The organism is Croceibacterium xixiisoli (assembly GCF_009827305.1).
Classification (GTDB): Bacteria; Pseudomonadota; Alphaproteobacteria; order Sphingomonadales; family Sphingomonadaceae; genus Croceibacterium_C; species Croceibacterium_C xixiisoli.
This window is the reverse complement of record NZ_WTYJ01000003.1, coordinates 1-115343: the sequence shown is the minus strand read 5'-3', so window position 1 is coordinate 115343 and position 115343 is coordinate 1. Positions and strand designations below refer to the sequence as shown.

Genomic DNA, 115343 nt, shown 5'->3' with positions numbered 1-115343 from the left:
GAGATATTTGTCGATGAAGCGCTTGATCGGGGCCCCGAACAGACGGAACAGAATGCCCACGATCATGAAACTGATCGAACGGGACACCAGGCTGGCCAGAATGAACGGGATCAGCGGCATGGCGATGAAGCCGGCAGTGATGGTCAACAGCTTGAACGGGATCGGCGTCGCGCCCTTCACGATCAGGATTTCCACGCCATATTCGCGCAGATAGCAGGCCGCCGTCGGGAAGCTTTCGGTCAGGCCCAGCCAGGCCAGCAGCTGTTCGCCCAGCGTATCATACAGGCCATAACCGATGGCATAGCCCAGCATGCCGCCAGCAACCGAGGCCAGCGTGGCAATCGCAGCAAAGCGGATCGCCTTCTTCGGTTCCGCGAGGCACATCAATCCCAGCAGGGGATGGGGCGGGATCGGGAAAAAGCTCGCCTCCATGAAGCTGAACAGCGCCAGCCACCATGCCGCATGCGGGTGCGCCGCCTTTTCCAAGACCCAGTTATAAAGCTTACGCAGCATTGTACCCCCTGGGTCCCTGACAGGAGCGACCTAGGCGAGGCTTCGCTGCGGTGCAAGATAAGCCATATGCAGGTGCGGTTGCGCCTATGCAGGAACTGCCAGCCTGCTAGGCCGTTTTCGGCACGACCGTTGGAGATCGCCCATGAAACGCCTTACCCTCGCCGTCATTCCGCTCGCCCTCGCCACAGCGGGTTGCCAATCCGTTGGTGACATTCCGAACAGCCGGCTGGGCCAGGCTACGCTCAAGCACAGCAATGGTCTGCCAGCTGGCACTGCGCAGCTGTTTTCGAAGGGCGACAAGGTCGAGATTGCCATTGCGCTGACCGGCATCCCGGCGGGCGTGCATGCTGTGCATCTGCACACCACCGGCAAGTGTGATGGGCCGGAATTCACCACCGCCGGGGGTCATTTGAACCCGCATTCACGTCAGCACGGTACCGAAAATCCTGCCGGCCCGCATGTCGGCGATCTGCCTAACATGACAATTGGCAGCAGCGGCGCCGGAACCGCCACCGCCACGCTGACCGGTACGCAGGCAGAAGCGCTGGCGCAGATCTTCGACGCGGACGGCACCGCCATCGTGGTCCACGCCGGGCCTGACGATTACAAGACTGACCCGGCCGGCAATGCCGGTGGCCGGATCGCCTGTGGCGTGGTCACCCGGACGTAAGAGTATCCCCTGCTACCGTTGCCCGTGATGCGACACGGGCAACGGCGGTGGCATAGCTGCGCATGCCGATGATCAGTGCAGCCAGCGCCAGCGGCACGATGGCAAGATTGCCGATCACCCCCAGCGCCAGATTGCCAGTCACTTCCGAAACATAGCCAGCCGTGAACGGGCCGAATGCGAGCCCGATCAGCGTGGTGCCCAGAAAGAAGATCGCCGTGGCCGTGCCGCGCATCTGGGGCGGAACGAGCGCCTGGCTGGCCGCAGCGGCAGCGGACAACGCTGATGAGGTAACGATTTGCAGCAACAGGCTGCAGATCAGGAAAACAGTCAGACTGCTACTGCCATAACCGATCAGCACCAGCGGGACCGGGCCCAGCACACCGGCCAGCACCACCAGCAGGCGGCCATCGGCGCGGCGTTGCTGCAGATAATCCGCCAGACGCCCGCCGGTGAGCACACCGATGAAGCCGCCTGCCGCCGCCGGTGCCCCCAGCAGCCAGCCCAGCTGCGCCTTACCCAGCATGAATACCCGTTCGGCATAGGGCGCAGCCCAATAGGTGACGGTATAGCCGACGAAGCACACGCCCGCATAAGCCAGGGTGATGGCCATGAAGGGTCGATTGGCGCAGGTCAGGGCAAAGGCAGCCGGTTCATCATGCCGCAACGACACGGCCCAGCTCCACACCGCATAGCAGCCCAGGGCGACAAACCAGAACTGGCCCGGATTGCCCGTGATCCGCCCCAGCCCCCAGGCCAGCAGCGCCATTGCGCCGGCACCGGCCAGATTGGCCAGCAGTGCCATCGGCCCGCGCCGCGCCGCGCCGAAAACGGTGAATGGCGGCACGATCCGCTGCAGCTGAACGGCAAAGATCGCCCAGGGCGAAACGGGCAAAGCCGCTGCATCGACAGGAATTCCATCGGTCCCGCCGCGGACAGGTTCCCGCAACGAAAACACCAGCAGCGCCAGCAGCAGACCGGGCGCACCAGCCGCCAGAAATGCCACTTGCCACCCGGCCAGCTCCATCGGCGGATTCACCGGAAAAGCCGCGTTCCAGCCCTGCACCACGGCCCCGCCGATCAGCAGCGATAACCCGCTGCCCAGAAACAGCCCGGCCGAATATATACCCAGCGCCGTCCCGCGCATGCGTTGCGGAAACCAGTCGGCGATCAGCGAGTAAGCGCAGGGGCTGGCGGTCGCCTCCCCGACCCCGACCCCGACTCGCGCCAGAGCGAGCGTAGCGCCATTGCGAGCAAAGCCTGACAGCGCCGTCATTGCCGACCACAGCAGCAGGCCCAGGCCCAGCAACCGGGTTCTGCTCCAGCGATCGGCCAGATGGCCCAGCGGAATGCCGAACAGCGCATAGAAAATCGCGAAGGCCGTGCCGTAGAGGAAGCCCAGATCGGCGTCGTCCAAGCCCAGATCGGCCTTGATGTCATTGGCCAGGATGGACAGAATCTGCCGGTCGATGAAATTGACCAGATAGACCAGGAACAGCACGCCCAATGCGTACCAGCTATAGGCCGGTACCGGGCTTTCCTGATCTGCGCGAGGCTGTTCACCCGCCATGGTGGTTTCCACGCTCTGCCGTTGATCCCGAACCGGATCGGTCAATCTGCGGCATCGGCAGCATAGCGGGTGCCATCCACCACGCCCGCTTCGGCAAATCCCTTGCGCCGCAGCCGGCAGCTGTCGCACAGACCACAGGCCAGGCCTTCCGGTGTGGGATCATAGCAGGACCAACTGATCGCGGGATCGAGGCCCAGCTGCTGCGCCTCCCGCGCGATGCGCGCCTTGGTCCAGTGCTGCAGCGGGGTATGCACGGTGATATCCGCACCTTCGGCGCCGACCTTGGTCGCGAGCCTGGCGGTCTGGACGAAGCTGGCGATGAATTCGGGCCGGCAATCGGGGTAGCCGGAATAATCAAGCGCGTTGACGCCGATGAAGATATCGGTCGATCCGATCGCTTCAGCCCAAGCAAGGGTCAACGACAGAAAGACAAGATTGCGCGCCGGCACGTAGGTGACAGGGATATCATCCCCCACCCCGCCCTTGGGCACAGCAATATCGGCAGTCAGGGCCGATCCGCCAAACTGCCGCAGATCCAGTGGCATCACCAGGTGGCGCTCTGCCCCCAGTTCCCGCGCAACTACCCGCGCGGCATCCAGTTCGCAGCGATGCCGCTGATTGTAATCGATCGTCAGCGCGTTGACGGCATAGCCTTCCCGGCGGGCAATCGCACCTGCGACCATCGAATCGAGTCCGCCCGAAAGCAGGACCACGGCTTTTTTCTGCGTATCGACCATGCGGGCCGATATCGCCGATCAGCAGGACGACGCAAGCGGGGAGATGTGCCCGGCCTGTGTCAGCATCCTTCAGACCATGTCAGCAACGGCCCTGGAAACGGGCCTCGCCATTGAGCGAAAAGGGCGTGCCATTGGCGATGCCGGTGGTCTGGATCTGGACCAGCCGCGGGCTTTCACGCCGGATCGTCGTACGGCCATAGCCACTGCCGCGACAGGTGTACTGGACCACCACATGATCGGCGCCATCTTCCACCACGAAGCGGTTGCAGCCGGGCTGGCGATGCTGAAGCTGGATCAGTTCCTGCCCATTGCGCAGGCAGATCTGCTGAGTCGATCCATCATCGCGCACGCGCAACGACCAGCCGCCTTTTTCCAGCGAACCGAGCATCGCGAGTTCCGGCGCCTGGGCAGCAGCAGGCACCGCCGCAAGCAACACCGCAGACAGCATGCCGGCAGATTTCGCCAAGCGGGAAGAGAATGCGTGAATCACTGGATGGTGGCTCAATTTCGTTGTCATGATCGATACATTACCATGGACCAGATGAACGGCCAATTGCCCCGCGCATACGATCAACTGATTGCAACAGACATTCTTCGACAGAAAACGCCCTAGAATAGCCGGAGGCAATCAATCCTGAATCGCGAATTCCTTTGAACAGAATGCACAATCAACCAGGATGATCCCATTGTCGTCCCGCATTTCCCGACGATCTTCGGCCGGAAAGCGCGACAGCACATCTTCGAAATGAACGATCGAACAACGGCAACCGCGTGAAAAGCGCGTGCCAGGCAGTACGCGAACCTCTTCCTCTTCATGGAACAGGCGCCAAGTCAGCTGCTCAAGGCTGAGATCGGGATCGGTGAGCTCGTCAGAGCGGATGCTGCCAGCGAGAATGGACACATGTTCCCATTCAACATGATCCATCTGGACATGCAGCCGTTCACGCCCGTCTTCCCCATCAGGCAGATGCTGTACCAGCAAGCCGCCAGCGATGGTGTCGGCACCACGCTGGGCCACGGCGACGCGGATCAGAGTCGGCACTTGTTCGCTGCGGACGAAATAGGCCTCCACCGCTTCGGCCAGCACATCCCCTTCCAGGGGAACAACGCCCTGATAGCGTTCGCCGGTAGCGGGCAGATCGAAAGTGATGGCCAGATGCCCACCATCGAACATATCCTCGAGCACAGGCACCGGCGGCAGCACCGCCACGCGATCGGCATCATGCCGGGCATAGCCGCGCAGTTCGCCATTGCGGTAATCGCACACCAGCAGTTCGATTGCCCCGCCAGGAGACTGGGCCTGAACGGTGAGCTGGCTGTCTTCTTCCTTCAGCAGGCTGCCCATCAGCGCAGTCAGCACCAGCGCCTCCGTCAGCACCGCCTTGACCGGGGGGGGATAATCATGCGCGGCCAGAATCTGGTTCAGCACCGAGCCGAACCGGACGGCGCGACCGCGCGCATCCCGCGCGGGGATGGAAAACTGCAGCACCTGATCCATTCCGGTGGGCTGCCTGCCGGTATCTTGTGTGTTCATGCCGGCCATATGGTGATGCCGGACGACGAAGGAAAGTGCATCCATGCAGGCATGGACACATGCTGACACTTTGCCGCCCCGGCCATCATCGGATCTGCGATCCGATTTCCCACCCGATCAGATCACAGCAGGCCGAAGCACCACAACAGAATCGACTTCTGCGCGTGGATGCGATTTTCCGCCTCGTCAAAAACCACCGACTGCAGGCTTTCAAAGACATCTTCGGTCACTTCTTCGCCCACATGCGCGGGCAAGCAGTGAAGAAAGATCGCATCATCCTTGGCATCGGCCATGAGCCGGGCGTTGACCTGAAACGGAGTCATCGCGGTCAACTTGCTGGCAGCGTGGGGCTGACCCATGGAAACCCAGGTATCGGTGACCACCACATCGGCCCCGGCCACGGCGACATGCGGATCGCCGGTCAGCGTGACCTGCGATCCACCGGCCCGCGCCAGTTCGACGAAATCGCTTTCGGGCTCATAGCCCTTGGGCGTGCCGATCCGAACGTTGAACTTCATCAACCCGGCCGCTTCCAGGATCGAATGCAGCACATTGTTGCCATCGCCGAGCCAGGCCAGCTCCAGCCCGGGCAGCGCCTTGCCATGCTCGATCACTGTCAGCAGATCGGCCACGATCTGGCACGGGTGCGACCGATCGGTCAGCCCGTTGATCACCGGAACGGTGGCATGGCGGGCCATTTCCTCGATCTTGGCGTGGTCATCGGTGCGGATCATGATCGCGTCGCACATCCGACTCAGCACGCGGGCCGTATCGGCGATGCTTTCACCGCGCCCGAGCTGGGTGGTGCCCGAATCGAGGATCAGCGCCGTACCGCCAAGCTGGCGAATGGCGATGTCGAAGCTCACCCGCGTGCGGGTGGAATTCTTTTCGAAGATCAGCGCCAGTACGCGACCGGCCAGCGGCAGATCGGCATCGGCCTGCCCCTTGGGCCAATCCCGCCGAGCGGCCTTGCGATCGATCGCATCGTTGATCATCGCCGCCAGCGCATCGCCACCGGCATCGCCGAGTTCGAGGAAATGCCGCACTGTCATGAGGCTTCCCCTGCCTGATTATAGTCGGCCGCACCGGCCGAGAGCTTGTCGAAGAATTCGTCGATTTCTGCGTCGCCAATAACCAGCGGCGGCAGCAGCCGCAGCGTTTCATCGCCGGCAGCCACCGTCAGCAACTGATGGCTGTCGCGCAGATGCTGCATGAAGGGGCGCGGTTCGCCCTTCATCTTGATGCCAAGCATCAGGCCCAGGCCACGCACACCTTCGAACAGATCGGGATAATTGCCGATGAACTGTTCCAGCCGCGTGCGAATCCGTTCGCCCTTGGCGCGGACATCGGCGAGGAATTCGTCATTCGCCACGGCATCGAGCACCGCACCGCCAGCCGCCATGGCCAGCGGATTGCCGCCATAGGTAGACCCATGGGTGCCAAAGGTCATGCCGCGCGCGGCCTTTTCACTCGCGAGGCAGGCACCAAGCGGGAAGCCACCGCCAATGCCCTTGGCAATCGCCATGATGTCCGGCGCGATGCCGTAATGTTCATAGGCGAAGAAGCTGCCCGTGCGTGCAACGCCGGACTGCACTTCATCGAACACCAGCATCAGATCATGCTCGTCGGCCAGATCGCGCAGGCCCTGGATGAATTCCTGAGTAGCGACGCGAATACCGCCTTCGCCCTGAATTGGCTCGATCAGGAAACCGGCCGTGTGGGGACCGATTGCCGCCTTCACCGCATCCAGATCGCCGAATTCGACATAGCGAAAACCGGGCAGCAGCGGCGCAAAGCCGTGATGCATCTTGGTCTGGCTGGAGGCGCTGACGGTGGCCATGGTGCGGCCGTGGAAGGCATTGTTGAAAGTGACCAGCTCAAACCGCTGCTCATTGCCATCATGCTGATGATAGGCGCGCGCGGTCTTGATGGCTGCTTCGACGGCTTCGGCACCGGAATTGGTGAAGAACACCGTGTCGGCAAAGGTCAGGTCGACCAGCCGCTGGGCCAGATCTTCTCCCTGAGGGCTACCGTAGAGGTTCGACACGTGCATCAGCGTTTCTGCCTGACGCTGGATCGCACCGATCAGGCCGGGGTGGGAATGGCCGAGCAGATTGACCGCGATCCCCGCTGCGAAATCGAGGTAGCGGGTGCCGTCCTCACCAATCAGATGGCAGTGCTCACCGCGCACGGGCCGAAAGCTGCACCGGGGGTAGACGGGCATCAGCGGAGTGATCGACATGGTGAATTGTCCTTGGAATCAAGCGCATTGCGCAAAACGGGAAAGGGCGGCCCCGAAGGACCGCCCACGTTTTCCGTTTATGATCTTGGCAATTCCCGGTCTGGTGACCGGACCAAGTTTGCCGGGGAAGGCCTTCGCGAATCAGCCCTGAACGGGAGCAAGGTTGACTGCGGAATACTTCCCTCGTCGATCAACTTCGAGATCGAACTCAAAACGATCGCCTTCATTGATCCCGGGCAGGCCGGACCGTTCGACGGCGCTGATGTGAACGAAAGCATCTTCCTTGCCGTCATCGCGGGTGATGAAGCCGAAGCCCTTCATGGCGTTGAAGAACTTGACCGTCCCCACGGCCTTTTCACCGGTCAGTTCACGCTGCGGAGCCTTGGCGGGCGCTGCAATGACGTCACCGACGACCTGCAGATCCGCAGCCGAAACCTTGCCGCCGCGATCGACCAGATTGAACTGCAGTTCCTGACCTTCGGCCAAGCTTTCCAGTCCAGCCCGTTCAACCTGGCTGATGTGCACGAACACGTCTTCGCCGCCTTCATCACGCTGGATGAAGCCGAAGCCCTTTTGTGCATTGAAGAATTTTACCTTGCCGCTGCCTGCGCCAACGACCTGAGCGGGCATGCCGCCGCCACGATCGCCACCGCCGCCGCGCGGGCCGCCGCCGAAACCGCCGCCGCCACGCGGGCCGCCACGATCGCCGCCGCCGCTGTAGCCGCCGCCGCCGCCGTAGCCACCGCGGTCGCCGCCGGAACGCCAGTCGTCTCCACCGAAACGGGGCGGGCCACCGTCAGAGAAAGGGTCGAATCCGCCTTCACCAAAACCGTCCCGCTTGTCGCGCCCCCGGCCGCGACGACCTTTATCGTAACCCATGAACCGAACGTACCTTCATTCGTCCTCGATCAACACCCAGCGAGACGGACGACTACCGCCAGATGATGGCGACAAACCTTTGCCGCCAGTTCAACTCTCAGCTTATAGCGAAGTTAGAACACATGTGCGAATTATTTGCGAATGGGTTTTTTGCCTGATGCAAGAGTTTGGTGTGACACCCGCAGACACCGATCACCACCGCTTGCCACCTGTTACCGCATGAGCAACAAGGGCCAGCTATGGATATCGTCGGCCTCCTGAGCGACCCGGCAGCCTGGGCTGCGCTGTTCACCCTGATTGTGCTGGAGATCGTTCTCGGCATCGACAATCTGGTTTTTATAGCCATTATTTCCAATAAACTGCCTTTGGAACAACGCACTACGGCCCGTCGTATTGGGTTGGGACTGGCCATGGGCATGCGCATCATGATGCTGCTGCTGATCGGGTGGCTGGTCACATTGCAGACGCCGCTGTTCGACCTTGGCATCACCGGCGCCCCCACTGCCAGCGGCGAACCGAGCTTTGAAACGGCGTTTTCCGGGCGCGACCTGATCCTGTTGGTGGGGGGCCTTTTCCTGCTGTGGAAAGCCACGAAAGAGATCCATCACAGCATGGACCCACAAGATGATTCAGGCGAACTGCTCGACAAAACGCCCGGAAAAAGCGTTGTTCAGCTGACATTCGGTTCGGCCATCGCCCAGATTATCGCCCTCGACCTGGTTTTTTCGATCGATTCGATTCTCACTGCGGTCGGCATGACGGACGAGATTCCGATCATGGTAGCAGCCGTGGTCATTACCGTTGGCGTCATGCTGGTTGCCGCCGATCCGCTGTCGCGCTTCATCGAACGCAACCCCACGCTGGTCATGCTCGCCCTCGCGTTCCTGGTGATGATCGGACTGGTGCTGATCGCCGATGGTTTCGGGTTCCACGTACCCAAGGGTTATATCTACACGGCCATGGGCTTTTCCGTGGCGGTGGAGGCGCTCAACATCTTTTCCCGCAACCGGCGCATGGCCAAGGCTGCGGCAAGCAAGGATTCTTAAGGCATGAGTGATTTCCGCCAGCTTTCCGACCGCGTCTGGGCCAGTCCGCAACTGATCGGCAGCGACATACGCGATGCGGCAGCCGAAGGCTTCACCCTGCTGATCAACAACCGCCCCGAAGGTGAAGAACCCAACCAGTTGCCCGGCGGCGAAGCCGCAGCCATCGCTGCCGAAACCGGGATGGATTATGTTGCTATCCCCGTGACCCCTGGCGGATTCACCCAGGCACAGGTGCAGGCCATGGCGGAAGCGCTGGCCAAGGCGACCGGCCCGGTGCTGGCCTATTGCCGTTCAGGCACGCGGTCGACTTTCCTGTGGGCTCTGGCAGAAGCGGCTGGCGGGGGCGACCCGTCCACGCTGGTCGAAAGCGCGGCCCAGGCAGGATACGATATCGGCGCCATCCGGCCCACTCTGGATGCCCTGAGCGCGCAAGCCGAGGACTGAACACCCCAGTTCCTCATCCGATTACCCTGAGAGCCGCGTGACCATCTACGGCGCTCAGGGCTGTTGCTGGTGCCAGAAATGTACCTGCATACCGCCGAGCAACGTCCGGCGGTTCTGCCCCCCACTTCCCGGCAGCATCAACGCAATTCGCAAACATTACACCGCATCTGGCGAGCGCCAGCTGCAGCACGTGGCTGACGCCGCGTCAGGTAACAACCGGATCAACGTCAGATCACATCGTACCGGTCAAAGAAGAAGGGCCGGGGGATTGCTCCCCCGGCCCCAATCTCTGCCTCGCGGCGGAAAGCTTAGCGGCCCGAACCCGGTCCGTAGCTGATTTCCACGCGGCGATTCTGCAGTTCGCGAACGCCGTCGGCGGTCGGGACACGCGGATTGGCTTCACCGAAGGCTTCGCTGGAGATGCGAGCGGTCGGGATACCCTTGCCGGTAAGATAGGTGCGGACGCTGGCGTTGCGCCGTGCGGCCAGACCCAGATTGTACTGAGCCGAACCCGAACGGTCGGTGTAGCCGGCGAGCATGATCGGCGCCGTGCCGCAATTACGGTATGCCGTGATCGCGCTGTCGAGGATCGACGCTGCTTCCGGCGTGATGTTCGACTTATCCCAGTCGAAGAACACGATGTACGGACCCTTGTTGCACTGCGCAACCGGCGGCGGAGGCGGCGGGGGCGGAGGCGGCGGGGGCGGCGGAGGCGGCGGGGGAGGCGGCGGCGGGGGAGGCGGCGGCGGAGCTTCGGCACCACCGAAGTTTGCCGTCAGCGTCAGCAGCGCCGAATGGCTTTCCAGTTCGAAATAATTATCGAACCCGGCGGAATCACGAACAGCGAACTTGTCGGTGTTCAGATAGCGGTAGCGCAGGCCGACATCGACCGACTTCGAGACCGGGAAATAGACCTGTGCCAGACCCTGATAGGCCCAGGCGCTATCCTTATCATCGACGATCGGCCGACCGGGAACGAGATACTCATTCGTATCAACCCAGGCACGGCCCACGCCGGCACCGATCGAGAAGCCGATGCCATCATTGCCGCCGAAGTCGAGCAGAGCATTGGCCATTGCAGTGGTGACCGCCGTCTTACCGGCCGGGTTCGTGAAGGTGCCCGCAAACGGATCTTCAACTGCGGTTTCCGGAGTCACGATCGAAGTGATCACGTCTTGCTTGAAGCGCTTGTGAGCAACTTCGAGTTCCGTACGGATCAGGCCGAAATCGTAACCGATGAACGCACCAAGATCGAAACCGTTCTTGTGCTGCACATCGTATTCAAGATCGGGCGCGATATAGACGGGGTTGGAAGCGGGATCGACGATACCAGCTTCGATGCCGACATAGGCGCTACCGTCACGGGCCATCGCAGGTGCGGTCAGAGCCGACGCTGCAACTGCCATACCCAGCAGAATTTTTCTCATCATGAATCCCCTTTGGACCTGCACATTCAAACCCATAGTTGCAGTGCAACACGCTTGCAACCGGAACCGAAGCAACTGCAGCGCGCAACAGGTGAGAATTGCCTTTCTCACACCATCCAAATTGGTTCAGGACCTAAGCGGTTCCCCAAGCTTTCTCCAATTGCAGCTGTAATTGAACCCAGTTTTATAGATTCGATGGTGACTGTGGCAATTGCGCTACAGAATCAGCCAACAAAAAAGGGGGCCGGAGCGGCTGGCTCCGGCCCTTTCAGTTGCGTTCGCAGGAGGAACGAGGGGAGGCGGGATCGAGGGGAGAGGAGGAGAAACCCGATCCCGCCAAGCTTGTGATCAGTTGTAGGCGCGTTCGCCGTGCTCGCCGATGTCCAGGCCTTCGAATTCGACTTCCTGGGTCACCCGCAGCCCGGTCAGAGCCTTGGCGATGTAAATGGCGATCGCGGTACCAACGGTAGACAGGATGATCGTGGTGACGACCGCGATGGTCTGGGTCGCCAGTTGGCCACCCATGCCGTAGTCTTCCGGACCGGGGCCACCAAGCGAGGGTGCGAAGACTACTGCGGTGCCGATGGCGCCGACGATGCCGCCCACGCCGTGGATGCCGAAAGCGTCGAGCGTGTCGTCATAGCCCAGTGCCGGCTTCACCTTCGACACGAAGTAGAAGCAGACCACCGAGGCGATGATGCCGAGCACGATTGCACCGAATGGGCCGGAATTGCCGGCAGCCGGAGTGATGGCAACCAAGCCGGCGATGATGCCGGAGCAGAAGCCCAGCGACGACGGCTTGTGACCAGCGAGGCGTTCCACGACCATCCATGCCAAGGCACCAGCAGCGGTGGCGACAAAGGTGTTGATCATGGCAAGGGCAGCCGAACCATTGGCTTCCAATGCGGAGCCGGCGTTGAAGCCGAACCAGCCCACCCACAGCAGGCCGGTGCCGACCATCGTCAGCGTCAGCGAGTGCGGAGCCATCGGTTCGGTCGGGTAACCCTTGCGCTTGCCGAGGATGAGCGCGGCAACCAGGGCCGAGACACCGGCGTTGATATGAACCACGGTACCGCCGGCAAAGTCCAGTGCACCCATGGCGAAGAACACGCCACGCGCTTCCCAGACCATGTGGGCGATCGGGTAATAGACGATCAGCAGCCAGATGAAAGCAAACACCATGGTGGCCGCGAATTTCATGCGTTCCACTACTGCGCCCAGCACCAGCGAAATGGTGATGGCGGAGAAAGTCATCTGGAAGCTGATGAACACATATTCCGAAATCACTTCATCAGTGAAGGTCGCCGCAGTGGAATCGGGAGTTACACCAGCAAGGAAGAACTTGCCCCAGCTGATGATCGAATTGCCTTCCGGACCGAAGGCCAGGCCATAACCGCAGATGACCCACATGATCATGGCCAGCGCGGTGACCGAACCGATCTGCGTCATGGTCGACAGCATGTTCTTCGACCGGGTCAGACCGCCGTAGAACAACATCAGGCCGGGGAGGATCATCAACAGCACCAGAATGGTGGCCGTCATCATCCAGGCGTTGTTGCCCGAGTTGGGCACGGCGGCGACTTCTTCAACCACGGCAGCGACCGGTGCCGATGCAGCAGCATCGGTTACCGCCTGCGTGGCGGTGGTGGCAGCTTCGGCCGCCCAGGCGGTGGTTGCGGCGAACATCGACGCACCAAACGCGCCGGCGCCGCAAACAATGTTGCGGATCATATCAGTACCCCTGTCTGATGGAGTCAGTTGTGGCGTCGGGCTGCTCACAGCGCGGTATCCCCGGTTTCGCCGGTGCGGATGCGGGTGGCGGAGGCGAGTTCGAAGACGAAGATCTTGCCGTCACCGATGCTTTCGGTGCTGGCGACCTGCTGGATCGTTTCGACAACCTGCGCAGCCACAGCATCGGTGGCGGCAATTTCCAGCTTCACCTTGGGCAGCATGTTGGTGGAATATTCGGCGCCGCGGTAGATTTCCGTCTGGCCCTTCTGACGTCCGAAGCCCTTGACCTCTGACACGGTCATGCCCGCAACGCCGATGGCGCTGAGTGCTTCACGCACTTCGTCGAGCTTGAATGGCTTGATGATGGCGATGATGAACTTCATCACTGACCCCTGTTGCTTACCGGCACACGCCCGGCTGGGATCAGTAAAAGCAACATGCATGCCAAACGCAGAAATCCGGTGTTTACAGTGCGTATTTCAAGCTATGCCCGGCGTCAGGGAAAAATCATCGCCCGTTTATTGAGCAATTGCACAAATTTTAGGCAGGCGATGTCAGGCAGGTAGGGCCAGCCGGGCAATCACCGGCAGATGATCGGATGCCATGCTGGACAGCGGACTATGGTGCACAGAGCAGGCGATCGCGTGCCAGTGGCGCGAATGAACGATCCGGTCGAGTTGGGCGATCGGGCGTCGGCTGGGGAAGCTGCGACCAGGCAGCAATTGGCGCCAGTCGGCATGAAAACCGGTCAACGCCCCGCCCCGCACCGACCACTCATTAAAGTCGCCCATCAGCACGCTGGCGTGATCGGCATCCCGTAGCACAGAGCACACGGTCTGCACCTGCCGGCGCCGCAACAGTCCAGACAGATCCAGATGCATGCCCACCACGCTGAAGCGGACGCCGTCCTTGCTCAGAGTGGCCCGAACCGCACCGCGCGGCTCCAACGCCGGGAGCGCAATCGGCGCGACGTCGATGATGTCGAGCCCGCTGCGCACCAGAATGGTATTGCCATGCCAGCCGATCCCCGCCGGACGCATCGCCAGCGGTGCAGCCTGCCAATGATGTTCGGCCAATAGGGCCCGGGGCAACACCGCCGTACGGCTACCGAAGCGCATGTCAGCTTCCTGTAGCGCGACCACATCGGCGTCCAGCTCACCCAGCACCGCCATGATCCGATCCGGATCGCGTCGGCCATCGCGGCCGACAGCCTTGTGGATGTTGTAGCTGGCGAAAGTCAGCTCGACAGGGTCGGCCATCAGCTCGCTCTCCTGCCTTGCCCGCATGCGGGATACAGCATGGCCTGATCAGCCGAGGGATAAATTCCAGCCATGCCCAAAAACTAGGCATTTACAGGGTTGTTTCCACCCGGAACGTAAAATTCCTTGCTGTACCGCCCGGCAGAACCAGTCGGGAGAATTGGTCAACGCTCCTTGGTGGCAGAGAATATGAGATCCGGGTTCTTTTCCTGCTGGTAACCCACGTCCCACGGCGATTTCGCCATGAACACCAGATCGCCATCGCGATCCTTGGCTAGATTGGCCCGGTTGAACTGTTCGAAACTGTTCAGCGCCGCATCGCTGCCCTTGATCCAGCGGGCAGTGGCAAAAGGCGATGCCTCCAGCCCTGCCTCTACCTTGTATTCCGCTTCCAACCGGGAGATCAGCACTTCGAGTTGCAACTGGCCGACCACACCGACGATCCAGTTGCTGCCGATTTCAGGGTAAAAAACCTGGATCACCCCCTCTTCCGACAGGTCATCCAAGGCCTTGCGCAGTTGCTTGGTCTTGGTCGGATCGCGCAATTGCACGCGACGCAGAATTTCCGGCGCGAAATTGGGCAGGCCGGTAAAGCGCAGGCCGTTGGTTTCGCTCAGCGTGTCCCCCACCCGCAGCGTGCCGTGATTGGGGATGCCGATGATATCGCCGGCTTCGGCCGTATCAGCGATTTCGCGGTCCTGGGCGAAGAAGAGGATCGGCGAATGCACGGCAATCGGCTTGGCCAGACCCGACGGAGTCAGCTTCATGCCGCGGCGGAAGGTGCCCGACACCATGCGCATGAAGGCGATCCGATCCCGGTGGTTGGGATCCATATTCGCCTGCACCTTGAAGATGAAGCCGGTCACTTCCTTGTTTTCCGGTTCAACCAGCCCGGCGTCGGACGGCTGCGGACGCGGCGGCGGGGCGAAGCGGGAAATCGCATCGATCAGTTCGCTGACGCCAAAATTCTTGAGCGCGGAGCCGAAGAACACCGGAGTCAGATCGCCATTGCGATAGGCTTCCATGTCGAATTCGGGATAGCCGCCCTGGGCCAGCTCAACCTCTTCCGCGATATCTGCCGGCAGTTCGACATTGGCTTCGCGCTTGCCGAGAAATTCACGGCTGTCGCCCTCGGGCCGGCTGACTTCGCCAGTGGCAAAATCGAGCACACCCTGGAACAGCCCGCCCAGCCCTACCGGCCAACCCTGTGGGCTGACATCCAGCGCCAGCGCATCGGCCACTTCATCGAGCGTTTCAAAGGGTGAGCGGCCTTCGCGGTCGACCTTGTTGACGAAGGTGATGATCGGCAGATTGCGCAGGCGGCAGACTTCGAACAGCTTGCGCGTCTGCGGCTCGATCCCCTTGGCCGCGTCGATCACCATGATCGCCGAATCGACCGCCGTGAGCGTACGATAGGTATCTTCGGAGAAATCCTCGTGCCCTGGGGTATCGAGCAGGTTGAAGGTGATGCCGTCCTTTTCGAAGGTCATCACCGAGCTGGTGACCGAAATCCCGCGCTGCTGCTCGATCTTCATCCAGTCCGACCGGGCGCGCCGCGCCGCGCCGCGTGCCTTCACCTCACCGGCAAGATGGATCGCGCCGCCCTGCAGCAGCAGCTTTTCGGTGAGTGTGGTCTTACCCGCGTCGGGGTGGGAGATGATGGCGAAGGTACGACGATTGGACATGGCGCGCGGCCCTAAAGCATCGGGCCGAAAAGTGGAAACCGGTTTTATGCAACCTTACCGTCAACGCTTGCCCGGCCAGATGGCAATCAATCGGCGGGGTGAACCGCCACATCCATGCAGAAACTGCGTTCGGCGCCCGGTTCCAGCAACATGATGCCTGGCTTTTCGCTCAGCGTGCCGGCAAACCCTGCGGGATCGGCGATGCCAGCCCAGGGTTCGATACAGATGAAGCGCGCGCCCGGTTTCTGCCAGATGCCCAACATCGGCAGTTCGGGGAAGCTGATATCCAGCCGCGCCCCGGCGGGCGAGCGATAGGACAGGTCGCGGCTGGCAAGCCGATCCCAGATCAAGGCATCAGCTTCGAACAGGCCTGAAGCGAGCGCCAGTACCCGATCACGGACGGGGGTCGGTTCTTCCAGCGCAACCAGCCCGGCAGCGTCCAGCCGGCGGACGGGCTGGGGTTCATCCTGCGCAAACACGATCTGGTGTTCGTCCTTCGCGCCGCCATCAGGCAGCGGCCAGGCAAAGGCCGGGTGATAGCCGAAGCTGAAGGGCAGCGGTCCATCGCCCGGATTGCTGACCCGCGCTTCCATCGACAGGACCATGCCGGCCAGAGTGAAACGCATGTCGAGCACGAAGGGGAAGGGATAGGCAGCACGGCTGTCCGCATTGTCGACCAGCCGCAGCGTGACGCTGTCACCGGCCCGTTCAACCACATCGAAGGCGCGACCACGGGCAAAGCCATGGCGCGACAACGTATATTCCTGCCCTTCATGGCGGAAGCGGCCACCCGCCAGCCCACCCACGATCGGGAACAGGATGGGGGCATGGCCGGTCCACCAGGTCGGATCGGCATCGGTCATATATTCCCGCCCGACCGCATCGGTAAGCGAGAACAGCTCTGCCCCGAAGAGTTCGATCTGCGCCGTCAGCCCGGCTGAAGCGATTTCAACGAACGTCCCCAGGGCATTGCTCATCCGCGCAACTCCGCGCCAAGCTTGGCCGCTGCGGCGACGACCTTGGCCGCAACCGCCTTCAGATCTTCCTCGGTATAGCTCTTCTCGCCCGGCTGCAGCACCAGTTCCACCGCTAGCGATTTCTTGCCTTCGGGCACACCATTGCCACGGAAATCATCGAAGATGCGGGCTTCGGTGATGTTGGCCTTGTCAGCCCCCTTCACCGTCCGCGCCAGATCGCCGGCCGGCAGCGCCACATCCACCAGGAAGGCAAAGTCGCGCTTCACCGCCTGCAGCGCCGGCGGGGTGTATGCCGTGCGCATAAAACCGTCCTTGCCGCGCTTGGCCGGAATGGCGTCGAGATGAATTTCAGCCGCCATCACCGGACCATCGAGATCGAAGGCCTTCAGCGTGGCCGGATGCAGCGCGCCAAAGCTTGCCAGCACCGTCTTGGGCCCCAGCCGCAGCGTGGCGGACTGGCCCGGATGGTACCAGTGGCCCGCATCCCCCATGACCTGCAGATTGTCCACCGGCGCACCGGCGGCGGCCAGCAGGGCAATCACCTCGGCCTTGGCATCATAGGCGTCGAAATTCTGCGCCTTGCCGCTGGCCCAGCCGCGCGCCGTCCGTTCCCCGGCCAGCACGAAGCCCAACGTCGCATGCTCGCTTTCCGCCAGATAGCGACGCCCGACTTCGAACAGCCGCACACTGTCTGCCCCGCGATCCATGTTGCGCCGGGCCGCCATCAGCAGACCTGGCAGCAGCGAAGGCCGCATCACCTTCATGTCTTCGCTGATCGGATTGTCCAGGCTCCAGACCCCACCACCGAAAGCCACAGCTTCCTTTTCCGGCAGGAACGACCAGGTGATCGCTTCATTCAGTCCGCGCGCGGCAGCCGCACGGCGGACCTTGCGCTCGATCATCTGCGCCGGGGTGGCCGTGGGCCGGGCCACGCCTTCGGCACGGGGCAGCGCGATCGAGGGAACATTGTCGATCCCTTCGATACGGATCACCTCTTCGACCAGGTCGGGCTGGCCATCCACATCGCGGCGCCAGCTCGGCACGGTGACATTCCACTGTGCATCCACGGCAAAGCCCAGCGATTCCAGGATCGCCTGCTGGCGGTCCGGTGCCACGACCAGGCCGCCCAGCGTTTCCGCCAGGCTCGGATCATAGGCGATGATCTTGGGTTCCAGCGGCGGCTGACCGGCACGGGTGATCGCGCTGGCGGTACCGCCGCACAGGCTGAGCACCAGATGGGTGGCAATCGCCAGACCATCATCAAGGAAGGCCGGATCGACCCCACGCTCGAACCGCTGGCGGGCATCGCTGGTCAACGCCAGCTTCTGCCCCGTACGGGCAATGCTTTCCGGAGTGAAAAAAGCGCATTCGATCAGCACGTCGGTGGTGCCGTCCGAAACACCCGAATCCTCGCCCCCCATGACACCGCCGATGTCATGCACCTCCACATCATCGGCGATCACCGTCATCGCGGCATCGAGCGCATAGGTCTTGCCATTGAGCGCCAGCACGCTTTCACCATCCTGCGCCCGGCGCGCGACCAGCGCCCCCTGCAGCTTGGCCCGGTCATAGACATGCAGCGGGCGGCCCAGATCGACCGAGACGAAATTGGTGATATCGACCAGCGCCGAAATCGGCTTCTGCCCGATCGCCGCCAGCCGGCTGCGCATCCATTCGGGGGCTTCGCCATTGCTGAGGCCGGATACTGCCTGGGCGTAGAAAGCCGGGCAGCCTTCGGCATCATCGATCCGCACATCCGGGGCAGGACCGCTTCCTTCGACCGGCGCCAGGCTGTCCATGCGATAGACATCCGCGAGCGGACGCAGCGTGCCCAAACCTGCTGCGGCCAGATCGCGCGCAATCCCGCGCACACCCATGCAATCCTGCCGATTGGGGGTGATGGAAACATCGATCACCGGATCATCGAGATCGCGGTAATCGGCAAAGGCGGTGCCCACCGGCGCATCTGCCGGCAGTTCGATGATCCCGTCGTGATCGTCGCCCAGTTCCAGTTCGCGGGTGGAGCACATCATGCCGTTGGATTCGACGCCGCGAATGGCTGCCTTGCGCAATACCATGCCGTTGGCCGGAACCATTGCGCCTTCGACGCCGAACACGCCGACCAGGCCGGCGCGGGCATTGGGCGCGCCGCAGACGACCTGCAGCGGATCGCCCTCGCCGCGATCGACCGTCAGCACCTGCAGCTTGTCCGCCTGCGGATGCGGCGCAGCGGTCAGCACCTTGGCTACCACAAAGCCGCGCAGTTTTTCCGCCGGGTTTTCGATGCCTTCCACTTCCAGCCCGATCCGGTTCAGCGCGTCGGCGACGTCGTTGATGGTGGCCTGGGTGTCGAGATGCTGCTTCAGCCAGCTCAGAGAGAACTTCATGCGCCGACTCCTCCGCTCAGCGTGGGGACATCGAGCGCGGCAAAACCATAATGCCGCAGCCAGCGGATATCGCCATCGAAGAACGCGCGCAGATCATCCATGCCATATTTGAGCATCGCCAGCCGGTCGACACCGGTGCCGAAGGCGAAGCCCTGCCATTCGTCGGGGTCCAGTCCGCAGGCTTCGATCACCTTGCGGTTGACCATGCCGCTGCCCAGCACTTCCATCCAGCCTTCCGATCCGCCGATCACACGCTTGCCCTTGATCACGGTATAGCCAACGTCGACCTCCACCGATGGTTCGGTGAAGGGAAAATAGCTCGGCCGCAGCCGCAGCACGACGTCATCGCGTTCGAAAAAGGCACGCAGGAAGGTTTCCAGCGTCCATTTCAGGTGACCGAGGTTGATGCCCTTGTCGATCACCAACCCTTCGATCTGGTGGAACATCGGCGTGTGGGTGGCATCGCTGTCGCTGCGATAAACGCGGCCCGGCGCAATGATGCGGATCGGCGGTTCTTGCGCGGTCATGGTGCGGATCTGCACCGGCGAGGTGTGGGTGCGCAGCAGCATGCGGCCGCCTTCGCCCGGTCCGGCCGCAGGCCCAGCCCGCTTTTCGTCCGGGAAATAGAAGGTGTCGTGCATGGCACGCGCCGGGTGGGTTTCGGGAATGTTGAGCGCAGTGAAATTGCGCCAGTCGTCCTCGATCTCCGGCCCGGTGGCCACGGCGAAGCCCATATCGGCAAAGATTTCGGCCAGTTCGTCCATCACTTGGCTGACAGGGTGAACCGATCCGCGTGCGCTGTCCGGCGCCGGCAGCGTCAGGTCGATGGTTTCGCCGGCCAGTTTCGCTTCCAGCTCAGCTGCTTCCAGTGCTGCCTTGCGCGCGGTGATCGCGTCGCTGACGCTCTGGCGCAGACCATTGATCAGCGGGCCCTGGCTCTGGCGTTCGTCCGGGCTCATGCCGCCCAGCGTTTTCAGCAGGGCGGAAACACTGCCCTGCTTGCCGAGAAATTCGACCCGCAGCCCTTCCAGCGCGGAAAGGTCTGCCGCGGCGCCAATGCGCGCGACTGCATCAAGTTCAAGTTGCTGAAGATCTGCCATGAAAACTGCTGTTGTTGAAAGGCGCCGATAGTGGTTGCCGCGCCTGTTAGCGGGCGGGGCGCGCCGGCCCAACCCCTAATCACACAGGGCAGGCCGCATTGGCAGGCTGGCAGCGGCTATCTGGAGCGCTTGCCATCATCGGCGTAGCGCAGGATCGTCGGCTTGTCCGTTTGCGGGGCAGCCCCTTGATCGGCCATGCGCTGTTCGATGATGCGATCAAGAATGGGATGCGGCCCCAGCGCATATTCACTGGGGGTCATGGCCATGAAGGATCGGAAATCCCGTACAAACTGGGCCTGGTCATAATATTGCCCATCCATTGCCTCGCTCCAGTTGCGGCGCGGCTCCAGCATGAAGCGGGCCAGGCTGCGCAGGAATCGTTGGCGGCGCAGGAGCATTTTCGGCGGAAATCCGAAATAGCGACCGCATAGCCGTTCCAGCGTGCGCGGCTTCATTCCCAGACGCTCGCCCAGATCCCCCACATTGGCGATTTCGGGATCCAGCAGCGCCGCATGGCAGGCAAGGATTTGCTCTTCGCCAACAATGATCCGATTCGCATGCGGCATCAGGAAACTGTTTATGGCCCCCGCCGTCGCTTCCGCGTCGGAATGCGGCTGATGCACCAGATCCAGCAACGGCGCGAACAGGGCAAAGGCTCGATCGGCAACACCATCCACGGTGCGATCGGCAAAATCGCGCGCGCTGCCCGCAATGAATTTGGCCCAACCGGCAGGCTGTACCCCCAGTCCCCAGATGCGTGCGGTGGAAAGGCCGAAACGGATCGATTGGCAGGTCGGCCCGCTGACGACGAATTGCGCCTGCCGGCTCATGGGCCCCGGGCCGATCGCGGCCATCGGCGGCTTGCCGACGGAAAAGCGCATGGCGGCCCATTCTGGATGAAGGCAATCCTTGATGATCTGCCCGTCCGGACAGTCGATATCAAAGCAGTACAGCGCCGTGAAATAAGGCTGCAATTCCGGAGACAGCCGAAACAACCGGACATCGAGCGAAAAATCGGTGCCCACCGCGATCGACCGATCCACTTCTGTCGGGGACACAATGCCCCCCTTCCCTGCCCCCAAACGCCGTTCCTTGCGACCCGATTACCAGAATGGGACAATTATGGACATATCACAAGCAGGCTGACAAGCCCTGCCAGCACCCCTGCGGAAAGACGCAGGTGACCACAGACCAGACGCAAAAAGGGGCGTGAACGGCAAGCGTTCACGCCCCTTTTATCCCGGCATCAACCTGTTGGCGATGCCGTAGCAGGATGTCAGGCGGCAGGAAGTGCTGCCTTGGCCTGCTGAATGATCGACGCGAATGCAGCGCCTTCGTTCATGGCCAGATTGGCCATCACCTTGCGGTCCAGTTCGATGCCGGCCAGCTTGATACCGTGCATGAACTGCGAATAGGTGATGCCTTCAGCGCGGACAGCTGCGTTGATGCGCTGGATCCACAAACCACGGAAGGTCCGCTTCTTGATCTTGCGATCGCGGTAAGCATATTGGCCAGCCTTTTCGACGGCCTGACGAGCGACGCGGATCGTGTTCTTGCGACGGCCGCGGTAACCCTTGGCCTGTTCGAGAATACGCTTGTGCTTCTGGCGCGTGGTAACGCCGCGTTTGATACGGGACATTGCTCAGTACTCCTCAGTTCAGCCCGTAGGGCGCCCACTTCTTGATCACCCGTGCATCAGCATCGGAGATCACTTCGGTGCCGCGGTTCTGGCGGATGTACTTCGCGTTGTGGCTGATCAGCCGGTGGCGCTTGCCAGCAACACCATGCTTCACCTTGCCGGTGGCGGTGATCTTGAAGCGCTTCTTCACACCGCTCTTGGTCTTCAGCTTGGGCATTTTTGTCTCCTATAAAGGGACACGTCCAACCAGCCCTGGCAGCCCTTGTGGCCAGGCCGGCAGATGAATCACGTGTCTATCGAAGCGCGCGCCACTAAATGCTGCGACGCCCAAAGGCAAGCCCGCACATTGGCCGGCGATCAATTGCCTGCCCGCTATCCTGTGGTAAAGGCTTGGCATGAGGGTGGCAAATGGACCAGGCTGACCGGTCGCGCATGGCCGCACGCATCATCGGTGCCTTTGCCGCTGCCGCATTCTATGCGGTCGGATGCTATCTGCTGGTGGATTGGGCACGCCCTGATTCAGGCATGGTGATGGTCAGTTTCGCGCTGGTGCAACCGGCAGCGATCTGCGCCTTCCTCTGTTACATCTGCGATCCGCTCGCCCGCCGGCGCAGACGGTTCTACGCACTTGTACCAGTTGTGTGCCTGGTCGGCATGATCCTGATCGGCGTCATCCTGCTGCAGGAAGGGGTGGTCTGCATTTTGATGCTGGCGGTTCCCTGGCTGATCAGCGGAGAGGTGGGGGCGCTGCTCACCTATCGCCTGCGCCGGCGCGATCCTGAATCTGATCCGGCGAGCACCTTCCTGAGCCCTAGCCTACTGGCGCTGCCGCTCATCATGATGCCAATCGAAAGCATGATAGAGCCGCCCGCCCGGCACTATTCCGTAACCCGCGAGATTGTGATCGATGCGCCGGCGCATGCGATCTGGCCGCTGATGCAGGGCATTACCGATATCGGGCCGGATGAAGGGCGCTGGAACCTGTCACAGGATCTGATCGGCATCCCCCGCCCGCGTGGAGCCTGGCTGGAAGGGAGCGGGGTGGGCGCCATCCGCCATGCCCGCTGGGAGCATGGCATCGCCTTTCGCGAAATCGTGACCGATTGGCAGGTGAACAGCCGAATCAGCTGGCGGTTCGATTTTACCGGCAGTCAGGGCTGGGAATTCACCGACCGCCATTTGCGCCCCGACAGCGCCTATATGCAGGTCGACAGTGGTGGCTACGTGCTGATCCCGCAGGACGATGGCCGGCATTTGCTGCAGCTGACGACGCGTTATACCGCGCGCACCCACTTCAATCCCTATGCAGCGCTATGGGGTGAATTCTTCCTCGGCGATCTGGAAAGCAACATTCTGGCCGCGATCCGTGACCGGGCCGAACATTGGAAACAGGATCGGTAAGAAAAATGATGGGGCATGCATTGTCACGCGCCACATCGCAAACCATGCCGCATTATCGTTAGCGGCCGGAAGGCAGCAAAAAATAGCGCCCGTTCTTAATTTGTTACCAACAGGGCGTTGCCCAGTTTTAGACGTCGCCAAATGGCCGGCGCCTCATCTGCTTCAGCCAGGAAGAAAAATCGCCGGCCGGCAATCGGATCAGATTTTTCCCAACCGCATGATTCCAGAGATAGGCTTGGACGCGCAGACGAGCGCCTACCGCGGTTTTCGCCTCAATTTCAGCCCGGCGGTAGTCCCCCGTCAATGGATCATGGGTGTTCACCCCTTCGAAATGATCGAGCGCGGCGAGATCGACCGTCTCCGCGTCATGCAACATCCCCTGCACGCGCCCCGTGCCGGGAAGCAGCGCCGGATACCAACCCTGCGGATCGGGCACGGCGTAAAGTGTGCCGCACGCCCATGCGGGCAAGCCGGGACCGATACCGACAAGCATGTCGCAGACATCCCTGCCCGCGAGATGTTCCATCAACACGCCGTAGAAGAACAGCTTCACGGATGACTGTGATCGTGCCCGGAATGATCATGGTCATGCGATTGCCCGCCCATGGCTTCCAGCACATCGTCCAGCCGGGCCGGATCGCCCAGCGCCAGCACATCGCCGGCAGAACCGGCGTGCAGCGGTTCGCCATTCCAGTCGCACATCAGGCCACCAGCCCCCTCGACCACCGGCACCAAAGCGGCGAAATCATGCAGCTTCAAACCGGCTTCGCACACCACGTCGAGGCAACCGGTGGCGAGCAAGGCGTAGTTGTAGCAATCACCACCCATGATCATGCGCTTGTGGTCGGTCTTCGCCGCCAGAGCCATGAACACGTCGCCTTCCTCCTGGGAGAAATAGTGCGGCCCGGTGGTGGCCAGCGCGGCATCACCCAGTTCACGGCAAGGCCGCACCCTGACAGGCATGCCATTCAATGTGGTCGGTTGCCCCATCACCCCCAGCCAGCGTTCGGACTGGATCGGTTGATCGATAAGACCGAGCACAGGAAAACCATCCACGAGCAAGGCGATCAGCGTCCCGAAGGTGGCGCGGCCAGCCAAGAAGGCCGTCGTCCCATCGATAGGATCGAGCACCCACTTGCGACCCGAGCGCCCTTCGCTGACACCGAATTCTTCCCCGTGAACGCCGTCTTGCGGGACTTCGGCTGTCAGGATACGCCGCATCGCTTCTTCCGCCGCGCGATCGGCCACGGTGACAGGCGAGGCATCGCCTTTGCGTTCCGCCGTCAAGGGCGTGCGAAAATGGGGTCTGATGGCTTCTCTCGCCGCATCGGCAAGGCGGTGGGCAAGCGCGATTTCAGCGTCAAGTTTCATCGGAACATCCTGTTCTGCTGTTGCACCGCTGCAGCCTGCTAGGGGCTGCTGATCCCCGGCACCCGCACGGGCTGATCACCATCGGCAACCCAGTTGCTGACGCCCACACCGCAACTGGCCTGGCACGCCCGCAATGGATCGTGTCCGGCGGAATACGAAGCACATCGGCCACCTGCAACCGTACATTGGGTATGCCGAACCGATCCACCCGTCGAAAAGGCGGACAAAAAGAGAGGGGGGCCGGCTGGTTGATATTCCGACATTTGGCCGCAATCGGCGACAGGCCTAGTGCGGGCAAAACACCCGCGCCACCATGATCAGTCGAACAAGCTCGACACGCTGCTTTCATCGGCGATGCGGCGGACAGCTTCACCCACCAGCGGCGCCACCGTCAGGGTGCGAATCCGCTTCGAATCGCGCGTCGCGTCAGTTGGCAGGATGGTGTCGGTGATCACCAGTTCAGTAAGCGCCGAATTGTCGACTCTGGCGACGGCACCACCGGACAGAACCCCGTGGGTAATGTAAGCGGCGACGCTCTTTGCACCGGCGTCAAGCAGAGCCTGGGCCGCGTTGCACAACGTGCCGCCCGAGTCGATGATGTCATCGATCAGGATGCAGGCGCGCCCCTTCACATCACCAATGATGTTCATCACTTCCGATTCGCCCGGCCGCTCGCGACGCTTGTCGACGATGGCCAGCGGCGCGTTGTCGAGCCGCTTGGCCAGCGAACGTGCACGCACCACGCCGCCGACGTCCGGCGACACCACAGTCAGATCCCCGCCGCCATAACGCGCCTGAATATCGGCGGCCATCACCGGAGCAGCATAGAGATTGTCGGTCGGGATATCGAAGAAGCCCTGAATCTGCCCGGCATGCAGATCGACGGACAGCACCCGGTTGGCACCCGCCTTGGTGATGATATCCGCCACAAGCTTGGCCGAAATCGGCGTGCGGGGGGACGGCTTGCGATCCTGGCGGGCGTAACCAAAATAGGGAACAACCGCAGTGATCCGCTTGGCCGAGGCGCGCTTGAGCGCATCGATGCCGATCAGCAGTTCCATAAGATGGTCATTGGCCGGGAAGCTGGTGGATTGCAGCAGGAAGACATCTTCACCGCGCACGTTCTCGTGAATCTCGATGAAGATCTCTTCATCGGAAAACCGGCGGACGCTCGCATCGGTAAGCGGGATTTCCAGATATCCGGCGATTGCGCGAGCAAGCGGCAGGTTGGAATTGCCGGCCATCAGTTTCATCGCGGGAAGACCCTTTGTTGTCGCGGGAATCGAGTGCGCCCGCCCTCTAGCCCAGAGTCATATGAATGCAACCTGCGCTGCACCAGCCTTGGGGAGAACCGGGCCATGGTGTGGCCGAAATCAAGCAGTCCGATGTTCGCTGTGAATCCAGCGAACCGTGCCGGTGCTGGCGCGCATGACCACGCTTTCGGTGGCAAACCCGCCATCGCGCAGCCGGCGTACACCATCCAGCAGCGACCCATTGGTGACGCCGGTGGCGGCGAAGATGCAATCACCGCTGGCCAGATCGTCGATCAGATAGATCCGATCGAAATCCGTGATACCGCAGGCTCTGGCGCGGGCACGTTCCTCTTCATTGCGGAAGATCAGCCGGCCACTGAACTGCCCGCCGACGCAGCGCAGCGCCGCTGCCGCCAACACACCTTCGGGTGCGCCGCCAGACCCCATGTAGATGTCGATCGCGGTATCTTCTTCTGTAGTGGCGATTACCCCGGCGATATCACCGTCGGGGATCAGCACGATGCCGCAACCGATGGAACGCAGCTCCTCGATCAGTTCGCCATGGCGCGGGCGATCTAGGACGCAGACGGTGATATGCTGCGGATCGACGCCCTTGGCCGCCGCCAGCGCATCGATATTCTCTCGCGCGGTCTTGTCCAGCCCAACCACCCCATCCGGATATCCCGGACCTATGGCGATCTTCTGCATATAGACATCGGGCGCGTTCAGCAGATGACCCTGTTCGGCCGCAGCCAGCACGGCCAGTGCATTATGTCCGCCCTTGGCCGTGTTGGTGGTACCTTCCAGCGGATCAACCGCCAGGTCGATCTTCGGCCCACTGCCCTGCGCCCGCCCGAGCTTCTCTCCGACGAATAGCATCGGCGCATGGTCGCGCTCGCCTTCGCCGATGACAATTGTGCCATCGATATCGAGCAGATCGAACGCCCGCCGCATGGCATCCACCGCTGCGGCATCAGCGGCATTTTCATCGCCCCGACCAACCAGGGCAGAGGCCGCAATAGCCGCAGCCTCCGTCACGCGGACGAGTTCGAGTATCAGCGTGCGGTCCAGCGCAGCAGCGGGTGCAGGTGTGTTGCTGGCCATGAAAACCCCACAAACAGAAAAATGGTCGAAATCAGCCGAGCAGGCGCATCACCAGCGGTGCTTCGGTCAGGCTGGGCGAGCCATCGAGCAGTTCGAGCGCACGGGTTACGGCGCTTTCGGGCCCTTCATGCGTGACCATCACCACCAGCACTTCGCCATTTTCCTCTGGCCGACCCTGCTGGATCAGGCTTTCGATCGAAACGCCGGCATCGCGCATAGCGGCAGAAATTTCCGCCAGCACGCCCGGCCGGTCGGCGACCGTGAAACGCAGATAGCTGCGCGCCAGCCGATGGCCCGATCCCGCCCGTTCCAGCGGCTGCAGCGCAGCCACGGGCATGGAAAACGGCGGACCGGCATCACCCCGGGCAATGTCGATCAGATCGGCGACCACGGCGCTCGCTGTCGGGCCATCGCCCGCACCCGCGCCCTGGAACAGCAGGCGGCCGCAGAAATTGCCCTCCAGCACAACTGCATTGGTCGGTCCATCGACCGATGCCAGCGGATGATCGCGCGGAACCAGGCATGGCTGCACCCGCTGGAACAGGCCCCCATCGCAATCGGCAAGCCCGATCAGACGAATGACATAACCCAGCGCCGCCGCCTGGGCGATATCGGCTGCGCGAATGCGGCTGATTCCTTCGACTTCCATCGCGCTGAAATCGACGCGCGAATCAAATGCGATCGAGGCCAGCAATGCCAGCTTGTGTGCAGCATCCACGCCTTCGATATCGAATGTGGGATCTGCTTCCGCATAGCCGAGCGCCTGCGCTTCCTTCAGCACATCACCAAAATCGCGGCCCGTGTCTTCCATGGTGGAAAGGATGTAATTGCAGGTGCCGTTGAGAATACCATAGATTCGCAACACAGCATTGGCTGCCGCCCCTTCACGCAAACCCTTGATCACCGGAATTCCGCCGGCGACGGCCGCCTCGAACTTCAGCGCGACGCGTGCCTCTTCAGCGGCGGCGGCCAGTTCCATGCCGTGATGGGCCATCATCGCCTTATTCGCAGTAACCAGGCCACGACCGTTGCCGAGCGCCCGCCGGGCCAGCGTCAGCGCCGATCCATCCGATCCGCCGACCAGTTCCACCACCACGTCGACATCGTCGCGCGCTGCCAGCGCGGTCATGTCATCTTCCCAGATATAGCGGCTGAGGTCGACGCCGCGATCCTTGCTGCGATCACGGGCGCAGACAGCCACCACCTCGATCGGGCGTCCGGCGCGCGCGGCAATCAGGCTGGCATTGGTGTCCAGCAGGCGAATGACGCCTGCGCCAACGGTGCCGAGGCCGGCAAGCGCGATACGGAGCGGTTGAACCATGATTTTCCCTTTGTTGCGGCGCGCGGAGTTACGGCGCTGCGGCGCATTTGGCTAGAGCCCCTGCTCATTGATCGGCAGCTTTGCGGCCCCGGCAGCAGCCGGGGCATTATTTACAGACAGACGATCATTCGATGGTGCGAGTGCAGGGGCCGAGCTGTTGCAGGATGAACGCGTAATCCTCGCTGGCGCGCGCACGGGACGCGCGATCGGCCTGGAGATAGGCATCCTGCGGCAATTCACGAGGCAGGCCGCATGCGAGACGATACCATTGCAGCGTCTGCGGGGCCGGCGCCTTGACCGATTGATCGACGATTTCGCTCCACGACACCCCCCATTCCGGTGTCATATTGGGACGACGGATGACAGTGAGCGAGACCGGCGCCCCGCTGTTGGTATCGACGAACATCTGGGTTTCGGCTTCCCCGGCCAGATTGCCCGCCACCGAAATGGCATCGCGAATGCCGGTCAGCTTCGGCGGCGCGTCAGGCGCCACGAGCGCGGTCGCGACCGCACGGGTCTGTGCCTCGGTTTCCGGGGTTGCCGGCAGGATGGCGCTGGGCCGCACCAGCTGCAGCGTACCGGCACTGCCTGGGACAGGATCGGCGAAGATGATCATCCGCTGCTTCTTCAACTTGGGAGGCTTGCCATTCGGCGCCAGCGGCACATCGGCCACGAACACCAACGATCCGCCGAGCCCGTCCTGCCCGGAAATCAACGCTTCCGTCTGGGCTTCGATGTAGAGGCGAACATAGCCGCGCGCGAGACCGGGGGACCGCTCGGGTTCGACCACCGCCTGCTTGGCCACCTGTACGATCGCCACCACTCCGGCGGCATCGGACAGGCCGACATAATCGGCATAAGTAGGGCTGGGAGCCACCCCTAGCGTGTTCGTTTGGGTACCTGACACCCATGAATCAGTTTGTGCGCACGCAGGAATCGCCAGCGCACTTACCGCAATCGCGAAGATTCGCGCACCAAACCTATGCTGCATTGATGTATTCCTCTTTTGCGCTTTGCGGAGATTTTTGCCGCAATGCAGCAAATCTTCCCGTCTTGCAGGCTGAAAATGGTGAATCCCGGCTGAACCGACAAAGGGTTTGCCCAAGTCTTTCTTCGCCGTTAAGACCTGCCCCACTGGGACCTTAAACACAATAATAGCGCGGTTCCGCGACCACACCGGGTCAAAGCCCAAATCCGTTGTGCAGCCTGCTGCCGGCGGTCCCGGAGTGGACAATTCTTAGTGGCGATCGCCAGGATGCCCTCCTGGTGGCTGCCGCCGGTGCCGGGCCATGCCCGGCGAAACGAGCATGGAGTGAAGGGACTGGATGGCTTACGCTGACCAACAAATGAGCGGTAGTCGCGTTGTCGCGATCATCATCGTCGCCCTCATCCACGTCGTAATTGGCTACACCCTGGTTACGGGTCTGGCTTATTCGGCCGCAAAGTCGCTGGTCGAACGCGTGACGACAGTGGATATCGACGAACCACCACCACCACCCGAGGATGAGCCGCCACCTCCGCCGCCGGAGCCCGATACCGCTCCGCCGCCGCCGGTCGCACCGCCGCCTCCGATTAATGTGTCTGTGGCTCCGCCACCGATCCAGACGCAGCAGACAATCCCGCCGCCGGCACCGCCTGCGGTGATCATTCCGCCGTCCGCGCCCCCTGCGCCTCCGGCACCGCCGCCTCCGCCGCCGCCGCCGAGCGTTCCGCCGAAGGCAGCATCGCCGCGTGGCAATGCAGGCAGCTGGGCCACCAATGACGATTATCCGTCAGGTGCCCTGCGCAAGGAAGAACAGGGAACGACCGGCGTTCGTCTGTCGGTTGGCGCTGATGGTCGTGTGACCGGATGCGACGTGACCAGTTCCAGTGGCTCGAAGGAGCTTGATGACACCACCTGCCGTCTTCTGACGCGTCGTGGTCGCTTCAATGCTGCAACGAGGGACGGTGAACCGGTGGCAGGCACCTGGTCGACTTCGATCAGATGGCAGATCCCCGATTAAATTCGCGGTGCGTCTCAACGGCGCCTACCGGTAACCTAATGGTCTAGTTAAGAGGAATACCCGCATGCTTATTGACATTCTTGCCGCAGCTGGCGGCGACGCGGCCCCGGCAAACAAGTTCGGTTTCGTTGAAGCCATGAAGGAAGGCGGACCGATCGCTTGGTCCATCCTTACCGTGCTGGTCATCATGTCCATCGGTTCTTTCTACATCCTGATCACCAAGCTGCTTGAGCAGAACAAGATCTTCGCTCAGTACAAGGCTGTGCGCAGCAACTTCTGGCGCGCAAACACCCTGACCGAAGGCGCTTCGAAGCTCGATAAGAACAGCGCATGGCGCCAGATGGTCGACGACGGCCTGGCCGCTGAAGCACAGCACCTGAAGATGACCGACAGCCTGGAAGCCCATGACTGGCTGCACGGTTCGCTGGCCCGTTCGGAAGCTCTGATCAATTCGAAGCTCGCCGGCGGCCTGTCGTTCCTGGCAACCGTGGGTGCGACCTCGCCGTTCGTCGGTCTGCTCGGCACCGTTATCGGTATCTACCGCGCCCTGATCAACATCGGCCTTGCCGGTTCGGCATCGATCGACAAGGTCGCTGGCCCGGTCGGTGAAGCTCTGATCATGACCGCCATCGGCCTGCTCGTCGCCGTTCCGGCCGTGCTTGCCTACAACTGGCTGCAGGCTCGCAACAAGAAGATCGCCGAACTGCTGAGTGGTTTCTCGACCGATCTGCTGGCCAACATCACCTCCAAGGGTGCGGTGAAGCCGGCTGTTGTGGCTGCTGCTCCGGTTAAGGCTGCTCCGGCAGCAGCACCGGCCAAGCCGGTTGCTCCTGCGAAGCCGTAATCGCCATTAGGTAATCGGGGGCGGGTTCCGGCATGCGGGTCGCCCGCCCCTCTGGCGATGCTTTGAAATAGGACAAGACACATGGCCATATCAGCAGGTGGCGGAGGCGCAGAAACGCCACTGTCGGAAATCAACACGACTCCCTTGGTGGACGTCATGCTGGTTCTTCTGATCATCTTCCTCATCGCGGTTCCGGTCGCCATTCAGACCATTGAGAACCTGAGGCTGCCGGTCTTCGAATCCCTGGAATCCAAGGACAAGGTCGAAAACCTTCTGATCACGGTTTCGACGACCGACGCCGCCGGCAAGACCGCCGGCACCACGCGGTCGGGTTTCGAAGGCGCGATCCGCGAAGGCGAATGCCGGGTGTATATCAACAATATCACCCCGGTTTCGTCGACCGAACTCTACGACCAGGCGTTCAAGCGGCTTGATGACATCGTGAAGCGCGCAGGCGGTGCAGATGCTATCAGGGAAGATCCCGATCTGATCCCGCAGGTGCACATCCGCGGTGACGTCAACGCCCCGTGGCGCTGCGTTGCCGGCGCGATCTACAACGTGCAGGCGGCCGGTTATCCGACTGTCGGCTTCATTTCCAACCCGGTCGATCCCAACGGCTGATCGGGCGCCAGGAAACAACAGGAGTAATCCCCCATGGCAATGTCAGGCGGCAAGGACGATGGTTCGCCGATGATGGAAATGAACACGACGCCGTTGATCGACGTCCTGCTCGTGCTCCTCATCATGTTCATCATCACCATTCCCGTTGCCACTCACTCGGTCGATATCGACCTGCCGTCACCCAGCCCGACTCCGCCCGACGTCATTGTTGAGCCGATCAAGAACAAGCTGCTGCTGACGCCGAACGGCGAAATCCTCTGGAACGGCGGCGCCGTCGACCAGGGTCAGCTGGTGACTCTGCTGCAGCAGTCGGTGGCCATGCCGGTTGAACCGGAACTGCAGTTCGAACCCGATGCCAATGCCAGCTATGATCTCACCGCCAAGGTGCTGAACATCATCAAGGGCAGCGGCGTGACGAAGTTCGGCTTCGTCGGCAACGAACGATACCGCGAGTTTGGTAGCGGCAGCTAAGCAGCACCAAACAGATACGAACAGGAGAAGGGGCGGATTTTCCGCCCCTTTTTCTTTGCCCGAAAGGCAAGGCCCACTCGGCTCAACACCTCGAACGCCTCCACGCCCCACCGACTTACGGCTTGCAAGTCGACCGCCCAAGGGTATGATGTACTATTACACAGTTTGGGATCGCATGAATGTTTTGAGTTTCCAACCGGTGGTTTCCTTCTTTTGGACGGAAGCGCACCCTGACAGGAGAGTCTGCCATGGCCGTATCTACCACCCGTCTGCCTGACCGGCCGATGATGGAGATGAACACCACCCCGCTGATCGATGTCCTGCTGGTGCTGCTGATCATGTTCATCATCACAATTCCGGTGGCGACACATTCGGTGGAGTTTGATCTGCCCCAACCCCCGATCGATCATCCAACAACGACCATCATGCCCGTGCAGAACCGACTGATCCTGACCCGGCAAGGTGATATGTTCTGGAACGGGGAAAGCATCTCCGAGGGCACGCTGGTCGCCAATCTGCGGGCCATGCAGGCGATCCGCCCTGAACCCGAGTTGCAGTTCGCGCCCGAAGCCAATGCCAGCTACGAGCAGACGGCGCAGGTGGTGAATATCGTGCGAGCCACCGGCGTGACCAAGTTCGGTTTTGTCGGCAATGAGCAATACCGCGAATTCGGGCGGTGAGACCGGCGCCGGGCATACCCTCGGCGCTTCTCGAAATACTCAGTCTTCGTCCAGATCGTGCAGAGGCTCCCCGTTCATGGCAGCCTCTGCCAGCGCCTCCGCCTCCAGCAGGAGAGCATCGTCGACCGCCCCCTGCGGCAGGTTTTCACGCCCAATCATCACCAGCACCGGCACCGCCAGCGGGCTGACTCGTTCAAGCCTGACATGCAGCAGACTGCCCGATGCGCGATCGAGCAGATCCCCCAGCCGGCCGATATCGGTCATGCGTGATCGGGCATCGGCCCAGGCCGCCTGCATCAGAAGGTGATCGGGTTCATATTTGCGCAGCACATCGAAAATGAGGTCGGTGGAAAAGGTGACCTGCCGCCCGGTCTTGCGCTGGCCGATATGCTGGCGTTCCACCAGGCCGCCAATCACCGCAACTTCGCGAAACGCCCGGCGCAGCAGATGCGATTCCTGCACCCAATCGATAAATTCATCCGTCAGAATTTCCGGCGAAAGCAGGCTGGCCGGATCCTTCACCGGCTTCAGCCCCCACACCGCCAGCGCATAATCGCTGGCGACGAAGCCGCCCGGCAGCAGGCCGCGTTGTTCCATCCGCTTGGTGATCAGCATGCCAAGCGACTGGTTCGCGTTCCATCCCGCAAAGGTGTAATAAACCGTGTATTCGCGACCACCATGGGGGAAGGCCTCGACCAACAGACGGCCGGGCGCCGGCATTTCCGATCGCCAGTCCTGCATTTCCAGCCATTCGCGCACATTGTCCGGGAAGCGGCTCCAACCTGCGCGATCGACCAGCATAGCCTGAACCCGCTCGGCCAGATGGGTCGTCAATGGCAACCTCTGCCCACCATAGGACGGGATCATGGCCGCCTTGCGCGCAGCCCGTACCGTCACCTGCATATCCTGCAGCCGAACCACTTCCAGGCTCATCCCGGCAAAGGCAAAGGTATCGCCCGGCCGCAGTGATGCGGCAAACCGCTCTTCCACCCGCCCCAGCGATCGGCCGTTCCCAAACCGCACATCAAGCATATCCGAATCGATGATGATCCCGGCATTCAGCCGATGGCGCGCCGCCAGTTCCGGATGGCTCAGCCGCCAGTTTCCGTCCGCAGAACGCGTGATCCTCTTGAACCGGTCATAGGCATTGAGAGAATAGCCCCCACTCTCGACGAAGCCGAGCACCCGCTGCCACACACTCGCACCGACCCAGGCATAGGGCAGGCAGGACTGGACTTCAGCCAGAAGCGCGGCCTCTTCAAAAGGTCCGGCACAGGCACAGCCCATCACGTGCTGAGCCAGCACGTCCAGCCCGCCGGGCCGGAAGGGTTCGCCATCACGCTGCCCTTCATCAACCGCATCGCGCGCCGCCATGGCTTCCAAGAATTCGAACCGGTTGCCCGGCACCAGCAGCGCGCGGCTGGATTGGTCGAGCCGATGATTGGCCCGCCCGATCCGCTGCAGCAGCCGGCTGGATCCCTTGGGAGCGCCCATCTGGACCACCAGATCGACATCCCCCCAGTCAACCCCCAGATCGAGGCTGGCCGTGGCCACCAGGGCGCGCAATTCGCCCCGCGCCATGGCCCCTTCCACCTTCCGGCGGGCCTCCGTGCTCAGAGATCCGTGGTGAATGCCGATCGGCAGCGTATCGTCATTGGCCTCCCACAATTTCTGAAAGATGTGTTCAGCCAGGAAACGGGTGTTGGTGAACACCAGCGTGGTGCGGTTGCGACGGATTTCATCATAGAGTTGCGGCACGGCCCAGGTCGCCGCATGACCGCCCCAGGGGATCCGCTCATCTCCGGGCAGCAGGATCTCAACCTGCGCCGGGGCGCCGGGCTCCCCCTCTACCAGAGCAACCGTGTCGATTTCGCCCCAAGGCGCGAGCCAGGCGCGAAATTCATCGGGATCAGCAAGCGTGGCCGAAAGCGCCGCGCGCTGCATGCCTGGTGCGATCGCCTGCAACCGCGCCAGCGCCAGCGCCAGCAGGTCGCCGCGCTTGCCCGTGGCGAAAGCGTGAACTTCATCGATGATGACCCGCTGGAGCCCGGAAAACATGGTGAAGCTGTCGGGGTAGGACAGCAGCAGCGACAGGCTTTCGGGCGTGGTCAGCAGGATATGCGGCGGTCGCCCCATCTGCCGCTTGCGCCGGTCGGACGGCGTATCCCCGCTGCGGGTTTCGATCCGGATCGGCAGGCCCATCTCCTCCGCCGGGCCGAGCAGATTGCGCTGCACATCATGCGCCAGCGCCTTGAGCGGAGAGATGTAGAGCGTGTGCAGCCCATCGGGCGGATCGCCGGCGGACGGGCAGAAATCAGCCAGCGTAGGCAGAAATCCCGCCAGCGTCTTGCCCGCCCCGGTATCGGCGACCAATAGGGCATGTCGCCCGGCGCGATGGGCCAGGAACATGTCCCGTTGATGGCTGCGGACCCGCCAGCCCCGCCCGCTGAACCATTGCTGCAGTTCAACGGGGATCTCAGGACCGGATGCTGTCATGCCTGGATGGATCGGGGGAAAGACAGGGGATCAATTCCCCTTGCCGCGCCCCTTGCCGGACAGTTTTGGGGGTGCAGGGACTTCTGCCGTTGCTGTAGCCGTAGCCTCAGCTTCCCAGTCATATTCACCGGCCTCTATGGCAGCGCGGTTTTCGGCAGCCTCTGCCATGTTCCGCTGCAGTTCGCCCTCGCTGATCCCCAGCAGCTTGGCCAGGCGCTGGCGATCGGCGGCGGACAGATCGGCATACTCCCGTTCAGCCGGCAGGCTGGCGGTGGCTTCCTTGGCGGCGGTTTCGAAATCGGGTAGGCTTTCCATCAGCCGGGGCATTTCTGCCATCAGGGCAGAAATCGCCTGCCGGTCGCTGAAAGCCATCAGGCTGTGCTGGGCAAAGGCAGCGCCTGCGGGCGTATCGAAAAAGGCCACCACTGCGCCGAGTTGCTGCTCGTCCAGCCGGGTGGCGAAGGATCGCGCGACCCCGCGCCGCATGCCCGGTTCGATCAGCGTCATCAGTTCCGTGGTTTTGCCCATGACGAAATCCATCGCCGCCCGGCTACGCTGTTCATACACCGGATCAAGGATGTGGCCGACTTCTTCCTGCTGCGCCTGATCCAGCCCATCGACCAAAGCGTACTCTACGCCCAGCCGTTCCGACATGTCGTAAACCGGCATGTTCTGCGGGGCCATGCCCATGATCGGTTCGATGAAGCTGCTGAAGGTTTCGGTCATGGCACGGGCATAAATGCCATTGGGCAGCATGTGTTCCGCCAGTTGCGTGGCCAGCGGCAGGCGCGCTTCCTGTTCTGCCGTCAGTTCGGGCGCGGCAAACATTGTCTGCATCATGGCCATCGCCATGGCCATTTCGTTGGAAGCATTGGCAGGCGCGTCTTCGGCCTCCGCGGCCGGTATGGTTACCGTGGTCGTCACCGGTTCCTGCCCCATGGCAGGAACCGCGAAGGCGAGGGAGGCCATACCGGCCAGCAGATATTTCATGCTTGTTTCCTATCCGGTGGTCCGGTCTCAGTGTGCCGCCTGTGGCCCGCGTTCGAGGCCGGACGCCGCCAGTTGTTCATCGATCTGCCCCATCAGGCGATCGAGCCCTTCGGCGGTGAAGCTTTCAGCGCGGGCGACCAGCACATCCTGCGTGTTGGAGGCACGCAGCAGCCACCAGCCATCATCCGTGGTCACGCGCACACCGTCGGTGTCGTTCACATCGGCATCGGTACCGCTCAGGCGCTGCTTCACCTCGTCAATCGCGGCGAATTTGCGGCTTTCATCGACCTGGAAGCGCATTTCGGGCGTGTTCAGCATGGCCGGCATCTCGCCGCGCAGCTGGGTCACGGATTTGCCCAGCTGAACGCTGGAAGAAATCAGCCGCACACCGGCATAGAGCGCATCGTCATAGCCGTAATATTCATCGGCGAAGAACACATGGCCGCTCATTTCGCCGGCCAGCGGCGATCCGGTTTCGCGCATCTTAGACTTGATCAGCGAATGGCCGGTCTTCCACATCACCGGCTTGCCGCCGAGCTTGCTGACATGATCGAACAGCGCGCGGCTGGCCTTCACGTCGGCAATGATGGTCACACCCGGCTGGCGGTTCAGCAGGTCTTCGGCATAGATCATCAGCAGCTGATCGCCCCAGATGATCCGGCCTTCGCCGTCGATCGCGCCGATCCGGTCACCGTCACCGTCAAAGGCAATGCCGAAATCCAGCCCCTTGCTGGCGACCAGCGCGCGCAGGTCGACCAGGTTTTCCTCCACCGTGGGATCGGGGTGGTGGTTGGGGAAATTGCCATCCACTTCGGTGTAGAGCAGGTGATGCTCGCCCGGCAGCTTCGCCACCAGCCGTTCCAGCGCAGGACCGGCTGCGCCATTGCCCGCGTCCCAGCCGATCTTGATGTTGGCGAGCTTTTCCGGCGCAATGGCCGCCAGCGGCGCCAGCAGACGTTCGACATATTCGGCATTGATGTCGCGCGTGTCGACCGTGCCGGTGCCATCATCCCAATCGCCGGCGGCGGACATAGTGCCGATGGTCTGGATATCGGCGCCAAAGAACGGCCGCCCCTGGAATACCATCTTGAAGCCGTTGTAATTGGCCGGGTTGTGGCTGCCGGTAATCTGAATCCCGCCATCAACCTCTTCCGCGGAAGCTTCGGCGTAATAGAGCATCGGCGTCGGGCCCATGCCCACCCGGCGAACGTCGCAACCCGCCGAGGTCAGCCCTTCGATCAGCGCATGTTCGAGCATCGGCGAACTGACGCGACCATCATATCCCACTGCCACCAGTTTCCCCCCTGCGCGCCGCAGCAGCGTACCGAAGCTGCGGCCGATCGCGCGGGCATCGTCGGCGCCAAGCGTTTCGCCGATAATACCCCGGATATCGTACTCACGCAGCACGGTGGGGTGGAACTGATGCGTCATACGATCTCCTGAATTACGAAGGATGAGGGATCAAACTGGTGGATCAAAAGGCAATTCTTCTAACAACATGTCACGTGCAGCATCCGCTGCATGCACCTGTGCGCTGGTACCGCCCCTGTCAGGATGAACAAGAGCAATCAGGCGCCGATGCGCCGCAAGAATGTCGGTCCGCGATGCCTGCACACCGACCGACAAAAGCTGCCGCGCCTGCGCAAGTTCCCGCGATCTTGCAGAAATGCGCCTCTGCCAAGGCCAGTGGCCGGTGAACATTTTCCAGGCGATCACGCCGACTGCCAGGAAGAACAGCAGCCGCACCATTGCTCAGGCCGCCTCGTTTGCCTGTTCCGGACGGCGAATGATCGGCAGGTTGAGATTGGCCACCAGCGTCCGCAACTCCTGCCGGGCGACCAGATGGCTGGTGCCCAGTTCGCCCAGATGCCCCTTGTCGAGCAGGGTCAAACCAGACGGGAACAATTCGCGGTAGATCACGCGTTCGGACAAACCCGGTGCAACACGGAAACCAACCCGCTTCGACAATTCCGTAAGGGCTTGATCCAGTCGGCGCTGGTTGCGGGCGTCGCTGGCCTGCACGCGGTTGCGCACCACGACCCAGTCCATCGGTGGACGCTGATCGCGAATCTGGGTCATGGCCCGCTGCTTGCGCGATTCCCAGATCAGTTCGGCGTAGAAGCTCAGCCGCCGGACCTTGAAGTTTTCCGCATCCACCTGACCGATCAGGTCGAAATCGACAAAGCTGTCGTTCATAGGCGTAACGAGCGTATCAGCTTGAGCAGCACAATGGCGTGCCAGCGGATCGTCGCGTCCCGGGGTATCGAAAACGATGTAATCCATGCCTTCGCCAATTTCGGCGACGCGCTGTTCCAGGGCAGCAGCATCACCGTCGGAAAACACGTCGAATGCGGCGCCGGGGAGGGCTATGTCGCGGCGTTTTTCGGTGTCGAGGCGGTTTTCGAGGTAGCGATAGAGCGTGCGCTGGCGGTGATCGAGATCGATCGCGACGACCCGCGCCCCGCGGTAGGCCAGCGCCACGGCGATGTGCACGGCCGTGGTGGATTTGCCCGTTCCGCCCTTTTCATTGGCAAATACAATACGATGGGGCGCAGCAGAATTCACGATTGTTCTGAACCTTGGCGGTTGATGATGGTGCTTCTTCTATCGCCGCCGGGGGGCGAGCGGAAGCCGTGGCAGACAGTTTGTAACCACCTATCACACGGTTGAAGGCCATTTGGCGACAACGCGCCAACGCGCATTTTAGCGCAAACTGCCGAAAACTGCCGCTTGCCATGCCGCGCATCAGCCACGACATCGGGCGGATGATCATTGCCAAAGACATCGGCGCATTGCGGCAGGCTGTCCGCGATCTGCGCGCAGCTGGCACGCTGGCCCTGGTGCCCACCATGGGCGCGCTGCACGAAGGCCATCTGACCCTGATCCGGGAAGCACGCCGCCATGCCGATGCGGTCGCGGCATCGATCTTCGTCAATCCGCGCCAGTTCGGCCCGAATGAGGATCTGGACGCCTATCCGCGCCAGCTGGCCGAAGACCAGCGCATGCTGGAAGGCGAAGGGGTGGCGCTGCTGTGGGCGCCGCCGGTGGATCAGGTCTATCCCGCCGGCTTTGCCACCAGCATTGCCGTGAGCGGGGTGAGCGAGGGGTTCTGCGGCGCATCGCGGCCCGGCCATTTCGATGGCGTGGCCACGGTGGTGTGCAAGCTGTTCAACCAGATCCAGCCCGATGTGGCGCTGTTCGGGGAAAAGGACTGGCAACAGCTGGCCGTGATCCGCCGCATGGCCCGCGATCTGGACCTGACCCTGCCGCATGCCGATGCCATCATCGGCGTGCCAACCGTGCGGGAGGCGGACGGATTGGCGATGTCGAGTCGCAACCGATATCTGACGCCGGAACAGCGGCAGGCTGCGGTGACCCTGCCCAGGGCCATGCGCGCAGCGATTGCCGCGATTGCCGAAGGGGCCGATTTCGCGGCGGCGCTGGCCGAGCTGCGCCAGACGCTGGTGGAGGGCGGGTTTGCCAGCGTGGATTATGCCGACATTGCCGATGCCGACAGCCTGCAGCCGGCCAGCACGCCGGGCGAGAATGCGCTGCGGCTGCTGGTGGCAGCGCGGATCGGCGGCACCAGGCTGATCGACAATATGCCGGTCGGCTGATCGGCCAGAGACGGGGCCGGAAAAAGCCCTAGTCTTCGGCCAGGCCGGCGCTGCGGATGAAGAATTCCAGCTGCTGATCCAGGCTGCCGCCCGGTTCCACCTGCGGCACCGCATGGCCGATGGCGGCGCGGTGCATTTCGAAGGCAAACACGCTCATCAAAGCGGTGGCCAGCACGCCGGGCGGCGCGGTCAGCGGCACCCCCTGCCCGGCCCAGACGGCGAACATGTGGCTGAGCGCTTCATGCGCCCTGGCGAAATTGTTTTCGTGAAATTCGCGCGCGAATTCCTGATCGCGGGCGCTGTGGCCGATGACGATGCGGGTGATGGCCAGATGATCGGGCGTCATGCGGTTTTCGCGCAGATCACGGGCGAATTCGCGGATGATCTGCGCCCGCGGCATGTCGGTGCGGGCCAGATAGGCGGCGATTCCCAGCCCCGGTTCGCGATCGAAATCGATTACCGCTCGTAACAATCGCTCCTTGGTGCCAAACTCCTTGTAAATCGTGGAGAGGGAACCACCCGATTTGCTCACGATATCCGCCAGCGTCGTCTGTTCGAAGCCCCGTTCGAGAAACAGTGATCGTGCTGCCGCCACGATGGCCGCGCGCCGGCGTGTCAGCCGATCATCGGTTTTCCGTTCCATGCGCGCCCCTTTCCGGCGACGACAGAGATGCCGCTTGCTAAGAATTCGCGTAATATCTATTACACATATTGCATTTGCACAATGATCAAGGATTCCCGGATGCGCTGGACGCATGCAGTTGTCATCGGCGCCTTGGCGCTTGCGGGTTGTTCCGGCCAGGCCGAGCCCCCGGCCCCGCCGCCGCTGGAGGTGGAAACGATCGTCATCGCCAGCCGGCCGATTCCGAATATCATTGAACTGCCCGGCCGCGTCGAACCTGAACGATCGGCCGAGGTGCGCGCCCGCGTGACCGGGATCGTCCAGCGGCAGCTGTATGTGGATGGCAGCGACGTGCGTGCCGGCCAGCCGCTGTTCGAAATCGACCCGTCGGAACTGCGTGCGTCCTATGCCCAGACCAAGGCCAGCCTGGATCGCGCCCGCGCGACAGCGGCAAACGCCGCCGCCGTGGTCACCCGCTATCGCCCGCTGGTGGATGAAAATGCGATCAGCAAGCAGGAATATGATGCTGCCGTTGCCGCATCGCGCGAAGCGGCCGCCAGCGTGGCGGAAATCGAGGCGCAGCTGCGGTCCGCTTCCCTGCAGCTCGGCTATACCACCGTCCGTGCCCCGCTGACCGGCCGCGCCGGGCGGGCACAGGTGACGGAGGGCGCCTTCGTCAATCAGGCCGAAGCCACGCTGATGGCGCGAATCGATCAGGTCTCCCCGATTTATGTGACCTTCGCCCAGTCGGCCAATGAGTTCCTGAACATCCGCCGGGGCATTTCCGATGGCACGCTGGATGTGCCGGCCAACAGCCGCATCGACGTCCATCTGGTGTTTGCCGATGGCAGCGAATACCCGATCACCGGCACGATCGACTTCCTCGATCGCGTGGTGGACACCGAAACCGGCACGCTGCAGCTGCGCGCGCGCTTCGCCAATCCGGAAGGCATGCTGTTGCCGGGCGAATTCGTCCGCGTGCGGGTGGAAGCCGGCCAGTTGCAGAACGGCATCGTGGTGCCCCAATCGGCCGTCACCGTGGGTGAGAAGACCGGAACGGTGTTTGTTGTCGATGGCACCGGCAAGGTGGCCGTGCGCAATGTCGAACTTGGTGCGCTGGCCAATGAAAACTGGATCATCAAGAGCGGGCTGACCCCGGGCGATGTGGTGATCGTGAACAATCTGATGAAGGTGCGCCCGGGAATGCAGGTCAAGACGACCCGCGCCCAACCGGCCGCAGCGGCATCGCGGGCGCCGGCCAGAGCAAACCCCGCAGCAAGCCCGGCAGCATCACCATCCGCAGCCGCCAACGGGGCGCGCTGATCCATGGCACGCTTTTTCATCGACCGGCCCATCTTTGCATGGGTCATTGCGCTCGGCATTCTGCTGGCAGGCGGCATGGCGCTGCGCGCGCTGGCCATCGAGCAATATCCCAATATCGCCCCGCCATCGCTGACGATTTCGGCCACCTATCCGGGCGCCGATGCGGCCACGGTGGAAGACAATGTCACCCAGATCATCGAACAGCAGCTCAATGGCGTTGAAGGCCTGCTGTACATGTCCGCCTCCAGCCAGTCGAACGGCGCGACCAGCATCACCGCCACTTTCGAATCCGGCACGGACATCGATATCGCCCAGACCGAAGTCCAGAACCGGCTGAGCATCATCGAGACCCGCCTGCCGGAGGATGTGCGCCGGCAGGGCATCCGCGTGACCCAGGCGAACAGCGGCTTCATGATGATCGCCGCGCTGACGTCGAAAAGCGGCGAGCTCAAGGCCACCGATCTCGGCAATATCGCGTCCAGCCAGGTGGTGGACGAATTGCGGCGCGTGCCGGGCGTGGGCGATATCAACCTGTTCGGTTCCGCCTATGCCATGCGCATCTGGATCGATCCCGAACGGCTGGCATCCTATGGCCTGTCGCCCAGCGCCGTGCTGGCTGCCGTACAGGAACAGAACAGCCAGACGGCCGGCGGCTCCATCGGTGCCCAGCCCTTCGCCAGCGGCCAGCAGATCACCGCGACCATCACCGCCCAGGGGCGGTTGACCACCGAAGACGAATTCGAACAGATTATCCTGAAGACCGATCCCAGCGGCGCCACGGTGCGGCTGGTCGATGTGGCACGGGTCGAACTGGGCGCGCAAAGCTACACCAACAATATCTCCATCAACGGGAAGCCGATGGCCGGCATGGCCATTCAGCTGGCCACGGGCGCCAACGCGCTGGACGCCGCCAAGGGCGTGGAAGAGCGCATGGCCGAACTCGGCCCCACGCTGCCGGCCGATGTCGAATGGCAGGTCGCATACGACACCACCCCCTTCATCCAGCTGTCGGTGGAAGAGGTGATGATCACCCTGGTGGAAGCCATGGTGCTGGTGTTCGTCGTGATGTTCGTGTTCCTGCAGAACTGGCGCGCAACCGTGATCCCGACGCTGGTCGTTCCGATCGCGCTGGCCGGTGCCTGCCTGGGCCTGTGGCTGTTCGGATTTTCGATCAATGTGCTGTCGCTGTTCGGCATGGTGCTGGCGATCGGCATCCTGGTCGATGACGCGATCGTGGTGATTGAAAATGTCGAGCGGATCATGGCCGAAGAAGGGCTTGGCCCGCTCGAGGCGACGCGCAAGGCGATGGATCAGATCACCGGCGCGATCATCGGCATCACGCTGGTGCTGATCGCGGTGTTCATTCCGATGGCGTTCTTCCCTGGATCGACCGGCGGCATCTATCGCCAGTTTTCCGTCACGCTGGCGATTTCGATCTTCTTCTCCGCCGTGCTGGCGCTGACGCTGACGCCCGCGCTGTGCGCCACCTTCCTCAAGCCGCACAAAAACCATGCCGGGGAAGACGGCCACGCCCAACCCGAGAGCGGATGGCGCAGCTGGATTCCGCGCTTCTTCGCTGCATTCAACCGCTGGTTTGGCCGCACGACTGCCCGTTACGATTCCGCCAACACCAAGATCCTGTCGCGACCGTTCAGGGCGCTGGCCGCATTCCTGGTGCTGTGCGTCGTCACCGCCGTGCTGTTCACCCGCCTGCCCACCGCCTTTCTTCCCGCCGAAGATCAGGGCGACGTGCTGACCGCGATCCAGACCCCGCCCGGCGCAACCGATGCGCGCACCGCCGCTGCGGTCGATCGGGTGTATGAATATTGGAAAAAACAGCCCGAAATCGAAAATGTGATCGTGATCCGCGGGTTCAGCTTCTTCGGTTCGGGCCAGAACAATGCGATGATGTTCATCACGCTGAAGCCCTGGGACGAACGCAAGGATGCGGCCAGCGCTTCTTCCGCGATCGCCGGACGGGCGATGGCGTTCTTCTCTCAGCTGGACGACGCGACGGTATTCGCCATGCAGCGCCCGCCGATCTCTTCGCTGGGCAATGCCAGCGGCTTTTCCTTCAAGCTGCAGGATCGTGCGGGCCTGGGCCGAGAAGCGCTGGCCGCCGCGCGTGACCAGTTGATGGGGCTGGCCGCGCAAAGCCCGCTGATCGTCAATCTGCGACCGGACGAGCAGCAACCGACACCGGGCCTGGCGGTCACGATCGACCGGGTGCAGGCACGGGCGCAGGGCCTTTCGATCAGCGACGTGAACGCCGCCATGTCGATCAATTTCGGCTCCGCCTATGTCAACGACTTCTCTCGCGATGGGCGGGTGCTGCAGGTGCTGGTACAGGCCGACGCGCCCTATCGCATGGATCCGCAGGACATTCTGGCCCTGCGCGTGCCCAATGCGCAGGGCGCGCTGGTGCCGTTCAGCAGCTTTGCCCAGGTGAAATGGACCGCCGGGCCGCCGACGCTGGCACGGTACAATGGCTACCCCGCGATGACGCTGTCGGGCGAAGCCGCACCGGGCCAGTCTTCCGGCGATGCGCTGGCGGAAATGGAACGGCTGGCGCAGCAATTGCCGCAGGGCATCGGCTATGAATGGACCGGGCTGAGCTTTGAGGAAAAGCAGTCCGCCGGCCAGGTGGGCGCGCTGATGGCGCTGTCTGTGGTGGTGGTGTTCCTGCTGCTGGCCGCCCTCTATGAAAGCTGGACCCTGCCGCTGGCGGTGCTGCTGATCGTGCCGGCCGGCGTGCTGGGTGCGGTGGTGGCATCGGTGCTGCGCGGGCTTTCTGCCGACGTCTATTTCAACGTCGGGCTGATCACCATCATCGGGCTGGCCGCCAAGAACGCGATCCTGATCGCGGAATTCGCGGTGGAAGAGGAAGAACGCGGATTGTCCGTGTTCGATGCGGTGAAGGAAGCGGCCAAGCTTCGCCTACGGCCGATCATCATGACATCGCTCGCCTTCATTTTCGGCATGGTGCCGCTGGTGATTGCATCGGGCGCCGGGGCGGCCAGCCGCATCGCGGTGGGCACCGGGGTGATGGGCGGGATGATCGCGGCCACTGCGATCGGCATCTTCCTGATCCCCGTGCTTTATCTGCTGGTGCGCACAAGGTTGAGCCGCAAGCGCCCGCATGCCGCCGGCCATATGGACCCCACACCTGCCCAACCGGTTGCGAATGAAGGAGAACCGGCATGAAGCGGCAGGTTACAGCCACGCTGACGTTGGCGGCCATGCTGGCGGGCTGCACCAATCTGGCGCCCGAACATGTCCGCCCCGACCTGTCGACCGCGCCCGCCTTCCCGGCGGATTACCGGCCTGATGGAACGCTGGTGGCCAGCAAGCTTGGCTGGCGCGATTTCTTCGTCGATCCGCGCCTGCAGAAGCTGATCGAAACCGCGCTGGCGAACAATCGCGATCTGATGGCCGCCACCGCGCGAATCGATCAGGCACGCGCGCAATATCGCATCGCCGACAGCCGACGCCTGCCCAGTCTGGACGCCAATGCCGGCTATACCAGTTCACGATCCAACATGATCGGCCAGGTGTTCACCATGGACCGGTACGAGGTTGGGGTGGCGGTATCGTCCTTCGAACTCGATTTCTGGGGCCGGGTGGCCAATCAGAGCGAATCCGCGCGGGCGAGCTATCTGGCGAGCGAGGCCAATCAGAAGGCGTTCTATCTGTCGCTGATCGGCGATGTGGCCAACACCTATCTCGAAATGATCGAGACAGATGAGCAGATCGCCCTGGCCGAAGCGACGGCGGAAAGCCGGCGGGAAGAGCTGCGCATCGCCAAGCTGCGGCTGGATGCCGGGGTGACATCGGGCCTGCCGTTCAATCAGGCCGAAACCCTGCTGACCCAGGCCGAACAGCAATTGGCCGCCTTCCGGCTGACCGCCGCGCAATTGAACAACCAGCTGACCGTGCTGGTGGGCGGGGAAATCCCGACCGGCCTGCCCCCCGGGCTGGCGCTGCGGGCCCAGGATGACGGGCGTTACCTGGGTGCCGGCCTGCCATCGGATCTGTTGCTGAACCGGCCGGACATTGTGGCGGCGGAAGAATCGCTGCGCGGTGCGCGGGCCGATATCGGGGCGGCACGCGCCGCCTTCTTCCCCACCATATCGCTGACCGGCAGCACCGGGCTGGTATCCATGGCCCTGTCATCCCTGTTCAGCGGCGACAGCTGGACCTGGTCCTATGGCGGATCGGCCAGCCTGCCGATTTTCGACAATGGCGCCCGCCAGGGCGATCTGGGCGTGGCGCGCGGGCGCGAAGCCGAACTGATCGCGACCTATGACAAGACGGTGCAGACAGCCTTCCGCGAAGTGGCCGATGCGCTGGCCGGGCGGCGCTGGCTGGGCGAACAGATCGAAGCGCAGCTGCGCAATCAGGAAGCGCAGCAGAAGATCGCCCAGATCGCCCGCGTGCGGTATCGCGAAGGCGTGGCCGATTATCTGGAAGTGCTGGACGCCGAACGCAATCTGTTCGCCGCGCGGCAATCGATCCTGACCACCGGCCGCGCCATCCGCCAGAATGCAGTGACGCTGTATATCGCGGTGGGCGGCGGGGCGCAGGAACGGACCGAAGCGGCGGCGGGAACCGCGGCACCCGTATCGGCAGCGACCGCTGCGTCGAATCCCGCGAGGCCCTGATTGGCGCCCGCCGCAGGTAGGCGGCATAATGGAGCCGACTGACTGGCCCCCCGGCTAACCGACCTGGGGCCGGAGGCGGGGTTCACAACGGATGGGTTGCCCAGGCAAGGATGGGACAATTCGATGGAATGGCTGCTTTTCATTCTGGCCGCGATCGCGGTGTGGATGTTCATGTCCTACAGCCGACTGCGGCGGCTGGTCGAATATGTGAAGCGCTGCCACGCCAATATCGCCGCAGTTTTACGTTGCCCGCTTCGTCCACATGGTCCTCAGGCGTTTTGAAGCACTCGTCTAAGTTCGCCAGCCACGTAGGGCGACAGTCCTGCTGTTTCGGGTGTCAGCCGGGAAAGGAAGCGTCGCGCTGATCCTGGGTCCATATCCCTGTTGATCGTCAGGCCAGACAAGATGTGCGCCGTGTGGCGAGAGAGACCGAGGCTGATAAACTGGATCATCGTTTGTGATGCTGCTCCAAGCTCCAGGTACAAGGTCAGCGCTGGTATCTTCGCGACGTAAGAAACGTGTCCGGTTGTGATCAGGGCCTCTTTCAACACAGCTCCGTAGCAGCCCAGCATGTTCACGTATTTGAACCGGAGCTTGCTTTCCACATCCGTCAGCACCTCTCGGATGACCGTTCGGCTGGACCGGTTTTTGCCTTGGCTTTTATGGTACTTGATCGCCTCATCGATAATCATCGGCAACGGTTCACCGCGCATCCAGCGAAGAGCCAGAGGAGCCCAGTACCGATGATGTTGGCCGCTCTTCAGCTCAATATACTTGTGCACGCGAGCAAAAACCGGTCGTAGCTTGTCAAGTGATTCTTTCCATCCAGCGCTCGGATGCAAAGGAATCAGATAGTCGGGACCTTTTTTCCTGATCTTCTCGATCATGTAATCATAGAGTTCTTGCTGGCGGTACCCTGAAATCTGCGGGCTTGCTGCCAGCGTTTCCACGCTCAAACCGATCTGACTGTCAGCGATCACCAAGGCGGAGGTGATGCTCGCCCGTGTCTGCGGCGACAATCCGCTGAGGCGGTCAAGGGTGTCATCAAGCTGCCCCTGCCGGTGGTCGCGCAGAAGCTTTGAAAAGGTGGCTTCCAAGTGAGGAGAGGCGCCCGATGGATGGTCGGTCGCCGCTATGTACTCCAGCAACTCGGCCGACGTATCGGTCAGGGAGACCTCAAGCGACGGCTTAATAGGCTCATCCTTCGGCCCGGAGAGCGGGCTCGATTCCCATTCATCGTAATCAACAAGAAAGACGTTGCCTTGGAAGTCCTAACCGAGGCGACCGGCACGTCCCGCAAGGTTCCAGAAATCGACGGGTTCGATCGGGTTCTCTTCCCCCTTATGGGGGTTCTGCATGAACACGTTGCGCGCGGGCAAATTAACACCCTGCAGCAGTGTGCTTGTGCAGACAATGTAGTCGAGATGCCCATCAGCAAATGCACTTTCAACCGCGTTCCTTAACAACGGAGGGATGCGACCGTAGTGAAAGCCGACGCCGCTCTCCACGGTTTCAGCAAGCACGTAGCTCGGATGGACCGCCTCTTTCGCAAAAGCAGTAAGATCCTTGCGAATCTTGGCTGACAGCTCGTCGGGACCGGAGGAAGGCAGCACTTCGGCAACCGCAGGATCTTGCGACAGCTCTTTGATCTTGAATGCGATATCTTCGCATGCCGCAGGACCGACAGCGTACACAAGGCTTTGCGAGGCGTTTCCAAGAGCCCAACTTAGATACACTAGCCCATCGTGGGAATTGTAGATCGGGATCGCGGCATCGATCTCAGCGAGCGGGGTCTTCTCACCGTCCCGCCACAGTAGCATATCGATCTTCTTATCGTCGCCCACTCTGCGGTTCAGCAGGATGATGTTCTGGGCAACGGGAGAGTCTTTGGTCTTCAACACCTTGACGCTCTCGCGGCCGACAACTGTGCCGAAGACGGCCGGCTCCCGAACTTGCGGGGACGAGAACAAGAACTGCATGTCGGGGAGACGTCTTTGCAGATCCTGCAAGACCGAATGTAAGACCACGCCCCGGGAGCCCTCACCGATAAGATGCGCCTCATCGACAATCGCTACGTCGAAGCTGAGTTCAGGAGCCGTATGAAACAAAACCTGGAGCCGTTCGGGCGTGAGCACATAGATCGGCGTGCCTAGGACAGTCGGCGTTACCGGCATCGGCACCGTCGTCACCTCGAACGCCTTGTCGAGGCTTGCTGCGCGCAAATCCGTTGCAACTTGGCTGATCAGGGCGCGACTCGGCACAAGATAGACTAGGTTTGCGTTCGGACGCGTTCGCTTGAGCTGCTCGATATACGCCAGGAACACGAACGACTTGCCTGCCGAGGTGGGCGCTGAAAGCGCCAGAGAGGATCCAGACGTTAGCGCTTCCCAAACCGCCCGCTGCATGTCGGTAAGGACGGCGCTACGTTGGCCAATGCGCACGGTATTGTCCAGCTGACGGCCGAGGATCTCGTAAAAGACCCCCTCAGTGAGCGTCCGTGGCTCCGATGCCTCTTTGAACGCGAATTTGATTGCGGGGTAATTTCCAAGACGCGCCAAAATAAGTCTCGACGCCCCCATAATCCCTGCGAGAGTTTCGGTATAGGCTAGGGATCCGACACTGATGCGATACGCCAGCTGCCGCCATTCCGCTTCTTCAGATTGCGCGAATATCGCAGCGCTTTGAAGAAGCCGCCGCAAGGCTTCCTCCTCAAGCAAATGGCCGTCCGCAAAACCCACACCGCTCAAAATCGATTGACGCAGTATGGCCTCATAGTCGGCCGCGAAGCGCGGATCACCGCTAATTGTTTCACAAAGCCGGTCTACGAAATTCATGCCGTCACTCCGAGCTTCTCATAGAAGGCCGCCCTGAAGATCTTGAGAGATGGAAACGGCAGAAGGAAGAGATGCAGGTTCGTGGTGACTGGTAGGCGCTTGCCGTAGTGACGTTCGATCACACGGCAGGCGCTACCGATTCTCTTCTTGTACTTCTCCTCGAATGCCGAGGCGATTTTGTCGGGTTCAAGCGCGAGGATGCGGTTGTAGGCGGCGTATTCAAAACCCAACAGGCATGCATGAACAATACGTTTTTTCAGTGTCAGTTGCGATGTTGAGTACGGGTTAATGTATTCCGCGATCTTCGCCCGAAACGCCGGTTCCAAGCTGTTGAGGTCCGAAAGATTGTTCAGGATTTCAATCTCACGAGAGATCTGACCCTTATTCGCCAAAAGCTCTGCCATGGAGGTGAACGCAGCGTCAGCCGCTGACGAGAAACTTTGATATATTTTGGATTCTCCAAAATATATGGTCAGCATATCCTTGGACTCGTCATAACCAAGATGAATACCATCGGTACCATGAACGGGCATATTATTATTTGTTTTCAGGTACATCTTTGAGACTAAACGCGGCGCCTTCAGCACCCATTCTAATAAAGCGTAAAGGATTAGCTCCCCCGGCTCCCCACCAGATTCGAGTTGGTTCTTCGCTTTGATAAACAAGCTCTTCGCATCATCACCAAGCCTTACGATACGGTGATAATCAAGAATGGGGTCAATCCCCCGTAGCGCATCCCGGATCTTGCTCTTTGGGAGGCAGTAAGGGATTAGACAGTCGTAAAGGTACTCAACAAATTCCTCAACTGTGGGGACGCCATCAGCGAAAGTAATGTAGTGGAAGCTGCCAGTGAGCCGGTGCATTCCAGAAGTCCAGTCAAACGGGACATCTCTCAGTCGTATGCCGAGGCCCGAGTGATCCTTCAAAAGCGCAGCCATCGCGCCAGCGAGAGCCAATTGGTCTGTCGCCGAGGCAGTTTTTCCTTCGCCTGATGTTAAATCATTACTAGCCAAATCCACCCCTTTTCAAGCAGAATAGGTCAACACCAACTTTAAATCTACAGCTTTTCAGCCGGCAATGCGCGAACCAATCGCCGCGTGACCGGCATTTCCCAGCGCCCTCAGTTGAGCGAGCATATCACCTTCGGCCATGTCATCTGGCACAGTGACCGAACAGGTCGCCGTGCCGCTTTGGCTGAAACCACAGCACTTTTATCGCTTACAACCCTGCGGCCATATCTATCTGAATGAACAGTCCCCATCGTGGACATGAGCAACAGCATGGATGCCCGAGACTGGGGCACTTAGCTTCCAGTGCTTTAGCCAGTGTCCGGATCGATGTCGGCTGAAGCGTCGAGCTTGGCGTGAAAACTCCAGAGGCGCACAACGTACCAACCTACGGCCACAAATAGCGCTATAAGGAGAGCCTCGGCGACTAGAAAGACGACCTTCAGATCGTCATATTCTCCACCCTTACTAACGGCTTTACAAACAATTCCAATCGCTCTCGGTAAGAAGATGGCACCCACGACAACTGCGACGGCCAAGAGAACCGCCATCAAGTTGCGCGCTTGCGCCACTTGGCGAACTTGCTCGTTTCGGCTCTTTCGATAGCGCTGCGGCTTAATCGCAAGCGCGCCTGAAGCCTTCGGCTCCCAAAGGCCGAAAACCACAGTGAAGATAGTTAGCAGTAAGCTGATAGCAGAGAGGGGATCTGACATATTATGGCTGTAACGCCAAAAGCAGGTCGTCACGCGCCGCATTGTCCACTGTGTAGCGCCCCACCTCTGCCGCGATCGGCGATATCGGAGCATGCGGATTTGGCAGCGCCGCGAGCGTCTGATTCAACTGCTCGATAAAGGCTGGAGAATCGCAGACGATCCGATGTGAGTCGGCACCTTGTGGAGTGGCATCGTTGACAAGCGCGAGCAGCGTAGCCTTCATAGCCCGCTCGAGAAGTATTTGATACTTCGACATAGTAGCGCGAAGAAGGCTCCGACTACCCGTCCTAGTAGACTGAAACATCTTCGATACATCGCTCTCGCTGGGAATGCGACCGCCGAAAGTGTGCAAGATAAGCATCGCGAGCCGATGCTCGCGAAAGTCGTTACCTCTGGTGAAGGCTCCCGTACCAAGAAACATGTCAAGGTGCTCTTGGATGGCTGCTCGGGACACTTCGCCGAGTTTTATCTCAAGCGCCGCATCATCCGCACAAACGAAGATGTTACGGATGCGCTCCCTCTCAGGTGCAGATAGGTTGATCGTTGTCGATACGTCCATGCCCCCCCCTATTAACCAGATAATCCACCCACCCTAATCGCAACATTTTACTGCAAGGCGACGTCCACACAAGGAAGTTCTTGGCACGCGGAGTCAATTCAGTGATATTGATGCCTGTGATCTGAGTTCTGGCAATCTTCTGTTGGATCCACCTAGAAATTTTCCTCCGATTTCTGCGCGTCGAACCTTGATTACATGACTGCAGACAACAGCACTCTTCCCAGTGCTGTGGCTAACTGTGGATTTCGCCATCGGTCATTGAGCAGCAGCTCTCAGGTCTTCTTGAAGGCCCAGCGAACGGCTTATATGAGAAGCGCAGTTGCCATTCGGGTTTGGACTGCGCGCATGCCTGGTTCTGGCGGAAGCTACTGTTCTGAGTTTGATCGGCGAATGTTGCATTCTGGTCGAAACCGACGTCGGCCTATGCAGCCAGTAATCACGTGCTTTTCCAGAGCAAACTCTGACGCTAGTAAGACATCATGCGTCCGCCCCAATGGCCGGAAGGCCTCTGGCATCGTTTGGGCTGGTTCGCAGGCCAGGGGCGGCACTGCAGTGCCTCAAGCCTGCTGCTCAGGCCTCGCCACCGGCGCCCGGCGGGGCGGATCGCCGGAGAGCTTGCGCCGCAGCCGGCGGCGCAGCATCTTCACGTCGCGGCCGACGCGGCGAAAGCTCATCCAGGCGCCCGTGGCGCAGACCAGCGTCACCCCGATCAGCAGCACGATGGTGATCACATCCCACAGCGGGCGGCCGGGGATGAAATCCAGGCTGTGGAGGCCGTTGCGCAGCCAGCGGGACTGGCGCGCCGCATCATCGACCACGCGCCCGACTTCCCCCGTGGCAGCGTTCAGATAGATCCGCGTCTGCTGATCATCCTGCAGCATCACACGATAGGCGGGCTGCGCCTGCCGATCCTTGAAGCCATAGTGATAGGCATCTTCCCCGGTGAACAGTTCGGTTTCCCCGCGCGGCATGCTGCCGAGCGCGTTGGCCAGCGCCGCATCGACTTCGGCGCGTTGCAGGGGGGCCGGGCGTGCGTCAGCACCCAGCCGCAGGGGATCGGCAGCGGGCGCATGGGCCAGCACATGCAGGCGCCCGCCCAGCACCGCCGGGCGCAGCTGCGCTGTGCCATCGGGCAGGCCCTGATGCCCGGCCTGTTCGATGAAGCCGCGCACATCGGCCCATGTGGCCTTGCCCGCAATATCCTGACGATAGCTGTTGGGCGGCCCTTCCAGCAGGCCCCAGGGGCTCATGGTCATCAGCCCGCTGAACACCCAGGTCATGGTCAGGATGCCGAACACCAGCCCGACCATATGGTGCCAGTACCACAGCCCCTTGTAGGGTGAGATGCGGCCTTTCCTGCGGCTGATCCGGCCGATCCCGACATAGAGGCCGGTGATGGTGAGGAAGGTGCCGATGACGGAAGTCCAGATCACGATCTGGCTCCACAATTCGCCATCCTGCCGCAGCACCGTGGGATAGAGCCAGTGCGGAATGGCGCCCAGCCAGGCGAGAATCCGTTCGTTGCGGTTGGTATCCATCGCCACACTGCCGCTGGCAGCGGAGACATAGACCACCGTATCGGCGGCATCGCCCAGATCGACGCGATAGAGCGGCTGCGCAGAACGGAAGGCCTGCAGCGTCCACTGATCCTGTTCCTGCATCAGCACGGGGCGCAATTCGGCCGCCGGGGTGATACCCTTCGCCGCCGCGAACCGCCGCGCGACATCAGCCAGCTGTTGCGGGGTGAGTTCCGCCAGTTCGGTGCCGCTGATCAGATCGAAATTGCCGGCGGGGCCACCCCCGCCCCGCCGGCCGCCCCCACGACCACCACGGCCGCCGCCAAGGCGCAGCACGGGCCGGCCTTCCAGCATGTCGATCCGGAATCCGCCGATCTCATCCGTGTCGGCAAAGGGCAGCGCATCCAGCGCCAGCGGCGCCGACAGATCGACCGGCGCCAGGCTGGCCAGCGCTTCCTCCTCCGTAACGCCCGGCATTTCCTGATACATCATCACGAAGCCGGACAGGCACCACACCGTCATCAGCACGCCGACGAGGACGCCCGTGTAGCGGTGCAGCACCAATATGCCGCGGGAAAGCGCCGACTTCATGATCAGCGCGCGCCGAAGCTGTGGCTGATGGTGAGATAGAAGGTGCGCGGGGCGCCCAGGCGGCGCACCAGGCTGCGTTCGCCATTGATCAGTGCGGAGCTGAGGCCGCGCGCGGCATCCTGATCAAAGACGTTTTCCAGCCGCACGGTGGCGCGCCAGCGCTGATCATCATCGAGGAAGGAATGGGCCGACAGATCGGCGACGATGAAATCGCCCCATTCGCGCAGGCCCAGCCCCGTCAGCGTGTTTTCCGTCCGGCCGAAATATTTGGCGGTCAGGCTGGCGCCATAGGGCGCGTCTTCGGGCGACCAGTTCAGTGCCGCCTTGCCCGAATGCTTCGGCCTGCCCTGGATCTGGGTGTTGGTATTGCGGGCGATTTCCTCACTATAGGTGTAGGTGACCATGGCATCGAAACCGGCGGGCAGCTGGGCCGCCACCAGCGCTTCGAAACCGCGCGCCTTCACCTGGCCCGGCACGTTCACGAAAATCGAATTGAAGCCTTCGGGCGCGCCGATGGTGCTGCTGGCGATCAGGTTTTCGATCTTGCGATCCCAGCCCGCCAGGCTCCAGCGGAAGCCGCCGATCCGGCCGCTGGCGCCCAGATTGATGGCGAAGCTTTCTTCCGGCTTCAGATTGGGATTGCCATGTGTGCAGCAGGTATCGATGCCGTACAATTGCTCTGCATCGGGCAGCAGGAACGATGTGCCGACGGAGGCATCCAGCTGCAGCGCGGGCGACAGGACGAAGCTGCCCGAGGCGTTCCACACGGTGGAGCTGGAATCGGACTGTTCATTGTGGCGCAGGCCGGCGGCCAGACGCAGGCGATCGGAAAAATCATCGCTGGTGCGGATCTGGCCGAAGAAGGCGTGAACCTGTTCGGACTGGCCATCGATCAGCAGCACTTCGTCCCGGCCCTTGTAGGTCTGGTATTCATAGCCGATGTGATATTCCAGACCCGGATGCAGCTTCAGCTGCGCCAGCGCGTTGACGCCGAAATCCTTGAAGCCCCAATATGCGGTCGCCCGGCCAGCCGGGCCGTAATCCGTATCCCATTGGTGGTAATAGGTTTTCAGATAGAGCTTGGCCGCTTCGGACGGGGTGAAATCGATGCGGCCGATGGCAATCTGCTGATCGCGCATATTGACGTTCTGCGCGGAAACGGACTGGTTATCCAGATCGGCCCAGGTGCGCATGTAATGCAGCAGCACGCTGAGATCGGGCGTGAACTCATAGCCATATTTGATGCCGGCGCTGAGCACGTCGTAGGACCGTTCGCGATCGGTCACCGTATCGTTGTATTTGTCGAAGATGGCGAAGCCTTCGCCCTGATCCTTCACGCCCCAGACCATGAAGCGGTGATCGCCGACGGCCAGATTGACCCGGCCTTCGGCCCGATAGCCGACATTGGTGCTGGTTCCGACGGTGAAATCCCCGCTGGTTTCATCATCGAAGCGGTGGGTGACCAGATTGATCACGCCGGCCAGCGCCTGGGTGCCGTAGAACAGGCCATGCCCGCCCTTGAGCACTTCCACCTGCTGCACCATTGCCGCGGGCAGCGTGTCGGCCGGGCTGGTGGAATTGTAGAGGCGGTTGCCGATGCGCACGCCATCGATGGTCCACAAGACGTCGCTGTTGCGCGAACCCTGCAGCGAGATATTGGCATAGCTGAACGGGCCGGCCTGGCTCAGCACCGTGAGGCCCGGCACTTCCATGTCGAGCGCCTGGGCGATGTCGATATAGCCACGGTTGCGGATCGTTTCTTCCTCGATCACCTCCACCTTGTAGCCATAGCGCGACAGTTCCTGCGGCAGGGTTTCTTCCAGGCTGGCGGCCGTGACGACGATTTCATCGCCATCCTGGGTGCGGCGCTGCTGATCATCATCGGCATCATCCGCAGCCTCTTCAGCTGCGGCCACCGCATCGGCGGTGTTCGCCGTGATATCGTCCGCCAGCGCCACATTGGCCCAGCTCATGGCTGTCAGTGAAACGAGCCCTGCAATTGTCCGAAATGCCATATTTTCCCCGTGCTCCACATTCCCATCGGGAATGGAATATCCCTGCTGATCAGCCGACATGGGGTGATGATGACCGATCGCATCGCACAGGGTGCCGATCGGTGCAGTCTCGCCAATGTTCAGCTGAAGCTCCACGCAGATGAATGGCGTGGGTCACGGGGTGCGGGTAGGTTAATTACGGTAATCGTTCGAAACGTTACCGTTACCGGGCGTTACACCGCCGGAAGATCGGGAGTTTTCAGGTAGATAAGGAATTCACGCCCTCAGCGCATCATCCTGTTCGGCCAGCGCGGCTGGAACATCGTCGGCGGGCATGGCCGGTGCATAGAGATAGCCCTGGCCGGTGTCGCATCCCATGCCGAGCAGAATCGCTTCCTGACCGGGCGTTTCGACCCCTTCGGCGACGACTTCCATCCCGAAGCAATGGCCCAGGTTGATGACGGTGGCGGCAATCGCTTCTGCATCGGGGCTGCTGCCGAGCTTTTCGGTGAAGGAGCGGTCGATCTTCAGCAAGTCGACCGGGAACTGGTTGAGGTGGGACAGCGAGGCATAGCCCGTGCCGAAATCATCCAGCGCAATGCGCACGCCATGGTTGCTGAGCTTGCGCAGGGTCTGTTCCACTTCCTGCGCGCATTGGCCGAGGAAGACGTTTTCGGTCACTTCGATCTGCAGGCAGGTGGACGGCAGCGATCGGGCTAGCAGTTGATCAGGAATGGTTTCGACAAAGCCGCCACGACGGAAATCGCCCCCCGCCACATTGATCGCCACATGTTCGAATTCGACCCCGGCGCTGCGCCAGCTGACGATATCGTCGAGCACCTTGCGCAGCATCATCTCGCTCAGCGCCTCTCCGAGAGACGGATCCTCGAAGGCGGGCAGGATTCCGTCAGGCCCGCACAGCCGGCCATTGCGATCCCGCCAGCGCAGCAGGGCTTCGAAGCCGACGATGCGAGACGAACCCAAGGCAACCTTGGGCTGATAATGAGGCTCGATCGCGTCCCGCTTCAGCGCCTGACGGGCGGCGGTCATCTTCGTCTGGTGCTGTTCGACATCCAGCATCATCTGCGGCTCGAAGATGCGCAACTGGCCGCGCCCGGCCGCCTTGGCCGCGTAAAGCGCAATGTCGGCGGCCTTCATCACTTCGGACCGCGAACCACCCGACGCGGGAAGCAGGCTGGCGCCGATGCTGACGCTGCAATCCAGCAGCCGGTCACCATGGCTGACAGGTTCGCGCAACCGGTCGAAGATGCGTTCGGTCAGTTCCTCGACCGCCGCCTCGCAAGGGGCGGCAATGACCAGGGCAAACTCGTCCCCGCCCGTACGCGTGACCAGATCCTGTTCTTCGAGAACATCGCCCAGTCGCTGGGCAAGAATGCACAGCATCTTGTCGCCGGCATCATGGCCCAAGGTATCATTGACCGATTTGAAGTGGTCCACATCCAGGATCAGCATCGCATGGCCATCGCGCCGCCCCTCATCCGCCAGCAGCGCATCGAGCCGCGCCTGCAGCACCGTGCGATTGGGCAGGCCCGTCAGCGCGTCATGCTGCGCCATCCACAGCGCCTTTTCTTCGGTCCGCTTCTGGTGGGTAATGTCCCTCGCCACGACGATGAAGCGGCCGGAAGCATCCGAGGTTCGGTTGACGGCAATGTCGAGCCAGCGCCGTTCGCCGACACTGTTCAGCCGGTGGATACCGATATTGGCCGGTTGTTCCGCTCCGGCGATTTCCAGCGCACGCGTGGCCAGGGGGCGATCCGCTTCCGCAAGCATCGACAGCCAGTTCTGCCCCACTGGCGCGAACGGTTCTGCCCACATGCCGTCGGGACGGTTGCAGTATACCACCTCATAATCACGGTCGAGAATCAGGATGTAGTCCGGGCTGGACCGCAGAATGGTTTCATTGAGCGATTCGCTGCGTTCCAGCTCGTTGGTGGTCGACATCCACGACACCAGCATCTTGTGCAGGGCGAAAGAGGCTGACAGGATCGTCAGCATGAAGATCGGCAATTGCGCACTGATGATCGGAACCGCCGGTTCCTGAGTCAGCAGCCCTGCGATCATGCAGGGCACCAGCGCCAGCAGCACCATCGCTGCCGAGAGCCTGGGTGTGCCGAAATTGCGCAGGCACATGCCGCTGACCATGGCTGCAGCCGAAAGGCACGCGATCGTGGCCAGCACCCAATCGCCGCTGGTGATGCAAAGGAAGGTGCCCACCCCCAGCGACCCCGCCCAGACGCAGGACAGCAGTGCCGCCAGCAGACGCGGCGGATGTGCCCCCGCCGCGATCGCCCGGCGCCCGTGGAGCTGGACGGTGATGCGGATGACACCAAGCAGAAGTTCAAAAATCAGCCAGCCGATGAAGGCTGCGCTGGGCTGGCGTGCGGCGGCGATGGCTGCCACGACAGAGGTGTTGACGATCCCGCCGATGAAGATCGGTACCGAAGCGAACAGACCGTTTTGCAAACGGACGGCCATCGCCCCGGACACTTCCGTCCGGGAGCCGAGTAACCAGCCCGCCAACCTGTCGAATCGCGCCAGTGCCGCGCTCATTTCAATCCACCTGTACGCCCATTTGTAAAATTTTTAGGGCCAATTGGTTAACAATGACCCTCTCCAAGGGGCATTGAACTGCGGCTGGCGCACAGGAAAAAGCAGGTTTTGAGCCGAATCTGCAGATTGCAGCCCACAAATCACCCGACTGGCAGTTAACGGAGCGCCCAATCAGGCTGAGTAGAAGCTGAAGACCCACACACTCGCGAATCGGAGAGGCTACGGGTCAGTGCCCTGGTGCGAATGCCCCCTTGCCTGATCCTGTCACCACAGCACCCCTTTCACGGGTGTCAGCGGCTCCGGAGCTGGCTCACCGATCGCCTGCAGCAAATCGATTTCGATTGTACGGCACATCGCGCTCACGCACACGTCGTGCACGGTGTTGGCGAAGGGATCGACCAGATCGTCACCGATCGCGAGCACGGCAAGGAACATCAGGCCGGCAATGGTCGAGCCGAGCGGGGTCGCATAACCCAGCGTTTCGACCAGCCCAATCGGCAGGAAAATGCAGAACACATGCGTGAACAGGGTCGGAAAGAAGCGATACTGGTTTGGCAAGGGCGTGTTCTTGAGCCGCTCCATCCCACCCTGCGCATTGGAGATATCGATCAGCACGCTTTCGATCTGGCTTTGCTGAATCGTATCGAGCCATCCACGGGCGCGCGCTTGTTCCACCCGCCGGCCAGTACCATCAAGCAGACCGTTGGCGACATTCGTGCGAGCGAGCGCCGAGCGTGCATCTGCAGCGGGAAGGACGCGCAGCACCTCTTCGGCTACGTTCGTGCGCCGCAACTGGCAGCGCAGCGCATTCACATAGGCGATCTGGCGCAGGATGATCTCTCGCTGCAGTTCCGCCGAATCCGGCGCAGAGAGGAAATTGCGCACGGCGCGGGCAAGATTGCGCGAGGCATTGATCATGGATCCCCACAGTACCCGGCCTTCCCACCATCGCTGATAGGCCGAATTGCTGCGAAATCCGAGAAACAGGGCCAGCGCCGAGCCGAACAGGGTAAGCGGCAGGGATGGTGCCTTGAAGGGCAGCACGTAATAGACCACCGTGACCGCCACGTCCCAGATTGCCAGGATCAGCAACGGTTTCCACACCTCACGCACGATCTGGCTGACGCGCGGCATTCTGTCGATGATCATGTCATTACCTGTTGATGCTGGTCGAGTGGTGAGTGGTGACTGGGCGCGAAGCCGCAGATCAGTCCATTTTGGTGTCTATGGAATGTGCGATCGGTTATACAGCCATGCGGAAGGGGCATGTGCGTTCGACGCTACCACCATCTTGCCACTCTATCGTCAGGGATCTCCTCTGCCGCTGACGGCGTGGGTACTGGCTCGATGGGCTCAATGGAGATGCCTCAGGGATGCACGGAGGTTGCCCCCGACAACCTCTCGCTGAAGCAGCCGTTCCAGGAATCCGGCATTCCACCCCATGGATCCGCAAGCAGCGAAAAAATATTAGAGAATCGGAAGAATGTCTGGAGCGGGTAGCGGGAATCGAACCCGCATAGCCAGCTTGGAAGGCTGGAGCTTTACCACTAAGCTATACCCGCGAGACAACCGCGCATGGTGGTGAGCGGCCCGCTTGCCATCGGAAATACTGTTCCGTCAAGCTTTGTTGCGGCCTGCCGGCCTGCCGCGCCACAACAAGCGAGTCAGTGGCCAGGGAAGCTCATCAGCGAAGCCACCTCTACGCCGGCATGGCGCAGCGCATCGGCGCCGCCGAGATCCGGCAAATCCACGACAAACAATGCGTGATCGACGCTCGCCCCTGTGCCGCGCAGCAGTTCGAGGCCTGCCAGGGCAGTGCCACCGGTGGCGATCAGATCATCAACCAGCAGCACCCGCTGCCCCGGCCTCATCATGCCGGGGTCAAGTTCCAGCCTGGCCGTTCCATATTCGAGAGAATAATCGACCCCGACCGTGGGAACCGGCAATTTGCCTGGCTTGCGCAAAGGGATCAGCCCACAACAGAGTTGATTGGCCAGTGCGGCGCCGATGATGAATCCTCGCGCCTCTACCGCAGCGATGGTTTCGACGCCGATCCGTCCGGCAAGCGCCGCGAGATGGGCAATGGTGGCCGACAGCGCCGGGCCATTGGCAATCAGCGTGGTGATATCGCGGAAGACGATCCCGGGCTTGGGAAAATCCGGAATGGTCCGGATCACAGACACGAGTTCGGCGGGGGTCATCAGACCCCCGCCGCTCGGTTGGGGCCCCCTGTACAGGGGGTCTTCCATCAGGTTTTCTGCTTGCGAGGCTTCAGATCGGCCCAGACCTGCTTCTTCGCGAACCATGCCAGCACGGTGGCGAAGATCAGGAAGCCGAGCACCGGCCAGCCAGTCTGATTGCGCTTTTCCAGCGTCGGTTCGGCGGTCCACACCAGGAATGCGGTCACGTCGGTCGACATCTGGTTGATCGTCGCTTCGGTACCGTCGGCATAGGTTACCTGACCATCGGTCGACAGCGGCGGCGGCATCGCGATGTTGAGGTTCGCGAAATAGGGGTTGTAGTACAGCCCCACGCCGGTCTTCGCTTCCGGGAACTTTTCCAGCAGTTCTGCCGGCTGTTCCTGATAGCCCGTCAGCAGCGAGTGCAGATATTCCGGACCATGCGGACGCGCCTTGGTGATCAGCGACAGATCCGGCGGGTTGGCGTTGTTGTTCGCTGCACGTGCCGCCGTCTCGTTCGGATAGGGCGAAGGAAAGCGATCCGTCGGGATACCCGGACGCGTGTTGGCTTCACCCGTGTTCGGATCGATGCCCGGAACGGTCCAGCTGGCAGCTTCCGCCTTCACCTGGGCTTCCGAGTAACCGATTTCGGTCAGGTTGCGGAACGACAGCAGATGCATCGAATGGCAAGCGGCGCACACTTCCTTGTACACCTGATAGCCGCGCTGCAACTGCTGACGGTCAAACTTGCCGAACGGGCCATTGCTGGCCAGTTTCAGCGGTTCGGCGGGCTTGTGGAAGGCGTGCTCAGCCGTTTCTGCCACTTCTTCTGTCGCCCATGTGAAGGCGCCCATCACGAATGCCAGCAGCACCACGAATGTGAAGCCGAGGCCGACGAGGATCCCAATTAGCCGGGTCATTGCTTGCGTCTTTCCTTAGTCCAGCGCGCTCAATTGGCCGGCGTCGTGTTGTCGCTCAACACAGCCTGCGTGTCGGTGCCCAGCACAGCCTCGGTGATCGAGAAAGGCAGCGGCTCCGGCTTCTCGATCGAGGAAATGATCGGAAGAATCACGAGGAAGTGCAGGAAGTAGTAGGCGGTCGCGATCTGGCTGATCATGACATAGGGTTCTTCCGCTGCGGCGCCGCCGCAATAGAACAACACCAACATCGCCGGGATCAGGCCAAACCAGAAGAACTTCCGGAACAGCGGGCGGTAATGGCCCGAACGCACCGGCGACTTGTCCAGCCAGGGCAGGAAGAACCACACCAGGATCGCGGCGAACATGGCCAGCACGCCCCACAGCTTCGCCGGCAGGATGAAGTCTGCGGTGAAGGCACGCAGGATCGCGTAGAACGGCCAGAAGTACCATTCCGGAACGATGTGCGCCGGGGTCGAAAGCGGGTTTGCCGGGATGTAATTATCGGCATGGCCCAGCGCGTTCGGCAGGTAGAACACGAAGGTGAAGTACAGGATCAGCGCCACGCCCAGCCCGAAACCATCCTTGGCGGTGTAATACGGGTGGAACGGGATGGTGTCGCTTTCGCTCTTCACTTCCACGCCGGTCGGGTTGGACGAACCGGGGATGTGCAGCGCCCAGATGTGCAGGATGACAACACCGGCAATCACGAAGGGCAGCAGGAAGTGCAGGCTGAAGAAGCGATTCAGCGCGGCATTGTCAGGCGCATAGCCGCCCAGCAGCCACACCTGGATCGATTCGCCGACCAGCGGAATCGCGCCGAACAGGCCGGTGATCACCTTGGCACCCCAGAAGCTCATCTGGCCCCAGGGAAGCACATAGCCCATGAAGGCGGTGGCCATCATCAGCAGGAAGATCACCACGCCCAGCAGCCACACCATTTCGCGCGGCGCCTTGTAGGACGAATAGAAGAACCCGCGGAAGATGTGGATGTAGATCACCACGAAGAAGAAGCTGGCGCCGTTGGCGTGCGCATAACGCAGCAGCCAGCCCCAGTTCACATCGCGCATGATGTGTTCGACGGAATCGAACGCCACACCAGCATTGGCGGCATAATGCATCGCCAGAATCACGCCGGTGACGATCTGCAGAACCAGGCAGAAACCGGCCAGAACGCCGAAATTCCATGCGTAGTTCAGATTGCGCGGCACCGGATAGCCAGCGCCGATCGAATTATAGACCAGCCGCGGCAGCGGCAGTTTTTCGTCCAGCCAGCGCATCAGCGGCGCTTTGGGTTCGTAATGCTTGGCCCAGGGGAAGCTCATTGTGCGTCTCTCTCGCCTCAGCCGATCACGATGACGGTATCGGAGTTGAATGTATAATCGGGAACCACGAGATTGGTCGGCGCCGGACCTTTCCGGATGCGCGCGGCCGTATCGTAATGCGAACCGTGGCAGGGGCAAAAATAGCCGCCGAATTCACCGCGGTTTTCGCCTTCGCCCGCGCCCAGCGGCACGCAGCCCAGATGGGTGCAGACACCCATTGTCACCAGCCAGTTTTCATGGCCTTCCTTGGTGCGTTCAGCCAGAGTCTGCGGATCGCGCAGCGAGGAAACCGGGACCGCATTGGCCTCCTGAATTTCCTTCGGGGTCAGATTGCGCACAAATACGGGCTGCTTGCGGAAAACCGCCTTGATCGCCTGCCCGGGTTCGATTGCCGAAAGATCCAGCTCTGTGGTGGATTCCGCCAGAACGTCCTTCGAAGGGGCCATCTGGCTGATCAGCGGAACAAGCGTGGCGACGCCACCAATGCCTGCTGCACTTACTGCCGCGATGTTGATGAAGTCGCGCCGACGCACGCCTTCCCCTTCAGCCAGCGCTTCGGGTTCCGCGGTGCCTGTCGTGGTTGCCATTGCCTTGCCTTGCCTGCGGGCTACGCGGAGCAATAAATGCCCTGCACGAAGCCGAAGAATACCGACCTGTCGCACGCCGAAAGGAGCCCCCGAGGGCGGCGACTTGGCCGGGCTGATAGACGAGCATGTTCCACATGCCAACAGGCATTTTGGCGCGATTTTGCCGCAGTGTGACGGATTCGCCCCTTCAGGCGAGCCCGATGAGGGAGAACTGGCGCCCGTAGGTCGCCTCTGCCCGGTGCGTGGCGCGACGATAGGAAAAGAACCGCGTGGGATCGACATAGGTATCGAGCCCGAGCTTTTCCACCTGCCCGACACCGGAATTCGTCAGCCGCGCCGCAACATAGGATTCCAGGTCGAACTGCCAGTGATCCGAGCGGCCAGGGGCGAAAAACTGCCCGTCCCCGGCGGTGAACTGCGCGCGGAAGCCATCATCGACTTCATAGCTGGGCTGCGCGATCGCTGGGCCGATGGCCGCCACGATCCTGTCTGCCCTTGCACCCAGCCGCTCCATTGCGGCCACGGTCTGTTCGACCACGCCGCCAAACGCCCCGCGCCAGCCGGCATGGGCCGCGCCGACGACCCCGGCACTGTGGTCTGCCAGCAACACCGGCGCGCAATCGGCGGTGACGACGCCCAGCAGCAGGCCGGGACGATCGGTAACCAGCGCATCGGCGCGCGGACGATCCGCATCCGGCCAGCCGGGCTGTGCCACCACTGCATCGGGTGAATGGACCTGATAGACGGTAACGAGCTGCGCGCCGGGCATCACCGCCGCCACGGCCCGGCGGCGGTTTTCCGCCACCGATGCCGGTTCATCCTCTGCCCCCAGGCCGATATTCAGCCCGGCCGCTTCGCCCGTCGACACGCCGCCCCGCCGGCCGAGGAAGCCATGCGGCAACCCGGCCAGCAACGACGCGCGGATCACCTCCACAGGTTGATCAGCACCCTCAGCCAAGGCTGCGTTCCACCTGTTCGAAGGTATCGCGCGACAGCTTTTCAGCGGCGGCCACCCGTTCCAGTTCCCCGCGCATCAGCGCGGCGCGGGCGGCATCGAACCGGCGCCAGCGGCCCAGAGGCGGCACGAAGCGGGCCGCCGTCTGCGGATTGATCGGGTCCAGCGCCAATATCAGATCGGCGATCAGTCGGTACCCTTCGCCATCGGGCTTGTGGAAGGCATGCGGATTGGCGGCAAAGGCCATGTAGAGCGAACGGACGCGATTCGGATTGCGCAGGGTGAAATCCGGATGCAGCGCCAGGGCCTTTACATGTTCGATCGCCTGCGGGTGGAGCGACTGCGCCTGCAGCGCGAACCATTTGTCGATCACGAGCGGATTGTCGCGATAGCGGTTGTAGAAATCGATCAGCTTGTGCGTGCGATGCGGGCTTTCGAGGCCAGTCAGCACCATCAGAGCGCCCTGCCGGTCGGTCATATTGTCCGCCGAATCATATTGTTCGGCAGCCAGTTCGGCCGCGCGGTCCGGCGCCGCAGCAGCCAGATAGACCAGCGCCTGGGTCTTGACCTTGCGTGCGCCGCGCGCCTCTGCATCCAGGCTGAAGGGCACGGCGCTGGCCCGGGCATGCATTGCCAGCAGCGCGTCCTGCAGTTCATGCCCAAGCCAGGCCTTGAGCCCTTCGCGTTCGGCATGGATCGCCGCCGGATCGGATGTTGCCAGCTGTTCGGCCAGATAGGTCTGGCTGGGCAGGATCATCAGTTCCCCGCGCATCAGATCGTCCAGGCCGGCATCGGCCAGAACGCCGCCCAGCGCCCGGCCGATGGCCGCCCGCTGCCCGGGGCGATCGCCCTCTGCCAGCCGGCCATCGGCTGCCGCCGTCAGATGGCCGACCACCAGATCCTGCATCGCTTCATAACGGGCGAAGGGATCATCATCATGCGCGGCGAGGAATTCCAGATCTTCCCGCGCAACGTCGCGATCGATCGAAACCGGCGCCGTGAAACCGCGATTGAGCGAGAGAATCGGCCGCTCTGCAAAACCTTCGAAGCGGAAACTGGCGGATCCGTCTTCCAGCACGATCAGCCGTTCGCCGGCATGGGTGCCGCTGGCGCGGTCGAACAGCGCGATCCGCAACGGCACCGGCATGGGCTGCTTGTCCGGCTGACCCGGCGTTGCCGGCACCTGTTGCGCCAGATGCAGCACGGCGGCATCGCCATCCTGTTCCAGCCGCACGGTCACTTTCGGCGTGCCGGCCTGCGAGTACCAGCGGCGGAACAGCGTCAGATCGATCTTGGCCCCGTCTTCGATCGCGCGGACGAAATCCTCACACGTGGCGGCTTCGCCATCGTGGCGTTCGAAATAGAGATCACAACCGGCGCGGAACCGTTCGGGGCCGACGATGCTGCGCATCATGCGGATGACTTCGGCCCCCTTGTTATAAACCGTCGCGGTGTAGAAGTTGGAAATTTCCCGATAGGCATCGGGCCGGATCGGATGGGCCAGCGGCCCGCTGTCTTCCGGAAACTGCGCCGAACGCAGCACGCGCACATCTTCTATCCGCTTGACCGGTTCGGAGCCCATATCCTGGCTGAACAGCTGGTCACGCAGCACGGTGAAGCCTTCCTTCAGGCTCAGCTGGAACCAGTCCCGGCAGGTGATGCGATTGCCCGACCAATTGTGGAAATATTCGTGGCCAATCACCCCCTCGATCGCGTCGTAGTCGCCGTCGGTGGCGGTTTCCGCATCGGCCAGCACATATTTGGTGTTGAAGACGTTGAGACCTTTGTTTTCCATCGCCCCCATGTTGAAATCGCTGACCGCGACGATGTTGAACAGGTCGAGATCATATTCGCGGCCGAATGCGTCCTCATCCCATTTCATGCTGCGCTTGAGCGATTCCATCGCATGTTCAGTGCGGTCGAGATCGCCCGGACGGACCCAGATCCCTAGATCGACCACGCGGTCGTTCATGGTGGTGAACTGGTCGTGCCGGGCTACCAGTTCACCTGCGACCAGCGCGAAGAGGTAGGCCGGCTTGGGCCAGGGATCGTGCCATTCTGCCCAATGTGTACCATCGGCGGCTTCGCCTTTGGCGGTGCAATTGCCATTGGACAGCAACACCGGGAACTGCGTCTTGTCGCCTGACATGTGCACGCGATAGGTGGACAGCACATCGGGCCGGTCGGGGAAGAAGGTGATCCGCCGGAACCCTTCCGCCTCGCACTGGGTGCAGAGCATGCCGTTGGAGGCATAGAGCCCCATCAGCTGGCTGTTCGCGGCCGGGTTGATGGCGGTGGTGATTTCCACCTCATGCATGTCGCCGTTTAGCGCGATGATCAGATCGCTGCCATCCATGGCCCAGCTGTTGGACGCTTCCCCGTCCACCTTCACCGCCACCGGGGTCAGTCCATCACCATTCAGTCGAATACGGTCTGCAGTCACGCCTTCGTTCCGCCGCAGGCTCAGCCTGGCGCGCACCTGCGTTGCCTGCAGCCCCAGGGTGAAATCCAGCGCGACCTCCGGCACGGCCCAGTCGAACGGCCGGTAGTCTTCCCGGCGAATGATCGGCGGATCGGCCGGCTTGGTGGCGTTTTCGGGGGCTGAAACTGTGCGTGCTGCGTCCATGGTCCGTTCCGGGGTTTGCGCCGGGGCAATTGCCGCTACAACAACCGGATGGCGCATTTGTTCATTTTCGGACTCGGCTATAGCGCGCAAGCCGTCAAGCTGGCGATAGAGGCGCGGGGCTGGAAAACCAGCGCGACCGGCAGCGCGGGCGATGTCCCCTTCGACGACGACGATGCCGTACAGGCCGCCATCGCCACGGCCACCCATGTGCTGTCGTCCGTGCCGCCCGACGCCGAAGCGGGGCAGGATCCGGTGCTGGAACGCTATGGCGCGATGCTGGCCGGATCGGGCAAATGGATCGGCTATCTGTCGTCCACCGGGGTCTATGGCGACACCGGCGGGGCCTGGGTCGATGAAACCGCCCCGATCGGTACCGGCCGGCGCAGCCTGCGCGCGCAGGCCGATGCCGCCTGGCTGGATCTGGGCGCCAGGGTGTTTCGCCTGCCGGGGATTTATGGGCCGGGCCGTTCGGCACTGGACCGGGTGACGCAGGGCCGCGCGCATCGAATCGATCTGCCCGGGCAGATTTTCAGCCGCGTGCATGTGGACGATATCGCCAGCGGGGTGATCGCCGGTTTCGACGCACCGGCCAGCGCCTACAATCTGGCGGATGATCTGCCCGCCAGCCAGAACGATGTCATCGCCGAAGCTTGCCGCCTGCTGGGCCTGCCGCTGCCGGAACTGCAATCGCTGGATCAGGCCGGATTATCGCCGGCGGCACGCGCTTTCTATGGCGAAAATCGCCGCATTTCCAATGGCAAGGCCCGCCGCGTGATGGGCTGGCAGCCGCGCCACGCCAATTATCGCGCGGGGTTGCGGGCCGTGCTTTCCGCCTCTGCCGCCGGTTGAGGCGCGGTCCGGCCGCGCAGCGCCACCAGCAGGCCGGCAATCGCCAGCACCGCCCCGCCTGCCGCCAGCGCGGACCAGCGATAGCCTTCGAACAGGGTCGACAGCACCATCGCGACCACCGGCACCAGCACGCCATTGTAGGCCGCACGCCCGGCGCCGAGTTCGCGGATCAGCCCGAAATAGAGCGGGAAGGTGACCACCGAACCGATCAGCCCGAGATAGAGCACCCCGCCCCAATAGCGCGGCGATTCGGGGAATGCCGGCGGCCCGGCGGTGGCCCAGGCGAAGATGACATCTATGAGCGCGCCCCAGGCCATGGCCCAGGCCAGCAGGGTAAGCATCGGCGTGCGCCGGGCGGTATCGCTGGCCTGCAGCACATTGGCGGCAGAGGCGCCGAAGATCCCGATCGCCACGTAGAAAATGCCCCGCGCCACCTGGCCATGCGGCGGCGCCTCCATCGCTTCATGCAGCAGCAGCATGGCGATCCCGGCGACGCCGATCGCCGTTCCGATGAGGAAGCGGCGGGTGATCGGCTGGCCCAGGAAGATCCGCGCCAGCAGCGCATTGGGCAGCATCAGCAGGCCGAACAGCACCGCCACGATGCCCGATGTCAGATGCACTTCGGCGCGATAGACGAAGTTGAAATTGAACGAGAATTGCGCCGCTCCGATGCATAAAGCCAGCAATTGCCCCTGCCACGGTAGATGCAGCCCGCCCCAGCGCCCCTGCCCGCGCCAGACGGCCAGCACGAACATGCCGACCGCCGCAAAGACGAAGCGATAGGCGACCGACCAGCTGGGCGGTACCGCGCCCAGCTGATCCTTGATCACGAACCAGGTCGAACCCCAGATCAGCGCCACCAGCAGGAATGGCCCGATGATATTCAGCCGCCAGGGGCTGCGTGTCTGGCTGGTCACCTCACAGCGCCTGCAGGGCGCGCGCCAGCGCCAGCGCGTGTTCGTCGCGCGTGTCCCAGGCGGTGACGAAGCGGGCGGCATCGGGCCCCCAATCATAGAAACCGAAGCCCTGTGTCCGCAGCGCAGCGCGCTCGTCAGCGGTGCAGCGCAGGAAAATCTCGTTCGCTTCAACCGGATGCAGCAGGCGCGCGCCGGCACCACCGGCAATTTCCGCCGCCGCCGCATTGGCCGCGCGGGCATTGGCCAGCCACAGCCCGTCGCTGATCATGGCATGCAGCTGCGCCGCCAGAAAACGGCCTTTGGATTGCAGTTGCCCCGCCCGCTTGCGCTGGCGCCGGGCGACATCGGCGAGGGTTGGATCGAAGAACACCACCGCTTCGGCATTCATCGCGCCATTCTTCACGCAACCAAAACTCAGCGCATCGACCGGCCCGCAGGCTTCTGCAGGGGTGCAGCCGAGGAAGGCGACGGCATTGGCGAAGCGGGCGCCATCCATATGCAGGCGAAGCGACCGGGCACGGGCGATTTCCGCGATCGCGGCCAGATCATCGGGGCGGTAGCAGCAGCCCAACTCGCTCGCCTGGGTCAGCGAAATCGCCTGTACCGGCACCTGATGCACATCGTCGCGAATCGCATCCAGCCGCGCGGCGACGCTCTCGGCCGTCAGCCGCGCATCGGCCCCGCCCGCCAGCACCAGCTTGGCGCCGTGGGTGAAGAAACCCGGCGCGCCGCCTTCGTCATTTTCGATATGCGCTTCGTGATGGCAGAACACCGCGCCATGGGGCGCGACCATGCTGGCCAGGGCCAAGCAATTGGCCGCCGTGCCCGTGGCCATCCACAGCACCGCCACATCGCGCCCGAACAGCGCGGAAAAGCTGTCATCCAGCGCGCGGCTCAGCCGGTCGGTGTCATAGGGGGTGTCGGCGGCATTTGCATCATGCAGCGCACGCCACACTTGCGGGTGGACGGCGGCGGCATTGTCCGAGAGGAAGTGCATGGGAACGCCATGGCCAAGCCGGGGGTTGCACGCAAGAAGGAGCCGCAGACCATGCCCGATCCGATCACGATTATCCGCAGCGATGAAACCAGCCATGGCGCCTATCGCGCCGAGGTGCCGGGATCGACCAAATTGGCGGAATTGACCTGGCGCGCGGATGGCAATGTCCGGGTGGCGGATCATACATTCGTGCCCCCCGAAGCGCGCGGAACCGGCATTGCCGCACAGTTGGTGGAAGCGCTGGTGGCCGACGCGCGGGAGCAGGGTTTTACCGTGGTTCCGCAGTGCAGCTATGTCGCCGTGGCGTTCCGGCGGCATCCGGAATGGGCCGATCTTTTGGCCAAGGAGTGATGGGACGGATGGTTGGCTCTGCCGGGTGAACCGATTCAAATTTCGGAACACCTGCCTCAACAATCCATTGGTCCAGTATCAGGTCACGATCCCAAATCGGGGGAGGCCTGATCCAGCAAGAAATGGAAGAGGCAGCCATGAACCATGCAACCGGAAATCCGGCCTATTCAGAGGCCGAACTCGACCGTCGCCGCGAATTTCAGCATAGCCGACCGCTGGAACGCGACGAAACCCACAATCTGATCAGTTCCGACCGTGTCGAAGGCACGCCCGTTTACGCCACGGACGGCGAACGGATCGGCAGCATCAACCATCTGATGATCGGCAAAAGATCAGGCCGCGTGGAGTATGCGGTGATGAGCTTCGGCGGTTTCCTCGGGATTGGTGAAAGCTACCACCCGCTGCCGTGGGATGCGCTGGATTATGACACCGAGCGCGGTGGCTATGTCGTTCATATCGATAAGGAAAAGCTGCGCGACGCGCCGGCTTATGCTTCCCAGGAACGGCCGCTTTATGATGCTGCCTATGGCCAGAATGTCTTCGGATACTACGGCATCATGTACTGATTGACGATCTCGGGGAGACCCGGGCGGCTGCGCCGGGCAGGTTTGCACCGCCTGCCCGGCGCAGCCTTAATTTTGAATTGGGCGGGTTTTTCGCGCCAGGCTGGCGAAATCATGGGCCAGCACATCGGGCAGCAATTCTGCCCGCAAATCCCAGGCTCCGTTTTTGGGCATGCCCATGATCCCGGTGGCCGTTCCAGCTCCATCCAGCAGCAGATTGGCATAGCAGCGATGCCGGGCGAGCGCCGTCTGCGCCACCGACATGGCATGCAGCCGGGTTCGGCTCATGAGGGTAAATCCCGGAGCCAACCAACCAGTCCGGACAACAAGCTGTTGATTTCCCAAGAAATGCAAATTGGTCCGGTGCATCATCAGAGTGTCGGCAATCCGGGGAATGGCCCGCATCAGCAGCAGAACCGCCAGCACTGGCGGAGTCCATTCGATCAAGCCGTACCAGTCTGCCTGCACATCCTGCCATCTGGCCGTCAGGCCCAGCCCCCCGGCGAGCAGTTTCAGCAGCGCGGGAACCGCCAGCAAGAGACCGCCGATCAGCAGAACCCGGACCATGCTGAGCGCGGCCTGGTCACGCGGATAGCGTGGATCGCATTGTTTCCATGCCATTTCATCATTCGGCAGACTGTATCCCACCGCCGCCATGACATGGGCGATTTCTGCCATCCGGCCGAAGGGAACGGCCAGTTGCTCGTCGAGCTGGCTCTCCGATGACTGGGTAATGAGGGTGAGGCTGTGCCAGCCGAACAGGCGGCGAATCGCGCCCGTGCTGACGGCAGCCGCCTGAATCTGATGCAGCGGGGTCACCACATCGACGCGTTTGAGCAGGCCGCGCCGATAGCGCAGGCCGCGTGGGGTCTGGTCCAACCGGAAGCCCCAGTTGCGCAGCACCATCATGATGACCCCGGCCATCAGGCCCAGCACCACCAGACCGGATAGCAGCGCAAGTATTACAAGCACTTGCGACACCACCCCAAGTCCCGTGAGCCAGCCGGCCTGACCCGCCAGCAGATCGCGCCAGAACATCCAGTCCCACGGATCGAAGGGCAGCAGATCGCGGAACTGGGTGATCAGGGCCAGCAGCGCGACGAAGAAGAACAGCGAGAATTCAAACAGGCCCGACAGCATCACACGGCCCGGGTTCATGGCGAACAGGAGCTGCCCCTCATCATCCTGTGCCGAAAGGGGCGGATCGACCACGCCCTGCCCACGCCCTGCCTGCGCAGGAGCGCGCCCTGCCTGCGCATGAACGCGCGTGGCGTACGCACGCAGCCGTGCGCGCAGCGCCTCCGCATCGGCCAGCCGGACATAGGTGATGGCAATCTCGTCCGCGCCGCCGCCACCGGTTTCGATCCGCACGGCCGCCAGCCCGATCAGCCGGGGAAGCAGCGCCTGTTCGATGCGGACATCCTCTATCCGATCGCGCGGAACGGAGCGGAGTTTGCGGGACAGCACGCCCTGCTGGACCATGACGGATTCATCATCGATCCAATAGCGGTAGCGGAGCCAGCGCAGCACGGCGAAGGGGGCGCTGAGCACGGCGATGACCACAGGCATGGCGAGGAGCGCGAGCATTCCGTCGCCCTGCCGTGCCATCAGGGCGATGAGCACGGGTACGATGAGGCTGCCGGCACTTTGCAGGCCATAGACCAGTATTCCCAGCGGGCTGGCCCTGCGCCAGTCGGCCGGGGGTGCTTCCGATTGGCTCATGCATGTTCCCGCCCGATTCGGGCGCGGATCGCATCGCGAATCGCCAGGGCATCGGCATGGGGCAGGCCCGGCAGACCGACCACGCTGTCGACCACCCCGGCGGTGTGCAGCACCAACGTGGCCAGGCCGTAGCGGCGTTCGGCCACGCCCTGATCGACATCGATATGCTGCACCCGGATGAAAGGCACCAAGGTGTCGGTGCGGCGCCAGAGCCCCTGCACCACGCGCAGCCATTCGCCATCGACGCGATAGCCGGCCACGCGATAACGGCGGCCGGGGGCGAGGAAGATCCACCAGCCCGCCAGCAGGAGGGCCGGCACGATGGCGATGCCCAGGGGGAAGGAGGCGAAGATTTCGATCAGCGTGGCCGCGACCAGCAGGATCAGCGTGCGGCGCAGTGCCGCGATTCGCAGGACCTTTATATAGTCGGGGTGCAGCGGGATCAGGCCATCATCGTCCATGGGAAGGGGATGGCGACAGGGGCGCCAGGCCGCAAGCGAAACCGCCGGCGGTGGGCATGCCGGGCCTCAACGCCCCGTTTACCTCGTGCGGCTATTGCATTGCGATGAGGTCGAACACCCAGCCCATCCAATCGCGCACGGTTATCGCCTACCTAGGTGGGGCAGCCCTGTTTGGTACAGTCGTCGGGATCGGGAGCGTCACCATGGTCCAGCACGATGTGACCGCAACAGCGAAGTCCGCCGCCGTGTGGCTGGGCATCATGCGGGCAAGAGAACCGCAGGCTGGTGACTATTGGTCAGGCTGCAACGCCGCGCGCGCGGCCGGCACAGCGCCAATCTACATCGGCGAGCCTGGATATCAAGAAAACATGGATGGGGATGGAGACGGGATTGCGTGCGAGCCGCAGAGCTGAGCCATCTGCCGGCACATTCTACCCAGCGTTCGCCAGAAAGTTTCGGAACCGCACCAGACTCGCAGAAATCTGCGGGTTGGAATGGTGCTGCTAGGGAGGATTGAACTCCCGACCTCACCCTTACCAAGGGTGCGCTCTACCACTGAGCTACAGCAGCTCCGAAACAGACGCGCCCTATTGTCGCGTGATGGCGGGATGTCAAGCGGCGCTTGAGCAGAACCTGCATATCGGCAAGAGAATGGGCATGAGTGACACCCCCAAGCAACCCACGCGAGAGGAACGGCTGGCGGCCAAGCTGCGCGAGAACCTGCGCCGCCGCAAAAGCCAGGCCCGCGCCATCGCAGCCGATGATGATTCGCCGGGGACCGAAACTGCGCCTTCCACCGGCCCGTCAGGCGGAAACGCCCTTCCCAAAGTGGATGGGGACAGCTAGCGCGTGGCGCTCCCGGCTGCGTGGCAGCCTGTGCAGGAGCGATATTTGTGCCCAGCCTGATTCTCGTCCGCCACGGCCAGAGCCAGTGGAATCTGGAAAACCGTTTCACCGGCTGGTGGGATGTCGACCTGACCGACAAAGGCGTGGCCGAAGCCAAGGCCGCCGGCACCCTGCTGGCAGACAAGAACATGCTGCCCGATGTCGCCTTCACATCGCTGCAGACCCGCGCGATCCGTACGCTGCATTATGCGCTGGAAGGATGCGGCCGGCTGTGGATTCCCGAAACCAAGGACTGGCGCCTGAACGAGCGCCATTATGGCGGGCTGACCGGGCTGGACAAGGCGGAGACCGCCGCGCTGCATGGCGATGATCAGGTGAAGGTCTGGCGCCGCAGTTTCGACACCCCGCCGCCGCCGCTGGCCGCAGGCGGTGAATTCGATCTGGCTGCCGATGCGCGTTATGCTGGCATTCCGATTCCCGACACCGAAAGCCTGAAGCTGACGATCGATCGCGTGCTGCCTTATTGGGAAGCGATCATCCTGCCGGTGCTGGCGAGCGGGAAAAATGTGATCATTTCCGCGCATGGCAATTCGCTGCGCGCGCTGGTCAAGCATCTGTCGGACATTTCCGACGATGACATCACCGAGCTGGAAATCCCGACCGGCCAGCCGATCGTCTATGATTTCGACGATCAGATGCAGCCGGGCGCCCGCCATTACCTGAAGGATCGCTGATATGGCCGATACGGCCGCCAATTCCCCGCCTGTAGCTATCGTGATGGGCAGCCAGTCCGACTGGCCGACCATGCGCCGCGCCGCCGAAGTGCTGGACGATCTGGGCGTGACGCATGTCGCGCGCATCGTGTCCGCCCATCGCACGCCCGACCGGATGTATGATTTTGCCCGGTCTGCCGAAGGCGAAGGCACCAAGGTGATCATCGCCGGGGCCGGCGGTGCCGCGCATCTGCCGGGGATGATTTCCGCGCTGACCCATCTGCCCGTGCTGGGCGTACCGGTGCAGTCCAAGGCGCTTTCCGGCATGGATAGCCTGCTGTCCATCGTGCAGATGCCCGCGGGCGTGCCGACCGGCACGCTGGCGATCGGCGAAGCCGGGGCGACCAATGCCGGGCTGTTCGCGGCATCGATCCTGGCGCTGGAAGACCCGGCGCTGTCGGCCCGGCTGCAGGCCTGGCGCGCCGCGCGGCGCGATGCCGTGGCCGAAACCCCGGTCGACGAATAAGGCGGGACTGACCCCATGCGTATTACACCCGGTTCCACCATCGGCATCCTGGGCGGCGGCCAGCTGGGGCGAATGATCGCCATGACGGCCGCCCAGCTGGGTTACCGGTGCCATATCTATGCGCCCGAGGCCGAGAGCGTTGCCGCAGAGGTGAGCGCGCAGTTCACCCGCGCGGCCTGGGACGATCAGGCCGCCATGGGGGCCTTCGCCGCATCCTGCGATGTGGTGACCTATGAATTCGAAAACGTGCCGGTGGCCGCGCTGCAGCCGATCCCGTCCGAAAAGCTGGCGCCCGGCGCCCGCGCGCTGGAAGTGGCGCAGGACCGGCTGAACGAGAAGAATTTCGTGGTGGAACTGGGCGGCACCCCCGCCCCCTTCGCCCCGGTCGATACGGATGAGGATCTGGCCGCCGCCATCGCCGCGATCGGCGCGCCCGGCATTCTGAAGACCCGGCGCGATGGCTATGACGGCAAGGGGCAGTGGCGCATCGCCAGTGCCGATGACGCCGCCACGCTGAGCGTGCCGCCGGTCGGGCTGATTTATGAAGGGCTGGTGCGGTTCGGCGCCGAGTTTTCCGTGATCCTGGTGCGCGGCCGCGATGGCGAGGTGCGGTTCTGGGACAGCACCCAGAATGTGCATGAGCATGGCATTCTGGCGCTGTCCTTCCTGCCCGCCGCGCCGATCGTGCGCGAACAGGTGGAGGCTGCGCGCGCGCTGGCCCGCCGGGTGGCCGATGCGCTGGATTATGTCGGCGTGCTGACGCTGGAATTCTTCGCCACCGAGGATGGCCCGGTGTTCAATGAAATGGCCCCCCGGGTGCACAATTCGGGGCACTGGACCACCGAAGGCGCGGTGATCGGCCAGTTCGAAAACCATGTCCGCGCGATCTGCGGCATGCCGCTGGGCGAAACCCGTTCGGTTTCGGCCAATGTGGTGATGCGCAATCTGGTGGGCGAAAGCGGGCTGAATGCGGCGGAAATCCTTTCCGATCCGGCCAATCATCTGCATCTCTATGGCAAGGCCGAGGCCCGCGAAGGGCGCAAGATGGGGCATGTGACCCGGATCGGCGAATGATCAGGCCAAGAATGACAGGGCCAAAAATGACAGGAACGCGATGATGGCACGCGAAATTATCTACATCGTCGCCCGCGCGCTGGACGGCACGATTGGCGACAAGGACGATGTGCCGTGGAAGATCCGGGCGGACCTGCAGCGGTTCAAGCGCATTTCCATGGGCAAGCCGATGGTGATGGGCCGCAAGACATTCGACAGCCTGCCGGGCCTGCTGCCCGGACGGCGGCATGTGGTGCTGACGCGCGACCGCAGCTGGTCCGCCCCCGGCGCCGAGGTGGTGTATTCGGTGGAAGAGGCGCTGCAGGTTTGCGGCGATGGCGATATCGCGGTGATCGGCGGGGCCGATATCTTCGCCCTGTTCATGCCCCATGCCACGCGGCTGGAACTGACCGAAATCTTCGAGAACACCGGCGGCGAAATCCGCATGGCCACGCCCAATCCGCGCGAATGGCGCGAAGTGGCGCGCACGCAGCATCAGGCGGCGGGCAAGGACCCGGCCTATGCCTTCGTCACGCTGTTGAAGAAGTGACTGGGGCGAAGACGTGATCGGAAAACGGGCGTGATCCGGCTCGACCATCGCCATTCGATTCCCGATCATCTGCGCGGCGCCGTGCTGGCGCTGGGCAATTTCGACGGGTTTCATCGCGGGCACCAGCAGGTGGTGGCCGAAGCGGTGGCCTGGGCCCGCAGCGAAGGCCGCCCGGCCATCGTCGCCACCTTCGATCCGCATCCGGTGCGCCATTTCGCGCCCGACAGCCCGCCGTTCCGCCTGACCACGCTGGACCAGCGGGCCGAACTGTTTGCCGCAGCGGGTGCCGATGCCATGCTGGTGTTCCATTTCGGCCCCGAGCTGGCAGCCATGACAGCGCAGGATTTCATCGCCGATCTGCTGGCCCGCCGGATCGGCGCGGCCGGCGTGGTGACGGGCGAGGATTTCACCTTCGGCAAGGGGCGCGGCGGCAATATCGCCATGCTCGCCAGCGAAGGCCCTGCCCATGGCGTGGCGGCGCGCGCGGTCAGCGCCGTGCGCGATGACGGCATGATCGTATCGTCGAGCGCGATTCGCGATGCGCTGAAGGCGGGGGAATGCGAGGCCGCCACGCGGCTGCTGACCCGGCCCTTCGCCATTCGCGGCAGCGTGCAGCATGGGGACAAGCGCGGGCGGGAAATCGGTTTCCCCACCGCCAATCTGGACATGGGCCCCTATCTGCGGCCGCGTTATGGCATTTATGCGGTGACCGGGCGCGTGCTGGCCAGTGGGCAGCGGCTGGCCGGGGCCGCCAATCTGGGCATCCGCCCCAGTTTCGACCCGCCCAAGGAATTGCTGGAACCCTATTTCTTCGATTTTTCGGGTGATCTTTATGGTCAGGAGATCGAGGTGGAACTGATCCATTTCCTGCGGCCAGAGGCGAAGTTCACCGATATGGACGCGCTGATCGCCCAGATGGCACGCGATTGCGACGATGCGCGGGCGATCCTGGCCAAGGGCGTTGCCGCGTGACCGATGTTCCGGTGATCGAGACCGCCCGGCTGCGGCTGCGCGGGTTTCAGCCGTCGGATCGCGAGCCCTTTATTGCGGCCATGGCGCAGGATGAATTTGCCCGCACCATCACCCGCGAGGGGCGCGCGCTGACCGAGGTGGAAGCCTGGCGCAATCTGGCCATGGTCAATGGCAGCTGGTCGCTGGAAGGATTCGGCAATTGGGTGGTGACGCTGAAGGAAACGGGCGCGCCGATCGGCCGGCTGGGCCCGTTCAACCCGCCGGGCTGGCCGGGTTTCGAAGTGGGCTGGGCGATTTTTCCGCAGTTTCACCAGCGCGGCTATGGCGCGGAAGGCGCGACCGCCGCGCTGATCTGGTGCCATGAGGTGCTGGGCCGCGACAGCGTGATCCATTGCATTTTGAAGGGCAATGCGGGCAGCGAAGGCCTGGCCCGATCGCTGGGCAGCGAGCATGTGCGCGACTGGGAACCGCCCTGGGGCGGCGATGTCGGGGTGTGGGAAACGCGCTGGGATCGCTTTATCGCCAGCGCCCCCTATCAGCGCCATGTTGCCGCGCGGGGCGAAACCGCTTAAGCGCCCGGCGCATGTCTGACCAGCCGCGCCCCGAAGCCCCCGATTACCGCGATACGGTTTTCCTGCCGAAAACCGATTTTCCGATGAAGGCGGGCCTGCCCCAGAAAGAGCCGGGGATTCTCGCCCGCTGGCAGGAACAGGATCTTTATGCCCGGGTGCGCGAAGCGCGCGACGGGCGGGAAAAATTCATCCTGCATGATGGGCCCCCCTACGCCAATGGCGACATGCATATCGGCCATGCGCTGAACCATATCCTGAAGGACATGGTGATCCGCACCCAGACGCTGAAGGGCAAGGATGCGCCCTACATACCCGGCTGGGATTGCCACGGCCTGCCGATCGAATGGAAGGTCGAGGAACAGTATCGCAAGAAGAAGCTGAACAAGGACGAGGTTCCGGTTGAGGAATTCCGCGCCGAGTGCCGCGCCTATGCGCAGAACTGGGTGGATGTTCAGCGCGAACAGTTGAAGCGGCTGGGTGGCCTGGGCAATTGGGACAAGCCTTATCTGACGATGGATTTCGCCGCCGAGGCGACCATCGTGCGCGAACTGCTGAAATTCGCCGAAGCCGGCATGATCTATCGCGGCGCCAAGCCGGTGATGTGGAGCCCGGTGGAAAAGACCGCGCTGGCCGAAGCCGAAGTGGAATATGAAGACATCACATCGACCCAGATCGATGTGGCGTTCGAACTGATCGACAATCCCTTCGCCGATCTGGTCGACAAGACCTTCGCCGTGATCTGGACGACCACCCCGTGGACGATCCCGGTCAACCAGGCGCTCGCCTATGGTACCGAGGTCGAATATGCGCTGATCCGCGCGGGCGGCAACGGCTATATCGTCGCTGCCGAGCTGGTCGCCGCTGCCAAGGCACGCTGGTCGATCGAAGCGGACATCGTGCACAGCTTCAAGGGCGGCGATCTGGCCGGCGCCACCGCGCGCCACCCAATGCACCATCTGGGCGGCTTCTACGCCCGCCCGCGCCCGCTGCTGGCCGGCGATTTCGTCACCACCGAGAGCGGCACGGGCCTGGTCCATATGGCGCCCGATCATGGTGAGGACGATTTCGACCTGTGCAAGGCCAATGGCATCGAGCCGCAGTTCGCGGTGCAGGCCGATGGCGTCTATCGCGATGACTGGCTGTGGCTGGGCGGGCAGGACGAACGCCGCCTGTCGGTGATCAATCCCAAGCTGAACGCCCCCGAGGGCCCGATCTGCAGCGATCTGCGCGCAGCCGGCGCCCTGCTAGCGGCCAGTGCCGATTATCAGCACAGCTATCCGCACAGCTGGCGGTCCAAGGCCAAGGTGATCTTCCGCTGCACGCCGCAATGGTTCGTGCCGATGGACACGCCGATGGCGACGCTGGAATTCGACGTGGCCCCGCTGGGCCCGATCGGCGGCGCGATTGCCGCAACCGTGTCCGGCCCGACCGAAACGCTGCGCCAGGCCGCCGTGCAGGCGATTGCCGATACCCGGTTCGTGCCGGAAAAGGGCCGCAACCGCATCGGCAGCATGGTCGAAGGGCGCCCGGACTGGGTGCTGAGCCGCCAGCGCGCCTGGGGCGTGCCGATCACCCTGTTCGTGCATCGCGAAACGGGCGAATATCTGGCCGATCCGATCGTGAACCAGCGGATCGTGGATGCCGTGCGCGAACAGGGCGTGGATGCCTGGTCCGACGCCCAGGCGCAGGCCTATCTCGGCAGCGACTATGATCTGGCCGATTACGAGCGCATCACCGACATTCTGGACGTGTGGTTCGATTCGGGCTGCACCCATGCCTTCGTGCTGGAAAGTGGCCGCTGGCCCGAACTGCAGTGGCCGGCCGACCTCTATCTGGAAGGCAGCGACCAGCATCGCGGCTGGTTCCAGTCATCGCTGCTGGAAAGCTGCGGCACGCGTGGCCGGGCGCCGTACAAGGCGGTGCTGACCCATGGCTTCACCATGGATGCCAAGGGCATGAAAATGTCCAAATCGCTGAAGAACACCATCAATCCGCTGGATGTGATGCGTGACTTCGGCGCAGACATCATCCGGCTGTGGGCGCTGAGCGTCGATTTCACCGAAGATCACCGGATCGGCCCGGAAATCCTGAAGGGCGTGGCCGACCAGTATCGCAAGCTGCGCAACACCTTCCGCTATCTGCTGGGCGCGCTGGACGGGTTCGACGAGGCCGAACGGCTGGAGGATCTGCGCGATCTGCCGGAACTGGAACGCTATATGCTGACCCTGCTGGGCCAGCTGGATGCGACCCTGGCGCGTGCGGTCGATGATTATGATTTCAACGCCTACACAAGGGCGCTGGTCGATTTCTGCAACGAAGACCTGTCCGCGCTGTTCTTCGACATCCGCAAGGACCGGCTCTATTGCGATGCGCCCGATGCGATCGAACGGCGCGCCTATCGCACCGTGCTGGACATCATGTTCCACGCCCTGATCCGCTATGCCGCGCCGGTGCTGGTGTTCACCAGCGAAGAGGTGTGGCAGTCCCGCTATCCCGAGGCGGACAGTGTCCATCTGCTCGAATGGCCGGAAATCCCGGTCGCCGAGGCCGATCAGGATCGCTGGGCCACGCTGCGGGCCCTGCGTGAACGCGTGCTGGAAGCGATCGAGCCGCTGCGGCGGGACAAGATCGTGCGGTCCAGCCTGGAAGCCGAAGTGGTGGTGCCCGCCGCCGCCGTGCCCGCCGGCGTGGACGATGCCGAACTGGCCGATCTGTTCATCACCGGCCAAGTGACGCGCAACGATGGCGATGCCGTGCTGGTGTCCAAGAGCGACGACCACAAATGCGGCCGTTGCTGGCGGCTGCTGCCCGAAGTCACCGAAGACGGTGCGCTGTGCCAGCGCTGCGATGATGCAGTGGCGGAGTTGCCGGCATGAGCCTGGACACCTTGAACGTGGACAACAAGACCGCCTGGCGCAACCGCATCATCGGCCTGGTGCTGGCGCTGGCGCTCTATGCCGTGGACCAGTGGCTGAAGAATTACATGCAATACACGCTGGACCTGGAACAGGTCCGCAATATCAATGTGCTGCCGTTCTTCGACCTGACCTGGGTGCCCAATTACGGCGTATCGCTGGGCATGCTGACCGCCACGTCGATGGAAATGCGCTGGATGCTGGTGGGGCTGACCGGGGCGATCGCCCTGGTGGTGGCCATCTGGATGCTGCGCGAGCGCCGGCTGATCGATGTCATCGCGCTGGCGATGATCCTGGGCGGGGCGCTGGGCAATATCCACGACCGCTACACGGTCGGTTTCGTGATCGATTTCATCAATATCCATTTCTGGGGCTGGACCCCGTTCGTGTTCAACCTGGCCGATGCGGCGATCACGCTGGGTGTGTTGATTATCCTTGCCCGTTCCTTGTTCATGGGCGAGAAATCCGCCCCATCCCAAGGCGGGGCCCAGGCGGAAGAGTCCGCGGAGAATTCCTGATGCGTAAAGCCACTATCCTGTTTCTTGCCGCCGGTTCGGCGCTGCTGGCATCCTGCGGCAGCACCGGCCTGCTCGATCGGGAACGGCCCGATGAATTCGCCGTCCAGCGCCAGGCACCGCTGGTGATTCCGCCCGATTTCGACCTGACCCCGCCGGCCCCGGGCGCCCCGCGCCCGACCGAAGGCACCGCCGCGCAGCAGGCCATGGAGGCGCTGTTCGGCGGCCCGGCCCAGCGCAGCGCAGCGGAAAACAACACCATTTCGCGCGCCGGGGAATCCGAACCTGGCATCCGCAGCGCGGTGGGCGACACCCAGACCTTCTCCGTCGACAAGGGCAACACCACCCAGACGATCATCGCCGCCCCCGAGGGCGACGGCCAGGACGCGAGCGTTTCCGTTCCGAGCTGAGGCTTGGCTGCGCTGGTCCGATCTGCCGGACGGGCACAAAAAAGGCGCGACCCAGCCGGGTTCGCGCCTTTTCTTTGGCCCAATGTCGGGAAATCAGCCTTCGAGCGGTTTTCGATCCGATTTCATCGAACCGCCGCTCCATGTCCCTTTGTTCGCCGCAATTTCCGAGTCAGTAGGTGGTTCCACCTGCTTAGGCGGTGTGGAAAAATTCGGTAAATGCCAAGGTTAGGAATTTCCTTGGGCTGCAGCCAATCGAGCCAATAAATCCGTCGGAGATAGATCGTATCCCGTTGCCCTCTCACCGGACCAGTTGAGACCACAATAGAGGCCATCCTTTCTCAAGCCTGGTAGCCACCGTTCGATGAATGCCAACAACGGGATCGGTTCTGGCTCGAAATCGCTGTATGCTGGGACGGTTTTGATGATCGACATGGCTCTCTTTTCTGACGACCAAAAGGGCATTGCGGTTTCACCGGATGCGTTTGTCGAGGTTGGGAAGCCGTCCCTATCCCTGATCCCCCAGACTTGTGTACCGTTCAGCACTTCGGAGACGAAGGCGTCGGCATTGATCGCGGAAATGCTCATCCTCTAATGAGAAGCAGCAAATTCACATTCCCGCAAGTGAGCGAAACTCCATGCGCCCGCATGACGCTTGACGCAGGCCGAACGAGTTGATCCAAAGCTGCCTTTTTGGAGGCAAACTTGAGCAGAGGCGATCTGACTGAAGCGGAATGGCGCATCTTGAAGGACTTGCTACCCATCGAGCCTGAGAACCGTGGTCGAGGCAGACGCCCCGAGCAGAGCCGATCGGCCCGCCCCAACGGACACCGGAGGCATTTCTTGCAGACAAAGGCTACGACGCAGACGCGATCCGCGACGACCTTGCTGCACAAATCGAGGCGGTCATCCCCGGCCGATCAAACCACCGCGTGAAGATCGAGCACAACCGGGCGCTCTACAAGCAGCGCAACCGCATCGAGCGCATGTTCGGCCACCTCAAAGTCAACCGCGCCATCGCTACCCGATACGACCAGCTTGCCAACAGCTTCATCGGCATTGTCCACATCGCTACCGCCAGATACTGGATCAAATTTGTCCACGCCGCCTAGGAATTGCCCTCGATCCGGCTGACCAGCAGCTTGTCGATCTTGCGGCCGTCGAGATCGACCACTTCGACCCGCCAGCCCTGATCCTTGAACCATTCGCCTTCGTGCGGCAGCCGCTTGAGCATGAACAATACATAGCCGGCCGCCGTGCCGAATTCGCGATCTTCGGGCAGTTCGATGCCCAGCCGATCGGCCAGGGCATCGGCCGGCAGGCCACCGGCGACCAGCAGCGAGCCATCCTCGCGTTCGACCAGCAGGGGCTCATCGCCTTCGTCCTGCAGGCTGGCAAAGCCGCCGACGATCGCGGTCAGCAGATCGGCCGGGGTCACGATCCCTTCGAGATGGCCATATTCGTCATGCACCATGGCCATGCCGGTGCCCGATTGCTGCAGCACGCGCAGCGCATCCATCGCATCCAGCTGATCGTGGATTACCTCTGCCTTGCGCACCAGCACATGCAGATCCACCGCCTGCCCTGCCACCATCAGCCCCAGCACTTCGCGCAGCTTGATCACGCCGATGATCTTTTCCGCCGAACCATCACCCACCGGCATCTGCGAATGCGGGGTCTGTTCGATGGCGGCGCGCAATTCTTCGGGCGTGGCGTTGATATCGACCCAGTCGAGTTCCTTGCGCGGGGTCATCAGTTCGCGCACCGGGCGGCTGGCGAGCTTCATGATGCCGGACATCATCGCCCGTTCCTGTTCCTCGATCACGCCGGATTTCGTGGCATCGGTGAAGATCATCTGCAGCTCTTCAACGGAAATGCCGTCTTCCCCGCCGGAACGGATGCCGAGCAGGCGCAGCAGCGCACCCGAGGAATTGTCCAGCAACCAGACGAAAGGGGCGGCGACCTTTGCCAGCAGGGCCATCGGCGGCGCCATGATCGCGGCGATCCGTTCGGCCGAACGCAGCGCCACCTGCTTGGGCACCAGTTCGCCGATCACCAGGCTGGCATAGGTGGTGAGGCCGATCACCAGCACAAAGCCAGCCTCCCCCGCCATATGCGCCGGCACGCCGAGCAGGGCCAGCCGCTGGCCGACCGGGGCGCCCAGCGTGGCGCCCGAATAGGCGCCGGAGACGATGCCGACCAGGGTGATGCCGATCTGCACGGTGGAGAGGAATTTGCCCGGATCGGCCGCCAGTTGCAGCGCGGTGCGCGCGCCCTTGCTGCCCCGGTCCGCCGCCAGCTGCAGCCGCGCGGTGCGGGCCGAAACGATGGCCAGTTCCGACATGGCGAACAGGCCATTGAGAAAAACCAGTCCGATCAGGACGGCGAGGTCAAACCAGGGGAAGGGAGACATGTGCGGTTCAGCGATAACAGATAATGGGGGGATTGCGAACGCAAAGCCGGAACAGGGAATTGGCCTGCGCGTTTCGCTGCATTATGATCTGGATCAATGCCGGATCTCGGTTCAACAACAGAGGGTGCCATCTCATGAAAACATCCCGTCTTTTCGCCTCCAGCCTGGCCGCCATCGCGCTGCTCGGCATGTCTGGCTGCGTCACCGATCCCAACACGGGTGAGCGCAAGATTTCCCGCACCGCCATCGGCGGCGCCGGCGGTGCAGGCCTTGGCTATCTGCTGGGCGGGCTGATCGGTGGCAAGACCGCCCGGATCGCCGGCGCAGCCATCGGCGGTGTGGCCGGCGGCGTGATCGGCAACCAGATGGACCAGCAGATCAAGCAGCTGCGCGACACCACGGCCGGTTCGGGCATCGACGTCAATCCGACGCCGGATGGCAGCGGCATTCTGGTCAATCTGCCCGAAGTGACCTTCGCGGTGGACAGCACCACGATCAGCCCCAGCTTCCGCGCTGCGCTCGACAATGTGGCGCAGAGCATGATCACCTATCCCAACAGTCTGGTCGACGTGATGGGCCACACCGATTCGACCGGTTCGGACAGCCACAATCTGGATCTGTCACGCCGTCGCGCGGAATCGGTCGCCAACTACCTGACCTCTCGCGGCGTGTCGCGGACCCGCATCGCGACCGTTGGTTATGGCGAACAATATCCGGTGGCAGACAACAACACCGCCGAAGGCCGGGCGATCAATCGCCGCGTCGAAATCCGCATTACGCCGATTTCGCAGGCTGATGTGAACGCCGCACGCGGCAACTGATTCGCGGCATATCTGCAGAACGAGAATGGGCCGGCCGCAAGGTCGGCCCTTTTTCGTGGAGCAATTGTCAGGACTGAACGGAGAAGCGCTGCGCCCGGTCGGCCAGCCGTTCGACGGCGGCGCGGTGGATGGCCGGGCTGCTGACCAGCAGGCCGAAGGCACGCGGATCCCGCTTGTTGTAACTCAGCGGCTGGCCGAACGCGTCCGACACGGCCGCGCCAGCTTCGCGCGCGATCAACGTGGCCGCGCCGACATCCCATTCATAACCCCAGCGCAGCGTTGCCAGCAGATCGGCCCGGTCGGCCGCGACCATGGCGATGCGCAGGGCGATGGAATTGGGTTTGTCGACGATCATCAGATCGCTGTCTTCCTTTGGCAGCACATCGGTCGGCACGCGGGCGCCGGTCAGCGTATCGCGCCGGCTGGCGGACAGTTTTTCGCCGTTGAGCCAGGCCCCCTGCCCCGCGACGGCGACCCAGCTTTCATTGCGGGACGGCGCTTCGAGCAGGCCGATCAGGGGCTTGCCGGCGCTGATCAGCGCGACGGACACGGCCCAGCCGGTGCGGCCGCGAATGAAATCCCGCGTGCCGTCGATCGGATCGACCAGCCAGATCAGACCGCGCCCCAGGCGGGAAGGATCATCGGCGGTTTCTTCCGACAGCCAGCCAGCCGAGGGCAGCAGCGCAGTGAGTTCACGTTTCAGGAAGCCATCGACCGCGATATCGGCGTCGCAAACCGGGTTGCCCGGGCTCTTGTCCCACACCTTGAGCGCATGGCCGGCACCGGGCCATTGCTGCATCGCAATGCGGCTGGCTTCACGGCAGATGGCTTCGAGGCGGGCGCGATCGATCATGCAGAGACCACTGCAGGCGGAGCGGGGTCTTTGCAAGCGGGGCCGGCTGTGCTTATGCGCGCAGCAAACCCATTCCTCCCCCTTCGACGAAAAGGTCCGCCGCCGATGAACATTCACGAATATCAGGCCAAGCAGCTGCTTTCGAAATTCGGCATCGGCATTCCTGCCGGCCATGCCGCGCTGAGCGTGGACGAAGCCGTCGCGGGCGCCAAGCAGCTGCCCGGACCGCTCTATGTGGTCAAGGCACAGATCCATGCCGGCGGCCGTGGCAAGGGCAAGTTCGTCGAACTGCCGACCGATGCCAAGGGCGGCGTGCGCCTGGCCAAGAGCATCGAGGAAGTCGAAGCCCATGCGGCCGAAATGCTCGGCAACACGCTGGTGACCATCCAGACCGGCGATGCCGGCAAGCAGGTCAATCGCCTCTACATCACCGATGGCGTTGATATTGCCAGCGAATATTACCTGTCGATGGTCGTCGACCGCGCCACCGGCCGGATCGCCATGATCGTGTCCACCGAAGGCGGGATGGACATTGAAGACGTGGCGCACAACACGCCGGAAAAGATCACCACCATCACCATCGATCCGGCCGCCGGCTTCATGCCGCACCACGGCCGCGCGGTGGCCTTCGCGCTGAAGCTGTCGGGCGATCTGAACAAGCAGGCACAGAAGCTGGCCCGCCAGCTGTTCGACGCCTTTGTCGCGCTCGATTGCGAAATGCTGGAAATCAATCCGCTGGTCGAAACCATCGATGGCAAGCTGCTGGTGCTCGACACCAAGATGAGCTTCGACTCGAACGCGCTCTATCGCCACCCCGACGTGGAAGCGATGCGCGACGAAACCGAAGAAGACCCGATGGAAGTGGAAGCGAGCAAATATGACCTCGCCTACATCAAGCTGGACGGCAACATCGGCTGCATGGTGAACGGCGCAGGCCTGGCCATGGCGACGATGGACATCATCAAGCTGAATGGCGCCTTCCCGGCCAACTTCCTGGATGTGGGCGGTGGCGCCAACAAGGAAAAGGTGACGGCCGCGTTCAAGATCATCCTGTCCGACCCGGCGGTCGAAGGGATTCTGGTCAACATCTTCGGCGGCATCATGCGTTGCGACACGATCGCCGAAGGCATCGTGGCCGCTGCGCGCGAAGTCGATCTGTCGGTGCCGCTGGTTGTCCGCCTGGAAGGCACCAATGTGCAGCTGGGCAAGGACATCCTGGCCAATTCCGGCCTGCCGATCGTGCCCGCTGACGACCTGGGCGATGCCGCGCGCAAGATCGTGGCCGAAGTGAAGCAGGCCGCCTGAGCCCGCATGCACCGATGATTTGCCCGCGCGGGGCAGGCTTGACCTCAGCCCCGCGCGGCGCGAAGCATCGGCGCCAATTTTGAGAATGACAAGCCAGCCTTGCAGGAGGGGCGCCCCATGAAGATTATCGTGCCCGTGAAGCGGGTGATCGACTACAATGTTCGCCCGCGGGTGAAGCCCGATGGCAGCGGCGTGGACATCGCCAATGTGAAGATGAGCATGAATCCCTTCGACGAAATCGCCGTGGAAGAGGCGATCCAGCTGAAGGAAAAGGGCGCCGCCGAAGAAGTGATCGCCGTTTCGATCGGCCCGGCAAAGGCCGCCGACACGCTGCGCACCGCGCTGGCCATGGGCGCCGACCGCGCCATCCTGATCGAAACCGACGAAGTGGTCGAACCGCTGGCCGTCGCCAAGATCCTGCAGAAGATCGTGGAAGAAGAAGCGCCCGGCCTGGTTATCCTGGGCAAGCAGGCGATCGACGATGATGCCAACCAGACTGGCCAGATGCTGGCCGCGCTGACCGGCCGCCCGCAGGGTACCTTCGCCAGCAAGGTGGACATCGCCGGCGACAGCGTGACCGTGACGCGCGAAGTGGATGGCGGTTCGGAAACCGTATCGCTGACGCTGCCCGCGATCGTGACCGCCGATCTGCGGTTGAACGAGCCGCGCTATGCCTCGCTGCCCAACATCATGAAGGCGAAGAAGAAGCCGCTCGAAACCAGGAGCCCGGCCGATTTCGGGGTGGATATCACCCCGCGCCTCACCACGCTGAAGGTGGTGGAACCGCCCGTGCGCCAGGCCGGCATCAAGGTCGGTTCGGTGGATGAACTGGTGGCGAAGCTCAAGGAAATGGGAGCCGTGGCATGAGCGTGCTGGTTCTGGTCGAACATGAAGGCGGCGCGGTGAAGGAAGCCACGCTGCCGGTGGTAACCGCAGCGGCCGCACTGGGCCCGGTGGTGGCGCTGGTGGCCGGTGACGGCGCCGATGCGCGCGCCGCCGCCGATGCCGCGGCGACAATCGCCGGGGTGGAAAAGGTGCTGCTGGCGGCGGACGCTGCCTATGCCAATCAGCTGGCTGAAAACATCGCCCCGCTGGTCGTCAGCCTGATGGCGGAGCATGACGCATTCTTGGCGCCGGCCACCACCACGGGCAAGAATATCGCCCCACGCGTGGCTGCCCTGCTGGACGTGATGCAGATTTCGGAAATCACGAGCGTGGAAGGCCCCAAGACCTTCACCCGCCCGATCTATGCCGGCAATGCCATCGCCACGGTGGAAAGCCGTGATGCCAAGCTGGTGATCACCGTGCGCGGCACCAGCTTCGCCAAGGCCGATGCCGCAGGCGGCAGCGCCAGCGTGGAAGAGGTGACGGCAGGCGGCGACGCGGGCCTGTCCTCCTTCGTATCGCTGGAAGCATCGAAGAACGAACGCCCCGAACTGACCAGCGCCGGCGTGGTGGTTTCCGGCGGGCGCGCGCTGAAGGATGCCGAAACCTTCGAACAATATATCGTGCCGCTGGCCGACAAGCTGGGCGCCGCCGTGGGCGCCAGCCGCGCCGCCGTGGATGCGGGCTATATCTCCAACGATCACCAGGTCGGCCAGACCGGCAAGATCGTAGCGCCAGAGCTGTATATCGCAGTCGGGATTTCCGGCGCGATCCAGCATCTGGCGGGGATGAAGGATTCCAAGCTGATCGTCGCCATCAACAAGGATGAAGACGCGCCGATCTTCCAGATTGCCGACATCGGGCTGGTCGCAGATTTGTTCGAAGCGGTGCCGGAACTGACCGGCAAGATCTGATCCTACGGAAATTATTGCGCCCCCTTTGCCCGGTTGATATTTTTCAGCGGGGCAGAGGGGGTTTTTCATGGCACAAAGAGGCCGGTTCGCATTTCTTGCTTGCGCAATTGCCACGCTGATCGGCCATCAGCCAGCGGCCGCTCAACGCATCGACAGCTTTTCCCTGACAGGACAATGGGCTCTCGATTTTGCGGAAGAGCGTTGCACGCTGCAGGGCACATTCAGCGATGGCAGCAAGCAGGTGCGGCTGGTGATCCAGAGCTATGGCGATACCGACGAATATCGCGCCACGATCATCGGCGACCCCTTACCGCGCAGCAGCAAGACTTTCGATCAAATACGCTATATTCTGCCTGCGGATACGAAAGAGCGCGCGATGACCCGCTCTTTCACCGGGCAAGTGGATGGAAAACGGGCCTTGTCTTTCCCGCTGCGTCTGGGGCCCGAACTGCCCAAAGACATGGATCCGCCCGATTATTCGCCGGTGGAGCGGGAAACATATATGCAATCCTGGCGGGCAGGCCTGCCTGCCTATCAGCAGGATTTGCGCGAAATCACTTTGGTACTGGATAGCTGGCGACATATTCGCCTGAACACAGGACCCATTCTGCCTGTCATGAATGCCATGCGCCTATGCGCCAGAGATCTGCAGCAGCACTGGGGCCTTGATCCGGCCGTTGAAGAAAATCTGAGTCGACGGGCGGCGCCTGATGAGAGAACCCGTGATCGCATCCTGGCAAGCTATCCCTACGCCAGCCTTGATGCCGGCATCAACGCTTACATCTCTGTCCGCTTCATGGTCGGGGCAGATGGCCTGTCCACCGCCTGCGTGGTGCAGGTTCAGGGTGTGCGCAAGGAATTCGGCAGCGCCATTTGCGGATCGGGCCCCAGCCGTTTCCGCCCGGCGCTGGATGAAAATGGCCAACCCGTAGCCAGCGTATTCCGCTCAGACGTCACCTTTCAAATACAATAAGTTTACCCCAGCGGCAGGCGGATCGTGACCAGCGCCCCACCTGCAGGCCGGTTGGCCAGCGCAATGCTGCCCCGGTGCAGTTCCACCACGCGGGCGGCAATGGCGAGGCCCAGGCCGCTGCCGCCGCTGTCGCTGTTGCGTGATGCGTCGCCGCGAATATACGGTTTGAGCAGGTCGGCGGCGGGCATGTCCGGGAAGCCGGGGCCGTTATCCGCCACGGTGATCACCGCATCGGCGCCGTCGCGTTGCAGGGTCAGATCCGCGCTGCCGCCATAACGCAGGGCGTTGTCGACCAGGTTCTGCAGCATGCGTTCCAGCGAGAGCGAATCGCCAATCACTATGGCCTGCGGTGAGCAATCCAGGCGAACCGGATGGCCCAGATCGTTTTCGCGCCAGACCAGCATCTGGCACAGATCGGCGAGATCGACCGGTTCGCGCGTGCCGGACCAACCGCGTGCCAGGGTAAGCGAATCGCTGAGCAGGCGGCGGATGGTGAGAATGTCGGCGCCGGCGGCTTCGCGGGCGCGATCGGGCAATTGTTCGGCGCGGAAGGCCAGCCGGGCAAGCGGGGTGCCGACATCATGTGCCATCGCCCCCATCATGGTCAGCCGTTCTTCGCCATGTTCGACAGTGCGGGCGTGCATATCCTTGAGCGACAGGGCCGCGCGGCGCACTTCGGGCGGGCCGGGCGGGGGCGTGAAGTCGAGCGGTTCGCCGGCGCGGGCCTGGGCTGCGGCGCGTTCCAGCTGGCGGATCGGTTCCACGATATGGCGCGCGAGCAACCAGGCCAGCAGCAGGATCACCGCCAGCACCAGCGCGATGGTGGCGCCGGTGATCCAGTACCAGCGCACCGCCGCGCGATCCGGCCCGCTGTCCAGCACACGCCAGCCGGTGCCATCGGCCAGCCGGAACGCGATGACATAGCGGCCGAACAATTGCCCCGGTTGCCGGGGGGCGCTGCGTTCAGTGAAGGCGCGGGCATCATCCGGCCCACGCCGCAATCGCCCGGCGAGTTCACGTTCCAGCCGTCGGCTGCGCCCGAGGCCTTCCACCCCATCGGGCGGCGTGGCCGCAAGGCGCAGCGTGGTGAGCGGGATTTCGGTTTCCTTGCCGGTCAGCGCCACGGCCACCCGGTCCAGCGAGACGGGGGCATCATGCGGCGGCGGGCCACCAATGGTAAGCGCGATCATGGCGGCGCTGGCCAGCATGGTCGCCAGGGTCACCAGCAGCATGATCTGCGCCGTGATCGGGAAACGCCGCATGGCGCCGGTCAGCTGCGCGCCACATCGGGGGCGATGCCATAACCTTCGCCGCGAACTGTGCGGATCAGTTCGCCGTCATCATGGGCGGACAGCTTGCGACGCAGCCGACTGACCGTGAGATCGATCGCCCGGTCGAAGGCGTCATATTCCTCCCCGCTGAGGCGCAGGGCCAGTTCTTCGCGAGACAGGACACGGCGCCCGGCGCGCGCCAGCGCTTCCAGCAGGCGGAATTCATTGAGGGTGAGCGGTACCAGCGCGCCATCGGGCGCCTGCAATTCGCGTGTGGCGCAATCGAGTCGCCAGCCGCCCAGCTGGAACAGGCCCTGGCCGCTGTCGGTAATCGCCGCCCGGCGCATCACCGCACGCACGCGGGCCAGCAGTTCACGCGGATTGCAGGGTTTGGGCAGATAATCATCCGCGCCCATTTCCAGCCCGACGATCCGATCCACATCAGACCCAAGGGCGGAGAGCATGATCACCGGAGGGCGGTTTTCCGGGTCCATGCTGCGCAGCCCGGCCAGCCCGTCTTCCCCCGGCATCATCAGATCCAGGATCACCAGATCGGGCCGTTGCTGCGCCATGACCGTGCGCATGGCCGGCACATCGGCGGCCAGGATCACGCTGTAGCCGCGATCGCGCAGAAATTCGCCCAGCAGTTCGCGCAGGGCCGTATCATCATCGACGATCAGGATCGTTTCGCCCGCCATCATCATCACTTCTTTCCCCCAACTGCCCCGAGATGCAACCGGCCGTGGCTGGCTGGCCAGGTCGGTCTATCCTGCCAGCCGCACGCAACGGGAAAATTTCCCCAACGTATCGGAACGGTATTGATGGATGCGGCGTATGGTCGGGGCCGGACGGCAGCGTCCTGCACCGGTTTTCTGCGCATGGGGCCGGGTTGCATGCCGATTTGGATTTCACCGGCTCTGTGACCTGCTACTCCACCGCCGCGCAGACCGGCGACAATGCTGCCGATTCTGCCCGTTCTTCTGCTTACAAGGAATGTTCCATGGCCGGTGGTTTGATCGCCCTGCTCGACGATGTGGCCGCGCTGGCAAAGATTGCCGGCGCATCGGTGGATGACGTGGCCGCCGCCGCCGGGCGGGCCGGGACCAAGGCCGCCGGGGTGGTGATCGACGATGCGGCGGTGACGCCGGGCTATGTCGTGGGCCTGCCGCCCGAACGCGAACTGCCGATCATCTGGAAGATCACGCTGGGTTCGCTGCGCAACAAGCTGATCATCATCCTGCCGATCGCCCTGCTGCTGAGCGCCTTTGCCCCATGGGTCATCACGCCGCTGCTGATGGTGGGCGGCGCCTATCTGGCGTTCGAGGCGGTCGAGAAAATCTGGCACGCGCTGAAGGGGGACGATCACGCCAGCGAAGTGCTGACCATCACCGATCCGGTCGAGCTGGAACAGCGGCAGGTCAGCGGCGCGGTGCGCACCGATTTCATCCTGTCGGCCGAAATCATGGCGATTGCGCTGAACGAGATGGGCGATCTGTCGCTGCCGATGCAGGCGGGCGCGCTGGCCGCCGTGGGCGTGGCCATTACCATCGCCGTCTATGGCGCGGTGGCGCTGATCGTGAAGATGGACGATGTCGGCCTGCATCTGCACCAGCGCCCCAATGCCACGGTTTCCGCAATTGGCACGGGAATGGTGAAGCTGATGCCGATCCTGCTGACCGCGCTGTCGCGCATCGGCACCGCGGCCATGCTGTGGGTCGGCGGCGGGATTTTCCTGCACGGGCTGGAAGTGTTCCACCTGACGACCGTGCCCGCGCTGGTGCATGATGCGGCCCATGCCGCCGGCACGGTGGGCGGCGGCGCGCTGGAATGGCTGGTGCAGGCGCTGGGTTCGGCGGTGATCGGCGTGGTCGTGGGCGCCATCGTCACCATCGCGATGCATTTCGTGCCGAAGAAAAAGGCCCACTGACGGCTTCATTCGAATCAAGCAAACAAAGCAAAAGGGCCCGATGCGGATTGCGCATCGGGCCCTTCTCTGTCCGGGGGGCAATACTGCCCCCCGCGAAACCCGTCAGATCCCGGCGACGCGGGCCTTCTGAATATCGACCACCTTGGGGATGGCGCTGAACAGTTCGGAGAACGGATCGTCCAGATCGCGGGTGTGCGGTTCGGTGCCTTCGCGCACGGTGGTGCGGCGCATGTCGCGCTTCAGCGTTTCATAATCGAAATCGCCGCCGCGGTGCATGCTGCACAGATTGTCCCAGATCACCAGATCGCCGACATTCCACTTCACGCTGAAGATATATTGCGGCTGGGTGGCGTGATCGATCAGTTCCTTGATCAGGGCGCGCCCTTCTTCCTTTTCCATACCGACGATACCCATGGTGTGGGCGGCGATGAACAGGGACTTGCGGCCCGAACCCTTGTGCGTGTGCACGATCGGGTGGCGCGCCTGCATGCGGGCTTCCACCTCTTCATCGGTAATGTCGGCGCCGGCTTTCTTGCGGCTCCACCACAGCGAATTGATCCCGATCTTGTCGTCGATCAGATCCTTCTTTTCCTGTGGCAGATCTTCGTAAGCGCTGCGCGTGTCGGCAAACCAGGTTTCGCCGCCTTCGCCCGGCACGGCATGGGCCAGCAACAGCGAATAGGATGTCCGTTTTTCCATGAAGGCGCTGTCGGTGTGCCACAGCCGATCGCCCTTGCGATACTGGATCGCGGCCACATCCTGGGTGATGTCGCCATCCACGGTCAGATTGGACGCGTCGAACAATTCGCGGTGCGGCAGGCGCATGCGCTGCCCTTCGCGCTGGGGCACGCGTTCGAGATAGCCGAAATTGCGGCTGAATTCGACGTGCTGATCATCATTCAGCCCGGTGTTGCGATAGATGCAGACACCCCATTTATCCATCGCGCCGGTCACCTGCTTCAGCTCTTCGGCTGAAAGCGGTTTCGTCAGGTCCAGGCCCGAACATTCGGCGCCGAAACGCGGCAGGATGGGTTCCACTTTCAAAGACATTTCACTCTCCGGTTCATTCATTCGGCCGCTTGCGCTGCAGGCCGGAACGTTTGCAATGGGCCACAAGGCTGTCGTGCTGATTATAGGCACGATGGGCGAAGGTTACGATGCCCTGATCCGGGCGGGACCGGCTTTCACGCAGTGCGATCACTTCGGTTTCGATCCGCAGCGTATCGCCCACGAAGACCGGTTCGGGGAAGCGCACCTCATCCCAACCCAGATTGGCCACAGCCGTACCCAGGGTGGTATCCCCAACCGACACACCGACCATCAGGCCCAGGGTGAAGGTGGAGTTGACGATGATCCGCCCGAATTCGGTTTCCCGCATATATTCGGCATCAAGATGCAGCCTGGCAGGATTGTGGGTCAGCGCTGAAAACAGCAGATTGTCGCTCTCCGTCACAGTGCGACGGATATCATGGGCGAAAATCTGCCCCAGTGTCAGCTCTTCAAACCACAAACCGGCCATGCCGTCCTCCTGTACCGTTCTAGCCCAAATAGTTCTGTTGGGAAAGTATTGCGGGATCGCGCGTTTGATTCCGTTAAGCGTTTTCGAAGCAGGTGACATCACCTGCTGGCTCGGAAAACGCGACAGACAAAAATGTGGAGCGTCGATCCGGCGCATTCGGATCGAAAACTGCTCTAGCTGAAATGGGATTTCCGATGAAACCGAACCTGCTGATCCATTCCGCCCTGCCCGCCACCCTGCTGCTGGCGCTGGCCGCCTGCAACAGCCAGGCGCCCGAACAGCCCGCCACCAATGCGACGGAGACCGGAACCACGACGACGGCGCCGCCGACTCCACCTTCCGAACCGACAGCATCGCCCACGGTCGGCACCACGCCTGCCGCAACCGAAATTCCCGCCGTGATGCAGGGCCGCTGGGGCCTGGTGGCGGCCGATTGCGAAGCCGGACGGGCCGATGCCAAGGGACTGGTGACGATCGGGCCCAAGCGGATGGCATTCTACGAATCGGTCGGCACGCTGGATTCGGTTGAAGAACAGGCGGAAGGTCGCCTTCGGGGCCGTTTCTCCTTCACCGGCGAAGGCATGGCCTGGACCCGCACAATCGGGCTGGAATTGCAGGATAGTGGCAATACACTGGTGCGCACGGACAACAGCCCTGAAGCCGAGGCAGGTCCGTTGCGTTATGGCAAATGCAAATGATGGGAGACGATGATGCGACGGACGAAGATGCTGGCGGGCTGTGCCCCGTTCCTGATGCTGGCGCTGGCCGGATGTGCGACCACGGGTGATGCTGGCGCGGGCGATGGTGGCGAGAACGGCCAGTGCGATGCCGCCGCCGGGCAGCGCTTCGTCGGCAGCAAGGCCAGCGCCGATGTCGGCCAGCAATTGCTGCGCGCGACCGGGGCCAAACAATTGCGCTGGGGCCCGCCCAATTCGGCTATGACCATGGATTTCCGGCAGGATCGGCTGACCGTCAGCTATGATGCCGCCATGACCATCGATCGGGTCAGCTGTGGCTGATCCGGCGGATGGCAGGCAGCGCATTCCCGCCCTGTCCCCGTTCGAGGAAGAGGCCGGCTTCACCCGCGCCCTGCGGGTCGGCCGGCGGATCGTGGTATCGGGGACCGTGGGCGTGGAAGCGGATGGCAGCGTGGCGAGCGAGGCCGGGGCCCAGGCGGACCGCTGCTTCGCGCTGATCCGCGAACATATCGAGCAATTGGGCGGGCAGATGGCCGATGTCATCCGCGTGCGCATGTTCGTGACCGACATCGCCTATGCCGATGCGGTGACCGCTGCCTTTTCCCGCGCGCTGCGGCATGTCCGCCCCACCGGCACGCTGGTGGCGATCGTTGCGCTGTATGATCCGCGCTGGAAGGTGGAGATCGAGGCGGAGGCCGAGATCGGCGCCGGGCAATAGGGCCGGCGAAACCAGCTGGAATCCATCGTGTTGCCGACCATAAAATCGCGGCACGCAGGCAATAGTGAATATTCGATTTGCCAAGATCAATTGGCTGGCCTGTATGATCCGCACCGGCGATGCAAAATCGAAGCGGAGGCGATGCAGCATGTTGATGGCCTTGATCGCGGTTCTGACACAAGGCGCGGTGGAGCCTCCGCGAACGATCAATGGTATCGAGCTGGGGGCTGCAGAGCGCTTTGCCACCCCGGGACCAGCAACCGTGTGCATGTCGGAAATGGTTATCGCCCTGCGAGAGGGAGAAACCGCTTTTCTGGCATATAGCGGCATTCATAGCGGCCGCATCCGGCTGGTCCGCAAAGATGGCAGATTTGCGGAATTTGCCGTTGGCGATGCCTGGCGCGACGCCCGTCGGGCGGGGCAAGGGCCGGTGTTTCGCAAGGCAAGCATGCGAATCTATCTGACAACGGACGGCCAAGACATCCGCTATCAACTCCACGATGTTCCCCGGACGGAATGGAGCGATGGCAGCGCAAGACCTCTGATCAGCATCAGCGGAAGCGCGCTGGTGGGCAATGCTGCCGACGATGATCTGCTGCAGCGGATATCTTTCGACTGGGACCATACGGTGACATGCGATCGATCTTACAACTACGGTTGGAGCGTAATCATGGGATATGATCCCATCGATGCCGGTCCGTCAGAGACAAGCGGGACTGATGCCATTCCTGCGGCAGAAAATGATACACCATGAACGCCACCCTGACCGATGATCAGCTGGCCATGCAGGATATGGCCCGGCGCTTCACCGCTGAGCGGATTACCCCGCATGCCGCCCGCTGGGACGAGGAGCATATCTTCCCGCGTGAGGTGATCCAGGCGGCGGCAGAGCTGGGTTTTGCCTCCATCTACGTGTCCGAGGCTGGCGGCGGCAGCGGGCTGGGCCGGGTCGAGGCGGCGCTGATCATGGAAGCCATGGCCTATGGCTGCCCGGCAACCAGCGCCTTCCTGTCGATCCACAATATGGCCGGCTGGATGATCGACCGTTTCGGATCGGAGGATCTGAAGGCGCGATATCTGCCCAGGCTGGTGACGATGGACTGGATGGCCAGCTATTGCCTGACGGAGCCGGGATCGGGATCCGATGCCGCCGCGCTGACCACCCGGGCGGTGCGCGATGGCGACGACTGGGTGGTGTCCGGCACCAAGCAGTTCATTTCAGGCGCCGGGGTCAATGATCTCTATCTGACCATGGTGCGCACGGGCGGTGACGGGTCCGATGGCATATCTTGCCTGGCGATCGAAAAGGACATGCCCGGCGTCAGCTTCGGCGTGCCCGAGCGCAAGCTGGGCTGGCACGCCCAGCCGACCGCATCCGTGATGCTGGACAAGGTGCGCGTGCCGGCGGAAAACATGGTCGGCCGCGAAGGCGAAGGTTTCCGCATTGCGATGCAGGGGCTGGATGGCGGGCGGATCAATATCGGCGCCTGTTCGCTGGGCGGGGCGCAGCGCTGCTTGGATGAAGCCCTGAACTACACTCGTGACCGGCGCCAGTTTGGCCGGGCGATCGCCGAGTTCCAGAACACCCAGTTCACCCTGGCCGATATGGCAACCGAGCTGGAGGCGGCGCGCGCGCTGCTCTATCTCGCCGCCGCCAAGGTGACGGACAAAACCCCGGACAAGACCCGCTTTGCCGCCATGGCCAAGCGTTTTGCCAGCGATACCGGCAGCGCGGTAGCCGATCGGGCGCTGCAATTGCACGGCGGCTATGGCTATCTGATGGATTATCCGGTTGAGCGGTTCTGGCGCGATCTGCGCGTACATTCGATCCTGGAAGGAACCAATCAAATCATGCGGCTGATCGTGGCGCGGGACCTGCTGAAATCATGAGTGACGAACTGATTGCCCGCATCGAAGGCGGCGCCGGGCGCATTTCGCTGAACCGGCCCCGCGCACTGAATGCGCTGACGCATGCCATGTGCGCCGGCATTTCCGCCACGCTGCAGCAGTGGCGCGCCGCAGAATCGGTGCAGGCCATCATCCTGGATCATGCCGAGGGGCGCGGTTTCTGCGCCGGGGGCGATGTCGCCGCGGTGCGCCGTTCCGTGCTGAAGGATGGCGGATCGGCAGGCCGCGCCTTCTTCCGTGCCGAATACCGGATGAACCATTTGCTGTTTACCTATCCCGTGCCGATCGTGGCCTTCATGGATGGGGTGACGATGGGCGGTGGGGCCGGGCTGGCGCTGCCGGCACGCTATCGCGTGGCGACCGAAAACACGCTGTTCGCCATGCCGGAGGGGGCGATCGGCCTGTTCCCCGATGTCGGCGCGGGCTGGTATCTGCCGCGCCTGCCCGGCCGGATCGGGGTGTTTCTGGCGCTGACAGGCGCGCGGCTGGACGGGGCGGAATGCCTGTGGGCCGGGATTGCCACCCATTATCTGCCAGCCGAAAACCTGGCCGAAGCCAAGACCCGGATCGCCGAACATCCGGGCGAAATCGGCGCCATTCTCGATTCGCTGTCCATCGAGCCGCCGCCCGCGCGGCTGGCGGGCAATTCCGAACGGATCGACCGGCTGTTCGGCCCCGACACGCTGGAAGGGATTCTGTCAGCTTTGGCGGCGGACGACAGCAAATGGGCGGGCAAGGAATGGCAGGCCGTCGCCACCAAATGCCCGACCAGCGCCAAGGTGGCGCTGCGCCTGTTGGCGGAAAATGCCGGCCAGGCCGATTTTGCCCGCGAAATGGCGCGCGAATACCGGATTGCGGCGCATATGATCGCACGGGCGGATTTCGCCGAAGGGGTGCGCGCGGTGCTGGTGGACAAGGACAACGCCCCCCAATGGAACCCCGCGCGCCCGGAAGATGTCAGCGATACCATGATCGACGCGATCTTTGCCTCCCTGCATGAGCGGCAGGGCCACGACCGGCAGGGGCATGATGGGGAATGGAGCCCCTTCCCCGCGACAGCACCTTAGCACCGGCAAAGAATTTCTGCCCGGCGCACACCTTGCGCCGGGCCCCCGGCGGGGGCAATTGCCCGGCCATGACACGTCTGACCCATCTGCAGCGGCTGGAAGCCGAAAGCATTCATATCATCCGCGAAGTGGTGGCAGAGGCGCAGCGCCCGGTCATGCTCTATTCGGTGGGCAAGGACAGCGCGGTGATGCTGCATCTGGCGAAGAAGGCGTTCTATCCCGCGCCGCCGCCCTTCCCGCTGCTGCATGTCGATACGACCTGGAAATTCCGCGACATGTATGCGCTGCGCGACAAGGCCGCGCGTGATGCCGGCATGGAATTGCTGGTGCATCACAATCCCGAAGCGCAGGAACGCGGCATCAACCCGTTCGACCACGGCCCGCTGCACACCGATATGTGGAAGACGGAAGGGTTGAAGCAGGCGCTGGACAAATACAGCTTCGACGCGGCCTTCGGCGGCGCGCGCCGGGACGAGGAAAAGAGCCGCGCGAAGGAGCGCATCTTTTCCTTCCGCACGGCATCGCATGGCTGGGATCCGAAGAACCAGCGGCCGGAGCTGTGGAACCTTTACAATGCGCGCAAATCGCGCGGCGAGAGCATCCGCGTGTTCCCGATCAGCAATTGGACCGAGCTGGATATCTGGCAGTACATCATGGCCGAGAATATCGAGATCGTGCCGCTGTATCTGGCACAGATGCGCCCGACGGTAGAGCGCGACGGCATGCTGCTGATGGTCGATGACGACCGTTTCCCGCTGGCCCCGGGCGAAGAGCCGGTGATGCGGTCCATCCGGTTCCGCACGCTCGGCTGCTACCCGCTGACGGGCGCGGTGGAGAGCACGGCCGCCAATCTGGCCGAAGTGGTGCAGGAAATGCTGCTGACGACAACCAGCGAACGGCAGGGCCGCGCGATCGACAAGGATGAAGGCGGGGCCGGCATGGAGAAGAAGAAGCAGGAGGGCTATTTCTGATGGCCGATCATGCCGTGAACGATGCAGGCGCCGAACCGGTGTACAAGACCGACGCCCTGATCGCCGAAGACATCAATGCCTATCTGGAAATGCACCAGAACAAGGAGCTGCTGCGCTTCATCACCTGCGGCAGCGTGGATGATGGCAAGAGCACGCTGATCGGGCGGCTGCTGTATGATTCGAAGATGATCTTCGAAGATCAGCTGGCCGCGCTGGAAGCGGACAGCAAGCGCGTGGGCACGCAGGGCGGCGAGATCGATTTCGCGCTGCTGGTCGATGGCCTGGCCGCAGAACGCGAACAGGGCATCACCATCGATGTCGCCTATCGCTTCTTCGCGACCGAAAAGCGCAAGTTCATCGTGGCCGACACCCCCGGCCACGAACAATATACCCGCAACATGGTGACCGGCGCTTCCACCGCCGATCTGGCGGTGATCCTGATCGATGCGCGCAAGGGCGTGCTGACGCAGACGCGGCGGCACAGCTTCCTGGCCCATCTGATCGGCATCCGGCACATCGTGCTGGCCGTGAACAAGATGGATCTGGTCGGGTATGATCAGGCCGTGTTCGACCGGATCGTGGCCGATTACAGCACCTTTGCCACCAGCATCGGCATCACCGCCTTCACCGCGATCCCGATCAGCGGGTTCAAGGGCGACAATATCACCCTGGCCCCATCGGCCAGCACGCCGTGGTATTCCGGCCCCAGCCTGATCGAGCATCTGGAAGCCGTGCAGATCGAAAGCGCCGCCGCGCAGGAACGCCCGTTCCGCATGCCGGTGCAATGGGTCAACCGCCCCAATCTGGATTTCCGGGGCTTTGCCGGGCTGATTTCTGCCGGTTCGGTCAAGCCGGGCGATGCCATTCGTGTGGCATCGTCGGGGCGGACCAGCACCATCCGTTCGATCGTGACCATGGACGGCCAGCTGGATGAAGCCGTGGCCGGCCAGTCGGTAACGCTGACGCTGGATGACGAGATCGATTGCAGCCGTGGCGATGTGATCGCGATTGCCGATGCCCCGCCCGAAAGCGCCGACCAGTTCGAAGCGACCATCGTGTGGATGAGCGACGAGGCACTGACGCCCGGGCGCGGGTACTGGCTGAAGCTGGCGACGCAGACGGTGACGGCCACGGTCGCGGCGCCGAAATATGAAATCGACGTCAACACGATGGAGCATCTGGCGACCAAATGCCTGTCGCTGAACGCGATCGGCGTGGCCGAGGTGACGACCGACCGGGCCATCACCTTCGAACCCTATGCCGACAGCCGCGAGCTGGGCGGGTTCATCCTGATCGACAAGATCACCAATGCCACCGTGGCGGCGGGGATGATCCATTTCAGCCTGCGCCGGGCGCAGAACATCCATTGGCAGGCGCTGGAAATCAGCCGCGCGCAGCATGCCGCGATGAAGGGCCAGCAGCCAGCGGTGCTGTGGTTCACCGGGCTTTCCGGATCGGGCAAATCGACCATCGCCAATATGGTCGAAAAGAAGCTGCATGCGAACGGGCGCCACACCTTCCTGCTGGATGGCGACAATATCCGCCACGCGCTGAACAAGGACCTGGGCTTCACCGATGCGGACCGGATCGAGAACATCCGCCGCGTGGGCGAAGTGGCCAAGCTGATGACCGACGCCGGGCTGATCGTGCTGACCGCCTTCATCAGCCCGTTCCGCGCCGAGCGGGAACTGGTGCGATCGATGATGCCTGAGGGCGAATTCCTGGAAATCCACATCGACACCCCGCTGAGCGTGGCGGAAGAGCGCGATGTGAAGGGCCTGTACAAGAAGGCGCGATCGGGTGAGTTGAAGAACTTCACCGGGATCGATAGCCCCTATGAGGCGCCCGATGCCCCGGAAATCCGCATCGACACCACGCAGACCACGCCCGAAGAAGCGGCGGAGCTGATCGTCAACCGGCTGCTCGGCGCCTGGGCCCCCGATCTGTGACGAGCGCGGTTGCGGGCGACCTGCCGGATCTCGAGCTGGCCGAACGGCTGGCGCGGGAGGCCGGGCAGATCCTGCTGCAGGTGCGCGCGAGCGGGCTGTTTTCGGGAAAGGCGCTGGGCAAGGCCGGCGATCAGGTGGCCAACCAGTTCCTGATCCATGCGTTGGCGGCGCATCGGCCCGATGATGGCCTGCTGTCCGAAGAAAGCTGCGACACGCGCGAGCGGCTCAACCATGAACGGGTGTGGATCATCGATCCGGTCGACGGCACGCGCGAATATGGCGAATGCCGTTCCGACTGGGCCGTGCATGTGGCGCTGGCCGTGAATGGCCGCGCGGCGATCGGCGCCGTCGCCCTGCCCGGACTGGATGGCGGCGTGATACTGAGCGGCGACGTGGCCCTGCCCCCGCCCGCAGCGATCCCGCCGCATGATGGCGCGCCGCGCCTGGTGGTCAGCCGCAGCCGCCCGGCCGCCGAGGCACTGGCCGTGGCGGACCGGATCGGCGGTATCTTGCTGCCGATGGGTTCGGCCGGGGCCAAGGCCATGGCCGTGGTGCGCGGGGAAGCCGATATCTATCTGCATTCGGGCGGGCAATATGAATGGGACAGCTGTGCGCCGGTGGCCGTGGCGCAGGCCCATGGGCTGCATTGTTCGCGCATCGATGGCAGCCCGATGCTCTACAACCGGGAAGACACTTATCTGCCCGATTTGCTGATCTGCCGCCCCGAATGGGCCGAACAGGTGCTGGCGCTGATAGGCTAAGGAACGCTGTTCCTTGGCGTGACCCGCGCCAGCGTGCCTGATCAGACCATGGTTTCGGGCCGCACCAGCCGGTCGAAGGTCGCATCATCCACCAGCCCCAGCTTCAGCCCGGCTTCGCGCAGGGTCAGCTGCTGCTCATGGGCATATTTGGCGATCTTGGCGGCATTGTCGTAACCGATTTCCGGGGCCAGCGCGGTGACCAGCATCAGCGACCGTTCCACCAGATCGGTGATCCGCGCGCGGTTGGGTTCCAGCCCGTCGACGCAGCGGGTGGCGAAGCTGTCGGCGCCGACCGCCAGCAGATGGATCGAACGCAGCACCGCCGCGCCGATCAGCGGCTTGAACACATTGAGTTCCAGATGGCCCTGCAGCCCGCCGACGGTAACCGCCTGGTGATTGCCGATCACCTGCGCGGCCACCATGGTCAGCATTTCGCACTGCGTCGGGTTGACCTTGCCCGGCATGATCGAGCTGCCCGGTTCATTGGCCGGGAGATCCAGTTCCCCCAGCCCGGAACGCGGGCCGGAGCCGAGCAGGCGGATATCATTGGCAATCTTGGTCAGCGCGACCGCCGCGACATTCAGCGTGCCCGACAGATGCACCAGCGCATCATTCGACGCGAGCGCTTCGAACTTGTTGGGTGCGGTGCGGAACGGCAGGCCGGTGATGGCGGCGATTTCTTCCGCCACCGCGACATCGAAGCCCTCGCTGGCGTTCAGCCCGGTGCCGACCGCCGTGCCGCCCTGGGCCAGCAGCATCACGCCCGACAGCGCCTGGGCGATGCGTTGCCGCGCATCGGCCAATTGCTGGGCATAGCCGGAAAATTCCTGCCCCAGCGTCAGCGGCGTCGCATCCTGCAGATGGGTGCGGCCGATCTTGACGATATCGGTCCAAGCGGCGGATTTGGCGGCCAGCGCATCATGCAACCGTTCCAGCGCCGGCAGCAGTGCATCGGTCACCGCGCGGGCGGCGGCAATGTGGAGCGCCGTGGGGAAGCTGTCGTTGGAGGATTGCCCCAGGTTGACATGGTCATTGGGGTGGACCGGGCTCTTGCCGCCACGCTGACCAGTGATCGCTTCATTGGCGCGGCCGGCGATTACCTCGTTCGCGTTCATGTTGGACTGGGTGCCGCTGCCCGTTTGCCAGATGACCAGCGGGAACTGATCGTCATGCTGCCCGGCGATTACTTCGCCTGCGGCCTGTTCGATCGCATCGGCCACCGCGCCATCCAGACCCCCGGCAACACCGGGCGCCCGATTCACCCGCGCCGCCGCCTGCTTCACGATCGCCAGGGCGTGGACGATGCCGATCGGCATGCGTTCGGTGCTGCCGAAGGGGAAGTTTTCGATGCTGCGCTGGGTCTGCGCGCCCCAGTAAGCGGCGGCGGGCACTTCGATCGGGCCGATGCTGTCGGTCTCGGTGCGGGTGGCTTCGGGCGGGCTTGGGGTCATGTGTCGCTCCATGCAATGTCGCGCCCGCATTAATGCAACTAACTATCAATAGCTAGTTGCCAGGCAGTGGATGACCCTGTGCACAACTGCGGCACAGGCTGCGGGCAAAAGGGGAAATCCGGATTACAACTTGGGGTTATCCGCCTGCCACCGCACGGTCAGTTCGATGCCGCTGCCGAACGGCAGCAGCGCGGTCTGCAGATCGGGTTTCGCCTGCACCGCCGCGCGATATTCGCGCACTGAATCCCGCGCGCCTTCGGGGTAGATCATATTGTCGGACACGATCACGCCCTCTTCCGACAGCTTGGGATAGAAGGCTTCGAAGCAGGGAAGATAGAGCCCCTTCCACACATCCAGCAGGACCAGATCGAACGGGCCGGGATCGGCGGCGATCAGATCCAGCGCATCGCCTGTGCGGTATTCGACATAATCGGCGAGGCCCGCGCGGGCGAGCATGGCGGCGGAATATTCCTGCTTTTTCGGGTCGAGATCGATCGTGACCAGCCGCGATCCGCTGATCCGCGCGGCATCGGCCAGGAACAGGGTGGAATAGCCATAGCTGGTGCCCAGTTCCAGGATCACGCCGGGATCGCGCCCGATCGCCAGCGCGCGCAGGAAATTGCCCACCTGCGCGCCGACGGGGAGCAGGAATTCATCGCGCCTTTCGCCAAAGGCCCCGCGCGGCAGTTCCGCCGTCAGCGCCAGTTCGCGCTGATGGCGGGCCTGATATTCGGCGAAGACTTCGGCTGCGCGCGGATCGGCGAAGAAGGTGCTGTCTGTCATGACGACAGCCTAACACGCGACCGACAGACTACAACCGGGGCTGTCGCCTGCCCTTCCGGTCAGACAATCCAGGGCCCGGTGATGGCCAGCGTCTTGGCCGGGCTGTAGAGATTGACGAACAGCACCCGCCCATCGGGGGAGAAACAGGCCCCGGCCAGTTCGGTCTGCGTGCGCAGCCGGCCGAGCGGATAGGCGCGGCCATCGGGCGTGATCCCGCGCAGATGGTTGTCGACCACATCGGTGTACTGGTCTTCGCAGACCACCAGATGGCCATTGGGGGCCACGGTCAGATTGTCGCCATAGTTGAACTGATCGGTGCTGGTGCTTTCGAAGAACAGCTGCAGCGCATCGCGCCCATGCTGGCGCGGGCGCAGGCGGAAAATCTGCCCCAGTTCGGCCGCCCCGCCATTGGTGCAGCAGAAATAGACCTCCCCATCGCCCATATGGAGCCCTTCGCCGCGCGAGAAGATCGTCGCCCCGGCGGCGGCCCCGCGCAGGCGCAGATCGTCATCGGGCGCCTCCACATTGTCGAGCGTGATCCAGCGCGCGCCCAGCCATTCGCCCAGCGTGACCTTGGCGCCGCCGCGATTGCTGCTGTCGGCAATGCCGTCGATCGCCAGTGCCTGCAGCACGCCGCCTTCGGCCAGCCGGCCGGGATGGGTAGGGATGAAGCGATAGAACAGCCCGTCGTTGCGGTCTTCGGTCAGATAGGCGATCCCGCTGGCCGGATCGACCAGGGCTGCCTCATGATTGAAGCGGCCCATCGCCTTCAGCGGCACGGGATCGACCGGGCCGGTGGCGGCGGCAGGCACTTCGAAAACCCAGCCGTGATCCTTGTTGGCGCGCGGGCCGGGGCGGGTCAGGTCTTCCTCGCAGGTCAGCCAGCTGCCCCAGGGCGTGCTGCCGCCGGCGCAATTGCGGATCGTGCCGGAGAGCGAGCGGTGCTGCCGCTCGACCACCAGCGTCTGCGCATCCAGCACGATGGTGGTGGTGCCGCCGGGCAGCGGTATCAGGCTGCGCGCAGCCGTGTCATAGGCTGGGCCGGTGGCGCCGCCACTGTCATGCTGGGGCTGCAGTTCATGATTGCGGACCAGCGCCAGTCGGCCATTGCCGAGATCGAAACAGCCCATGCCATCGGCGCGATCGGGAACGGTGCCTCCGTCGCTCATTGCATCGCCCAGGCTGGAGATCACGCGATAGGAAAAGCCCGCCGGCAAATCGATCAAGCCGGCAGCATCGGCCTGCAGCGCGCCATATCCGGCCGGCCCCGCAGCGCCAGCGACGCCACCGATCGCACCGCCGCGCATGCAGCCGCTGGCCGACAGCGCAGCGAAGGCGGTGGCCGTGGCACGGAGAAACTGGCGGCGATCGGCAATCATACACACACTCCTGGCAGCCGCCATGCGGGCGGCCGACACTGCCTGAATAGGCATCCGGCAGGCGCCGTGCAGCCCATCCATGACGCGATTATGACACGCGCCTGCGGCTTGCCCGATGGGTGTGGCCGCAAAGCCGCAGCAGTGTTACCCGAAGCTGACAACCGATTCACAATTGTCGCAAACGGAGCCACAGGCTGGACCCTGCGCAAATTCGTCATATATACCGGACGATATGGAAAAGACCGCCACCAGAGGCCGCCCCCGCGAATTCGACGTCGAACAGGCGCTCGGCGCTGCGCTGCGCGTGTTCTGGGACAAGGGCTATGAAAGCGCTTCGCTGACGGATCTGACCGATGCGATGGGGATCACCCGCCCCAGCCTCTATGCCGCATTCGGCAACAAGGAGGCCTTGTTCAAGCGCGCGCTCGATCTCTACGAGAGCGAAAAGCTGAACTACATCCATTGCGCGGTGACGGCGCACACGGCCAAGGAGGTGGCCCGCCGGCTGCTGGAGGGCGCGATCGACACCATGACCGGTGAGTGCCGCGGCTGCATGCATGTGACCGTGTCGGTAATCAACGATGCCAATTCCGTCAGAGAAGAGGTGCTGGCGCGATCAAACTCCTGTTTCGACGTGATCACTGCCCGGATGCAGCGCGCTGCTGATGAAGGGGATTTCACGCAGAACACCGATGTTGCAGGCCTGACCCGCTATCTCGTGGCACTGGTGCAGGGCATGGCGGTGCAATCCGGCCAAGGGGCGACGCGCGCCGAGCTGACCCAAATCATGGACACGGCCCTAGCCCAATGGCCCAGCCGCTGAGCGGTAAACCGCTCTATTTACGCTGCAATGCAAAAAAATATCGACCGGTATAAAAATATCGCTTGATTTCCCCGCCCCCTTTTAACACTTAGCGGTACAGAATTTCCGGTAAGCGACACATCGCACGATGTGCGTCCGGAGGGGTTCAATTCATATTTTCCCGCCCGGTTCGCCGGTCGGGCTGGTGACAGGGCATGACGCTGCGACCGGAAGACATCTTCCGGGCAGATCGTGTTGCGCCTGTCGCATGGCCGGGCAACCGGCGGGGCAAGGGATCGCAGATGACCGATTTGAACGTGACCGATCAGCACGCAGCCGACACAGCCGTGCATGACGAGCAGATCCGGCGGCGGGGCATTCCGCGGCTGGTGTGGGTGGTGGTGCTGATTGCCGCTGTTGCCCTGGCCTGGTTCCTGCTGCGCGGCGGCAATGCCCCGCCCCCGCAGATGGGCATGCCGATGGTCACCGTGGCCACCCCGCTGCAACGCGAAATCACCGAGTGGGACGATTATGTCGGTCGTTTCGAGGCCAGCCGCAGCGTGGAACTGCGCCCGCGCGTATCGGGCGAAATTACCGCCGTGCTGTTCCGTGACGGGCAGTTTGTCCAGAAGGGGCAGGCGCTCTTCACCATCGATTCCCGCACCTATCGCGCGGCCCTTGCCGAAGCGCAGGCCGGCGTTGCCACCGCGCGGAGCGATCTGGCGCTGGCCAATGCCGATCTGAGCCGGGCGCTGCGCCTGGTCGCAGATGACGCCGTGGCCAAGAGCGAAATCGATGCCCTGCGCGCCCGCGTCAATGCCTCGCAAGCCGCCCTCGCCGCCGCACAGGCCCGTGTGCGCAGCCGCAGTCTGGATGTCGAATTCACCACCGTGCGCGCGCCGCAGAGCGGGCGCATTTCCGATCGCCGCGTCGATCCGGGCAATCAGGTATCGGCCGGTGAGGGATCATCCGCCACACTGCTGACCACCATCAATGCCGTCGATCCGGTCTATTTCACCTTTGACGGTTCTGAAGGGCTGTTCCTGAAGGCGCAGCGCGCCGGGGCCGATCGCGGCACCGAAGTGCAGATCCGCCTGCAGGACGAAAGTGATTACCGCTGGAACGGCACGCTGGATTTCACCGACAACGGGCTGGATCCCCGGTCCGGCACGATCCGTGCCCGCGCACTGGTGCGCAATCCGGACAATTTCCTGACCCCGGGCATGTTCGGCAATATGCGCCTGGCCAGCGGCGCGAAGGTGAATGCCCTGCTGGTGCCGGAAACCGCCGTGCAGACCGACCAGACGCGCAAGCTGCTGCTGGTGGTGGACAAGGACGGCAAGGTTGCCGCCCGCGATGTGACGCTGGGCCCGGTGATCGATGGGCTGCGGGTTATCCGCAGCGGTCTCAATCCCACCGATCGCGTGGTGATCGAAGGTACGCAGATGGCCTTCCCCGGATCGCAGGTGAAAACGCGGGTCGATCGCATCACCCCGCCGCCACCGGCCCCGAGCGCGACCGCCCCCGTGAACCTGCCTGCGCGTGAAGCCACGCTGGCGAACTGATCGCCGCCCAGCCTCCACGCGCCCACTTTTTTCCGGAGCCAGCAGCCATGCGCCTGTCCCGTTTCTTCATTGATCGACCGATATTCGCAGCGGTGATTTCCATCATCATCACGCTGATCGGTGCGATTGCCTATTTCACCCTGCCGGTATCGCAATATCCCGAAGTCGTGCCACCTACGGTGACGGTTACCGCCACCTATCCGGGCGCCTCGGCCGAAACCGTGGCCGATACGGTTGCCAATCCGATCGAACAGCAGATCAACGGCGTGGACGGGATGCTCTATCTGTCCAGCCAGTCGACCGGCGACGGGCGGGTGACGATCACCGTCACCTTCGAACAGGGCACCAATCTGGATGATGCGCAGATCCTGGTGCAGAACCGGGTCGCGATTGCCGAACCGCGTCTGCCGGAAGAGGTCCAGCGACTGGGCATCGTCACGGCCAAGGCGTCGCCGGACTTCCTGCTGATCGTCAATCTGATTTCCCCCGATGGATCGCTGAGCCGCGAATATATCTCCAACTATGCGCAGACCCGGATCAAGGACCGGCTGGCCCGTATCGACGGCGTCGGCACGGTCGAGCTGTTCGGTTCGCGCGAACTGGCGATGCGCGTGTGGATCGATCCGGGCCGCGCCGCCGCGCTGGGCCTGACCGCCGGCGATATCGTGTCCGCCCTGCGCGCCCAGAACGTGCAGGTGGCCGCCGGGACCCTGGGCCAACCGCCCAGCGGCAATGCCGCCTTCCAGCTGAATGTCGAAACCCAGGGCCGCTTCACCGATCCCGAACAATTCGCCAAGGTGGTGGTGCGGACCGATGAAGAAGGGCGCCAGGTCCGCGTCGGCGATGTCGCGCGGGTGGAAATCGGTGCCCAGGATTACGGAACCTCCGCCTATCTCGATAAGCAGGAATCGGTGATCATTCCGGTCACGCAGAAGCCCGGCTCCAACGCGCTGGCCGCATCCGACGCGCTGATTGCAGAAATGGACGCCATCGCGGCCGATTTCCCGCGCGGGCTGGAATATCGCATCGTCTACAACCCCACCGAGTATATCCAGGAATCGGTCGATGCGGTGGTGACCACCTTGCTCGAAGCCGTGGTTCTGGTGGTGCTGGTCATCATCGTCTTCCTGCAGAAATGGCGCGCCTCGATCATTCCGGTGCTCGCCATCCCCGTCTCGCTGATCGGCACCTTCGCGGTGCTGGCCATGCTTGGCTATTCGCTCAATAACCTTTCCCTCTTCGGCCTGGTGCTGGCGATCGGGATCGTGGTCGATGACGCGATCGTGGTGGTCGAAAACGTCGAACGCAATCTGGAGGCGGGGCTGTCCCCGCTGGAGGCCGCGCGTGTTTCCATGGACGAGGTTGGCGCTGCGCTGATCGCGATCGTGCTGGTGCTGTGCGCGGTGTTCGTGCCGACGCTGTTCATCGGTGGCCTGTCGGGCGCCTTCTATCAGCAATTCGCCGTGACCATTTCGGCCGCGACGGTGATCTCCCTGATCGTTTCTCTCACCCTCTCCCCCGCGCTGTCCGCCCTGCTGCTGCGCAAGCATCAGCATGCACCCGATGGCGCCTATTGGCAGCAGATGGCCGAACGGGCCGGCGGCGCCTTCAACCGCATGTTCGACCGGTTCAGCGAATCCTATGGTCGCTGGACTGCGAAGCTGGTCGCCATGCCCAAGCGGATGATGGCCATCTATGCCGGGCTGATCGCGCTGACCGGCGCGGTCATGGCCTGGACCCCGACCGGCTTCATCCCGCAGCAGGATCAGGGCTTCTTCCTGACCGTGATCCAGCTGCCGGCCGGCTCCAGCGCCGCGCGTACCGATGCGGTGATGAAGCGGGTGGCCGATCGCGTGCTGCCGCTCGAAGGCGTCACCGGGGCGGTCATGCTGTCAGGTTTTGACGGGACATCTAGCACGCAGGCGACCAATTCCGCCGTTGCCTATTGGGTGCTGGACAAGTTCAAGACCCGTCAGGCCAATGGTCTGTCCGTCGATGCGCTGATGGCCGAAGCCCAGAAAGCCACCGCCGATATCAACGAGGCCCGGCTGATGGTCATCAAGCCACCAGTCATCCGGGGCATCGGTTCGGCCGGGGGCTTCCGCATGATGGTGCAGGATCGCGATGGCGAAGGCCCGCGCGCGCTGCAGCAGGTCGCCAATGCCGTGATTGCCAAGGCCAATGGCGCAGAGGGCATGGCCGGGGTCTATACCTTCTTCGACACCGGCACGCCGCGCGTGCGCGCCGATATCGATCGCGACAAGGCGCAATTGCTCGGCGTTTCCCCCGCCCGCATCTTCGAAGCGCTGGAGGTCTATCTCGGTTCGGCCTTCATCAACGACTTCAACCTGCTCGGCCGCACCTATCGCGTGACCGCCCAGGCCGATGCGCAGTTCCGGGAAACCCCCGCGGACATCGCCAATCTGCAGACCCGGTCCGAAAACGGCGCCATGGTTCCGCTGGGATCGGTCGCCACGCTGAGTGACACCACCGGCCCCTATCGCGTCGAACGCTACAATCTGGCTCCGGCCGTGGCGGTAGACGGGGATACGGCACCGGGCTTTTCCTCCAGCCAGTCGCTGGTGACGATGGAGAAGGTCGCCGCCGAATCCCTGCCGCGTGGATATGAATTCGAATGGACCGATCTGGCCTATCAGCAGAAATATGCGGGCAGCACCGCCACCATGGTGTTCGGCCTGGCCGTGCTGCTGGTGTTCCTGGTGCTGGCGGCCCAGTATGAAAGCCTAGTCATGCCGCTGGCGATCATCCTGATCGTGCCCATGTGCCTGCTCGCGGCGATGCTGGGCATTAATCTGCGGGGAATGGACAACAATGTGATGACGCAGATCGGATTGATCGTGCTGATTGCCCTTGCGGCCAAGAACGCGATCCTGATCGTCGAATTCGCCCGCCAGGCCGAAGAGCTGCACGGGATGAGCCCGGCCAATGCCGCAGTGCAGGCAGCCAAGACCCGCCTGCGCCCGATCCTGATGACCAGTTTCGCCTTCATCCTGGGGGCGGTGCCGCTGGTGATCGCCACTGGTGCGGGGGCGGAACTGCGCCAGGCGCTGGGGACGGCGGTGTGCTTCGGCATGCTGGGCGTTACCGGATTTGGCCTGGTCTTCACGCCCACCTTCTACGTCGTGTGCCGCGCCCTGGGCGATCGGCTGGCCCGGCTGCGCGGGGCCAAGTCCGGCCCTGCCCCCCACATGATCCCTGCGGAGTAATTGGCAGATGACCCTGCGCCCCCTTTCCGCTCGCGCTTTTGCCAGAGTGACCCCCGCCCTTTCTGCGCTGGCGCTGGCCGCCTGCGCCGCCGGGCCCGACTATGTCGCCCCCGTGGCCCGCCCGGTAACCGCCGGCAGCTTCATCGCTGCCGGTGCGCCGCCGGTCAGCGCCAGCCCGTTGCCCGCCAATTGGTGGCAGATGTACAATGATCCCGTACTGGACGGGCTGGTGCGTGATGCGCTGGCGGCCAATACCGATGTGCGCCAGGCCCTGGCACGGATCGACCGGGCCCGTGCCGGCCTGCGCGGGGCCGGCGCCGATCGCCTGCCGCAGACCGCCATCAGCGCCAGCAGCAATTACAACCGGCTGCAGCAGTTCCAGGCCTTCCCCGGCATGTCGCGCGAAACCTGGATGCATGATGCAGGGATCGACATCTCTTACGAAGTCGATCTGTTCGGCCGCGTCGGCCGCAATGTGGAAGCCGCGCGGGCCGATCTGGCCGCCAGCCAGGCCGATGCCGATGCGGTGCGCGTGATCGTGGTGGCGGATACCACCCGCGCCTATGCCGATGCCGCATCCAGCGCGGGCCAGCTGCAGGTCGCGCGCGATATCGTCGCTTTGCTCGACCAGTCGCTCGATCTGACCCGCCGGCGGCATGACGCAGGGTTGGAAAGCGGGCTGGGCGTGGCACAGATCGCCACCTTGCGCGATCAGCGCGCCGCCGACATTCCCACGCTGGAGGCACAGCGGCAGGCGGCGCTGTTCCGGCTTGCGACCCTGACGGGCAGGGCCCCGGTGGAATTGCCGGCCATTGCCGCCGAACGCAGCGTGGCGCTGGAGATCCGCCAAGCCATCCCGATCGGTGATGGGGCCGCGCTGCTGGCGCGCCGGCCCGATGTGCAGGCGGCAGAGCGCCGTCTGGCGGCAGCAACCGCCCGCATCGGTGTCGCCACTGCCGAGCTTTATCCCAAGATCAGCCTGGGTGGATCGATCGGATCGACCGTGCTCGACATTGGCGACATCTTCACCTCCGGTCCGATACGCTGGGCATTGGGCCCGCTGCTTAACTGGACCTTCCCCAATTCCGAACCGGCCCGCGCGCGTATTGCCGGGGCGGAGGCGGATACGCAGGAAGCGTTGGCCGCCTTCGACGGCACAGTGTTGCTGGCGCTGCAGGAAACCGAAACGGCGCTATCCAATTATGGCCGGGCGCTGGAGCGGCGGCGTGTGCTGCAATCGGCGATCGACAATGCCGAACGCGCCGCGCGCATCAGCCGCGCACAACAGCGGGAAGGTTCGATCAACACGCTGGCCCGGCTGGATGCCGAACGGACGCTGGCCGATGCGCGGGCAAACCTGGCTGCCCAGGATGCACAGGTGTCGAGCACCCAGATCGATCTGTTCCGCGCGTTGGGCGGAGGATGGGCCGAATCGGCGATGCCCACGGCGAAATAGGGCCGGGTGGAGCCGGGCTCTCGGCCTTTGTTTACACCCGAGATAATAGGCGGGCCTTTGGACCGGTGGACCTAAGACACGGAATGCAGAGACTGTTTTTCTGGCGCCGATACTTGGGGGCGGTAAAACTCCGCCCCACTTGTGTTTCACGCGGGGACAGATTGTATTATCGCCTTGTCGGCGGCCGTTTCTAAAATAGCGGTTAACCTTATCCGTTGCACAAGCAGGCAACGACAACTGCTTCCCAGAGAAACCCATGAACCGTATCCTTGCCTACACGCTTCCTGTTGCCGTGATGCTGGCTGCCACGCCGGTGCTGGCCAACACCAACCCCATCGGCGGCATTGATGTGCTGAAGACCTGGAACCTGGTGGTTCTGGGCGATCTCACCTCTTCCTCCGAAGTGGAAGGCCGCACCTTCGTCGGCGGCAATCTCAACGGCAATTCCTCGAATTACCAGATCCGCACCCTGCCCACCTCCAGCACCGGCACCCCCGGCCTGACCGTGGTTGGCGACGTAAACGGCGGACACAAGAATCTGAACAATGGTTCGGGCGCGATCGTGGGCGGCAACGTCAACAGCGGGTTCAACCTGAATGGCCCGGCGCAGACCGTCCAGGTTGGCGGCACCATCCGCAACACCAATGTCAATCAGAACACGGTCAATTCGGGCCTGGCCACCAGCAGCCCGGGTTTCACCCAGAACCTGCAGCAGCAGAAGAGCCTGATCGAAACCTCGATGAAGGGCCTCAGCTATGATCTGAGCCAGCAGACCGCCAACAGCCAGCTGGCGATCAGCGGCAATCGCGGCACCTTCAACGCAACGCCGAATGCCGATGGCGTAGCGGTGTTCAACATCACCTCCGACGATCTCAACCGGATCGGCGAAATCCAGTTCAACCTGAATGGTGCAGACACGGCGATCGTCAATGTTGCCGGCGCAGCGATCAATCTGAACGACAACTTCCTGGGCGGCACCCAGAACCTGGGCGAACATGTCATCTGGAACTTCCCGGATGCCACGAACCTGACCGCCACGACCGCCTGGGGCGGATCGGTGCTGGCGCCCAAGGCATCAGCCACCACCGGCAATTACATCCAGGGTTCGGCCGTGTTCGGCAACCTGCTGCAGAACGGTGAAATGCACATCGGCACCTATGCCGGCAATTACACCGCCCCCTCGACCCCGCCGACCACTTCCAGCGGCGGCAACACCTCGAGCGGCGGCACGCAGGTTCCGGAACCTGGCATGCTGGGCCTGACAGCACTGGCGCTGGGCGGCCTGCTCTACATGCGTCGCCGCAAGCGTCGCGCAGTCTGAGGCACAGTGAGGCCGGCAGCCGAACGAGGCTGGCCAACCTCCTGATCGCCAAAAGCCCCGCTGGCAGTCCCAAGAGACCGCCAGCGGGGCTTTTTGTTGCGCTGCCAGGCGCATTGGTGATCGCCAAGCTTACTTCATGAACGCTTGGCGATACTGCCCTGCATGTTGAAACTGCGCTCAGTGCCGAGCAGAGCGACACAGCCCATAATCATCAGCTGCTGCGGCATGCTGCAGTTGGGGATGCGCATCTCTGCCTGAGCCACAGGCCCCGGGGTGTGAAGCTGACCACAGCTGGGCCAGCAATTGCCTGATGGCTGAAAGACGTTGCAACGGCTCAGCGCGGCGATCTGACAGCCATTCAACCCCGAACGCGTATAACCCCGCGAGCTTAAGCTTGCGGGGTGAGCGTGTATCGATGTGTAGTAGATGGTTGCGGGGGTTGGATTTGAACCAACGACCTTCAGGTTATGAGCCTGACGAGCTACC

General features: G+C 63.0%; 110 protein-coding genes and 2 tRNA genes (1 of these 112 running past the window's edge). 49 read left to right on the top strand and 63 right to left on the bottom strand.

The annotated features are described in order from the left end of the window. Window positions 1-513, bottom strand: partial view of a YqaA family protein gene (locus GRI97_RS14245; protein ID WP_161391882.1) — the 5' portion only. It extends 126 nt beyond the left edge of the window; the window shows 513 of its 639 coding nt (coding positions 1-513); it begins with the start codon at window positions 511-513; the stop codon falls past the left edge of the window. Window positions 514-655: 142 nt separating this feature from the next. Between GRI97_RS14245 and GRI97_RS14240 the strand changes: the two genes are divergently transcribed. Continuing rightward, window positions 656-1183: a superoxide dismutase family protein gene (locus GRI97_RS14240; protein ID WP_161391881.1), complete on the top strand. Its 528-nt coding sequence runs from the start codon at window positions 656-658 to the stop codon at window positions 1181-1183. On the opposite strand, the gene GRI97_RS14235 is transcribed toward GRI97_RS14240, so the two are convergent. The 7 genes from GRI97_RS14235 to GRI97_RS18935 form a co-directional block, all read right to left on the bottom strand. Then, entirely contained in the window at window positions 1170-2795 is a 1626-nt protein-coding gene (locus GRI97_RS14235; protein WP_235917854.1) for an MFS transporter, read from the bottom strand. The genes GRI97_RS14240 and GRI97_RS14235 overlap by 14 nt on opposite strands. Then, window positions 2792-3499, bottom strand: coding sequence for a 7-cyano-7-deazaguanine synthase QueC (queC, locus tag GRI97_RS14230; protein WP_328598578.1), 708 nt, complete (start codon window positions 3497-3499; stop codon window positions 2792-2794). Before queC ends, GRI97_RS14235 begins: the two co-directional genes overlap by 4 nt. Before the next feature lie 67 nt (window positions 3500-3566). After that, window positions 3567-3953 (bottom strand): hypothetical protein, encoded by a 387-nt coding sequence (locus GRI97_RS14225; RefSeq protein ID WP_235917853.1) that lies wholly within the window; start codon window positions 3951-3953, stop codon window positions 3567-3569. A gap of 162 nt (window positions 3954-4115) precedes the next feature. Next, a complete protein-coding gene (gene hslO / locus GRI97_RS14220) occupies window positions 4116-5021 on the bottom strand; it encodes an Hsp33 family molecular chaperone HslO (RefSeq protein WP_161391879.1) in 906 nt (301 codons plus the stop codon). Window positions 5022-5143: 122 nt separating this feature from the next. Next, window positions 5144-6073, bottom strand: a complete 930-nt coding sequence (argF, locus tag GRI97_RS14215) for an ornithine carbamoyltransferase (protein WP_161391878.1) — start codon at window positions 6071-6073, stop codon at window positions 5144-5146. Next, entirely contained in the window at window positions 6070-7263 is a 1194-nt protein-coding gene (locus tag GRI97_RS14210; RefSeq protein ID WP_161391877.1) for an aspartate aminotransferase family protein, read from the bottom strand. The genes argF and GRI97_RS14210 overlap by 4 nt, the downstream gene beginning before the upstream one ends. Window positions 7264-7404: 141 nt before the next feature. Then, window positions 7405-8142: a cold-shock protein gene (locus GRI97_RS18935; protein ID WP_161391876.1), complete on the bottom strand. Its 738-nt coding sequence runs from the start codon at window positions 8140-8142 to the stop codon at window positions 7405-7407. 239 nt (window positions 8143-8381) lie between these two features. On the opposite strand from GRI97_RS18935, the gene GRI97_RS14200 reads away from it, so the two are divergent. Next, window positions 8382-9188, top strand: coding sequence for a TerC family protein (locus GRI97_RS14200; protein WP_161391875.1), 807 nt, complete (start codon window positions 8382-8384; stop codon window positions 9186-9188). 3 nt (window positions 9189-9191) lie between these two features. Next, window positions 9192-9632, top strand: a complete 441-nt coding sequence (locus GRI97_RS14195; protein ID WP_161391874.1) for a TIGR01244 family sulfur transferase — start codon at window positions 9192-9194, stop codon at window positions 9630-9632. A gap of 308 nt (window positions 9633-9940) precedes the next feature. Here GRI97_RS14195 and GRI97_RS14190 read toward each other — a convergent pair whose 3' ends face one another. From GRI97_RS14190 to rpmI, 11 genes are all read right to left on the bottom strand, one after another. Continuing rightward, on the bottom strand, window positions 9941-11059 hold the full coding sequence (locus GRI97_RS14190) for an OmpA family protein (RefSeq protein ID WP_161391873.1): 1119 nt from the start codon (window positions 11057-11059) through the stop codon (window positions 9941-9943). A gap of 348 nt (window positions 11060-11407) precedes the next feature. Further along, window positions 11408-12790, bottom strand: a complete 1383-nt coding sequence (locus GRI97_RS14185) for an ammonium transporter (RefSeq protein ID WP_161391872.1) — start codon at window positions 12788-12790, stop codon at window positions 11408-11410. A gap of 44 nt (window positions 12791-12834) precedes the next feature. Then, window positions 12835-13173 carry a P-II family nitrogen regulator gene (locus GRI97_RS14180; RefSeq protein WP_161391871.1) on the bottom strand — a complete coding sequence of 113 codons (339 nt, stop codon included), beginning with the start codon at window positions 13171-13173 and terminating at the stop codon, window positions 12835-12837. Between the two features lie 171 nt (window positions 13174-13344). Further along, the gene (locus GRI97_RS14175) at window positions 13345-14049 is read right to left on the bottom strand and encodes an endonuclease/exonuclease/phosphatase family protein (protein ID WP_161391870.1); all 705 of its coding nucleotides are present in this window, start codon (window positions 14047-14049) and stop codon (window positions 13345-13347) included. Window positions 14050-14213: 164 nt separating this feature from the next. After that, window positions 14214-15734, bottom strand: coding sequence for a peptide chain release factor 3 (locus GRI97_RS14170; RefSeq protein ID WP_161391869.1), 1521 nt, complete (start codon window positions 15732-15734; stop codon window positions 14214-14216). Window positions 15735-15820: 86 nt separating this feature from the next. Further along, entirely contained in the window at window positions 15821-16711 is an 891-nt protein-coding gene (locus GRI97_RS14165; RefSeq protein ID WP_161391868.1) for an aldose 1-epimerase family protein, read from the bottom strand. Next, window positions 16708-19098: a phenylalanine--tRNA ligase subunit beta gene (gene pheT, locus GRI97_RS14160; protein ID WP_161391867.1), complete on the bottom strand. Its 2391-nt coding sequence runs from the start codon at window positions 19096-19098 to the stop codon at window positions 16708-16710. Before pheT ends, GRI97_RS14165 begins: the two co-directional genes overlap by 4 nt. Then, window positions 19095-20198, bottom strand: a complete 1104-nt coding sequence (pheS, locus tag GRI97_RS14155; RefSeq protein ID WP_161391866.1) for a phenylalanine--tRNA ligase subunit alpha — start codon at window positions 20196-20198, stop codon at window positions 19095-19097. The genes pheT and pheS overlap by 4 nt, the downstream gene beginning before the upstream one ends. A gap of 116 nt (window positions 20199-20314) precedes the next feature. Next, window positions 20315-21256, bottom strand: coding sequence for a helix-turn-helix domain-containing protein (locus GRI97_RS18930; RefSeq protein WP_161391865.1), 942 nt, complete (start codon window positions 21254-21256; stop codon window positions 20315-20317). A gap of 218 nt (window positions 21257-21474) precedes the next feature. Beyond that, window positions 21475-21837, bottom strand: a complete 363-nt coding sequence (rplT, locus tag GRI97_RS14145) for a 50S ribosomal protein L20 (RefSeq protein WP_161391864.1) — start codon at window positions 21835-21837, stop codon at window positions 21475-21477. A gap of 13 nt (window positions 21838-21850) precedes the next feature. Further along, a complete protein-coding gene (gene rpmI / locus GRI97_RS14140) occupies window positions 21851-22054 on the bottom strand; it encodes a 50S ribosomal protein L35 (RefSeq protein WP_161391863.1) in 204 nt (67 codons plus the stop codon). 191 nt (window positions 22055-22245) lie between these two features. On the opposite strand from rpmI, the gene GRI97_RS14135 reads away from it, so the two are divergent. Then, entirely contained in the window at window positions 22246-23238 is a 993-nt protein-coding gene (locus GRI97_RS14135) for an SRPBCC family protein (protein WP_161391862.1), read from the top strand. Between the two features lie 127 nt (window positions 23239-23365). Here GRI97_RS14135 and GRI97_RS14130 read toward each other — a convergent pair whose 3' ends face one another. The 6 genes from GRI97_RS14130 to GRI97_RS14105 all read right to left on the bottom strand — a co-directional run bounded on the left by GRI97_RS14130 (window position 23366) and on the right by GRI97_RS14105 (window position 29194). Further along, a complete protein-coding gene (locus GRI97_RS14130; protein ID WP_161391861.1) occupies window positions 23366-23791 on the bottom strand; it encodes a gamma-glutamylcyclotransferase family protein in 426 nt (141 codons plus the stop codon). Next, window positions 23788-24609, bottom strand: a complete 822-nt coding sequence (locus tag GRI97_RS14125; RefSeq protein WP_161391860.1) for an inositol monophosphatase family protein — start codon at window positions 24607-24609, stop codon at window positions 23788-23790. The genes GRI97_RS14130 and GRI97_RS14125 overlap by 4 nt, the downstream gene beginning before the upstream one ends. 317 nt (window positions 24610-24926) lie before the next feature. Continuing rightward, entirely contained in the window at window positions 24927-25862 is a 936-nt protein-coding gene (locus tag GRI97_RS14120; RefSeq protein WP_161391859.1) for a ribose-phosphate pyrophosphokinase, read from the bottom strand. Window positions 25863-25982: 120 nt separating this feature from the next. Then, window positions 25983-26966 carry a class II fructose-bisphosphatase gene (gene glpX / locus GRI97_RS14115; protein WP_161391858.1) on the bottom strand — a complete coding sequence of 328 codons (984 nt, stop codon included), beginning with the start codon at window positions 26964-26966 and terminating at the stop codon, window positions 25983-25985. A gap of 31 nt (window positions 26967-26997) precedes the next feature. After that, window positions 26998-28287, bottom strand: a complete 1290-nt coding sequence (locus tag GRI97_RS14110) for a homoserine dehydrogenase (protein ID WP_161391857.1) — start codon at window positions 28285-28287, stop codon at window positions 26998-27000. Window positions 28288-28411: 124 nt separating this feature from the next. After that, window positions 28412-29194 (bottom strand): hypothetical protein, encoded by a 783-nt coding sequence (locus GRI97_RS14105; RefSeq protein WP_161391856.1) that lies wholly within the window; start codon window positions 29192-29194, stop codon window positions 28412-28414. Window positions 29195-29633: 439 nt separating this feature from the next. Here GRI97_RS14105 and GRI97_RS14100 point away from each other — a divergent pair, with 439 nt between their 5' ends. The 5 genes from GRI97_RS14100 (at window position 29634) to GRI97_RS14080 (ending at window position 32906) form a co-directional block, all read left to right on the top strand. Then, complete coding sequence (locus GRI97_RS14100; RefSeq protein WP_235917852.1) at window positions 29634-30290, top strand: energy transducer TonB; 657 nt, start codon at window positions 29634-29636, stop codon at window positions 30288-30290. Window positions 30291-30354: 64 nt separating this feature from the next. Continuing rightward, complete coding sequence (locus GRI97_RS14095) at window positions 30355-31134, top strand: MotA/TolQ/ExbB proton channel family protein (RefSeq protein WP_161391854.1); 780 nt, start codon at window positions 30355-30357, stop codon at window positions 31132-31134. Window positions 31135-31215: 81 nt separating this feature from the next. After that, window positions 31216-31755, top strand: a complete 540-nt coding sequence (locus GRI97_RS14090) for an ExbD/TolR family protein (RefSeq protein ID WP_202392777.1) — start codon at window positions 31216-31218, stop codon at window positions 31753-31755. Between the two features lie 33 nt (window positions 31756-31788). Continuing rightward, window positions 31789-32226, top strand: coding sequence for an ExbD/TolR family protein (locus GRI97_RS14085; RefSeq protein WP_161391853.1), 438 nt, complete (start codon window positions 31789-31791; stop codon window positions 32224-32226). A 248-nt stretch (window positions 32227-32474) separates the two neighbouring features. Further along, on the top strand, window positions 32475-32906 hold the full coding sequence (locus GRI97_RS14080) for an ExbD/TolR family protein (protein ID WP_161391852.1): 432 nt from the start codon (window positions 32475-32477) through the stop codon (window positions 32904-32906). A gap of 39 nt (window positions 32907-32945) precedes the next feature. Here GRI97_RS14080 and GRI97_RS14075 read toward each other — a convergent pair whose 3' ends face one another. From GRI97_RS14075 to GRI97_RS14055, 5 genes are read right to left on the bottom strand one after another with little or no spacing between them, the layout of a single operon-like run. Continuing rightward, window positions 32946-35402 (bottom strand): ligase-associated DNA damage response DEXH box helicase, encoded by a 2457-nt coding sequence (locus tag GRI97_RS14075; protein WP_161391851.1) that lies wholly within the window; start codon window positions 35400-35402, stop codon window positions 32946-32948. 30 nt (window positions 35403-35432) lie between these two features. Then, window positions 35433-36392, bottom strand: a complete 960-nt coding sequence (locus tag GRI97_RS14070; RefSeq protein ID WP_161391850.1) for a hypothetical protein — start codon at window positions 36390-36392, stop codon at window positions 35433-35435. Between the two features lie 27 nt (window positions 36393-36419). Beyond that, window positions 36420-37823: a phosphoglucomutase/phosphomannomutase PgmG gene (pgmG, locus tag GRI97_RS14065; protein WP_161391849.1), complete on the bottom strand. Its 1404-nt coding sequence runs from the start codon at window positions 37821-37823 to the stop codon at window positions 36420-36422. Between the two features lie 30 nt (window positions 37824-37853). After that, a complete protein-coding gene (locus tag GRI97_RS14060) occupies window positions 37854-38141 on the bottom strand; it encodes a J domain-containing protein (RefSeq protein WP_161391848.1) in 288 nt (95 codons plus the stop codon). A gap of 3 nt (window positions 38142-38144) precedes the next feature. Further along, complete coding sequence (locus GRI97_RS14055) at window positions 38145-38957, bottom strand: division plane positioning ATPase MipZ (RefSeq protein WP_161391847.1); 813 nt, start codon at window positions 38955-38957, stop codon at window positions 38145-38147. Between the two features lie 200 nt (window positions 38958-39157). On the opposite strand from GRI97_RS14055, the gene panC reads away from it, so the two are divergent. Further along, window positions 39158-40009 carry a pantoate--beta-alanine ligase gene (gene panC, locus GRI97_RS14050; protein ID WP_161391846.1) on the top strand — a complete coding sequence of 284 codons (852 nt, stop codon included), beginning with the start codon at window positions 39158-39160 and terminating at the stop codon, window positions 40007-40009. Window positions 40010-40037: 28 nt separating this feature from the next. On the opposite strand, the gene GRI97_RS14045 is transcribed toward panC, so the two are convergent. Next, window positions 40038-40652: a TetR/AcrR family transcriptional regulator gene (locus GRI97_RS14045; RefSeq protein ID WP_161391845.1), complete on the bottom strand. Its 615-nt coding sequence runs from the start codon at window positions 40650-40652 to the stop codon at window positions 40038-40040. Between the two features lie 99 nt (window positions 40653-40751). Between GRI97_RS14045 and GRI97_RS14040 the strand changes: the two genes are divergently transcribed. The 4 genes from GRI97_RS14040 to GRI97_RS14025 all read left to right on the top strand — a co-directional run bounded on the left by GRI97_RS14040 (window position 40752) and on the right by GRI97_RS14025 (window position 46897). Further along, a complete protein-coding gene (locus tag GRI97_RS14040) occupies window positions 40752-41954 on the top strand; it encodes an efflux RND transporter periplasmic adaptor subunit (RefSeq protein WP_161391844.1) in 1203 nt (400 codons plus the stop codon). 3 nt (window positions 41955-41957) lie between these two features. Next, on the top strand, window positions 41958-45158 hold the full coding sequence (locus tag GRI97_RS14035) for an efflux RND transporter permease subunit (RefSeq protein ID WP_161391843.1): 3201 nt from the start codon (window positions 41958-41960) through the stop codon (window positions 45156-45158). Further along, on the top strand, window positions 45155-46615 hold the full coding sequence (locus tag GRI97_RS14030) for an efflux transporter outer membrane subunit (RefSeq protein WP_161391842.1): 1461 nt from the start codon (window positions 45155-45157) through the stop codon (window positions 46613-46615). The genes GRI97_RS14035 and GRI97_RS14030 overlap by 4 nt, the downstream gene beginning before the upstream one ends. Before the next feature lie 123 nt (window positions 46616-46738). Then, complete coding sequence (locus GRI97_RS14025; RefSeq protein ID WP_161391841.1) at window positions 46739-46897, top strand: LemA family protein; 159 nt, start codon at window positions 46739-46741, stop codon at window positions 46895-46897. On the opposite strand, the gene GRI97_RS14020 is transcribed toward GRI97_RS14025, so the two are convergent. The 16 genes from GRI97_RS14020 to pepN form a co-directional block, all read right to left on the bottom strand. Then, on the bottom strand, window positions 46885-47712 hold the full coding sequence (locus GRI97_RS14020) for a hypothetical protein (protein ID WP_161391840.1): 828 nt from the start codon (window positions 47710-47712) through the stop codon (window positions 46885-46887). The two genes, GRI97_RS14025 and GRI97_RS14020, sit on opposite strands and share 13 nt — an antisense overlap. Window positions 47713-47886: 174 nt before the next feature. After that, window positions 47887-49449, bottom strand: coding sequence for a DEAD/DEAH box helicase (locus GRI97_RS14015; protein WP_161391839.1), 1563 nt, complete (start codon window positions 49447-49449; stop codon window positions 47887-47889). Continuing rightward, window positions 49446-50462, bottom strand: a complete 1017-nt coding sequence (locus GRI97_RS14010; protein ID WP_161391838.1) for a HamA C-terminal domain-containing protein — start codon at window positions 50460-50462, stop codon at window positions 49446-49448. The genes GRI97_RS14015 and GRI97_RS14010 overlap by 4 nt, the downstream gene beginning before the upstream one ends. A 305-nt stretch (window positions 50463-50767) precedes the next feature. Then, window positions 50768-51169 carry a hypothetical protein gene (locus GRI97_RS14005; protein ID WP_161391837.1) on the bottom strand — a complete coding sequence of 134 codons (402 nt, stop codon included), beginning with the start codon at window positions 51167-51169 and terminating at the stop codon, window positions 50768-50770. A gap of 1 nt (window position 51170) precedes the next feature. Then, complete coding sequence (locus GRI97_RS14000; protein ID WP_161391836.1) at window positions 51171-51728, bottom strand: hypothetical protein; 558 nt, start codon at window positions 51726-51728, stop codon at window positions 51171-51173. A 557-nt stretch (window positions 51729-52285) separates the two neighbouring features. Next, window positions 52286-53836, bottom strand: a complete 1551-nt coding sequence (locus GRI97_RS13995; RefSeq protein WP_161391835.1) for a PepSY domain-containing protein — start codon at window positions 53834-53836, stop codon at window positions 52286-52288. A gap of 2 nt (window positions 53837-53838) precedes the next feature. Continuing rightward, a complete protein-coding gene (locus GRI97_RS13990; RefSeq protein WP_161391834.1) occupies window positions 53839-55809 on the bottom strand; it encodes a TonB-dependent receptor plug domain-containing protein in 1971 nt (656 codons plus the stop codon). Window positions 55810-56106: 297 nt separating this feature from the next. Beyond that, window positions 56107-58326 (bottom strand): putative bifunctional diguanylate cyclase/phosphodiesterase, encoded by a 2220-nt coding sequence (locus tag GRI97_RS13985; protein ID WP_161391833.1) that lies wholly within the window; start codon window positions 58324-58326, stop codon window positions 56107-56109. Between the two features lie 339 nt (window positions 58327-58665). Next, complete coding sequence (locus tag GRI97_RS13980) at window positions 58666-59550, bottom strand: bestrophin family protein (RefSeq protein ID WP_161391832.1); 885 nt, start codon at window positions 59548-59550, stop codon at window positions 58666-58668. A gap of 339 nt (window positions 59551-59889) precedes the next feature. Continuing rightward, window positions 59890-59963: transfer RNA gene (locus GRI97_RS13975), tRNA-Gly, on the bottom strand. Window positions 59964-60065: 102 nt separating this feature from the next. Then, window positions 60066-60602: an adenine phosphoribosyltransferase gene (locus tag GRI97_RS13970; RefSeq protein WP_161391831.1), complete on the bottom strand. Its 537-nt coding sequence runs from the start codon at window positions 60600-60602 to the stop codon at window positions 60066-60068. A 47-nt stretch (window positions 60603-60649) separates the two neighbouring features. Further along, the gene (locus tag GRI97_RS13965; RefSeq protein ID WP_161391830.1) at window positions 60650-61501 is read right to left on the bottom strand and encodes a cytochrome c1; all 852 of its coding nucleotides are present in this window, start codon (window positions 61499-61501) and stop codon (window positions 60650-60652) included. A 29-nt stretch (window positions 61502-61530) separates the two neighbouring features. Beyond that, entirely contained in the window at window positions 61531-62823 is a 1293-nt protein-coding gene (locus GRI97_RS13960) for a cytochrome b (protein ID WP_161391829.1), read from the bottom strand. 17 nt (window positions 62824-62840) lie between these two features. Next, window positions 62841-63410 carry a ubiquinol-cytochrome c reductase iron-sulfur subunit gene (gene petA / locus GRI97_RS13955; protein WP_202392776.1) on the bottom strand — a complete coding sequence of 190 codons (570 nt, stop codon included), beginning with the start codon at window positions 63408-63410 and terminating at the stop codon, window positions 62841-62843. A 187-nt stretch (window positions 63411-63597) separates the two neighbouring features. Continuing rightward, the gene (pgeF, locus tag GRI97_RS13950) at window positions 63598-64368 is read right to left on the bottom strand and encodes a peptidoglycan editing factor PgeF (RefSeq protein WP_161391828.1); all 771 of its coding nucleotides are present in this window, start codon (window positions 64366-64368) and stop codon (window positions 63598-63600) included. Continuing rightward, window positions 64361-66991 carry an aminopeptidase N gene (pepN, locus tag GRI97_RS13945; RefSeq protein ID WP_161392194.1) on the bottom strand — a complete coding sequence of 877 codons (2631 nt, stop codon included), beginning with the start codon at window positions 66989-66991 and terminating at the stop codon, window positions 64361-64363. Before pepN ends, pgeF begins: the two co-directional genes overlap by 8 nt. Before the next feature lie 48 nt (window positions 66992-67039). On the opposite strand from pepN, the gene GRI97_RS13940 reads away from it, so the two are divergent. Then, on the top strand, window positions 67040-67840 hold the full coding sequence (locus GRI97_RS13940; protein WP_161391827.1) for a Rossmann-fold NAD(P)-binding domain-containing protein: 801 nt from the start codon (window positions 67040-67042) through the stop codon (window positions 67838-67840). On the opposite strand, the gene GRI97_RS13935 is transcribed toward GRI97_RS13940, so the two are convergent. Both GRI97_RS13935 and GRI97_RS13930 read right to left on the bottom strand, forming a co-directional pair. Further along, entirely contained in the window at window positions 67792-68757 is a 966-nt protein-coding gene (locus tag GRI97_RS13935) for a DMT family transporter (protein WP_328598567.1), read from the bottom strand. The genes GRI97_RS13940 and GRI97_RS13935 overlap by 49 nt on opposite strands. A 1-nt stretch (window position 68758) precedes the next feature. Continuing rightward, a complete protein-coding gene (locus GRI97_RS13930) occupies window positions 68759-69754 on the bottom strand; it encodes a threonine aldolase family protein (RefSeq protein WP_161391825.1) in 996 nt (331 codons plus the stop codon). On the opposite strand from GRI97_RS13930, the gene GRI97_RS13925 reads away from it, so the two are divergent. After that, window positions 69749-70105, top strand: coding sequence for a GNAT family N-acetyltransferase (locus tag GRI97_RS13925; protein ID WP_328598566.1), 357 nt, complete (start codon window positions 69749-69751; stop codon window positions 70103-70105). The two genes, GRI97_RS13930 and GRI97_RS13925, sit on opposite strands and share 6 nt — an antisense overlap. Before the next feature lie 137 nt (window positions 70106-70242). Next, window positions 70243-70671 (top strand): PRC-barrel domain-containing protein, encoded by a 429-nt coding sequence (locus GRI97_RS13920; protein WP_161391824.1) that lies wholly within the window; start codon window positions 70243-70245, stop codon window positions 70669-70671. 66 nt (window positions 70672-70737) lie between these two features. Here GRI97_RS13920 and GRI97_RS13915 read toward each other — a convergent pair whose 3' ends face one another. Both GRI97_RS13915 and GRI97_RS13910 read right to left on the bottom strand, forming a co-directional pair. Then, window positions 70738-72390: a PH domain-containing protein gene (locus GRI97_RS13915; RefSeq protein ID WP_161391823.1), complete on the bottom strand. Its 1653-nt coding sequence runs from the start codon at window positions 72388-72390 to the stop codon at window positions 70738-70740. Then, the gene (locus tag GRI97_RS13910; RefSeq protein WP_161391822.1) at window positions 72387-72851 is read right to left on the bottom strand and encodes a PH domain-containing protein; all 465 of its coding nucleotides are present in this window, start codon (window positions 72849-72851) and stop codon (window positions 72387-72389) included. The genes GRI97_RS13915 and GRI97_RS13910 overlap by 4 nt, the downstream gene beginning before the upstream one ends. A 203-nt stretch (window positions 72852-73054) precedes the next feature. Here GRI97_RS13910 and GRI97_RS13905 point away from each other — a divergent pair, with 203 nt between their 5' ends. Beyond that, a complete protein-coding gene (locus GRI97_RS13905; RefSeq protein ID WP_161391821.1) occupies window positions 73055-73264 on the top strand; it encodes an excalibur calcium-binding domain-containing protein in 210 nt (69 codons plus the stop codon). Between the two features lie 82 nt (window positions 73265-73346). Here the strand turns inward: GRI97_RS13905 and GRI97_RS13900 are convergent. Further along, a tRNA-Thr gene (locus tag GRI97_RS13900) sits at window positions 73347-73421 on the bottom strand. An 87-nt stretch (window positions 73422-73508) separates the two neighbouring features. On the opposite strand from GRI97_RS13900, the gene GRI97_RS13895 reads away from it, so the two are divergent. Genes GRI97_RS13895 through GRI97_RS13850 form a run of 10 tightly spaced genes read left to right on the top strand, consistent with a single transcriptional unit; the run spans window position 73509 to window position 81923 of the window. Then, window positions 73509-73697: a hypothetical protein gene (locus tag GRI97_RS13895; protein ID WP_161391820.1), complete on the top strand. Its 189-nt coding sequence runs from the start codon at window positions 73509-73511 to the stop codon at window positions 73695-73697. A gap of 47 nt (window positions 73698-73744) precedes the next feature. After that, window positions 73745-74431: a 2,3-diphosphoglycerate-dependent phosphoglycerate mutase gene (gpmA, locus tag GRI97_RS13890; RefSeq protein WP_161391819.1), complete on the top strand. Its 687-nt coding sequence runs from the start codon at window positions 73745-73747 to the stop codon at window positions 74429-74431. Window position 74432: 1 nt separating this feature from the next. Continuing rightward, window positions 74433-74936 (top strand): 5-(carboxyamino)imidazole ribonucleotide mutase, encoded by a 504-nt coding sequence (purE, locus tag GRI97_RS13885; RefSeq protein ID WP_161391818.1) that lies wholly within the window; start codon window positions 74433-74435, stop codon window positions 74934-74936. A 15-nt stretch (window positions 74937-74951) separates the two neighbouring features. Further along, window positions 74952-76010 carry a 5-(carboxyamino)imidazole ribonucleotide synthase gene (locus GRI97_RS13880; RefSeq protein WP_161391817.1) on the top strand — a complete coding sequence of 353 codons (1059 nt, stop codon included), beginning with the start codon at window positions 74952-74954 and terminating at the stop codon, window positions 76008-76010. A 43-nt stretch (window positions 76011-76053) separates the two neighbouring features. Next, window positions 76054-76539, top strand: a complete 486-nt coding sequence (locus tag GRI97_RS13875) for a dihydrofolate reductase (RefSeq protein ID WP_161391816.1) — start codon at window positions 76054-76056, stop codon at window positions 76537-76539. A gap of 30 nt (window positions 76540-76569) precedes the next feature. Continuing rightward, a complete protein-coding gene (locus GRI97_RS13870) occupies window positions 76570-77511 on the top strand; it encodes a bifunctional riboflavin kinase/FAD synthetase (protein WP_328598565.1) in 942 nt (313 codons plus the stop codon). Beyond that, window positions 77508-78083, top strand: coding sequence for a GNAT family N-acetyltransferase (locus GRI97_RS13865; RefSeq protein ID WP_161391815.1), 576 nt, complete (start codon window positions 77508-77510; stop codon window positions 78081-78083). The genes GRI97_RS13870 and GRI97_RS13865 overlap by 4 nt, the downstream gene beginning before the upstream one ends. An 11-nt stretch (window positions 78084-78094) precedes the next feature. Then, entirely contained in the window at window positions 78095-80959 is a 2865-nt protein-coding gene (ileS, locus tag GRI97_RS13860; protein WP_161391814.1) for an isoleucine--tRNA ligase, read from the top strand. Continuing rightward, a complete protein-coding gene (gene lspA / locus GRI97_RS13855; RefSeq protein WP_161391813.1) occupies window positions 80956-81516 on the top strand; it encodes a signal peptidase II in 561 nt (186 codons plus the stop codon). Before ileS ends, lspA begins: the two co-directional genes overlap by 4 nt. After that, window positions 81516-81923: a DUF3035 domain-containing protein gene (locus tag GRI97_RS13850; protein WP_161391812.1), complete on the top strand. Its 408-nt coding sequence runs from the start codon at window positions 81516-81518 to the stop codon at window positions 81921-81923. Before lspA ends, GRI97_RS13850 begins: the two co-directional genes overlap by 1 nt. A gap of 225 nt (window positions 81924-82148) precedes the next feature. On the opposite strand, the gene GRI97_RS13845 is transcribed toward GRI97_RS13850, so the two are convergent. After that, a complete protein-coding gene (locus GRI97_RS13845; protein ID WP_161391811.1) occupies window positions 82149-82508 on the bottom strand; it encodes a DUF2750 domain-containing protein in 360 nt (119 codons plus the stop codon). 221 nt (window positions 82509-82729) lie between these two features. On the opposite strand from GRI97_RS13845, the gene GRI97_RS13840 reads away from it, so the two are divergent. Further along, window positions 82730-83032, top strand: a complete 303-nt coding sequence (locus GRI97_RS13840; protein ID WP_161392191.1) for a transposase — start codon at window positions 82730-82732, stop codon at window positions 83030-83032. Here the strand turns inward: GRI97_RS13840 and GRI97_RS13835 are convergent. Further along, entirely contained in the window at window positions 83029-84333 is a 1305-nt protein-coding gene (locus GRI97_RS13835; protein WP_161391810.1) for a hemolysin family protein, read from the bottom strand. The two genes, GRI97_RS13840 and GRI97_RS13835, sit on opposite strands and share 4 nt — an antisense overlap. 134 nt (window positions 84334-84467) lie before the next feature. Here GRI97_RS13835 and GRI97_RS13830 point away from each other — a divergent pair, with 134 nt between their 5' ends. Next, a complete protein-coding gene (locus GRI97_RS13830; protein WP_161391809.1) occupies window positions 84468-85154 on the top strand; it encodes an OmpA family protein in 687 nt (228 codons plus the stop codon). Between the two features lie 67 nt (window positions 85155-85221). Here the strand turns inward: GRI97_RS13830 and GRI97_RS13825 are convergent, their stop codons facing one another. Then, entirely contained in the window at window positions 85222-86007 is a 786-nt protein-coding gene (locus GRI97_RS13825) for a 3'(2'),5'-bisphosphate nucleotidase CysQ (protein WP_161391808.1), read from the bottom strand. 105 nt (window positions 86008-86112) lie between these two features. Here GRI97_RS13825 and sucC point away from each other — a divergent pair, with 105 nt between their 5' ends. The 4 genes from sucC (at window position 86113) to GRI97_RS13805 (ending at window position 90084) form a co-directional block, all read left to right on the top strand. Continuing rightward, entirely contained in the window at window positions 86113-87312 is a 1200-nt protein-coding gene (gene sucC, locus GRI97_RS13820) for an ADP-forming succinate--CoA ligase subunit beta (RefSeq protein WP_161391807.1), read from the top strand. A gap of 117 nt (window positions 87313-87429) precedes the next feature. After that, window positions 87430-88179 (top strand): electron transfer flavoprotein subunit beta/FixA family protein, encoded by a 750-nt coding sequence (locus tag GRI97_RS13815; protein WP_161391806.1) that lies wholly within the window; start codon window positions 87430-87432, stop codon window positions 88177-88179. Further along, entirely contained in the window at window positions 88176-89111 is a 936-nt protein-coding gene (locus tag GRI97_RS13810; protein ID WP_161391805.1) for an electron transfer flavoprotein subunit alpha/FixB family protein, read from the top strand. Before GRI97_RS13815 ends, GRI97_RS13810 begins: the two co-directional genes overlap by 4 nt. A 67-nt stretch (window positions 89112-89178) precedes the next feature. Next, a complete protein-coding gene (locus GRI97_RS13805; RefSeq protein ID WP_161391804.1) occupies window positions 89179-90084 on the top strand; it encodes a hypothetical protein in 906 nt (301 codons plus the stop codon). 2 nt (window positions 90085-90086) lie between these two features. On the opposite strand, the gene GRI97_RS13800 is transcribed toward GRI97_RS13805, so the two are convergent. Together GRI97_RS13800 and GRI97_RS13795 are read right to left on the bottom strand one after the other, a co-directional pair. After that, window positions 90087-91274, bottom strand: a complete 1188-nt coding sequence (locus GRI97_RS13800) for a sensor histidine kinase (protein WP_407924111.1) — start codon at window positions 91272-91274, stop codon at window positions 90087-90089. A gap of 80 nt (window positions 91275-91354) precedes the next feature. Further along, the gene (locus GRI97_RS13795) at window positions 91355-92059 is read right to left on the bottom strand and encodes a response regulator (RefSeq protein ID WP_161391802.1); all 705 of its coding nucleotides are present in this window, start codon (window positions 92057-92059) and stop codon (window positions 91355-91357) included. Window positions 92060-92355: 296 nt separating this feature from the next. Between GRI97_RS13795 and GRI97_RS13790 the strand changes: the two genes are divergently transcribed. Continuing rightward, window positions 92356-93282, top strand: a complete 927-nt coding sequence (locus GRI97_RS13790; protein WP_161392190.1) for a DUF808 domain-containing protein — start codon at window positions 92356-92358, stop codon at window positions 93280-93282. A gap of 102 nt (window positions 93283-93384) precedes the next feature. On the opposite strand, the gene GRI97_RS13785 is transcribed toward GRI97_RS13790, so the two are convergent. After that, a complete protein-coding gene (locus GRI97_RS13785; protein WP_235917851.1) occupies window positions 93385-94353 on the bottom strand; it encodes a TauD/TfdA dioxygenase family protein in 969 nt (322 codons plus the stop codon). Next, on the bottom strand, window positions 94346-94801 hold the full coding sequence (locus GRI97_RS13780) for a MaoC family dehydratase (protein ID WP_161391801.1): 456 nt from the start codon (window positions 94799-94801) through the stop codon (window positions 94346-94348). Before GRI97_RS13780 ends, GRI97_RS13785 begins: the two co-directional genes overlap by 8 nt. A gap of 194 nt (window positions 94802-94995) precedes the next feature. Here GRI97_RS13780 and GRI97_RS13775 point away from each other — a divergent pair, with 194 nt between their 5' ends. From GRI97_RS13775 to GRI97_RS13735, 9 genes are all read left to right on the top strand, one after another. Beyond that, entirely contained in the window at window positions 94996-95499 is a 504-nt protein-coding gene (locus GRI97_RS13775) for a hypothetical protein (RefSeq protein ID WP_161391800.1), read from the top strand. Window positions 95500-95511: 12 nt separating this feature from the next. After that, complete coding sequence (locus GRI97_RS13770; protein WP_235917850.1) at window positions 95512-95820, top strand: I78 family peptidase inhibitor; 309 nt, start codon at window positions 95512-95514, stop codon at window positions 95818-95820. Further along, the gene (locus tag GRI97_RS13765; RefSeq protein WP_161391799.1) at window positions 95813-96217 is read left to right on the top strand and encodes a Rid family hydrolase; all 405 of its coding nucleotides are present in this window, start codon (window positions 95813-95815) and stop codon (window positions 96215-96217) included. Before GRI97_RS13770 ends, GRI97_RS13765 begins: the two co-directional genes overlap by 8 nt. A gap of 64 nt (window positions 96218-96281) precedes the next feature. Beyond that, window positions 96282-96971, top strand: coding sequence for a hypothetical protein (locus tag GRI97_RS13760; protein WP_161391798.1), 690 nt, complete (start codon window positions 96282-96284; stop codon window positions 96969-96971). Then, a complete protein-coding gene (locus GRI97_RS13755) occupies window positions 96968-98107 on the top strand; it encodes an acyl-CoA dehydrogenase family protein (RefSeq protein ID WP_161391797.1) in 1140 nt (379 codons plus the stop codon). Before GRI97_RS13760 ends, GRI97_RS13755 begins: the two co-directional genes overlap by 4 nt. Next, on the top strand, window positions 98104-99192 hold the full coding sequence (locus GRI97_RS13750) for an enoyl-CoA hydratase/isomerase family protein (RefSeq protein ID WP_161391796.1): 1089 nt from the start codon (window positions 98104-98106) through the stop codon (window positions 99190-99192). The genes GRI97_RS13755 and GRI97_RS13750 overlap by 4 nt, the downstream gene beginning before the upstream one ends. Next, window positions 99162-100163: a sulfate adenylyltransferase subunit CysD gene (gene cysD / locus GRI97_RS13745; protein ID WP_268891208.1), complete on the top strand. Its 1002-nt coding sequence runs from the start codon at window positions 99162-99164 to the stop codon at window positions 100161-100163. Before GRI97_RS13750 ends, cysD begins: the two co-directional genes overlap by 31 nt. Further along, window positions 100163-102112 carry a sulfate adenylyltransferase subunit CysN gene (gene cysN, locus GRI97_RS13740; RefSeq protein WP_161391794.1) on the top strand — a complete coding sequence of 650 codons (1950 nt, stop codon included), beginning with the start codon at window positions 100163-100165 and terminating at the stop codon, window positions 102110-102112. The genes cysD and cysN overlap by 1 nt, the downstream gene beginning before the upstream one ends. Then, entirely contained in the window at window positions 102109-102873 is a 765-nt protein-coding gene (locus GRI97_RS13735; protein WP_328598564.1) for a 3'(2'),5'-bisphosphate nucleotidase CysQ, read from the top strand. Before cysN ends, GRI97_RS13735 begins: the two co-directional genes overlap by 4 nt. Window positions 102874-102914: 41 nt before the next feature. Here the strand turns inward: GRI97_RS13735 and fumC are convergent, their stop codons facing one another. The 3 genes from fumC to GRI97_RS13720 form a co-directional block, all read right to left on the bottom strand. Beyond that, a complete protein-coding gene (gene fumC, locus GRI97_RS13730) occupies window positions 102915-104324 on the bottom strand; it encodes a class II fumarate hydratase (RefSeq protein WP_161391793.1) in 1410 nt (469 codons plus the stop codon). Window positions 104325-104447: 123 nt separating this feature from the next. Next, entirely contained in the window at window positions 104448-105107 is a 660-nt protein-coding gene (locus tag GRI97_RS13725) for an O-methyltransferase (protein WP_161391792.1), read from the bottom strand. Between the two features lie 59 nt (window positions 105108-105166). After that, window positions 105167-106486: an alkaline phosphatase PhoX gene (locus GRI97_RS13720; protein ID WP_161391791.1), complete on the bottom strand. Its 1320-nt coding sequence runs from the start codon at window positions 106484-106486 to the stop codon at window positions 105167-105169. A gap of 232 nt (window positions 106487-106718) precedes the next feature. Here GRI97_RS13720 and GRI97_RS13715 point away from each other — a divergent pair, with 232 nt between their 5' ends. From GRI97_RS13715 to GRI97_RS13695, 5 genes are all read left to right on the top strand, one after another. Beyond that, entirely contained in the window at window positions 106719-107309 is a 591-nt protein-coding gene (locus GRI97_RS13715; RefSeq protein ID WP_161391790.1) for a TetR/AcrR family transcriptional regulator, read from the top strand. Between the two features lie 281 nt (window positions 107310-107590). Continuing rightward, a complete protein-coding gene (locus tag GRI97_RS13710; RefSeq protein ID WP_235917849.1) occupies window positions 107591-108853 on the top strand; it encodes an efflux RND transporter periplasmic adaptor subunit in 1263 nt (420 codons plus the stop codon). 47 nt (window positions 108854-108900) lie between these two features. Then, entirely contained in the window at window positions 108901-112080 is a 3180-nt protein-coding gene (locus GRI97_RS13705) for an efflux RND transporter permease subunit (protein WP_161391789.1), read from the top strand. A gap of 7 nt (window positions 112081-112087) precedes the next feature. Continuing rightward, window positions 112088-113536: an efflux transporter outer membrane subunit gene (locus tag GRI97_RS13700; protein ID WP_161391788.1), complete on the top strand. Its 1449-nt coding sequence runs from the start codon at window positions 112088-112090 to the stop codon at window positions 113534-113536. Between the two features lie 256 nt (window positions 113537-113792). Then, complete coding sequence (locus GRI97_RS13695) at window positions 113793-114857, top strand: choice-of-anchor A family protein (protein ID WP_161391787.1); 1065 nt, start codon at window positions 113793-113795, stop codon at window positions 114855-114857. A 134-nt stretch (window positions 114858-114991) separates the two neighbouring features. Here the strand turns inward: GRI97_RS13695 and GRI97_RS18655 are convergent. Further along, a partial coding sequence (locus GRI97_RS18655; RefSeq protein WP_235917848.1) for a hypothetical protein occupies window positions 114992-115343 on the bottom strand: 352 nt, incomplete at its 5' end.

Excerpts from the sequence above, each read along its gene's own strand:
- GRI97_RS13790 (WP_161392190.1), top strand. The coding sequence starts at position 92,356 with ATGGCCGGTGGTTTGATCGCCCTGCTCGACGATGTGGCCGCGCTGGCA.
- GRI97_RS13810 (WP_161391805.1), top strand. The coding sequence starts at position 88,176 with ATGAGCGTGCTGGTTCTGGTCGAACATGAAGGCGGCGCGGTGAAGGAA.
- GRI97_RS14025 (WP_161391841.1), top strand. The coding sequence starts at position 46,739 with ATGGAATGGCTGCTTTTCATTCTGGCCGCGATCGCGGTGTGGATGTTC.
- GRI97_RS13995 (WP_161391835.1), bottom strand. The coding sequence starts at position 53,836 with ATGAAGTCGGCGCTTTCCCGCGGCATATTGGTGCTGCACCGCTACACG.
- pheT (WP_161391867.1), bottom strand. The coding sequence starts at position 19,098 with ATGAAGTTCTCTCTGAGCTGGCTGAAGCAGCATCTCGACACCCAGGCC.
- GRI97_RS14005 (WP_161391837.1), bottom strand. The coding sequence starts at position 51,169 with ATGTCAGATCCCCTCTCTGCTATCAGCTTACTGCTAACTATCTTCACT.
- GRI97_RS14085 (WP_161391853.1), top strand. The coding sequence starts at position 31,789 with ATGGCAATGTCAGGCGGCAAGGACGATGGTTCGCCGATGATGGAAATG.
- GRI97_RS13990 (WP_161391834.1), bottom strand. The coding sequence starts at position 55,809 with ATGAGCTGGGCCAATGTGGCGCTGGCGGACGATATCACGGCGAACACC.
- GRI97_RS13825 (WP_161391808.1), bottom strand. The coding sequence starts at position 86,007 with ATGATCGATCGCGCCCGCCTCGAAGCCATCTGCCGTGAAGCCAGCCGC.
- GRI97_RS14185 (WP_161391872.1), bottom strand. The coding sequence starts at position 12,790 with ATGATCCGCAACATTGTTTGCGGCGCCGGCGCGTTTGGTGCGTCGATG.
- GRI97_RS13725 (WP_161391792.1), bottom strand. The coding sequence starts at position 105,107 with ATGACAGACAGCACCTTCTTCGCCGATCCGCGCGCAGCCGAAGTCTTC.
- pgmG (WP_161391849.1), bottom strand. The coding sequence starts at position 37,823 with ATGACGCATCAGTTCCACCCCACCGTGCTGCGTGAGTACGATATCCGG.
- fumC (WP_161391793.1), bottom strand. The coding sequence starts at position 104,324 with ATGACCCCAAGCCCGCCCGAAGCCACCCGCACCGAGACCGACAGCATC.
- GRI97_RS13835 (WP_161391810.1), bottom strand. The coding sequence starts at position 84,333 with ATGTCTCCCTTCCCCTGGTTTGACCTCGCCGTCCTGATCGGACTGGTT.
- GRI97_RS14100 (WP_235917852.1), top strand. The coding sequence starts at position 29,634 with ATGAGCGGTAGTCGCGTTGTCGCGATCATCATCGTCGCCCTCATCCAC.
- GRI97_RS14110 (WP_161391857.1), bottom strand. The coding sequence starts at position 28,287 with ATGGTTCAACCGCTCCGTATCGCGCTTGCCGGCCTCGGCACCGTTGGC.
- GRI97_RS13805 (WP_161391804.1), top strand. The coding sequence starts at position 89,179 with ATGGCACAAAGAGGCCGGTTCGCATTTCTTGCTTGCGCAATTGCCACG.
- GRI97_RS13875 (WP_161391816.1), top strand. The coding sequence starts at position 76,054 with ATGGCACGCGAAATTATCTACATCGTCGCCCGCGCGCTGGACGGCACG.
- GRI97_RS13795 (WP_161391802.1), bottom strand. The coding sequence starts at position 92,059 with ATGATGATGGCGGGCGAAACGATCCTGATCGTCGATGATGATACGGCC.
- GRI97_RS14195 (WP_161391874.1), top strand. The coding sequence starts at position 9,192 with ATGAGTGATTTCCGCCAGCTTTCCGACCGCGTCTGGGCCAGTCCGCAA.
- GRI97_RS14080 (WP_161391852.1), top strand. The coding sequence starts at position 32,475 with ATGGCCGTATCTACCACCCGTCTGCCTGACCGGCCGATGATGGAGATG.
- GRI97_RS13775 (WP_161391800.1), top strand. The coding sequence starts at position 94,996 with ATGAAACCGAACCTGCTGATCCATTCCGCCCTGCCCGCCACCCTGCTG.
- GRI97_RS14040 (WP_161391844.1), top strand. The coding sequence starts at position 40,752 with ATGCGCTGGACGCATGCAGTTGTCATCGGCGCCTTGGCGCTTGCGGGT.
- GRI97_RS14090 (WP_202392777.1), top strand. The coding sequence starts at position 31,216 with ATGGCCATATCAGCAGGTGGCGGAGGCGCAGAAACGCCACTGTCGGAA.
- GRI97_RS13695 (WP_161391787.1), top strand. The coding sequence starts at position 113,793 with ATGAACCGTATCCTTGCCTACACGCTTCCTGTTGCCGTGATGCTGGCT.
- GRI97_RS13705 (WP_161391789.1), top strand. The coding sequence starts at position 108,901 with ATGCGCCTGTCCCGTTTCTTCATTGATCGACCGATATTCGCAGCGGTG.
- lspA (WP_161391813.1), top strand. The coding sequence starts at position 80,956 with ATGAGCCTGGACACCTTGAACGTGGACAACAAGACCGCCTGGCGCAAC.
- GRI97_RS13930 (WP_161391825.1), bottom strand. The coding sequence starts at position 69,754 with ATGCACTTCCTCTCGGACAATGCCGCCGCCGTCCACCCGCAAGTGTGG.
- GRI97_RS14035 (WP_161391843.1), top strand. The coding sequence starts at position 41,958 with ATGGCACGCTTTTTCATCGACCGGCCCATCTTTGCATGGGTCATTGCG.
- GRI97_RS13755 (WP_161391797.1), top strand. The coding sequence starts at position 96,968 with ATGAACGCCACCCTGACCGATGATCAGCTGGCCATGCAGGATATGGCC.
- GRI97_RS14045 (WP_161391845.1), bottom strand. The coding sequence starts at position 40,652 with ATGGAACGGAAAACCGATGATCGGCTGACACGCCGGCGCGCGGCCATC.
- GRI97_RS14015 (WP_161391839.1), bottom strand. The coding sequence starts at position 49,449 with ATGAATTTCGTAGACCGGCTTTGTGAAACAATTAGCGGTGATCCGCGC.
- GRI97_RS13965 (WP_161391830.1), bottom strand. The coding sequence starts at position 61,501 with ATGACCCGGCTAATTGGGATCCTCGTCGGCCTCGGCTTCACATTCGTG.
- GRI97_RS14165 (WP_161391868.1), bottom strand. The coding sequence starts at position 16,711 with ATGAGCAATGCCCTGGGGACGTTCGTTGAAATCGCTTCAGCCGGGCTG.
- GRI97_RS13785 (WP_235917851.1), bottom strand. The coding sequence starts at position 94,353 with ATGAATGAACCGGAGAGTGAAATGTCTTTGAAAGTGGAACCCATCCTG.
- rpmI (WP_161391863.1), bottom strand. The coding sequence starts at position 22,054 with ATGCCCAAGCTGAAGACCAAGAGCGGTGTGAAGAAGCGCTTCAAGATC.
- GRI97_RS13980 (WP_161391832.1), bottom strand. The coding sequence starts at position 59,550 with ATGATCATCGACAGAATGCCGCGCGTCAGCCAGATCGTGCGTGAGGTG.
- GRI97_RS14200 (WP_161391875.1), top strand. The coding sequence starts at position 8,382 with ATGGATATCGTCGGCCTCCTGAGCGACCCGGCAGCCTGGGCTGCGCTG.
- GRI97_RS13770 (WP_235917850.1), top strand. The coding sequence starts at position 95,512 with ATGCGACGGACGAAGATGCTGGCGGGCTGTGCCCCGTTCCTGATGCTG.
- panC (WP_161391846.1), top strand. The coding sequence starts at position 39,158 with ATGATCATTGCCAAAGACATCGGCGCATTGCGGCAGGCTGTCCGCGAT.
- GRI97_RS13710 (WP_235917849.1), top strand. The coding sequence starts at position 107,591 with ATGACCGATTTGAACGTGACCGATCAGCACGCAGCCGACACAGCCGTG.
- GRI97_RS14240 (WP_161391881.1), top strand. The coding sequence starts at position 656 with ATGAAACGCCTTACCCTCGCCGTCATTCCGCTCGCCCTCGCCACAGCG.
- GRI97_RS14175 (WP_161391870.1), bottom strand. The coding sequence starts at position 14,049 with ATGGCCGACCCTGTCGAGCTGACTTTCGCCAGCTACAACATCCACAAG.
- rplT (WP_161391864.1), bottom strand. The coding sequence starts at position 21,837 with ATGTCCCGTATCAAACGCGGCGTTACCACGCGCCAGAAGCACAAGCGT.
- GRI97_RS14000 (WP_161391836.1), bottom strand. The coding sequence starts at position 51,728 with ATGGACGTATCGACAACGATCAACCTATCTGCACCTGAGAGGGAGCGC.
- GRI97_RS14170 (WP_161391869.1), bottom strand. The coding sequence starts at position 15,734 with ATGTCCAATCGTCGTACCTTCGCCATCATCTCCCACCCCGACGCGGGT.
- GRI97_RS13880 (WP_161391817.1), top strand. The coding sequence starts at position 74,952 with ATGCGTATTACACCCGGTTCCACCATCGGCATCCTGGGCGGCGGCCAG.
- GRI97_RS14190 (WP_161391873.1), bottom strand. The coding sequence starts at position 11,059 with ATGAGAAAAATTCTGCTGGGTATGGCAGTTGCAGCGTCGGCTCTGACC.
- GRI97_RS14030 (WP_161391842.1), top strand. The coding sequence starts at position 45,155 with ATGAAGCGGCAGGTTACAGCCACGCTGACGTTGGCGGCCATGCTGGCG.
- GRI97_RS13850 (WP_161391812.1), top strand. The coding sequence starts at position 81,516 with ATGCGTAAAGCCACTATCCTGTTTCTTGCCGCCGGTTCGGCGCTGCTG.
- GRI97_RS14095 (WP_161391854.1), top strand. The coding sequence starts at position 30,355 with ATGCTTATTGACATTCTTGCCGCAGCTGGCGGCGACGCGGCCCCGGCA.
- GRI97_RS14070 (WP_161391850.1), bottom strand. The coding sequence starts at position 36,392 with ATGAAATATCTGCTGGCCGGTATGGCCTCCCTCGCCTTCGCGGTTCCT.
- purE (WP_161391818.1), top strand. The coding sequence starts at position 74,433 with ATGGCCGATACGGCCGCCAATTCCCCGCCTGTAGCTATCGTGATGGGC.
- cysN (WP_161391794.1), top strand. The coding sequence starts at position 100,163 with ATGGCCGATCATGCCGTGAACGATGCAGGCGCCGAACCGGTGTACAAG.
- GRI97_RS13915 (WP_161391823.1), bottom strand. The coding sequence starts at position 72,390 with ATGAGCCAATCGGAAGCACCCCCGGCCGACTGGCGCAGGGCCAGCCCG.
- GRI97_RS13985 (WP_161391833.1), bottom strand. The coding sequence starts at position 58,326 with ATGGCCGTCCGTTTGCAAAACGGTCTGTTCGCTTCGGTACCGATCTTC.
- GRI97_RS14120 (WP_161391859.1), bottom strand. The coding sequence starts at position 25,862 with ATGAAACTGATGGCCGGCAATTCCAACCTGCCGCTTGCTCGCGCAATC.
- GRI97_RS13960 (WP_161391829.1), bottom strand. The coding sequence starts at position 62,823 with ATGAGCTTCCCCTGGGCCAAGCATTACGAACCCAAAGCGCCGCTGATG.
- GRI97_RS13720 (WP_161391791.1), bottom strand. The coding sequence starts at position 106,486 with ATGATTGCCGATCGCCGCCAGTTTCTCCGTGCCACGGCCACCGCCTTC.
- hslO (WP_161391879.1), bottom strand. The coding sequence starts at position 5,021 with ATGAACACACAAGATACCGGCAGGCAGCCCACCGGAATGGATCAGGTG.
- GRI97_RS18935 (WP_161391876.1), bottom strand. The coding sequence starts at position 8,142 with ATGGGTTACGATAAAGGTCGTCGCGGCCGGGGGCGCGACAAGCGGGAC.
- cysD (WP_268891208.1), top strand. The coding sequence starts at position 99,162 with ATGGAGCCCCTTCCCCGCGACAGCACCTTAGCACCGGCAAAGAATTTC.
- GRI97_RS14125 (WP_161391860.1), bottom strand. The coding sequence starts at position 24,609 with ATGAAACTTGACGCTGAAATCGCGCTTGCCCACCGCCTTGCCGATGCG.
- GRI97_RS13895 (WP_161391820.1), top strand. The coding sequence starts at position 73,509 with ATGAGTGACACCCCCAAGCAACCCACGCGAGAGGAACGGCTGGCGGCC.
- pheS (WP_161391866.1), bottom strand. The coding sequence starts at position 20,198 with ATGGCAGATCTTCAGCAACTTGAACTTGATGCAGTCGCGCGCATTGGC.
- GRI97_RS13800 (WP_407924111.1), bottom strand. The coding sequence starts at position 91,274 with ATGATCGCGCTTACCATTGGTGGCCCGCCGCCGCATGATGCCCCCGTC.
- GRI97_RS14210 (WP_161391877.1), bottom strand. The coding sequence starts at position 7,263 with ATGTCGATCACTCCGCTGATGCCCGTCTACCCCCGGTGCAGCTTTCGG.
- GRI97_RS13910 (WP_161391822.1), bottom strand. The coding sequence starts at position 72,851 with ATGGACGATGATGGCCTGATCCCGCTGCACCCCGACTATATAAAGGTC.
- GRI97_RS14060 (WP_161391848.1), bottom strand. The coding sequence starts at position 38,141 with ATGGTGCGGCTGCTGTTCTTCCTGGCAGTCGGCGTGATCGCCTGGAAA.
- GRI97_RS14075 (WP_161391851.1), bottom strand. The coding sequence starts at position 35,402 with ATGACAGCATCCGGTCCTGAGATCCCCGTTGAACTGCAGCAATGGTTC.
- GRI97_RS13830 (WP_161391809.1), top strand. The coding sequence starts at position 84,468 with ATGAAAACATCCCGTCTTTTCGCCTCCAGCCTGGCCGCCATCGCGCTG.
- GRI97_RS13940 (WP_161391827.1), top strand. The coding sequence starts at position 67,040 with ATGGCGCATTTGTTCATTTTCGGACTCGGCTATAGCGCGCAAGCCGTC.
- GRI97_RS13750 (WP_161391796.1), top strand. The coding sequence starts at position 98,104 with ATGAGTGACGAACTGATTGCCCGCATCGAAGGCGGCGCCGGGCGCATT.
- pepN (WP_161392194.1), bottom strand. The coding sequence starts at position 66,991 with ATGGACGCAGCACGCACAGTTTCAGCCCCCGAAAACGCCACCAAGCCG.
- GRI97_RS14180 (WP_161391871.1), bottom strand. The coding sequence starts at position 13,173 with ATGAAGTTCATCATCGCCATCATCAAGCCATTCAAGCTCGACGAAGTG.
- GRI97_RS14135 (WP_161391862.1), top strand. The coding sequence starts at position 22,246 with ATGGACCAGGCTGACCGGTCGCGCATGGCCGCACGCATCATCGGTGCC.
- glpX (WP_161391858.1), bottom strand. The coding sequence starts at position 26,966 with ATGGCCAGCAACACACCTGCACCCGCTGCTGCGCTGGACCGCACGCTG.
- argF (WP_161391878.1), bottom strand. The coding sequence starts at position 6,073 with ATGACAGTGCGGCATTTCCTCGAACTCGGCGATGCCGGTGGCGATGCG.
- GRI97_RS13920 (WP_161391824.1), top strand. The coding sequence starts at position 70,243 with ATGAACCATGCAACCGGAAATCCGGCCTATTCAGAGGCCGAACTCGAC.
- GRI97_RS13970 (WP_161391831.1), bottom strand. The coding sequence starts at position 60,602 with ATGACCCCCGCCGAACTCGTGTCTGTGATCCGGACCATTCCGGATTTT.
- GRI97_RS13815 (WP_161391806.1), top strand. The coding sequence starts at position 87,430 with ATGAAGATTATCGTGCCCGTGAAGCGGGTGATCGACTACAATGTTCGC.
- GRI97_RS13700 (WP_161391788.1), top strand. The coding sequence starts at position 112,088 with ATGACCCTGCGCCCCCTTTCCGCTCGCGCTTTTGCCAGAGTGACCCCC.
- petA (WP_202392776.1), bottom strand. The coding sequence starts at position 63,410 with ATGGCAACCACGACAGGCACCGCGGAACCCGAAGCGCTGGCTGAAGGG.
- ileS (WP_161391814.1), top strand. The coding sequence starts at position 78,095 with ATGTCTGACCAGCCGCGCCCCGAAGCCCCCGATTACCGCGATACGGTT.
- GRI97_RS13905 (WP_161391821.1), top strand. The coding sequence starts at position 73,055 with ATGGTCCAGCACGATGTGACCGCAACAGCGAAGTCCGCCGCCGTGTGG.
- GRI97_RS13715 (WP_161391790.1), top strand. The coding sequence starts at position 106,719 with ATGGAAAAGACCGCCACCAGAGGCCGCCCCCGCGAATTCGACGTCGAA.
- GRI97_RS13845 (WP_161391811.1), bottom strand. The coding sequence starts at position 82,508 with ATGAGCATTTCCGCGATCAATGCCGACGCCTTCGTCTCCGAAGTGCTG.
- sucC (WP_161391807.1), top strand. The coding sequence starts at position 86,113 with ATGAACATTCACGAATATCAGGCCAAGCAGCTGCTTTCGAAATTCGGC.
- GRI97_RS13780 (WP_161391801.1), bottom strand. The coding sequence starts at position 94,801 with ATGGCCGGTTTGTGGTTTGAAGAGCTGACACTGGGGCAGATTTTCGCC.